Source organism: Mycobacterium persicum (genome assembly GCF_002086915.1).
In the GTDB taxonomy this organism is placed as follows: Bacteria; Actinomycetota; Actinomycetes; order Mycobacteriales; family Mycobacteriaceae; genus Mycobacterium; species Mycobacterium persicum.
This window is the reverse complement of the sequence record NZ_MWQA01000001.1, coordinates 2,466,243-2,571,833: the sequence shown is the minus strand read 5'-3', so window position 1 is coordinate 2,571,833 and position 105,591 is coordinate 2,466,243. Positions and strand designations below refer to the sequence as shown.

Here is a 105,591-nt window from a genome sequence, read left to right as displayed (position 1 = left end):
AGGGATCGCGCAGTAATTAGGTAGGTGTTGTCGGGCGTGTCGCGGTGTGGTCGGCGGTGAGCGTGTAGTTCCAGTCGCCGTGGAACTCGTACGACCGCGGCATCAAGATCACCGACAAGCAAATCGCCGCCCTCGAAGCCACCCAACTGCACCGTCAAGGTGGTGGTGTCGAGGACCGCGTTCACGGTCAGTCCGGTGGATGTGGTTGTTGCCCTGAGGGTTCGATGACAACCTCATGGGATTCCAAGGGTCGTCCGCGCCAGTTGCGGCTGATCGCGGAGAACAGCCGGTGTTCGATCTTGTTCCATTTGGAGGTGCCCGGCGGCAGGTGGCAGACCGTGATGTCCAGTCCGGCCTCGGTGGCCAAGGCGGCAAGTTCGGTTTTCCACAACCGCAGCCGGGTCCCGATCCGGATGCTGCGGACACCCGATGCCCCCTGGCGATCAGCTCGGCGGCCAGCAACAACCGCCACGCCCGCTCGTCCAAATGCGGGCGGATCAACGACAAACGGGCAGCGACCGGATCGGAGTCCACAGCAGGCAGCGTCATACCACAAGTGTGGACAAACCAAACAGAAAAACCTAAATAATTACTGCGCGCCGCCTTAGTGATGAGTGTCCAGACGACACACGCTCGCGGGGGCGCTGGTGCGGTGGTCGGCAACGTCGATCATGTGCTCGAGCGCCGCCACGATAGTAGGCGCGCGCAGTGCTCGCAGACCCGCCGGCGCCGCCTCGCGACCGGGCGGGATCAATGCGATGGTGAATCCCTGACGAACTGCCTCGGCCAGCCGCCGGTCCATGCCGTTGACCGGCCGCAGGTCGCCTGCCAGCCCGACTTCGCCGATCATCACCGCCGTTGTAGGCAGCGGCAGGTTCGCGTACGCCGAGGCCAGCGCGATCGCAACCGCCACATCGGACGACGGATCGGTCAATCGCATCCCGCCTACGGTTGAGAGATAGATGTCGTTGACACCGATGCGCAGCCGGGCGTGCTTTTCCAGTACTGCGGTGATCATCGCCGCGCGGGCGTGGTCGATTCCGCTGACCGCCCGTCGCGGCGAACCGCCGGCCGGAGTGGCCAGCAACGCCTGTACTTCCCCGATCAGCGGCCGCTTCCCGTCGAGTGTCACGGTGATGGCGGTACCGGGAACCGGAGCGGACCGCTGATCGAGGAACAGGTTTGACGGGTCGGCGATTCCTTCGATGCCGTTGTCGTGCAATAGAAAACACCCAACCTCGTCGGCGGCGCCGAATCGATTCTTGACTCCACGGACCATCCGTAACCCGCCGTTGCGGTCGCCTTCGAAATGCAGCACCACGTCGACGAGGTGCTCTAGTGACCGCGGTCCGGCGATCGACCCTTCCTTGGTGACGTGACCGACCAGGATCAGCCCGAACCCGTGGGCCTTGGCGGCGGCGGTCAGGGCGGCCGTCACCGCACGCACCTGGGTAACCCCGCCGGCGACGCCGTCGGCCTCGCTGGTGGACATCGTCTGCACCGAGTCGATGACGACCAGCGCCGCCTGCACGGTCTCGATGTGGCCCAATACCGCGTGCACGTCGGATTCGGCGGCCAGATACACCTGTTCGCTGTGACAGCCGATGCGGTCGGCGCGCAGCCGGATCTGTCCGGCGGATTCTTCGCCGGAGATGTACAGCGCGCGCTGCCCCGACTGCGCCCAGCGGTGCGCGACTTCGAGCAACAGCGTCGATTTGCCGACACCGGGTTCGCCGGCCAGCAGCGTCACCGACCCTGGCACCACGCCGCCGCCCAGCACCCGGTCCAGCTCGTCGATGCCGGTCGGACGGTGCCGATTCAGGTTGGGCTGCACCGAACTGATCGGAACGGCGCGCGACGCCGGCATCGGCAGCCGGCGACCACTGACGCCGACCCCGTTGCGTATCGGCACCTCTTCGACCGTGCCCCAGCTGCCGCATTCCATGCACCGCCCCACCCACTTGGCGGTGAGATGACGACAATCCGAGCAGCGGAATTGCGAACGCACGTTAGCCACGCCGTGACCGTATCGGTCGGGTACGACAGCCGCGGCGCGGCCGGCTGGGTGGGGCGTTAGTGCCGGACCGGAGCCGTCGCCTGCTCGTGCGGCTGAGCCAGCGGCGCCGCGATCGGCACCATCAGGGTGCCCTGTCCGGCCTTCTCGAAGTTGAAGGTGAAGCTGTACGTCAAGCCGTTGGTGATGGGCTTGGTCAAGACGACGCTTGCCCTGGCCGCCTGATTCGACCCCAGCGGGCCGGGCGCGACGAGCTGGCCGTCCGGCGTACCGACGAAGAGCATCCCGCCGGCGGGCAGCCGCGCGTCACCGGTCATCGTCACGGTGCCGATGTCGCTGCCGATGCTCACCAAACGATCAGCCACATCCGGGGATTGGTTGATAGCCACCAGCACCAAGTCCACCTTCCTGCCGGGCTGCAGGAAATCGCCGCTGCGCTGCAGAGCTTGGATCCGGACATCGCGCAGCAGCACGTTGTTGATGGTGAGCCGGTTGCCGTTGACGGCGGGCTCCTGATTCGCGGTTTGCGAGATCTGACCGGTTCCGCAGGCACTCACCATGGCGGCAATCAGTGCGACCAGGCCCACCGCGGTGAGGCGGATCTTGAAGCGGTTCACTCAATGCCTCCTGCTGGGTTCGGAGCATGGCGGATCGCATGACGGCCTGCTGACTGCGATTCGACTATGCACAGTAGTAGGTTGCTGCCGCCGGCGGTAGCGCCGGTGTCGGTCCCGGGTGCAATTTCGCGATCTGCGTGGCGACTTCACGAAGACTTCACGTTAGTGGCATCGCCGGTGCCTATACCGACAGGTGAGCGGGGGCTGCCGGCTGGTGGAGGTCTGTCATGTCCTTTCTTCTGGTGGCGCCGGAATTGGTTTCTGGCGCGGCGTCGGATTTGGCGGCGATCGGCTCGGCGGTGAGCACGGCCAATGCGGCGGCGGCGGCGATGACGACGCAGTTGACGGCGGCGGCCGGCGATGAGGTGTCGGCGGCGATCGCGGCGTTGTTTAGCGGCTATGGGCGCCAATATCAGGAGCTTTCGGCGCAGATCGGGTTGGTTCAAGAGGAGTTTGTGCGGGCGTTGAATGGCGGCGCAGCCGCCTATGCCGCCGCTGAGTTCGCCAATGTTGAGCAGGCCATGTTGGGCATCGTCAATGCGCCGACTCAATTGCTCGTTGGGCGTTCGTTGATCGGTAATGGCGTCGACGGGTTGGCGCCGGGGCAGGCCGGCGGCGACGGCGGGTTGTTGTGGGGCAACGGCGGCCGTGGTGCGGCTGGTGCCGCCGGCCAGGCGGGCGGTGCCGGCGGAGCTGCGGGCCTGATCGGCAATGGCGGAACTGGTGGATCCGGCGGTGTGGGCGCGTCGGGCGGGGCCGGTGGCGCCGGCGGCCTGCTGTTAGGAAATGGCGGCACCGGCGGGATCGGTGGCGCGGCCGGGGGGATCGGCGGTCGCGGTGGTGACGCCGGATGGTTTGGCCGCGGCGGCGACGGTGGGGCCGGCGGGGCCGGTTTCGTCGGCGCAAGCGGCGCGGCCGGAGACCCGGGCATTGACGGGGGCGACGGCGTCGAGGGTGGGCCCGGCGGCGCCGGCGGCGCCGGAGGGCGTGGTGGGCTGCTGTCGGGCGACGGCGGTGCCGGTGGCGCCGGGGGAGCCGGCGGTAACGGCGGCAACGGCGGTGACGGCGGTGACGCCGTTGACGGCACCGGTCAAGACGGCGGTAACGGTGGGCACGGAGCTGCGGGCGGCAAAGGCGGGGACGGCGGACAAGGTGGGTTTGCTGCGCGAGGGATGGGGGGTCGCGGTGGTGACGGCGGCATCGGCGGTAACGCCGGAAACGGCGGAGTGGGTGGCGACGGCGGCGATGGGCCCAACGGCGGCCACGGCGGCAGCGGCGGTGACGGCGGCGATCGCGGTTACGGCGGGGCGGCCGGCCGCGGTGGCGGCAGTGGCCTCGGGACCAGCGGTGGTGACGGTCTCGAGGGCGCTAGCGGCCAGGCCGGGGGTAACGGCGGTGCCGGTGGTCATGGCGGTGACGCCGCCCCGGCTGCCGTCGGCAAGACGGGCGGCAGCGGCGGGTGGGGCGGTCGCGGCGGCAATGCCGGGCGGATCGGCGAGGGTGGCGCTGGCGGCGATGGTGGGTCCGGCGCCGACGGCGCGGACGGTGTCAACCCGAGCGCACTCCCCAAGGCCGGACAGGCCGACAGCGGGCTTCCTGGGCCTTCCGGAGGGGGCGACGGCTTCGACGGCAAAGACGCTGTCCAATTCACGGGCGGAACCGGAATAGGCATCTGGGGCGGCGACGGCGGCGACGGTGCGGGCAATTCCGGCTTCGGCGAGCGTCAGGGAGGCGACGGCGGCAACGGCGGAGCTGGTGGTCTCGGCGCCAAGGGTGGTGCGGGCGGCGACGGCGGCAAGGGTGATGCCATCTTGGCTTTCGGCAACGGCGGAACAGGAGGAAACGGGGGAACTGGCGGTCCCGGCGGTGGGGGCGGCGACGGCGGCGACGGCGGCTTCGCCAGCAGCCGAGGGACCGAAGCAGTTCCCCAATTTCAGGGCCAAGCTTTCGGCGGCCAGGGTGGCGACGGCGGGGATGGCGGCGCGGGCGCCAGGGGCGGCGACGGCGGCAAGGGCGGCGACGCCGACGCCGTTCACGCCTATGGGGGCAAAGGTGGCGTAGGCGGCCAGGGCGGCGCAGGTGCATCCGCCTTTGGCGGCGGGGCCGGCGGTAAGGGCGGAGCCGGTGGTGCCGGCGGATGGGAATCCGGCAACGGCGGTGCGGGCGGCCACGGCGGCCAAGGCGGCGAGGGCGGCGACGGTGCGGGTGGCGGGCGCGGTGGCAATGGCGGCGGCGGCGGCGACACCTATCGCCTGTTCCTGAGCGGCAAAATACCCGCGCCAGACGCCACCCCGGGCGTGGGCGGTGCCGGTGGTGACGGCGGTGTGGGCGGTAACGGTGGTGCCGGCGGTAATGGCGGCGCTGGCGGTGCCGGCGGCGCGGCAACGGCAGGGATTGCGGGCAGCCACGGCATCGGCGGTCAGGCCGGCTCCGGCGGCGACGGCGGGTCCGGCGGCGACGGTGGTGCCGGCGGCACCGGCGGGAAAAATGCCGATCCCTTCTTCGGCAAAGGTGCTGACGGAGCCGACGGCCGGTCCGGGGCCAACGGGGTCCGGGGCGCAGACGGTCAGGCGGGCGCCTCTGGTTAATTCCGGCGGCACTCGAACTCTCCCGGCAGTGTCGACCAACCTGCCGCCACCGGGTGGCCATGCGCCGTCGAGTTGGTCAGCGGGGTCTCATCCCACCCGGCTGGAGCCGGTCTGGAGCCGGTAAAGCTGCCGACGGGTGGGCCATCGGCTACCGCACCACCGAGCGCGCTGAGACTGCGGCGACCGGCGGCAATCGGCGCGGCGATGCACGTCTTGCATCGCCTGTCAACCCCCAATCTCCAGCCGCGGTGCCCCTGACCTGCACCGTTGATCCGCACGCGTCAGGGAGGCGTGTTAGCATGGAGTGACGAAAGGGGCTCAAATCAGATGATCTTCAAGGTCGGTGACACCGTCGTCTATCCACACCACGGTGCAGCGTTAGTCGAGGCGATCGAAACCCGAACCATCAAAGGGGAACAAAAAGAGTATCTCGTCTTGAAAGTGGCGCAGGGCGACCTGACCGTTCGTGTGCCGGCTGACAACGCTGAGTACGTTGGAGTCCGCGACGTCGTCGGCCAAGAAGGCCTTGACAAGGTTTTCCAGGTGTTGCGTGCCCCGCACACCGAAGAGCCCACCAACTGGTCACGCCGTTACAAGGCCAACCTCGAGAAGCTGGCTTCCGGCGACGTGAACAAGGTCGCCGAAGTGGTGCGTGACCTGTGGCGTCGGGACCAGGAGCGGGGTTTGTCCGCAGGCGAGAAGCGGATGCTGGCCAAGGCTCGGCAGATTCTGGTCGGGGAACTGGCGCTGGCTGAGAGCACCGACGACGCCAAAGCGGAGACCATCCTCGACGAGGTTCTGGCCGCCGCGTCCTGAACACCCCGAGACTCCGGGTGACTGGAGCCAACGGCGCCGTAGTCGCAATCGTTCCGGCCGCAGGGTCGGGTGAGCGGCTGGCAGTCGGCGTACCCAAGGCGTTTTATCAACTCGACGGGCAGACCCTGGTCGAGCGCGCCGTCGAGGGCCTACTGGAATCGAAGGTCGTCGACAACGTCGTGGTAGCGGTCCCGCCGGATCGAACCGACGAAGCAAAGCTGATCCTCGGGCATAAGGCCATGATCGTTGCCGGCGGCGCCAACCGTACCGAGACCGTGCGTCTGGCGCTCTCCGCGCTAAAGACCTCTGAGCCGTCGTTTGTGCTGGTACATGACGCAGCGCGGGCGTTGACGCCACCTTCGTTGGTCACGCGAGTGGTCAACGCATTGCGGGACGGCCACGCCGCCGTGGTGCCCGCGTTACCACTTACCGACACCATCAAGGCGGTCGACGCCAACGGGGTCGTCTTGGGTACCCCAGAACGGGCGGGCCTCAGGGCGGCACAGACCCCGCAGGGGTTCGCCGGCGATCTGCTGCTGCGCGCCTATCAGCACGCGGGCACCGCCGACTTCACCGACGACGCATCACTGGTCGAGCACATCGGCGGCCAGGTTCAGGTGGTCGAGGGTGATCCGCTGGCGTTCAAGATCACCAACCGACTCGATCTGTTGTTGGCCCAGGCGGTAGTGCGCGGGTGAACGGACTGCCGCGGGTGGGTTTGGGTGTCGACGTGCACCCGATCGAACCCGGACGCCCATGTTGGCTGGTGGGCCTGCTGTTCCCGAGCGCCGACGGCTGCGCCGGACACTCCGACGGCGACGTTGCGGCGCATGCGTTGTGTGACGCCGTACTGTCGGCTGCCGGGCTGGGCGACATCGGCGACGTGTTCGGAGTCGACGATCCACGGTGGGCAGGTGTCAGCGGAGCCGCCATGCTGCGTCATGTCGTCGAGCTGATCACGCAGCACGGCTATCGGGTGGGGAATGCCGCCGTGCAGGTGGTCGCCAATCGGCCCAAGATCGGTTGGCGCCGTCTCGAGGCGCAGGCCGTGATGTCGCGGCTACTCAATGCGCCGGTATCGGTGTCGGCCACCACCACCGACGGGCTCGGCCTGACCGGACGGGGTGAGGGTCGGGCCGCCATCGCCACGGCATTGGTGATTTCGCTGCGCGACCCGTTCCCGGCCAAGTAGGGTCGGGCGGCCGTTGCGGTCGTAGGCAGTAAGCTGGCACGTCGTGACCGATCGCGCCCGCTTGCGGCTCCATGACACGGCGGCCGGCGCCGTGCGCGATTTTGTTCCGCTGCGCGACGGACACGTTTCGATCTATCTGTGCGGCGCCACCGTGCAAGGCCTGCCGCACATCGGGCACGTCCGCAGCGGGGTGGCATTCGACATCCTGCGGCGCTGGTTGATCGCACGCGGCTTCGACGTCGCCTTCATCCGCAACGTCACCGACATCGACGACAAAATCTTGAACAAGGCCGCCGCCGCCGGCCGACCGTGGTGGGAATGGGCGGCCACCTACGAACGGGCATTTACCGCCGCCTACGACGCCCTGGATGTGATGCCGCCGTCCGCGGAACCGCGAGCCACCGGGCACATCACCCAGATGATCGAATTGATCCAACGTTTGATCGAAACCGGCCATGCCTATACCGGCGACGGGGACGTCTACTTCGATGTGCTCAGCTACCCGGATTACGGCCAGCTGTCCGGGCACAAGATCGACGACGTCCACCAGGGCGAAGGCGTGGCCGCGGGCAAACGCGACCAGCGCGACTTCACCCTGTGGAAGGGCGAAAAACCCGGAGAGCCGTCCTGGCCGACGCCCTGGGGCCGGGGCCGTCCCGGCTGGCACCTGGAATGCTCGGCAATGGCCCGTACCTTCTTGGGGCCTGAATTCGACATCCATTGCGGCGGAATGGATTTGATCTTCCCGCATCACGAGAACGAGATCGCGCAGAGCCGCGCCGCCGGCGACGGGTTCGCCCGCTACTGGCTGCACAACGGCTGGGTGACAATGGGCGGGGAAAAAATGAGCAAGTCATTGGGCAATGTGCTGGCCATACCGGCGATGTTGCCGCGGGTCCGGCCGCCCGAGCTGCGCTATTACCTGGGCAGCGCGCACTATCGGTCAATGCTCGAGTTCTCTGACACCGCCCTCCAGGACGCCGTCAAAGCCTATGTCGGCGTGGAGGATTTCCTGCACCGGGTGCGCAGCCGGGTGGGTGCCGTGCTGCCCGGCGAATGGACGCCGCGTTTCGCCGAGGCGCTCGACGACGATCTGTCGGTTCCGATAGCGCTGGCCGAAATTCACCACGCCCGCGCAGAAGGCAACCGGGCACTCGACGCCGGTGACCATGAAGCCGCAGTGCGAAGCGCCGGTTCGATCCGCACGATGATGGGAATCCTGGGCTGCGATCCGCTCGACGAACGCTGGGAATCGCGGGACGAGACAACGGCTGCGCTGGCGGCTGTCGGCGTACTGGTACAGGCCGAGCTGGACAACCGTGAGAAGGCGCGCGAGCAGCGTAACTGGGCACTTGCCGACCAGATTCGGGATCGCCTCAAGCACGCCGGCATCGAGGTCACCGACACCGCCGACGGGCCGCAGTGGACGCTGGGCGGTGGCGGCAAGTAAATGGCGGGTAACTCGCAGCGCCGGGGGGCGGTACGCAAATCCGGCACCAAGAAGGGCGCCCCTGTCGGGTCGGGCGGGCAGCGCCGTCGCGGTCTGGAGGGCCGCGGTCCCACCCCGGCGGCGCATCTGCGGCCCAACCATCCCGCCGCTAAGCGGGCCAAGGCGGCGCCGCGCCGTCCGGTACGGAGTCGGATCGACGAAGCCGAGACGGTTCTTGGCCGTAACCCCGTGCTGGAATGCCTGCGCGCCGGAGTGCCTGCCACCGCGTTGTACGTCGCGCTCGGCGCCGAAGCGGACGAGCGGGTGACCGAATCCGTTGCCCGGGCCGCTGATTCGGGGATCTCGATCCTCGAGGTGCCGCGTGCCGATCTGGACCGGATGACGGCCAACCACTTGCATCAGGGCATCGCGTTGCAGGTGCCGCCGTATCACTACGCCCATCCTGACGATCTGCTCGCGACAGCCATGGACACGCCGCCCGCGTTGTTGGTGGCGCTGGACAACATCTCCGACCCGCGCAACCTCGGTGCGATCGTGCGCTCGGTGGCGGCCTTCGGCGGCCATGGCGTGTTGATCCCGCAGCGCAGATCGGCCTCGGTGACGGCGGTCGCATGGCGTACCAGCGCGGGCGCTGCCGCCCGTATTCCGGTGGCTCGGGCTACCAATCTCACCAGGACACTGAAGGATTGGGCCGACCGCGGGCTGCGGGTGATCGGGCTGGATGCCGCCGGTGAGACCGGAGTCGACGACCTGGACGGTAGTGACCCGTTGGTGGTGGTCGTCGGCTCCGAGGGCAAAGGGCTGTCGCGGCTGGTGCGGCAGAACTGTGACGAGGTGGTGTCCATACCGATGGCCGGGCGTGCGGAGTCGCTGAATGCCTCGGTGGCCGCCGGCGTGGTGCTTGCCGAAATCGCCCGCCAGCGCCGGACTTAACACGGCGAGAAGACATAGAATCGCCCAAATCGTCATGGAATACTGCGATTTTGCGTCTGCTCGCCACTAGGCGCGGGGGTCAGGATCAGGGCAAACCGTGGAGTCCGTTCTGGCCCAGCAGCCGTCCGCCCGCGCCGGCGCCGCCACCCGCACCCGGAGTCTTTGGCGAACCCGCCGTTACCGCCGTTGCCGATCAGATTGCACTGCCGCCATTACCGCCCTGGCCGCCGACCGCCAGCGCCGCCGTTGCCGAGCAAGATGCCCCCGGGCGCGCCGTTTTGGCCGGTCTCCGGTGCGCCATTGGCGCCGTTGCCGATCAGCGGGCGCCCCAGGACGGCCTGGGTGGGAGCGTTGATCACGCCCAGGATGTCCTGTCCGGAGGGTCTGCAGGGCGGAGTTTGCGTTTTCTGCGCCGGCGTAGGAGCCGCGTCGGTGCTCAGCGCCTGGACGAAATGATCGTGAAATACCGCCGCCTGAGCGGTCAGCGTCTGAAACGCCCGGCGTGACCGGAAAACAGTTCCGCGACCGCGGTCGACACCTTGTCGGCGGCCGCGGCCGATATCCCGGTGGTGGGACCGACCGCCGCCGCATTGGCCGTCGTAAGCGCCGAGCCGATTCTGGCCACATCGTCGGTCGCCGCTGCGACCATCTCCGGAATCGTGATCAGAAACGACATCCAACACCTCGTGCATAGCTATCGCCTCCCCGAGAACAAGGAGAGAGCTACCACGAGACAGACCCGCAGCACGCCTCACCGTATCGCGAGGGCGGCGCCCGTTCGGAGTAATGCGATCACCTTTGGCGATCCCGAGGCGGGCGGCGCGACCCGCCCGGGACCGCGGCCGAACGTCGTGGTGGTTGCCGCCCGCCGGGCACCCGAGAGCTGTTGGGCCCTTAACCATCAACCGAACGCGGGCAGTCAGCTAGCTGGCCCAGGCCGACATGTCCGTCAACTGGGTCAGTCGGATGCTGTTGCCCGACGGATCGCGGAAGCCGGAGTCGATGCCGTACGGCCGCTGTTCGGGCGGCTCGGTGAACTCGACGCCACGAGCCGTCAGCTCCTGGTAACTGGCCTGGCAGTCGGCGGTGGTGAGAAACACCGTGCCGGCGAAGCCTTTTGCCGTCAGATCCAGGACTTGTAGGCGGGTGGGCTCGTCCAGCATCGGCGGGCCGGGAACGTCCATCAAGACGATTGACACGTCATCTTGACCGGGCGGTCCGACGGTCAGCCAGCGGAAGCCGCCGAGTTCCGGCAGCGAAACATCCTGGCGCACTTCCATGCCGACCTTCTCGGTCCAGAATTTCAGTGCCTCGTCCTGGTCGTGTACCCAAAGCTGGGCGCTTGCGATTTTCAACATGCAGAAGACGCTAGGTGCTCACCGCGCCCGGCGTCTTCTCCCCGTGTGCTGTCTTGGGGCACCACCCGGCTATCGGCCGGCGGCCGGGTATGTGCCCGCAAGATGCAGTGCGGCACTCGGGCGTGCAGCGCCGCCGGCGGCAGGCTGGCGCGGTAGGCGGCCGGCGGCTTGCCGTACACCCGGGCGAAGCTGCTGGTGAAGGAGCCGACGCTCTGCAAACCGACCATGACGCAGACCTCCGCGATTGACCTGTCGGTGTAGCGCAGCAGCGCCGCGGCCCGCTCCAGCCGCCGGGTCTGCAGGTATGCGCGCGGAGATTCCCCGAATGTCCGGGTGAACATGCGGCTGAAGTGAGCGCGTGACAGCCCGGCCGCCGCGGCCATGTCATCGACGGTGATCGGTTCGGCGTAGCGGGCGTCGACGAAATCCTTGGCACGCAGTAGGTATCTGGCCGGACGAGGCTGCGGCATGCCGTCAAGTATGGCGCGTCGGCGGAATCGGCACAGAAATCAGACACCGAGCAGCTGCGCGCTCGCCCACAGCGCGAGCACCGCCGCCAGCAGCGCGGTGGGTACTGTGCAGAGCCCCAGACGGGTGTATTCGCCGACGCCGGCCTCGACGTGGTGACTGCGCAGCACCCGCCGCCACAGCAGGTTGGACAGTGAACCGACGTAGGTCAGGTTGGGGCCGATGTTGACCCCGATCAGCACGGCCAGCACCGCCGCCGGCCCGGCGGCCGCGACCAGCGGCAACAACACCAGGGTCGCCGGAAGGTTGTTGACCAGGTTGGCCAGCGCGGCGGCCACCGCCGCGATACCGAGCAGCGCCGGCAGCCCGGAACCCGACGGCAGCACCGTAGACATGGCCCTACCCACTCCGTTGAGCATGACCGCCTGCACGACGACGCCCAGCGCCAGCACGAAGACCAGAAACGCCACGTTGGCCGAGCGCACGATCTCCGTCACCGACGTGTGCCCACGGCCGAGGCTGCGCAGCGCCAATAGCGACGCGCCGGCCAATGCGGCCCACGCCGGCGCCACCCCCGCCGCCTCGGCGATCACGAACCCTGCCAGGGTCAGCGCCACGACCACCAACACGAACACCGGCGGCCGCGGCGGCGGCCCGAGTTGCTCGGGGTCCGGTGCAACACGCAGGTCCCGGGCGAAGAACCACCGGAACACCGCGTAGACCGCCGCCACCGCGGCCAGCCACGGCAGTCCCATCACCAGCGTGAACTTGATGAACGAGATCCCGGCGACGTGGTAGGCGAGCAGATTGGTCAGATTCGACACCGGAAGCAGCAGCGACGCGGCATTGGCCAGGTGCGCGGTGGCGTAGGCGTAGGGGCGCACCGGCGGTCGCAGCCGCCGCACGACGGCCAGCACCACCGGTGTCAGCAACACCACGGTGGCATCCAGGCTGAGCACCGCGGTGATGACGGCGGCAATGACGAACACGTGCCGCAGCAGCCCGACCGACCCGGTGCTGGTTCGCGCCATCGCCGCACCGGCGGCCTCGAACAGGCCCTCGTCGTCGCACAGCTTGGCCAATACCAATACGGCACCCAGGAAGGCGACCACCCGTGCCAGCCCGGCAACCTGGGCGGCCGCCTGATGGACCGAGATCGCCCCGATCCCGATCAGGATGACGGCCGCCGGGACCGCCGCCAGCGCCTCGGGCCAACCGCGCGGACGGGTGACCGCGAAACCCAGGACCACAGCCAGCAGCAGCAGCGCAACGACGAGGGGCAACGTTCAAAAACCTTCAGGAACGAGGGTTCTCGCGCCACTGCGCAGTCGGCGACGGTCGCACGCGGTCACGTTCCAGCCTGCCAACGGTCCGCACCGACGTGGCGACGTTGTCAGCGGCATGGCTACCTATCGGCGGCTATCGGCGGACTGGCGGCGAACTGGACGGAGCTTGAGCGACAGCGCCTAGTGCTCTGTTGGCAGGCGCGCCGTCTACCCGGAAGCGATCTCAGCGGATATTACCCGCCGTCGGCGCAGCCGCCGTCAGCACCGTCGAGGCACACCATGGTGTGCCTTCCCCGGGTGGGCTGCTGAGCCTTGATTAACGTGGAGTCGACGGGTGGGTCCCCGTCACCGCACCGGGGAACGGAATTGTCAATGATCGATCCGAGCACCGATGGTCCGCTTCCCCGACGAACCGCGCACGCCCTGGACCTATTGGCGTTTTCACTGGCCGATGTCCGCGATGGGTTAGCTCCCTATCTCTCGATCTATCTGCTGCTGACTCACCACTGGGACCAGGCCTCCATCGGGTTCGTCATCGCGGTCGGCGGTCTCGCGGGAGTCGTCGCGCAAACGCCGGTTGGCGCCGTGGTGGACCGGACCACCGCGAAACGGGCGTTGGTCATCGTCGGCGCGGTGTCGATCGCCGCGGCAGCATTGGCAATGCCGCTGTTTCCCGGCTTCTACTCGATTTCGTTCCTGCAAGCCGTTACCGGGATCGCCGGCTCCATCTTCAATCCGGCATTGGCCGCGATAACACTCGGCATTGTCGGGCCGCGGATGTTGTCTCGACGGATTGGTCGTAACGAGTCGTTCCGGCATGCCGGTACCGCGGCGGCAGCTGCCGCAGCCGGCGGTCTCGCTTACTTGTTCGGCCCGGTAGTGGTGTTCTGGCTGCTGGCCGCCATGGCGGTGATCAGCGTCGGGGCAACGCTACGGGTCCCGCCCGACGCGATCGACAACGACCTGGCCCGCGGTCTGGACCGGGCTATCGGGATACAGCACGCGCAGCCGTCCGGATTCTCGGTGCTGCTGCACGCCCGGAGACTGATGATCTTCGCCGTGGTGGTCTTCACCTTCCACTTCGCCAACGCGGCCTTGCTGCCGCTGGTCGGGCAGAAGCTGGCGTTGCACAACAAGCAGGTCGGGACGGCGCTGATGTCGGCGTGCATCGTCGCCGCACAGGTTGTCATGGTGCCCGTCGCATATGTCGTCGGATTCAAGGCCGACACCTGGGGACGAAAGCCGATCTTCCTGGCCGGCTTCGCGGTCTTGACCGTCCGCGCGTTCCTGTACCCGCTGTGGGACAACTCGTACTGGCTTGTCGGTGTGCAACTTCTCGACGGTGTGGGAGCCGGCATTTTCGGCGCATTGTTTCCCGTCGTCGTCCAGGACGTCACACACGGAACGGGCCGGTTCAACGTCAGCCTGGGGGCGATAACCACCGCGTGGGGAGTGGGTGCCGCGTTGTCGAATTTCGTTGCCGGCAGGATCGTGGTCGCGGCCGGTTACGACGCGGCATTCATGGCACTGGGCGCCATCGCGGGCGCGGGCTTTGCGCTCTATCTGGTCGCGATGCCGGAAACGGCCGCGACGGCAGGTTCTGCGTCAAACCCACGGGTCCTCGCGCCGCCACACCGTCGGCAGCTGTAACGAGATGCCGTCCGCCGCGGCCAGCTCGTCGAGGATGCGCATCGACACGTCCAGGTCGTCGGCCGCATACGGTATGGCGCGCAACGGTTTTGACAGCGGACGGAAGAAGTCGTCCCAGTGGACCAGGATCACCCGGCGGGCGCCGACCGCGCGCACCACCTCGGTCCAGTAGTCGACCAGATAAGACCGCGGTTGCAGGCCCAACTGGCCGACACTGAGGTAGACGACCTCGGCCCGGTACCCGTCCAGGGCGCCCGTGACGAAACCGGCGCTGCCCTGGATCAACAGCCGCCGGCCCGACGGGCGGTGGTGCACCAGCGTCGACCATGCCTCACCGCAGCGGTAGGCCGACGCCCGCACCGGCGGCACCACCGGTGCGCTGATCCCCCCGGGGAATCGGTCCGGCGGGCAGTGGCGCGATTCGACCAGCGTGACGTCGTAGCCGCCCAGCTCGATCGGCTGTCCGGGGACCGCCACCACCAGCCGGTCTTCGGCCAGCCCGTAGCCGCGCCCGACGTTGGCCGCCGACTCGCCCCCGACCAGCTGCGCGCCGGTGCGGTCGGCCACTAACGCGGAGTCCATCGCGTGGTCGATGTGGGTGTGCACCGGGATGACGGCCGCAAGCCGCGACACCTTGGCGCGGGCCAGGCAGCCGTCCACCCGTGCCGGCGACGGCGCCACCTTGGCCGCGGCCACCTGCGCCAGCCCGGGGCGGGAGAAGTAGCCGTCGGTCATCAACGCCGACGAGCCGTCGTCGAGCAGCAGCGTGCTCACGCCCATCCAGAGCACCGACAACGGCGAATCCGGTTGGGCCGCAGGGACATTGAACCGGCAGGAATAACGGGTGAGGTTGGGACGACCGAGTTTCAGCCGCATCAGCAGAACGCCTTGATCTCGGCGCCGGAGGCCGCCAACCGCTCTCGCACCGCGGTCGCAATCTGCACCGCTCCCGGCGAATCTCCGTGCACACAAAGCGATTCCACGGTGACGGGCACGGGTGTGCCGTCGACCGCGGTGACTGCGCCGGTGGCCACCATGGCGACCGCGCGCTCGGCGATCGCCGTGGGGTCGACCAGCACCGCGCCGGGTTCCCGGCGGGACAGCAGTTGCCCGTCGGGCCGGTAGGCGCGATCGGCGAACGCCTCGGCCACCGTGCGCAGGCCGAGGCGGCTAGCTTCGTCGAAAAACACCGAACCCGTCATACCCAGCACCGGCAGCGCCGGGTCGACCATCCGCACCGCCGTCGCCACCGCGGCCGCCTGCTCGCGGTGGGTGACGATCGTGTTGTACAGGGCGCCATGGGGTTTGACGTAGGACACCGTTGAGCCGCCGGCCTGGGCGATGGCCTGCAGCGCGCCGATCTGATACACGATTTCGGCAAGCAGGTCCTCGGGGTCGACGTCGATGAAGCGCCTGCCGAACCCGGACAGGTCGTGGTAGCCGACCTGGGCTCCGATGCGCACGCCGCGCTCGGCGGCGGACCGGCAGACCCGCAGCAGTCCGGCCGGGTCTCCGGCGTGGAAGCCGCATGCCACGTTGGCGCTGGTGACGATCTCGAGCATGGCGTCGTCGTCACCGAGCTGCCAGGCGCCGAATCCTTCACCGAGGTCGGCATTGAGGTCGATGGAAGCCACCCGCCCAGCTTATTGCGGGATGGCCGACGAGGCCCGGTCAGTGCCGAGCGGCCTTAGCCCCCTCGCGAACCTTGCGACGCCTGAACCCGCTGCGCCGGCGCCGTGCCAACCGCCTCGGGACCAGGTGCGACCAGCATAAAGGCCGGGACGTCGAGGCCCGCGCGAGCCCTCGGCGAAACGGCCGCGTAGCCGCGCCGACGGAGCCGCTGTAGCCTCACCGAACGTGGGCTCCACACCTCGCCGGCGGGCGACTCTGGCGTCGCTGGCTGCTGAGCTCAAGGTGTCGCGCACCACCATTTCGAACGCGTTCAACCGACCGGATCAGCTTTCCGCCGAACTGCGGGAGCGGGTGCTGGCCACCGCCAAGCGGATGGGTTACGCCGGACCCGACCCGGTGGCGCGATCCCTGCGGACCCGCAAAGCGGGCGCCGTCGGCCTGGTGATGGCCGAACCGTTGACCTACTTCTTCAGCGACCCGGCGGCGCGCGATTTCGTGGCCGGGGTCGCGCAATCGTGCGAGGAGCCGGGGCAGGGCCTGCTGCTGGTCGCCGTGGGCGCCAGCCGCAGCCTGGAGGACGGCACCACCGCCGTGCTCAACGCCGGGGTCGACGGCTTCGTCGTGTATTCGGTGTGCGACGACGATCCTTACCTGCAGGTGGTTCTGCAGCGGCGGTTGCCGGTTGTGGTGGTCGACCAGCCGAAGGACCTGCCGGGAGTGTCCCGGGTGGGCATCGACGATCGCGCGGCGATGCGCAAGGTCGCCGACTATGTGCTCGGGTTGGGGCATCGCGACATCGGGCTGCTGACCATGCGGCTGGGCCATGACCGGCGCCAGGGCCTGGTCGACGCGGAGCGGCTGAAGTCGCCGGCTTTCGACGTGCAGCGTGAGCGCATCATCGGCGTCTGGGATGCGATGACAGCGGCCGGGGTAGACCCGGATTCGCTGACCGTCGTGGAAAGCTACGAGCACCTGCCGACGTCGGGCGGTGCTGCCGCCAAGGTGGCGCTGGCCGCCAACCCGCGGATCACCGCGCTGATGTGCACCGCCGACATCTTGGCGCTCTCGGCCATGGATTACCTTCGCGGACATGGCATTTACGTGCCGGGTCAGATGACCGTGACCGGATTCGACGGCGTGCCGGAAGCCATCGGCCGCGGGCTAACCACGGTGTCGCAGCCGAGTCTGCAGAAGGGCCGACGGGCCGGCGAACTGCTGCATCGACCGCCGCGGTCCGGTCTGCCCGTCGTCGAACTGCTCGCCACCGAGCTGATCCGGGGCCGAACCTGCGGGCCCCCCGCTTAGGCCTAGCTGTTAGGCACTCTCCTGGCCACCGAGCAACAACCGCACGGCGAGGTCCAGTCGCTTGCTGACGTCGGTGGCCGATGCGCGACGGGTCAGCCACGCAAGCAGATTCGACAACCACACATCCGAGATCACCCGGGCGATGTGGTACTGATCCTCGGTCGGGTCACCGTCGGCCATGGCGCGGGCGAACATGCTGTCGATGAGCTTCTCCACGTGGTCGACCTCGGTGGCCGCCGAAGCGTCGGCGAAGACGTAGGCACGCGTCATCGCCTCGGTGAGCAACGGATTGCGTTGCATCGCGCGATTGAGCTTGCCGACCATGAAGCTCAGCCGCTGATACGGGGTGCCGCCGGCCAGCGCGGAGCGGTCGGTCTTGGCGTCGATGCGGCTGAATTCCCGGCCCAGCGCCGACACCAGCAGATGCACCTTCGACGGGAAGTACCGATACAGCGTGCCGACCGCGACATCGGCGCGATCGGCGACCGCGCGCATCTGCACCGCCTCGTAACCGCCCTTCGACGCGATGGCCATGGTGGCGTCCAGGATGCGCTTGCGACGCTCCCGCTGTGCCTCCGAACCCAACTCGGACTCAGCCAATACCGCCACGTTCATGACCTCGCGCGGTTGAGTGTCAGAAACGCGGCCCGGACTCGTGTTCGCTGCAGACATGTAACGCGTAACTCCCCTCCCGGGCGGTTGGTCGCCAAACGATACGCATGTTGTGCGTGAATTTCCCACCTCCCGGTCGCGGGGACAACGTCGTGTACTGGCCTAATAGCTGTCGACTTGACGGTTGATCATTTTCACTATTAGAACACGTTCTAGTGGCTTTGAATGTTCCTCGGATGTTTCTGGCCGGGTGAATTTCACTACGGGAGGGGCTGAAGGTGGTAGCGACCGTCACCGACGAACAATTCGCGGCTCGCGAGTTGGTACGCGACTGGGCTCGCACCTCGGCCTCCGGAGAGGCTGCGACGGCGGCGAGCCGCGCCATGGAAGCCACCGAACACGGCGACCCCGACGCCTGGCGACCGGTGTTCACCGGCCTGGCCGAATTGGGGCTGTTCGGCGTTGCCGTCCCGGAGGATCGCGGCGGCGCCGGCGGCAGCATCGAGGACCTGTGCGCCATGGTCGAAGAGGCCGCCAAGGCTTTGGTGCCGGGGCCGGTGGCGACCACCGCGCTGGCCGCCCTGGTGGTGCCGGATCCCGAATTGCTGGCGGCGCTGGCCGCCGGCGAACGCGTCGCCGGGCTCGCGCTGGAAGGCGATGTGCAGTTCGACGCCCAGACCCGACGAGTATCGGGCACGGTTCCGTGGGCGCTGGGCGCCGTCGCCGGCGGCGTGCTGCTGTTGCCGGCCGACGGCAGGTGGCTGCTGGTCGATACCGCCGGCGACGGCGTGCACCTGGAGCCGTTGCGGGCCACCGACTTTTCGCGGCCGGTGGCGAAAGTGGTGTTGACGTCGGCGCCGGTGGCGCCGGCCAGCGTGATCGCCGATTCCTGGGAGCGCGTCGAGAACCTGGCCGCCACCCTGCTGGCCGCCGAGGCCGCGGGAGTGACCCGGTGGGCGCTGGACACCGCGGTGGCCTATGCCAAGGTTCGGGAGCAGTTCGGCAAGCCGATCGGCAGCTTCCAGGCCGTCAAGCACCTGTGTGCGGAGATGCTGTGCCGCGCCGAGCAGGCCGAGGTGGCCGCCGCCGATGCGGCCCGGGCCGCTGGGGACCCCGACAGCCAGCAGTTCGCCATCGCGGCGGCGGTGGCCGCCGGCCTCGGTATCGCCGCCGCAAAAGCCAACGTCAAAGACTGCATCCAGGTGCTCGGCGGCATCGGCTGCACCTGGGAGCACGATGCGCACCTGTATCTGCGCCGGGCCCACGCCAACGGCCGGTTCCTCGGTGGTGCCGAGCGCTGGCTGCGCCGCATTGCCGCGCTCACCCGCGACGGCGTTCGCCGCCGGCTGACTATCGACCTGACCGGGGTGCGGGAGCTGCGACCCGAGATCGCCGCCGCAGTCGCCGGAGTCGCGGCGTTGCCGGAGCAGCAGCGGCAGGCGGCCCTGGCCGATGCCGGGCTGTTGGCGCCACACTGGCCGCCGCCGTATGGACGCGGCGCATCCGCGGCCGAGCAGTTGCTGATTGATCAGGAGCTGGCGGCAGCCGGCGTGGTGCGGCCGGACCTGGTGATCGGTTGGTGGGCGGCGCCGACCATTCTCGAGCATGGCACGCCCGAACAGATCGAGCGCTTCGTTCCGGCCACCCTGCGCGGCGAATTCCTTTGGTGCCAGCTATTTTCCGAACCGGGCGCCGGGTCCGACCTGGCGTCGCTGCGCACCAAGGCGGTTCGCGCCTCCGGAGTTCGGGGTGGTTGGCTGCTGACCGGGCAGAAGGTGTGGACGTCCAAGGCGCACCTGGCCAGGTGGGGGGTGTGCCTGGCGCGGACCGACCCGGACGCGCCAAAGCACAAGGGCATCACCTACTTTCTGGTGGACATGACCTCGCCCGGGATCGAGATCCGGCCGCTGCGCGAGATCACCGGCGACGCGCTGTTCAACGAGGTCTTTCTGGACAATGTGTTCGTGCCCGACGAGATGGTGGTCGGCGCGGTCAACGACGGCTGGCGGCTGGCACGCACCACGCTGGCCAATGAGCGGGTGGCGATGGCCACCGGTACCGCGCTGGGCAACCCCATGGAGAAGCTGCTCGAGGTGCTGGCCGAGACGGAACCCGACGTCGCCCAGCAGGATCGGCTGGCGAGGTTGATCGTCATTGCTCAATGTGGTGCGCTGCTGGATCAGCGCATCGCCCAGCTGGCCGTCGGCGGTCAGGATCCGGGCGCGCAATCCAGCGTGCGCAAACTCATCGGGGTCCGCTACCGCCAGGAGCTGGCCGAGTTCATGATGGACGTGTCCGAGGGCGGCGGCCTGGTGGAAAACCAAGCGGTTTACGACTTCCTCAACACCCGCTGCCTCACCATCGCCGGCGGTACCGAGCAGATACTGCTCACGCTGGCCGCCGAGCGGCTGCTTGGCCTGCCGCGTTAAGTATCCGTCGCCGGTTCGCGGATCTCGCACCCAACTGCACCCGTCCGGGGCGGCCGTGTCTCCGAATGGCTTATGTCCGACAGGAGCGGCACACGGCCGTCTGGTGACGAAGGAGTCGAAACGCACATGATGAACGCTTGGGCCAGAACAGTCGCGGCGACTAGCCTCGCGGCGATCGCAATCGGGGGTTTCGCGGCTTGTTCGAGCAATAAGTCGGCCAGTGGACCATCGACGAGCAGCAGCGCGCCGACCAGCATGGCGGCGCCCGCGTCGACGTCGGCGATGGCCGATCCGGCGGCTGACCTTATCGGTACGGGCTGCTCGGAGTACGCCAAGCAGAATCCCAGCGGTCCGGGGTCGGTAGCCGGCATGGCGCAGGACCCGGTGGCGACCGCGGCGTCGAACAACCCCATGTTGACGACGCTGACGTCGGCGCTGTCGGGCAAGTTGAACCCGAACGTGAACCTGGTCGACACCCTCAACAGCGGCCAGTACACGGTGTTCGCGCCCACCAACGCGGCCTTCGACAAGCTGCCCGCGGCCACGATCGATCAGCTCAAGACGGATTCAGCGCTGCTGCGCAGCATCCTGACCTATCACGTGGTGCAAGGTCAGGCGAGCCCCAGCAAGATCGACGGCACCCACAAGACGCTGCAAGGGGCCAACGTGACCGTGACTGGCCAGGGTAACGACCTCAAGGTCAACGACGCCGGGCTGGTATGCGGTGGCGTTCATACCGCCAACGCGACCGTGTACATGATCGACACGGTGCTGATGCCGCCGAACCAGTAGGCTTTGCCAGCTCTACCCAAAACAGCCCGGCCCCGGCCGGGCTGTTTTGTTGTGCCCCTTTGCACCAATCCAATCGTGGTTCGGCGTCGAATACCAAACATGTTGACACTTGCGCTGATTGGCTTTGTCGGGGGCCTCATCACCGGCATATCACCGTGCATTCTCCCGGTGCTACCGGTGATCTTCTTCGCCGGCGCACAGCAAGGCGGCCCAGAGTTGGCTGCGCGCAACGCGTCTGACGGCGACGTCGCTGTGGCGACGAAGCCGCGACGCGGGCTTTCGGAGACGTTGCGCCCCTACCGGGTGATCGGCGGCTTGGTGTTCAGTTTCAGTGTGGTCACTTTGACCGGCTCGGCATTGCTGTCGCTGCTGCATCTGCCGCAGGACGCGATTCGCTGGATCGCGCTGGTCGCATTGGTGGCGATCGGGCTGGGCCTGATGTTTCCCGCATTCGAGCAGCTGCTGCAACGGCCGTTCTCCCGGATCCCGCAAAAGCAGGTCGGCAACCGCCGCAACGGGTTCGGCCTGGGCCTGGCGCTGGGTGTGCTCTACGTCCCATGCGCGGGGCCCGTGCTGGCCGCGATTGTGGTGGCCGGGGCGACGGCGCAAATCGGGGTGGGCACCGTCGTTCTCACGCTGTCTTTCGCGTCCGGCGCGGCGCTGCCGTTGTTGTTCTTCGCGTTGGCCGGCCAGCGGGTGGCCGAGCGGGTGAGCGCTTTTCGGCGTCGGCAGCGGGAAATCCGGGCTACCGCAGGCATTGTGACGATTCTGCTTGCGGTGGCGCTGGTGTTCAACCTGCCCGCGGTGCTGCAGCGGGCCATTCCCGACTACACCAGCTCGCTGCAGGACAGACTGGGCAGTGATCGGCAGATCCGGGAAAAGCTCAACCTCGGCGGCATCGTCAACGACCAGAACGCGCAGCTGTCGAATTGCAGCAACGGCGGCAATGAACTTGAAAATTGCGGCGCGGCACCAGATCTCAAGGGCATTGTCGGTTGGCTGAACACGCCCGGCGGCCAACCGCTCGACCTGCGATCGCTGCGCGGCAAGGTGGTCCTGGTCGACTTCTGGGCCTACTCCTGCATCAATTGCCAGCGGGCCATCCCACACGTCGTCGGCTGGTACAACGCCTACCGGGACCAGGGTTTCGAGGTCATCGGAGTCCACACACCGGAGTACGCGTTCGAGAAGGTGCCCGGCAACGTCGCCAAGGGCGCCGCCGACCTGGACATCAAATACCCGGTTGCGCTGGACAACAACTACTCCACCTGGACCAATTACCGCAACCGGTACTGGCCCGCGGAGTATCTGATCGACGCCACCGGCACTGTGCGACACATCAAGTTCGGCGAAGGCGACTACGACGTCACCGAGAACCTGATCAGGCAGTTGCTTGTCAATGCCAACCCCGGGGTCAAACTCCCGGCGCCGGTGGACGCGACCGATCTCACCCCGCGGCAACAAACCACTCCCGAGACCTACTTCGGGGTCGGCAAGGTGGTCAACTACGGCGGCGGCGGTCAGTACGACGAAGGCTCGGCGACATTCGACTATCCGCCAACCCTGGCCGCCGACAGTTTCGCGCTGCGCGGGCCATGGTCCCTGGACTACCAAGGCGCGACGGCCGAAAGCGACGAGTCGAGCATCAAACTCAACTACCACGCCAGGAACGTCTACGTCGTCGTCGGCGGAAGCGGAACCCTCACCGTGACCCGGAACGGCCAGACCACCACGGTGCCGATCAGTGGACCGCCGACGTCGCACCAGATCGTCGGCGGCGACCGGGTCCAGAGCGACACCTTGGAGGTGCGTCCCACCAAGGGGTTGCAGGTGTACTCCTTCACCTATGGCTGATTTTCGGTGATCGCCAATCCAAATCCGGTGCGGCTCCGAATCACCAATGTCCGGCATGAATGAGACGGCACGACAACGTTGTCGTCGACAATACTGAAGGAGCCGATTAGCGATGAAAAGTTCAATTGCAGCAACAGGTTTGGTGGCAGCGGCCGTCGTGGGTCTGGCGGTAGCCACCTCGCCAAGTGCCGCCGCGGCCGATTTGGTCGGGCCGGGATGTGCGGATTACGCGGCCGCCAACCCCAGCGGCCCGGCATCGGTGGAGGGCATGTCGCAGGTTCCGGTGGCGGTGGCGGCCTCCAACAATCCGATGCTCACTACACTGACGTCGGCGGTATCCGGCAAGCTCAACCCTCAGGTGAACTTGGTCGACACGCTCAACAATGGGCAGTACACCGTGTTCGCGCCGACCGATGCCGCGTTCGGCAAGCTGCCGGCGTCGACGATCGACCAGCTCAAGACCGATTCAAACCTGTTGAGCCGCATCCTGACCTACCACGTGGTGCAAGGTCAGCTGAGCCCGGCCAGGGTGGTCGGCCAGCACAAGACGCTGCAGGGAGCCAACGTCATGGTCAACGGCCAGGGCAACGGCCTGAGCGTGAACAACGCCGGCGTGGTCTGCGGCGGGGTACCCACCGCCAACGCGACGGTGTACCTGATCGACACCGTGTTGATGCCACCGGCATAGTTGCGCCGCGGCGAGCCACCCAGCACTGCTGATCGGATCCCCGGCCAGGAACTCGACTATCTCGTTTCCTGGCCGGGATCCGGCATGATCGTCCAATTTCGTTGAGTGCATCGGTGATCCAGCCGCCTGCGGTCGGTGGAGTAAGCGCACTCTCAAACCGCGGCGAGGATCTCCTCGGCGGCGCGGCGACCCGAGGTAATCGCGCCATCCATGTAGCCACTCCACACCTGGGCCGTCTCCGCTCCGGCCCAGTGGATGCGGCCGACCGGCGCGGCCAGCGCCTTGCCATACTGAGTCAGCGCGCCGGCGCCGAGCCGGCCACCGTAGCAGCCACGCGTGAATTCCTCAGCAGCCCAGTCTTGTTCGACGATGTCGAACGGCTCAGCGGCTTGCGGCCCGAAATACTTCACCAGCGAATCGATCACGAGCTGGTGGCGCTGCTCGGTCGGCAGCTCCGCCGCTTCGCGGGCGTGGGCGCCCTCCAAGAAGCCGACCAGCACACCGCAGGCGGCGTCGGGAGGAGAGTTGTCCAGGACGACGTTGAACGCGTCGTCCAGGCTGGTCACAAAGCCGCTGAGACCGGCCTCGCGCCAAAATGGGGTCTCATAGCCGACCTGGAACTTGATCACCGACCCCGCCGGGAATTGTTGGGTGAGGCCGTCGCGCACGGCGGGCAGGGGCGGCAAGTAGCGGATCCGGCCCGCCAGCGTAGGCGGGATCGCGGCCACCACGTGGCCGGCCCTGATCTTGCCCGTCTGGCCGGCGTCGGCGTCCTCGTAGCAGACGATGACACCCTGCCCGTCCTGGGTGATCGTGCGTACCACCGCCCCAAGCTGGACCCGATCAGCAAGATCCTCGGCCATCCGCTCGGAGATCCGGTGCGTCCCGCCCACGACGCGGCTCTCCTGTGCGCCTCCGGTGACGGCGAGCATGGTCGCCAAATTGTTGCCCGAGCGGATGTAGAACAGAAAGTGCAGAAACGAAAGCTCGGGTGTTTCCGCGGAGAACAGCGTCGGCACGATCAGCCGGAAGAACCGAAGTGCCACGGTGTCAGTCGTATTCGCGGCAAGCCAGGTGTCGAAATTCTGTCGGTCCAGCTCCGCCGCGTCGTCCGCTCGCCAGGGCGCCGAGGTGGGTATCGAGCCCGCGAGCGTCTCGATAACCCCCAACAGGCGACCGATCTCGGCCAGGCTGTCGGGCGGGAGGCCGAACGTCGCGTCGGAGTACCGGACCACCTGTCCGTCGTAGCACGAGATCGCGTCGCCGGTGTCGTAGGTAGGGAACGTCTCCAGTCCGAGCTCGTCGATCAGCTCGAGTACCGCGTGCTGGCTCGGCCCCACCCACTGGCCGCCCATCTCGACCTGCACGCCGTTGCTCAGAAACCCGCCAAAGTTGCGGCCCGCGACCCGATCGCCTCGAGGTCCTGCGCGGAGCGCCTGACGTCCGGGTTGGCGATGTGCTGCAGGATCAGCCCATCGATGCTGGCCACCAGCACTCGAGCGAGCCGATCGAAGGGAAGCGCGGATGTCTCCCCGGCCCGTGTCGCTGCCTCCTGGCACCACTGCGCCACGATCTCGGTGTACCTCTCGTATTGCCAGCGCGGCAGCGCCTCCAAGCCGGGCGTACGCAGCGCGTGGGTGACGAGTTCGTACTGAACGAGTTGCAGATCGCGGTGGTCGACGACCAGCTTTTCCCAGAAATTGCGCAACCCGCACCCGATCGCGTGTTCCAGCCCGGCCTCGAGCTCGGCTGAACTCTTCAGCAGGTCGGCAATCTCCTCCACGACATCCTCGATGACCGCGCGCAGCAGGCCTTGCTTGCTCGGGAAGACGTATTGCAGCGTCCCCAGCGGTATGCCGGCTTCGTCCGCCACAGCGCGCATCGTGGTGCCGCCGACCCCGTCACGCATCAGCACGACGCGCGCGGCAGCCACTGCCTGCTTGCTGCGCACGGCGGATCTGATGTAGGGCATCGAATCTCCCGTCTCGGATATCTCCCGAATGGGGCCACGGTAGCTGTTTGCCGGCCACCCAGTGCAACCCACAACTTCGCTTACGGGGGCGCAAACCGCTCATCGGCACCCGGGCTTGATGACCGATCGGATGTGGGATCGCTTCCTGGCCAATCAATTTCCGCGATGAGGAGTCGAATTCGGAGTCTTAGCCGGCGGGCTGATCAGAGACTGCCGCTGCGCACCGGCGGGCTGCTCGAGCAACCGAAGCGGATGCTGGCCGTCGACGGCCCCGACAAATGGGGGATGGATGCTGTAGCCAAGCATGCGTTGGATATCCGCGGAGACCACTTTGGCAATGTCGGTCGGCACCGACAGCGTGAAGGCTTCGAGTGGTCGCAGCCAGGGTTGGCAGTATTGTGCGGTCACTGCCAAGCGGGCGGCCTCGGTGTTGTTCGCCCCGCCGCCGTGCCAGAGGGTTCCCAGGAAGAAGATGCACGAGCCGGCCGGCATGATGACGGACTTGCGGATATCGGTGGGAGTAGGCCGGCGGTCGTCCCAGCGATGGCTGGCGGGAATCACCACGGTGGCGCCGTTGGCCGCGGTGAAATCGTCGATGGCCCAGATGGTGGCCGCTCCCAGCGCGGGCCGGGGCCGGGGGATTGGGTAAAAGGCATCGTCGAAGTGCAACAGCTGGCTGGATTCGCCCGGCTCAATGTTGATGACCTGCAGCGCAGAGAGCAGGTAATTGGGCATCAACAGCCGGTCGAGAACGGCCAGGGGTCGGGGATGATCCACCAGCCGGTCGCATGCTCGGGTCTTGGACAGGACGCTGTATAGCCGCTGCGTACGGTGTCCCTCAAACGAGTTGCGCCCGTGGTAGCTGAGCATCGGGGCCAGCGCGTCGCGGATTTTTCGACATTCGTTGTCGCTCAATAGGTTTTCCCATATTACGAAGCCGTCGCGGGCCAGCGCTGCCAAGTCGGCGTCAACCAAATCGCTTTCCACCGAGGCGCCGGCGCTCGGCGTCCAGCGGTAGCGTCCGGCAAGGTCGCCAGTCAGGTCGTCAAGCGTTGACATGTCGCTCTTCGCGGTCATGTTCCCAGATCCCTTCGATGGCAAGGCCGACAGCGCCGGCCACAAACACCCACACCTGTTCGGCAACCTCGTCGGCGGGCGGGCGAGGCGATCGGCTCAGGGCGACGGTGCCCATGGCATGGACACCGGACAACGTCGCGACGGCCAGCAGGTGCGGGTCCCGGTCGGCCGGCAGCTCACCGAGGCGCTGAGCGTGCATGATGTTGTGCGCGGCGACGTCGGCCAGCTCCTGCAATAAGCGTGCGTTCTCGGCGACAACCGCGCCGTCGCCCAGCGGCCCGCCCAACATCAGCGGCGCCAACGGTTCGGCGTAGAGAAACGCCAACCAGTCACGAATGCGCCGGCGCTCACGTCCCGCCCAGGTCGGCGCGTCATAGTTGCGGAGCGTGACGGCGGCGCCGAGTCGTTGATAGAAATCTTGAACCAGCGCGATCAGCAATCCGGACCGGGTGCCGAAATACCGGTACGGCAGACCGGCACTGACTCCCGCCCGGCGCGCGACGGCGGCAACCTCTAGCTCGCCGGTTTCCGCCCACTCTGCGACCGCGGCGTCCAGCAATGCCTGCTGTGTCGCCGACGCCCTCGGTGTCGTGCCTACCGGCATGGGGCCCAGCATAAGTTGAGTTCAGCTCAATTAGTAGGCGGGATTCTGGTTCTCGCAGCCCAGTTGTGGACTTTCTATGAAAACGATTACACGTTTTAGATTACCGGTTATTGTTTTCGTATTACTCCACCGAGTCGGGAGCACCGCAACCATGACCACTGAATGCCGCGTATCTGACCTGTCCGAGCCGGTAAGCGCGCCGGCCGCACCGAACGCGGCGCCGGTCACGGTCGCCCACGGCGACGGCATCGGACCCGAGATCATGCGGGCGACATTGGATGTACTTTCCGAAGCCGGCGCCCGGTTAGCCATCGAAGAGGTGCAGATCGGTGAGGCGGCCTACCTGCGCGGTCAGAACTCCGGCATCGAGCCGGCGGCTTGGGAATCACTGCGACGTACCCGGGTGTTCCTGAAGGCTCCGATCACCACGCCTCAGGGCGGGGGATTCAAGTCGTTGAACGTTACCGTACGTAAGACTCTGGGCCTTTATGCCAACGTGCGTCCCTGCGTGGCCTACGCGCCGTTTGTGCCGACCCGCCACCCCGGCATGGATGTGGTGGTCGTCCGGGAGAACGAAGAGGATCTCTACGGCGGCATCGAGCACCGCCAGACCGACGAAGTCACCCAATGTCTCAAGCTCATCAGCCGGCCCGGTTGCGAGCGAATTTGCCGCTACGCCTTCGAATATGCCCGCCGGCATGGCCGGTCCAAGGTCACCTGCTTCACCAAGGACAACATCATGAAGCTGACCGACGGACTGTTCCACCGGGTATTCGACGAAGTGGCCGGCGACTACCCCGACATCGCGGCCGAGCACTGGATCGTCGACATTGGCGCCGCGAAGCTGACCGACACTCCGGAAAACTTCGACGTGGTGGTGATGCCTAACCTGTACGGCGACATCCTCTCGGATGTCGCCGCCCAGATCGCCGGTTCGGTGGGTATGGCGGGATCGGCGAATATCGGCGATGACGTCGCCATGTTCGAAGCCATTCACGGGTCGGCGCCGCGTCGAGCCGGTCAAGACGTCGCAAATCCGTCAGGCCTCTTGCTCGGAGCGGTGATGATGTTGGTGCACATCGGTCAGGGCGACGTGGCTGCAACGGTCCACAACGCCTGGCTGACGGCCCTCGAGACGGGGGCCGCGACCTATGACATCGCAGGGCCAGGACGGGCGGCGTTGGGAACCCGCGACTTCGCCAAGGCGGTGATCGCTCATCTCGGCCACCGCCCGCAGCGGCTCGCGGCTGTTGACTACCCCGTCGTCGAACGCCGGTCGGCCGCTGCTCCGCGCCCGGCGGTACGGGCGAAGAAGACCCTCGACGGCGTCGATGTGTTCCTGCACGCATCGCATGCTCGCCCGGACGGCCTGGCCGCCGCGTTGGTCTCGGCCGCCGGCGACGGCTGGCTGCGACTGCAGATGATCACCAACCGTGGTGTGAAGGTGTGGCCGGACGGATTCCCCGAGACTTTTTGCACGGATCACTGGCGGGCGCGGTTTCAGTCTCCCTTCCCCGGAGCGGCCGCACCCAGCCACATACTGCAATTGCTGCACCACCTGTATCGCGCCGGATTCGACGTCATCAAGACCGAGGGCTTGTATCGGTTCGACGGCCAACCCGCCTATTCGCCGGGCCAGGGGCAATGACGTGGCGTCACTTACGGGAGGTTTGTCCATGACGATGGTTGATGTCCCGGCGGCGGTGCACATCGGCGCCAACGAGTTGCCGTTCGTCGACATCGGTGATGGCTCCACACCTGCGCCAATCGGGACGAAACCGTTTTCAGCGATCCGCAGGTTTTGACATTCACCGCCACCCCAACCCGCAGCTCTCCTTCGGGATGGGTGGTCATTTCTGTCTCGGCGCGCACCTGGCCAGACTCGAGGGGCGGGTGTTTTTTGATGAACTGCTCGCTGCTTTTCCGCGCCTCGAGATCAGTGGTGAGCCCGTCCGGGTTCGGTCGAAACCTGAATAACTCGCTGAAGCGCCTCCCCGTCCGGCTACGCGCCTGAGCCCCGCCGCGGGACTACACTTTTCGCCGCGCGGCGGTGGTTCAATAGTGAAGTGATGCAACATAGTTCGCGACACCACGTCCATCTCCATGCGGGCGGACGCGGGGCCGACGCCCCGGCGGGCGTCACAAGCGAAGGTAACCCACCCAGATTGCCGTCACGGCTGTCGAAAGGTCGAATGTCTTCCAATACCACAGCCATGGCGGCAATTTCGGCGTCAACGTGTCCGCCAACAGCTCCGTCGAACGAACTACTGAATTGTGCGCCGGAGACGGCGCCGTGATAAGTCCCCGGGCAACGGCTGGTAGGACGCCCGTCGTTCCGGGCCGGCTGCCGCGCGAGTCTGCATCCAGTGCGTCCAGACTGCGCCCAGCGCGCTGCTGACCGCGATTTCGTCGCTCTCAGCGCAGAATGAAAACCTGACCGCGTTCGGTCAGCGCCGGACCCTCCCAGCGGACGGGCGGCGACGCGGCACGCAGCAGCGCTAGGAAAAGTTCGTCTGGGCGCAGGTGCTGGGCGAGGTGAGGTTCACGCCGGAATAGACCACCTGGATGTGGGTGCACACGATGACGCCGGCGTTGGTGCTCGGCTGGCCGGTCGACCAACTGGTCGAGTCGATGACGCCGGTCGTCTGATACTTGTCCGGCGGGCCGTCACCGAAGTACACGGTGGTGATCACGTCGGAGCCGCCCGCCTTCATCACCCGCTCGAACTGGCCGGTGGCGTGCGCGTCCAGGTAGGTCAGCCGGTTTGTGGGCCGGATCTCGGTGGTTTGGCGGGCCCACAGATCAGGCGGGAATCCGGCCGGGCCGTCGGGTGTGCGCAGATTCGCCCCCGCCACGAAGTCGCAGCTGCCGTTCTGGTGGCAATTGACAAACGCATGTGTCTCGAGCTGAGTGGTGTCGTCGATGGGGAACAGCGTGCTGGCCGTGTTGCTTGCCGCCGGCGAATGCGGGGCGGGCGCGAAGGCCAGCAGCGCCCCGGCGATCGCCGCGACTATCGGAGCACCCGGCAGCAGCCGCTTCATCTCGCATCCTTCCGCCCGGATGAAACTTAGTCCCCGCGACTATTCGTCGTAGGTCACTTCTACCGAATCAGATTCCGGATGAGATTGACAGGCCAAAATCAGCCCGTCGTCGAGGTCCTGCTGCTCAAGAACGTCGTTGACTTCCATGCTGACTTTGCCGCCGCGCAGTGTGCAGGCGCAGGCGCCGCAGTGGCCTTCCCGGCAGGAGAACGGCGCGTCGAGACCGGCGGCCAACAGCACGTCGAGCAGCTTGGCGTTGCGCGGCCAGGACACCGTGTGGGTTTCGCCGTCGAGTTCCACCACCGCGGTGGCCGGTGGCGCAGTGTCGTCGCCGCCGACATCCTCTATTTTCACCGCCGCGAACGGATCGGAATCCAGCGACTTGAACACTTCGATATGCACCTGTGGGGCAGCCACTTTCAGTGTCGCCAGGGCTTCGCGCGCGGCGTCCATGAACGGGCCCGGTCCACAGATGAAGACCTGTCGTTCGGTGTAGGGGGCGGCCAGGTTCACCAGCGCCGTCGCGCTGGGCAGCCCTTGCAGCGATTCCAGCCAGTGCACGACGGTGAGGCGGTCGGGATACTTGGCGGCCAGCTCGCGCAGCGCGTCACCGAAGATCACCGAGCGATCGTCGCGGTTGGCGTAGACCAGTGTCACCTGTCCGCCGCCTTGCGCCAGCGCCGACTTGCAGATCGACATGATCGGCGTGATCCCGCTGCCGGCGGCCAGCAGCAGGAAGTCGTCGTCGAGCGTCTTGGGCACGAAGTTGCCCGACGGCGCCAACACGTGGATCCGCATCCCGGGGTGCGCGTGGTCGCACAACCAGTTCGACGCATATCCCTCCGCAGTCCTTTTGACCGTCACGGTCAGCGCGTCGTCGGTGAACGGCGAGCTGCACAACGAGTAGCAGCGAGCCACTGAGCCGGTGCGGTCGCTGGGAACGCGCAGCGTCAGGAACTGGCCGGGTGCGTAGCGCAGCCGCTCGGCCGGGATCTGCGGATCGTCTGCTCCGTCCGGCACCGCGAACACCAGCGAGCGCGCCTCGTCGGTTTCGGCGACGACCTCGGCGATCTGCAGTTCCAGGACGTGGCTGCCGAGTGGTTCGTCAGGGATTGCCTCGGTCAATACCCTGCCTCCCTGTCGCCACTCGGTGTCCTAACTAGAACATGTTATAGAAAACGCGCTTGGCGCCGCTACCAGCCGCAGGAATACCCTGCTCGACACAAATCGGAACGTGTTCTAGTCTTTCTCTAGGTCCACTCCGGTCGTCGAACAGGCCGCACTCCCAGGAGGCAAACGTAAGTGACGTCCATTCAACAGCGTGATGCGCAGGCGGTGTTGGCTGCCATCGATGATCTGCTTCCGCAGATCCGGGAGCGCGCACAGGCGACGGAAGACCTGCGCCGCCTGCCCGACGAGACCGTCAAGGCACTCGAAGAAGTCGGTTTCTTCACCCTCCTGCAGCCGCAGCAGTGGGGCGGGCTGCAATGCGATCCCACGTTGTTCTTCGAGGCGACCCGCCGGCTGGCCAGCGCCTGCGGTTCCACCGGCTGGGTGAGCTCGATCATCGGCGTGCACAACTGGCACCTGGCGCAGTTCGACCAACGGGCCCAGGAAGAGGTCTGGGGCGACGACCCCAATGTGCGGATCTCGTCGTCTTACGCCCCGATGGGCGCCGGCGTCGTGGTCGACGGCGGCTACCTGGTCAACGGGTCATGGAACTGGTCGTCGGGCTGCGACCACGCCACCTGGACGTTCGTCGGCGGACCGGTCATCAAGGACGGCCGGCCGGTCGATTTCGGCAGCTTCTTGATCCCGCGCACCGAATACGAGATCAACGACGTGTGGTACGTGGTCGGCCTTAAGGGCACCGGCAGCAACACGCTGGTGGTCAAGGACGTGTTCGTGCCGCGGCACCGATTCCTGTCCTACAAGGCGATGAATGACCACACCGCCGGTGGACTGCAGACCAACACCGCTGCTGTCTACAAAATGCCTTGGGGCACAATGCATCCCACCACCATATCGGCGCCCATCGTGGGCATGGCCTACGGTGCCTACGCGGCGCACGTGGAGCACCAGGGCAAGCGGGTGCGAGCGGCGTTCGCCGGGGAGAAGGCCAAGGACGACCCGTTCGCCAAGGTTCGCATCGCCGAGGCGGCCAGCGACATCGACGCCGCCTGGCGCCAGCTGATCGGCAACGTCGGTGACGAATACGCGTTGTTGTCCGCCGGCAAGGAGATTCCGTTTGAGCTGCGGGCCCGGGCCCGGCGTGACCAGGTGCGCGCCACCGGGCGGTCGATCGCCTCGATCGACCGGCTGTTCGAGGCGTCCGGCGCCACCGCGCTGTCCAACGAGGCTCCGATTCAACGCTTTTGGCGTGACGCGCACGCCGGCCGGGTGCATGCGGCCAACGATCCGGAGCGGGCGTACGTGATCTTCGGAAACCACGAGTTCGGGTTACCGCCCGGCGACACGATGGTCTGATGACGGCGACGACGCAGGAAGTCACCTTCGAATCCACGTCGCGCTTCGCCGAAGTCGACGTCGACGGACCGCTGAAACTGCACTACCACGAGGCCGGTGTCGGCAACGACCAGACGGTGGTGCTGCTGCACGGCGGCGGGCCGGGCGCGTCCAGCTGGACCAACTTCGCCCGCAATATCGCGGTGCTGGCCAAGCATTTCCACGTGCTGGCCGTCGACCAGCCCGGATACGGCCACTCCGACAAGCGGGCCGAGCACGGGCAGTTCAACCGCTATGCCGCCACGGCGCTCAAGGGGCTCTTCGACCAGCTGGGGCTGGGTCGGGTTCCGCTGGTAGGTAATTCGCTGGGCGGCGGCACCGCGGTGCGGTTCGCGCTGGACTTCCCCGACCGCGCCGGACGCCTGGTCCTCATGGGCCCGGGGGGGCTGAGCATCAACCTGTTCGCCCCTGACCCGACCGAAGGGGTGAAGCGGCTGGGGAAGTTCTCGGTCCAACCCACCCGGGAAAACCTCGAGGCGTTCCTGCGGGTCATGGTCTACGACCAGAAGCTGATCACTCCCGAGCTGGTGGACCAGCGTTTCGAACTGGCCAGCACGCCGGAGTCGTTGGCGGCTACGCGGGCGATGGGAAAGTCGTTCTCCGGGTCCGACTTCGAGCTCGGCATGATGTGGCGCGAGGTGTATCGGCTGCGTCAGCCGGTGCTGCTGATCTGGGGCCGCGAGGATCGGGTCAACCCGCTCGACGGTGCGCTGGTCGCGCTGAAGACCATTCCCCGTGCGCAGCTGCACGTGTTCGGGCAGTGTGGACATTGGGCTCAGGTGGAGAAGTTCGACGAGTTCAACGAGCTGACGATCGATTTCCTGGGAGGTGCCAAGTGAGCATTCGGTCGCTGGGCTATCTGCGCATCGAGGCCACCGACATGGCCGCCTGGCGCGAGTACGGTCTCAAAGTGCTTGGCATGGTCGAAGGCAAGGGCAGCGTCGAGGGGGCGCTGTATCTGCGGATGGACGACTTTCCCGCCCGGTTGGTGATCGTGCCGGGTGAGCGGGACCGGTTGGCGGAGGCCGGTTGGGAATGCGCGAATGCCGCAGGGCTGCAGGAGATCCGCGATCGGCTCGACGTGGAGGGCACGCCGTACAAGGAAGCGACCGCCGCACAACTGGCGGATCGGCGCGTGGACGAGATGATCCTGTTCTCCGATCCGTCGGGTAACCCGCTGGCCGTCTTCCACGGCGCCGCGCTCGAACATCGCCGGGTCGTCAGCCCGTACGGGCACAAGTTCGTCACCGGCGAGCAGGGGTTGGGTCACGTGGTGCTGACGACTCGTGACGACGCCGAGGCGCTGCACTTCTACCGGGACGTGCTCGGCTTCAAGCTGCGTGACTCGATGCGGCTGCCGCCGCAGGTGGTCGGCCGGCCCGCCGAGGGACCGCCGGCCTGGCTGCGCTTCTTCGGCTGCAATCCCCGCCATCATTCGTTGGCCTTTCTTCCGTTGCCGACACCGTCTGGCATCGTGCACCTGATGGTCGAGGTGGAGAACTCCGACGACGTGGGCCTGTGCCTGGACCGGGCGCTGCGCCGCAAGGTGCCCATGTCGGCGACGTTGGGCCGGCATGTCAACGACCTGATGCTGTCCTTCTATATGAAGACGCCCGGCGGTTTCGACGTCGAGTTCGGTTGCGAAGGTAGGCAAGTCGACGACGACGAGTGGATCGCCCGGGAGAGCACCGCGGTCAGTTTGTGGGGGCATGACTTCACGGTCGGTGCCCAGGGCTAGCCATGTCCGCGCCGATTGACCCTCGCACGTTCCGAAACGTGCTGGGTCAGTTCTGCACCGGAATAACGGTGATCACCACCGTGCACGACGAGGTGCCCGTCGGCTTCGCCTGTCAGTCGTTCGCGGCGCTGTCGTTGGAGCCGCCGCTGGTGCTGTTCTGTCCGACCAAGGTGTCACGGTCCTGGAAGGCGATCGAGGCGACCGGCCGGTTCTGCGTCAACGTGCTGACCGAGAAGCAGAAGCACGTGTCGGCGCGATTCGGCTCCAAGGAGCCCGACAAGTTCGCCGGGATCGATTGGCATCCTTCAGAACTCGGGTCGCCGATCATCGACGGGTCGCTGGCTTACATCGACTGCACGGTTGCCTCGGTACATGACGGTGGGGATCACTTCGTCGTGTTCGGCGCGGTCAATTCCCTGTCGGAAGTCCCTAAGATCAAGCCGCGGCCACTGCTGTTCTACCGCGGGGACTACACCGGCATCGAGCCGGACAAGACCACGCCGGCGCAGTGGCGAGACGACCTCGAAGCGTTCCTCACCACCACCACCCAGGACACCTGGCTCTAGGCCCTTCCACGCTGGGCAGCGGTGATGTCGGCCTGAAACCGATTCCGTGCCGATGGCCGGACAGCCGTGGCGGCATTCGGCCGGCGACGCGACCCACGATTAATGTCAACCAGCCTTGACTATCGTCGTGGGTAACTGTAGCCTTTGTGTCGGGTAGGAGTCGCCACAGCCCGTCGGCCCGTAGTGTGAAACCGGTTCGACACCATGGTGATTCCCCACTGCCGTTCGATTGCCGCAGGGCGCTCCGGCGGCGTGTGATTGTGAACGGGTTCGTCTGCAGTGTTACGGAGTGTTGCCGCATGCGTCGATCGCAGTCAGGGGCCAACGGCGCCGCCGCCTTCAATGCTCACCCCGTCGGATCAAGGTGTGTGAGGACATAAAATGGGTGCACTTGTCATCCTCAATTCCACGATAAGTTTTATCGAGTCCCTGTATACGACCCTTGGTGTCGGAACCCCGGTCACCGGAGAGGTATTCGACACCAGTTCCTCGACGTTCCGCGAGGCAATCGAAACGCAAGCGTCGGCCGTTTTGAGTGACAACTGGGTCGGCACTGCGGCGGAAAAATATTCGGAGAAGAGCAAAACTCTTCAGGACGCCGAGCAGATTATGGCCGACGTCGACTATATTACCGGAACACTGGTCTCGGACCAGGCTGAGGCGGTCGAAAAGGCGCGTAAGACTCTCAAGAAGTGGATAAATTTCCTCGAGGACTGCAAGCCCTATGCTAAAGCGCTTTACAACGCCGTCGTCACCATACCCGACTCGTACGTCTTCCAGGCCGCGGTTTCTGCCGTCGCCATGACGGCCGTTGGCATCGCCTTGCTGGAATTACTGCTCACGACGTTTGAAAACGCCGAAAAACTAGTCGAACGTATCGAAGAAATAGTCGAGCTGTTGGTGCAATTGCCGAGTGACTTCACCGAAGACCTGGCTGCGCTGTTGGAAGGCCTGCTCTCCGGCATGGAGTCCGAAATTTCCGACCTCGTCTCCAATGTGGTCTCCGATGTGGAATCCGAGGTGAGCCAGATTGTCTCTGAAGTGAAATCCGAAGTCAGCGAGGTTGTCTCGGCGTTGAAGTCAGAAATATCCGACTTGTCTTTGTCCGACCTGTCCTTGTCAGATTTGTCTTCACTGTCGGACTTGTCTGCTTTTTCCTCCTTGTCTTCCTTGGTGTCGGTGTCCGGCCTGACCTCGTTGTCCGGTTCGACCGCGTTGTCTGACTTGACCTCGTTGCCGGGCTCGAACGCGTTGTCGGGTTCGACCGCATTGTCCGACGTGGCCGCGTCGTCGGGCTCGGCCATTTCGCCCGGACTATTGACTCGGTTTGCCGGCTATACCGGCTTGCCCACATCCGGCCAGACAACCGGTCAGCTGGGTGCGTTGGGCAAGCTGGCCGACGAATCGTCGCAGAGCCCGCAAGCCGGCATGCCTCCGGGCCTGGTGCGCCGCTCTACGAAGGAGGCCGAGGGCCAGAAAGGTGCGGCCGCCGGTGCGGCCGGTGCGGAACGTGCACCCGTCAGTGCGGCCGGGTCCAAACCGACTCAACAGCGCAGCCTTTGATGCGATCGGCCGTCGAACATCAGGCTCGGATGCCGGAAAGCACTCGGAAGCATCACTATTCAGCGTGAGGAGAATTCGCCGTGTCCGATTCGTTAGCCGTCAACCCGGAATTTCTTGGCGTGCTCGCAACCGCGCAAGACCAAGCGGCAACATATGTCCAGTCCGCGACGGAAGCGGTCGCAGGCATCGGCGAAGATGTTGAGACAACCCACGGTTCGTATACGTCGAAGTTCAATACCACACTGACAGCGCTGGTGACCATCCGCAACTCTGTGGGCACCAGCCTGTACACACTTGCCGGTGAGGTTGCCTCGAATCTGCGTATCGCAGCCAAGGCCTATAGCGAAGCCGACGATGTCTTGGCGAAGGTTGTCGAGAGGATCAAGTTTTCCAGCTGAGCTCGTTCAATTCCCTTGCGGCAGTTGTCAACGATGTTGTCGACCTCGCCACTAGCAATCCGAAAGGACCCGATGATGGAGCGGCCCAGCACCGACGACTACCTCGATGATCTGACCACCCTGGATATGTACGGGCGCCCAAGGCGCCAAGAGCCGACTGGCTGCCATACCCACGATCTGATGAGCTGGTCCGCAACCGATGACTGCCTCGATGATCTGTCCACCCTGGATTTGTACGGCCGCCCGAAGCGCCGGGTTTCCACCGGCGGCGGCATTCACGGTGAAACACGGGTCGAGGCCGAGATCGCCGATATCGATCCAGATGCGCTTGCGCCCTCGGCCGAGACGACGGCAGAGCATGAGTCCGGCCTGGTGTCGGTGGCCAATCCGCAAGGGACCGTGTTGGTGTCGACCGATATGGGTGGCAGAATCCATCGGGTCGAACTGTCCGCGGGGGCGACAAGCATGCGGGAGCAAGAACTCGCCGACGAGATCTTGGTCATCGCGCACCTCGCGCGGCAACGGGCCCGGTCCGCCCAATACACGCTGCTGCTCGACACCTTGGCCGAAACGCCCCTTCAGGACCCGGAAAGTCGTCCCGCCCTGGTGGAATTCGTGACCAAAGCCATGAGGGTCGCGACACCGGAAGAGACCGCCGCAGCCGAAGCGAAGGTGTTTGCGACCCGGTATGCGCGGTATTGACGGCCTTAGGGCGGTGCTGATCTAGCCGACGCGCTCCGCGGAGCCACTGCGTGCCGTAGTCGCATCGTTCACATAGGCCTCGGGCTGGGCCGGTTCCCGGTTTGCCCACTTTGTAGCGGCAAAAGCAGGCGTGCAGCGGATTTGTCGCTAAGCGTTCGGGGGGCTCCGCGGTTGGTGCGCCGGATGTGTGGTCGGGCTTGACGCTGACGGTTTCGAGTGTGCTCAGACGGTCTCGAGTGTGCACTGATGGGTGTGTCCCGAGCGTGGAAGGGAGTTCGATGTAGGTAGAGCTTTCCGAAGCGGTGCTGTGCAGGAGATGAAGGATTGTTGGCCCTTCGGAGTCGCCCTGCGGGGGGTGGCTTCAAACCGCCACATGCTGCAGGAGCGGTGACGTGATTGTGGTGAGCGATGTGGAAAAGGCACAGGTCGATGTGTCAGGTGGGGATCGGGAAGGCGAGCGCAAGCGATTCGCTGTTGACGTGTCGAAATGCACATAGATGACATCGAAACCGGGGTGTCCGTCATATCCCGGGATGAGTCTGGCGGGTGCCCGTTGATTGGCCAGGCGGTGTCCGGCATGGAGGCGACGCGAGCCCGATCTGCGGCTTTTGCATGGAACGGGAGAAGACCGGATTCGACACTGCCCGTCCGGGTTTTTCGGGTGGGCGAGAGGGAGTAGCCCGCGCTTGTCGTGGGTGTGAGTACCGTCGCGGGTCCGGTTGGCGGACCGGCTCGTAGTAGTGGTGAAGCTCTTGTAATGGGGGTGGAGCGAAGGGGCCGGGTCATCTGTGGCTGTGTTCGTTGGATCAACCGAGACCCGTTGGGGTTCGGGAGGAGTCGGATGGGCGAGTTGAAGTCGCCGGGCAAGCCGTTCGAGATTTCGAAGTGGGCGGTCCAGGAGGCGTTTGAGAAGGTCAAGGCGAACAAGGGCGCGCCGGGCATAGACGGGGTAACCATCGAGGCATTCGAGGCCGACCTGGGCAACAATTTGTACAAGGTGTGGAATCGGATGTCCTCGGGTAGCTACTTTCCGCCTCCGGTGCGTGCGGTGGAAATCCCCAAGCCGCATGGCGGGGGGACCAGGATGCTGGGGCTGCCTACGGTGGCCGATCGGGTGGCGCAAACGGTGGTGGCCGAGGAGCTGAAGTCGGTGGCGGAAGCCCTCTTTCACGAGGACTCCTACGGGTATCGGCCGGGCCGCTCAGCGATCGACGCGGTGGGAGTATGCCGGCAGCGGTGTTGGAAAACCGACTGGGTGATCGATTTGGACATCCAAAAGTTTTTCGACAGCGTGTCTTGGGACCTGATGCTAAAAGCGGTGGCGGTCAACACCGATCTGCCGTGGGTGATGCTGTATGTGCGCCGGTGGCTACAAGCTCCGGTGGCATTGCCTGATGGCACCCTGCAACAGCGAGACCGGGGCACCCCACAAGGGTCGCCGGTCTCGCCCGTGCTGGCCAACCTGTTTCTGCACTATGCGTTTGACATGTGGATGGCCCGGGAGTTCCCGAGTGTCCGCTTTGAACGCTACGTCGATGACGCGGTGGTGCACTGTGTCACCGAGCGCCAAGCCCACCAGGTGTTGGCCGCGCTGCACGACAGGATGGGCGAGGTCGGGTTGCGGCTGCATCCCGACAAGACCCGGATCGTGTACTGCAAGGACGCTAACCGGCGTGGTGACTATGCGCACACGTCGTTCACGTTTCTGGGTTTCACGTTCCGTCCGCGCGGGATGCGGGCCAAAGACGGACACACGTTCCTGTCGTTTTTGCCCGCGATCAGCAGGGACGCCTTGACGAAGATCGGCCGGGAGGTGCGGTCCTGGCGACTGCACCATCGCACCGGGCGATCCTTCGCTGACCTTGCACGCTGGATCAACCCCATCGTGCGGGGCTGGATGAACTACTACGGCGCCTTCTTCCGGTCGGCGCTGCATCCTCTCCTGGCGCGCATCAACGCCTACCTGATGCGTTGGGTCCGCAACAAATATCGGCGGTATCGGAGCCGCGGTGCGTTCCAGCAGGCATGGCAGCGGGTCACCACGCAGTACCCGCGTTTCCTCGCGCACTGGCAATGGACCACCACCGTCCCCGCCGTCTGGTGATCAAGATGACAAGAGCCGGATGAATCGAGAGGTTCATGTCCGGATCTGTGGGAGCCGGAGGGTGCAATCCCCTCCGGCCACCCGACCGCCGAGCGTGCCGTCAGGGCGGCCGATCGTGGGCGTGCCCCGCCCTACATCCACAGTCAAAGCCGTCACCGCACACTCGACGCCGCGGCCATGCCAGTCGTCCCGGTGAGCACGTGAGTCATCCCCCGAACCCGAGACACCCGCCATCACACGAGGTTTGACCGAGGTCGCGGGGCATCGACGTGCCGGAAACAGACGTCGCCTGAACGCATGCTGTACGTGGTGACCGAGCCGACATGGAAAGCCGTTGGTAGCTGGCCGGATCACATCGGCCCGGCAACCGCCACCACACAACCGCCCGCGAAGCGACGGCCGCTACATGAAGTCGAGGGCCTCGACGTTGGCGATGGGGCCTTCGTGGGTGGGCCGGTCCGCGCCGCCGATGCAGTACACGGTGTTGCCCACGGTCGCGACCACCTCGGCGTGCCGCGGGGTCGGCAGCGCAGGTAGCGTGCTCCACTTTCCGTCCGCGATGTCATACATCTCGACAACTCCGAGCACGCGGGTGGGCTCTTCGCCGCCGACCACCACGATTCGCCCGTCGATGAACGCGGCGCCGTAACTTCCGCGCGGGGTGGGCATGCCCACCAACTTGGTCCACTTACCCGCTTGCGGGTCGAAGCGTTCAAAGGCAGCGGAGTTCTTGTCGGCCGACAGGAATCGCCCGCCGATCGCATACACGTAAGTGCCGTCTGACACCGCAGCCAAATGCTCGCGGGGCGTTGGCAGGTCGGGCGCATCCTTCCACGAACTGCCGTCGAAAACCTCGGTCTGCGCGACGAGCTGCTTGGCGTTTTGCCCGCCGACGACGACGAGCTTGTCACCAACCACCGCCGCTGCCGCCGCCGCCCGAGCGTGGCTGAGGCTCGGCAACTCCACCCAGCTGTTGCCGCGCAAGGCGAACACCTTGTTGGAGGCATCCGCGAGGTTCTCGCTCGCACCGCCGAGCACCACCACCTCGCCCCGGTAGGTCGCCGCCGTCGCGTGGTGCAACCGGATGGGCAGCGGCGGCCCGGGTTGCCAGGATCCGGTGTGCGGGTCGTAGCTCTCGACGGTCGTGAGCCCAACGCCTTCCCGCACGCCACCCATGATCCAGATCTTGTTGTCCAGTACGGCCCACGCCATCATCAGGCGGGCCGTCGGTGCGTCCGGCAACGTCCGCCACTGCGCCGCCGGCTGGATTTTGCGCGCGGGCAGCTTCAGCATTTCGGCCGACGAGGTCGCCTGGTCGTCGCCTGCGGCGGTCGAACCGCCGATCGCATACACCGACTTCTCGACCGTGTCGACCGCCATCCCGTGCCGTGCGGTCTCCATATCGGGCAAGCCGGCCCATGTTCTGGTCATCAGATCAAACACAGCCACGCTCTTGAGGACCTGTCCGGCCGACATCCCGCCGACCGCCACCAGGCGTCCATCGGTGATCGCGACGCCGAGGTCACTGCGTGGTTGCGCCAGCTCGGGCAGCGGCGTCCAGGTTTTCGCGGCCGGATCGTATGCCTCGACCGTCGCCAGGTCGGACTTCGCGTCGTTTCCGCCCACGGCGTACACCAGCTTTCCGTCCGAGGCCGCGGCCAGCATCTGCCGCGGCGTCGGTATCGGAGCGCCAAGGGTCCAGGAGTTGCCGTCGAAGACCTCGGTCGTGTTCAGCAGTGCGCCGTTGGCGTCCACCCCGCCGGTGACGACGATGCGGTCTCCCACCGCGGCCGCGGCCGCGCCCGCCCGGGGCTGCAACAGATGCGGCAGCTCCACCCAGCGGCTATTGACCACTCGCCAAACTTGTTCGGTAGCAACCTTTTTGGAGCCCTCAGTGCGCCAGCCGCCCAGGACGATGGGGTTGCCCTGCCAGGTCACCGCCATCGCGTGCTGAACCGGAACCGGCAAGTCGTCGCCGCCCTTCCAGCTGTCGATCACGGGGTCGTAGCCCTCGTGCAGACCGGTGACGGTGCCGTCGGCCCGAACCCCGCCGAAGATCCAGATCGTGCCGTCGACTTGGGTGGTCGCCGCCGCATCGCGGGCGACCCGCGCATTGGTGATCGGCTTCCACTGAACCGGCGCCTGGGTGCCCGGTTGACCAGAGACGGTCTGGTGGGCGCCGTTGTCGTGCGATGCCACCAGGAAGACTCCGCCGGCCACCAACAGCACCACGGCGACGGCCGCCGCCGCGGTCAACAGGATGCGGTTGCGCTTCCTGTCCGGCTCGGCGAACCACGACGCCACCCGTCCCCGGGGGGCTTCCCTACGCCGGGTCTGTCGGGCGCGGCCGGACCCGCAGGGCCCTCTTGCCCCGGACCCTTCGGCGGCTCGATCGGCGGGGTGGCGCCGGTCCATTCCGCGGGCTGCCGGGGCGACTCCGCCCTGCTCGACGAGGCCCGTAGCTGCGCCTGGGTGTCACCGAGGTGCCCGGGCTCAAAGGCGGTGTCTGTTCCCGGTGACCGCCGGTGATCGACGGACTGCGACGGCAGCAACGAGGACGGCCGTTGCCCCGCGGCGCTCGGCGGTTGGAGCGCAGCGGCGCCGCCCGCCCTGGCGGCGGGCTGCGGACCCTTGAGCGGAACGGTCGAAGACGTGCGCAGCGGCACCTGAGCTTCCGGGCTCAGTATCGCGGGCGATACTGGAGGCGTTTCCGGGACATCCGTTGAGGCATCGGTGGTGCGCGCACGCATGTTGGTGATCGCCATCGACGCGGGCTTCAAGCCGTTGCGGCGCTGCGCCGCCTGCAGCTCACGGCCGAGTTCGGCGGCCGACACGGGCCGTTCGGCCGGGTCGATGGACATCGCCTTCTCGATCGCCGAGCACACCGCATCCGGGATTCCGTCCGGACGCAGGTCCGGAACCCCGGTGGAACTGATCCGCAGGTATTGCGCGACGAGGTCTTCGCCCTTCTTGCGTTCGTGTGCGGCGCTGCCCGCGATCAGTGCATAAAGTGTGGCGCCCAGCGAGTAGACGTCGGCGACGACCGTCGCCGGATTACCGGTCATCACCTCGGGCGCGGTGTAGTCGATTGTGCCGGAGAAGAACCCGACCGCCGTTTCGAAGCCGCCCTCGATGTGGGCGATCCCGAAGTCGGTCAGCTGCGGCTCGCCGTAGTCGTTGACCAGGACATTCGCCGGCTTGATGTCGCGGTGCAAGGTGCCGACCCGGTGCGCGGTTTCCAGCGCCCCGCACAATTTCACGCCGATCTCCAACGCCTCCGGCCAGGGGATCGGCCCCTCCCGGCGCAACCGTACCGCCAGCGAATCCGCCGCGTAGTAGGGCATCACGATGTAGGGCCGGTCGCTTTCGGTGATGCCGACCCGCAGGATGTTGACGATGTTTGGATGCCCCGAGAGCCCGCCCATCGCGTAGCCCTCACGCAGGAAACGTTCCCTGCTGTCGTCGTCGAAATGCGACGGCAGCACTTTGACCGCGACATTTCGTCCCAGCGCCGTCTCGCGACAGCGGTACACCACTCCGGCGCCGCCTCGAGCCACCTGGCGCGCGTCCTCGAATCCGGCGGAGGCCAACTCCGCGGCGATCCCGCTCTGTGCAGGTGCCGAGCCGGCAGCCCCCGGGTCTTCAGCCATGTCTTGGCGCTCTACCTCCATGCCGTGAGAGTCGCGAGTCAAGCGTAGCGAATATGAACTCACGGGCATACTGTTCGACGGCAATCGTTGCCGAATCGCTTTCGCAGTGCCGGTCGACCGACGACACGGCGCCTTGGCGCTCGCTGAAATCAATTGTGGTCCGGGTTACGCGAGAATCGCCCAGTGCTCAGGGGCTTTTCGGGGCGACGCTGAGCGAGCCGCGAGATATGTGGCTACTGTTGTAGCCGTCGACAATTCCAGGGGTACGAGAGAGAAAGCTGTGCAGGTTCGGCGTTTCGGCGAGCTCGAGGCAGTGATCATGGACCGCGTGTGGAACCGCGGCGAGGTCGTCACCGTGCGCGATATTCTTGACGACTTGGCGCATGATCGCCAGATCGCCTACACCACGGTGATGTCCACCATGGACAACTTGCACCGCAAGGGCTGGTTGCAGCGGGAACGGGTGGGCAAGGCTTTCCGCTATTGGCCGACTATGACCCGCGAGGAACATTCGGCGAGATTGATGCGCGATGCCTTCGATACCGGGGGAGATTCGGACTTGGTGCTGGCGTTTTTTCTCAAGCAGATGGACGAGGATGAATCGGCGCGGGTCCGCGACGCGCTGCGTCGGTTCATTGATCGGCAAGAATCGTGAACGCGGCTCTTTTGTTGCTCCTTTATGCGTCGATGTTGACGTGGCTGGGCCCCCTGCTGCTACGACGTGTCACCGGCACGGGTGTGCGGCCTCAGCTTGCCGTGGCCTCCTGGCTGACAGCGGTGGTTGCCGCTATTGCAGCGTGGTTGGCTGCGCTCGTGTTCCTTTGCGCCGCAGTGCTCGACAGCATCTGGCGCCACCGGGAACCAACTTTGTGCTTCAAGGCGTTAGGGGTCACCGGCCAGCTGGGATTGCCGCACGCAATTGACGCAGTACCCGCGTTTCCTCGCGCACTGGCAATGGACCACCACCGTCCCCGCCGTCTGGTGATCAAGATGACAAGAGCCGGATGAATCGAGAGGTTCATGTCCGGATCTGTGGGAGCCGGAGGGTGCAATCCCCTCCGGCCACCCGACCGCCGAGCGTGCCGTCAGGGCGGCCGATCGTGGGCGTGCCCCGCCCTACATCCACAGTCAAAGCCGTCACCGCACACTCGACGCCGCGGCCATGCCAGTCGTCCCGGTGAGCACGTGAGTCATCCCCCGAACCCGAGACACCCGCCATCACACGAGGTTTGACCGAGGTCGCGGGGCATCGACGTGCCGGAAACAGACGTCGCCTGAACGCATGCTGTACGTGGTGACCGAGCCGACATGGAAAGCCGTTGGTAGCTGGCCGGATCACATCGGCCCGGCAACCGCCACCACACAACCGCCCGCGAAGCGACGGCCGCTACATGAAGTCGAGGGCCTCGACGTTGGCGATGGGGCCTTCGTGGGTGGGCCGGTCCGCGCCGCCGATGCAGTACACGGTGTTGCCCACGGTCGCGACCACCTCGGCGTGCCGCGGGGTCGGCAGCGCAGGTAGCGTGCTCCACTTTCCGTCCGCGATGTCATACATCTCGACAACTCCGAGCACGCGGGTGGGCTCTTCGCCGCCGACCACCACGATTCGCCCGTCGATGAACGCGGCGCCGTAACTTCCGCGCGGGGTGGGCATGCCCACCAACTTGGTCCACTTACCCGCTTGCGGGTCGAAGCGTTCAAAGGCAGCGGAGTTCTTGTCGGCCGACAGGAATCGCCCGCCGATCGCATACACGTAAGTGCCGTCTGACACCGCAGCCAAATGCTCGCGGGGCGTTGGCAGGTCGGGCGCATCCTTCCACGAACTGCCGTCGAAAACCTCGGTCTGCGCGACGAGCTGCTTGGCGTTTTGCCCGCCGACGACGACGAGCTTGTCACCAACCACCGCCGCTGCCGCCGCCGCCCGAGCGTGGCTGAGGCTCGGCAACTCCACCCAGCTGTTGCCGCGCAAGGCGAACACCTTGTTGGAGGCATCCGCGAGGTTCTCGCTCGCACCGCCGAGCACCACCACCTCGCCCCGGTAGGTCGCCGCCGTCGCGTGGTGCAACCGGATGGGCAGCGGCGGCCCGGGTTGCCAGGATCCGGTGTGCGGGTCGTAGCTCTCGACGGTCGTGAGCCCAACGCCTTCCCGCACGCCACCCATGATCCAGATCTTGTTGTCCAGTACGGCCCACGCCATCATCAGGCGGGCCGTCGGTGCGTCCGGCAACGTCCGCCACTGCGCCGCCGGCTGGATTTTGCGCGCGGGCAGCTTCAGCATTTCGGCCGACGAGGTCGCCTGGTCGTCGCCTGCGGCGGTCGAACCGCCGATCGCATACACCGACTTCTCGACCGTGTCGACCGCCATCCCGTGCCGTGCGGTCTCCATATCGGGCAAGCCGGCCCATGTTCTGGTCATCAGATCAAACACAGCCACGCTCTTGAGGACCTGTCCGGCCGACATCCCGCCGACCGCCACCAGGCGTCCATCGGTGATCGCGACGCCGAGGTCACTGCGTGGTTGCGCCAGCTCGGGCAGCGGCGTCCAGGTTTTCGCGGCCGGATCGTATGCCTCGACCGTCGCCAGGTCGGACTTCGCGTCGTTTCCGCCCACGGCGTACACCAGCTTTCCGTCCGAGGCCGCGGCCAGCATCTGCCGCGGCGTCGGTATCGGAGCGCCAAGGGTCCAGGAGTTGCCGTCGAAGACCTCGGTCGTGTTCAGCAGGGCGCCGTTGGCGTCCACCCCGCCGGTGACGACGATGCGGTCTCCCACCGCGGCCGCGGCCGCGCCCGCCCGGGGCTGCAACAGATGCGGCAGCTCCACCCAGCGGCTATTGACCACTCGCCAAACTTGTTCGGTAGCAACCTTTTTGGAGCCCTCAGTGCGCCAGCCGCCCAGGACGATGGGGTTGCCCTGCCAGGTCACCGCCATCGCGTGCTGAACCGGAACCGGCAAGTCGTCGCCGCCCTTCCAGCTGTCGATCACGGGGTCGTAGCCCTCGTGCAGACCGGTGACGGTGCCGTCGGCCCGAACCCCGCCGAAGATCCAGATCGTGCCGTCGACTTGGGTGGTCGCCGCCGCATCGCGGGCGACCCGCGCATTGGTGATCGGCTTCCACTGAACCGGCGCCTGGGTGCCCGGTTGACCAGAGACGGTCTGGTGGGCGCCGTTGTCGTGCGATGCCACCAGGAAGACTCCGCCGGCCACCAACAGCACCACGGCGACGGCCGCCGCCGCGGTCAACAGGATGCGGTTGCGCTTCCTGTCCGGCTCGGCGAACCACGACGCCACCCGTCCCCGGGGGGCTTCCCTACGCCGGGTCTGTCGGGCGCGGCCGGACCCGCAGGGCCCTCTTGCCCCGGACCCTTCGGCGGCTCGATCGGCGGGGTGGCGCCGGTCCATTCCGCGGGCTGCCGGGGCGACTCCGCCCTGCTCGACGAGGCCCGTAGCTGCGCCTGGGTGTCACCGAGGTGCCCGGGCTCAAAGGCGGTGTCTGTTCCCGGTGACCGCCGGTGATCGACGGACTGCGACGGCAGCAACGAGGACGGCCGTTGCCCCGCGGCGCTCGGCGGTTGGAGCGCAGCGGCGCCGCCCGCCCTGGCGGCGGGCTGCGGACCCTTGAGCGGAACGGTCGAAGACGTGCGCAGCGGCACCTGAGCTTCCGGGCTCAGTATCGCGGGCGATACTGGAGGCGTTTCCGGGACATCCGTTGAGGCATCGGTGGTGCGCGCACGCATGTTGGTGATCGCCATCGACGCGGGCTTCAAGCCGTTGCGGCGCTGCGCCGCCTGCAGCTCACGGCCGAGTTCGGCGGCCGACACGGGCCGTTCGGCCGGGTCGATGGACATCGCCTTCTCGATCGCCGAGCACACCGCATCCGGGATTCCGTCCGGACGCAGGTCCGGAACCCCGGTGGAACTGATCCGCAGGTATTGCGCGACGAGGTCTTCGCCCTTCTTGCGTTCGTGTGCGGCGCTGCCCGCGATCAGTGCATAAAGTGTGGCGCCCAGCGAGTAGACGTCGGCGACGACCGTCGCCGGATTACCGGTCATCACCTCGGGCGCGGTGTAGTCGATTGTGCCGGAGAAGACCCCGACCGCCGTTTCGAAGCCGCCCTCGATGTGGGCGATCCCGAAGTCGGTCAGCTGCGGCTCGCCGTAGTCGTTGACCAGGACATTCGCCGGCTTGATGTCGCGGTGCAAGGTGCCGACCCGGTGCGCGGTTTCCAGCGCCCCGCACAATTTCACGCCGATCTCCAACGCCTCCGGCCAGGGGATCGGCCCCTCCCGGCGCAACCGTACCGCCAGCGAATCCGCCGCGTAGTAGGGCATCACGATGTAGGGCCGGTCGCTTTCGGTGATGCCGACCCGCAGGATGTTGACGATGTTTGGATGCCCCGAGAGCCCGCCCATCGCGTAGCCCTCACGCAGGAAACGTTCCCTGCTGTCGTCGTCGAAATGCGACGGCAGCACTTTGACCGCGACATTTCGTCCCAGCGCCGTCTCGCGACAGCGGTACACCACTCCGGCGCCGCCTCGAGCCACCTGGCGCGCGTCCTCGAATCCGGCGGAGGCCAACTCCGCGGCGATCCCGCTCTGTGCAGGTGCCGAGCCGGCAGCCCCCGGGTCTTCAGCCATGTCTTGGCGCTCTACCTCCATGCCGTGAGAGTCGCGAGTCAAGCGTAGCGAATATGAACTCACGGGCATACTGTTCGACGGCAATCGTTGCCGAATCGCTTTCGCAGTGCCGGTCGACCGACGACACGGCGCCTTGGCGCTCGCTGAAATCAATTGTGGTCCGGGTTACGCGAGAATCGCCCAGTGCTCAGGGGCTTTTCGGGGCGACGCTGAGCGAGCCGCGAGATATGTGGCTACTGTTGTAGCCGTCGACAATTCCAGGGGTACGAGAGAGAAAGCTGTGCAGGTTCGGCGTTTCGGCGAGCTCGAGGCAGTGATCATGGACCGCGTGTGGAACCGCGGCGAGGTCGTCACCGTGCGCGATATTCTTGACGACTTGGCGCATGATCGCCAGATCGCCTACACCACGGTGATGTCCACCATGGACAACTTGCACCGCAAGGGCTGGTTGCAGCGGGAACGGGTGGGCAAGGCTTTCCGCTATTGGCCGACTATGACCCGCGAGGAACATTCGGCGAGATTGATGCGCGATGCCTTCGATACCGGGGGAGATTCGGACTTGGTGCTGGCGTTTTTTCTCAAGCAGATGGACGAGGATGAATCGGCGCGGGTCCGCGACGCGCTGCGTCGGTTCATTGATCGGCAAGAATCGTGAACGCGGCTCTTTTGTTGCTCCTTTATGCGTCGATGTTGACGTGGCTGGGCCCCCTGCTGCTACGACGTGTCACCGGCACGGGTGTGCGGCCTCAGCTTGCCGTGGCCTCCTGGCTGACAGCGGTGGTTGCCGCTATTGCAGCGTGGTTGGCTGCGCTCGTGTTCCTTTGCGCCGCAGTGCTCGACAGCATCTGGCGCCACCGGGAACCAACTTTGTGCTTCAAGGCGTTAGGGGTCACCGGCCAGCTGGGATTGCCGCACGCAATTGCGTCGGCCATGGCCATGGGCCTGTTGTTTGCCAGCCTGCTGGCCACCACCGTCGTCAGCTGGCGCGTCGCACATCAGTGGCTGCGGCAACGATCACGCAGTCGCCTGCACGCATCTGCTGCTCGGGTGATCGGAGGCGGCGGTGACCGGTATGGGCGGCCTGACCTGGTAGTTGTTCCGGCGCCGCATCCCGCTGCCTATTGCGTAACCGCTCGCCCCGACCCTGTCGTGGTGGTCACCACCGCTGCCCTGGACCGCCTCGACGAGCCGCAGCTGGCGGCTGTGCTGGCGCATGAGTACGCTCACTTGGCCGGTCGCCATCATGACCTGCTCATGGTGCTGCGGGCAATTGCTGCGAGCCTGCCGCGATTGACACTGTTTTGCACGGCAGCGGAAATGGTCGCGGACCTATTGGAGATGTGTGCTGATGATGTCGCGGTGCGGCGTCACGGGAAGATGGCATTGCTACGCGGACTGCTGGCGCTGACAGGGGCGCCGCCGGCGATGGCGTCGACGGCGCTCGGCGCGGCGGGCACCGCCACGCTGGCCCGCGCGAGCCGGCTAACCAACCCGATATCGCGCCGCAGGCGTTTGCATGAGCGGGTAATTCTCGCTACGACAATTGCTTTTGCGGTAATCACTCCGTTGGCGGTCGGGCTGGCCTGTCATCTGTGACGAGCGCATTGCGGTTCGGGGCGCGCCATCGAAGCAGGGTATGCCAGCACACTCCCACGGCGACCAGCGCAACCAAGGCGCCGACGAGGGACCATGGGCTCAGCCCGTCGACCAACTGAATCAGCCACTCCTGCACGGCGTTAGCGGCCCCGATCACGGGGTCATCGGCTTCGGCATTGGCAAAATAGAGCCGCAGTTCGTAGTAGCCGTAATACATGACATATAGCCCGGTCAGCAGCACGATTACGCCGACTATTCGGCCTACGAAGGGCAGAACACGCCGAAACGTCGCGGTGGCCGCGGAGCCGGCCAGGGCAACCGTCAGCGCTGCCACCCCCACCGTGATCGTCATTCCGCCTGCGTACGCGACGAAAGCCAGCACGCCCGAAAGCACCGCACCCTGCCTGAACGTGGTGCTGATGACGGCGAGAAACGGTGCGACGGTGCACGAAAGTGACGCAATCGCGTAACCCACGCCGTAGCCGTACATGGAGGTAAGCCGCCTTGTCGGCGTACCACCCGCGCGTTTCGGCAGGATGATGCTGACGTCCTTTCCGGCCAGCAACCAGACAGCCAAAGCCACCAGGAGGATCCCGATGACCACGGTGGCAAACGGCAGGTACCTTTGCGCCGACGCGATCACCGGTGCGACGAGTAGCCCAAAAATGCCGAAGACCGTCAGGAATCCGACGGACATTCCCGCGGTCGCGGCGCCGGCGCGGATCAGGGCTCTCGGACGTGAGACTCCCTGACTACCGGCGATCACCAAGCCCAAATAGCTTGGCAGGAAAGCAAATCCACATGGATTGAGGGCAGCTACCAGTCCGGCGCCCAGGGCAAAGCTCAGTGCTGTGGCATCGATCACCGGCTGACCAGCCTGTCGACCCGCTCGTTCAATTCAGACTGAGTCAGCGAACCTTTGACGACGTCGACGTCGCCGTTGGCGCTCACGAACGCCCACGCCGGTTGCTGCGTTACGCCGAATCTTGCCCAGATCACCCCGTCGGTATCGGCTAGCTGAATGAAGCCGCTCAATTTGTATTTGTCTACGAAGCCCTGCATCGCCAACACCTGGTCCCGCGCGGCCACCCCAACGAACGTCACGCGCGGGTGCGCCCCGGCGACGTCCGCCGCGATCGGTGCCTCATGCTGGCACTTTGGGCACCAGGGCGTCCAGAACCACAACACCGCGGCTCTTCCCGCCAAACTGTCACCCGAAAACGTGTGCCCATCAATAGTTTTGGCGGTGAACTGCAGTTGGGCAGGTACGCGTGCGCTCTGGCCGGTGGGCCTGCTGGATGACGAAGTCAGCGTATTGGCCGGGTCAGATCGTGCTCCGGAAGAGCCGCAGGCTGTGACGATCATCGCGGCAGCAGCAGTGATGGCAAGCGAGGCGGTTAGGCGCCGTTGCATGGTGATCCCTTTCCGTCGATTGGCGAGACTTCGCGGCCGGTGGTCACCAAAATACTACCTACGTACGTAGGTAGTAGTTAGAGCCGGGTTGCTGGTGCGGCTAGGTGCGCCGTGGATGCCACAAGCGCCTGGGGGATTGGTTCGGGTGACCTGGACACCACTGCGATTCCGGCACCGCCGCGCGGACCTGATCAACGTGCGCGCCGCAACCGGCCCACGTCACTTTCCCGCAGGTGCGGCACCTGACGGCGTGACACATTCAGCGAGCCTCCTAGAGAACGGGCGGCCCCTGGTAAGGCCGTTGCAGCACGGCGAATTCGGGCGTGGTCGCGGCGGTGATGACGGCCTCGAGCAGGCGGACGCCGTCGTCGCTGCCGGGTATCCCGGTCAGCACCGGCCCGAAAAACCCGCGCCCGTCGACCGCGATGATCGGGCTGCCGGCCGAGCCGCCCAGAGTGTCCTGGCTGGCTTGGTGCGCGCGCCTGGCGGCCTCGTCGAGTGCACTGTCGTCTAGCGATTCGGCAAGTGATTCGTCAAGTCCGCATTCGGTCAGGGATTTGCGGACCTCATCGGTGGACATTTCTTTCCCACGCACATGGATACGGGCGCCGACCGAGTCGTAAAGCCGTGCGAATGCGTCCGGCCCGTGCTGGCTGGCGACCGCGGCGAACAGCCGACCGAGCCGTCGTGATCGATCCATCATCTGCTGTTGTTTCGGGTTGAGGTCGTTGCCCTCGTTGAGTACGGCCAGGTTCATCTGCCGCAGCGTGACCGGTGTGTCCGTCTTGTGCGCGGCATCGAGCAGCCATCGCGAAGCGGCCCAGGCGAAGGGGCATACCGGATCGATGTAGAGCTCGACGTCAGCCACTGGCTCCTCCTTCTGCAACTTTCCCGATCTCGGGCGAACTAACGCCATAATACCCCCTTGGGTATACGGCTGTCGAAGTCGTGCGCCAGCCAGCAAAATGGGGCTATGGCGCTGGATCTCAACGCGTACTTCGAACGCATCGGCTATCGCGGTCCCACCGAACCTACCCTGGCGGTGTTGCGGGAGCTGGTGAGCGCCCACACCCGGGCGATTCCGTTCGAGAACCTCGATCCGCTGATGGGGGTGCCGGTTGACGACCTGAGCCCCGAATCGCTGATGGACAAGCTCGTCCACCGGCGCCGCGGCGGTTACTGCTACGAGCACAATGGGCTGATCGGCAACGTGCTGGCCGAACTCGGGTTTCGGCCGCGGCGGCTGGCCGGGCGGGTGGTGTGGATGGCGCCGCCGGATGCGCCGCTGCCGGCACAGACGCACACCGTGCTCGCGGTGAGTTTTCCCGGTTCGGACGGTTCGTATCTGGTGGACGCCGGTTTCGGGGGGCAGACGCCGACGTCGCCGCTGCGGCTGCGGACCCGATGCGTCCAGCAAACGACGCATGAACCGTACCGGCTCGATGACCGTGGCGACGGGCTAGTGCTGCAGGCGCTGGTTCGCGACGAGTGGCAGCCGCTCTATGAATTCAGCACGATCAGCCGGCCGCCGATCGACCTGAAGGTGGGCAGTTGGTTTGTCTCGACACACCCGTCGTCGCACTTTGTCACCGGTTTGATGGCTGCCACCGTGACCGAGGACGCGCGGTGGAACTTGACGGGCCGGATCCTGGCGGTCCATCGCGGCGGCCGGACCGAGAAGACCGTGCTCGAGGACGCGGCCGCGGTTGTCGACGCGCTGAGCGGGCGCTTCGGCATCAACGTGGCAGATGTCGGCGAACGCGGTGCCCTCGAAGCCCGCATCGACCAAGTCTGTTTCGGCGACAACTGAAGGGCGAGCCCGTCGCGGGCGAACAATCAGCTCCCCGGCAGCCAGGACTGTATTCGGCGCAGGGCTTCTTCGATGTCGCTGGTCGGCCCGGCGAACGACATCCGGACAAACGAGTTGCCCCGCGCGGTGTCGAAGTCGACCCCTGGTGCGATCGCCACGCCGGTGTCGGCCAGCAACCTCGAGCAGAAGCCCAGCGAGTCGGTGGTGAAGTCCGAAACGTCGGCGTAGACGTAGAACGCGCCGTCGGTGGGAGCCAGCCGATCAACTCCGATGCGACGCAGGCCGTCGAGCAGCATCGAGCGATTGAGCGCATAGTGCCGCAGATTGCCGTCGGCTTCCGCGGTCGCCTCGGGGGTGAACGCCGATACCGCGGCGATCTGCGACAGCACCGGCGGGCAGATGGTGAAGTTGCCGGTGAGGCAGTCAACCGCCCGGCGCAGCTCCGTCGGCACCAGCAGCCAACCCAGTCGCCAGCCGGTCATTGCGTAGTACTTGGAAAAGCTGTTGACCACCACCGCGTTCCGTGAGGTCTGCCAAGCGCAGCTGGTCTGCGGTGCCCCTTCGTACACCAGGCCGTGATAGACCTCATCGCTGATCAGCCGGACCCCGGATTCGTCGCACCACGACGCGATCGCCGACAACTCGGCGGGCGGGATGACGGTGCCGGTGGGATTGGCCGGGCTGGCCACGACCAGCCCCTGCACCGGCGGGTCGAGTTCGGCGAGCATCTGCACGGTGGGCTGAAACCGGGTCGCCGGCCCGCACGGTATCTCCACCACCTCACATCCCAACGCTGACAGGATGTTCCGATAACAGGGATAGCCGGGACTGGCCATCGCGACCCGGTCGCCGACATCGAAGCATGCCAGGAAGGTGAGCAGGAAGCCGCCCGAGGAACCGGTGGTGACCACCACCGCGTCGGGGCCGACCGTGATGCCGTGCTGGCGCTCGTAGTCCGCCGCGATCGCGGCACGCAGCTCCGGAATACCCAGTGCCACCGTGTAACCCAGCTGGTTGAGATGCAGGGCGGCGGCCGCCGCGGCGCGTACCGGTTCCGGGGCGCCGGCGCTGGGCTGACCCGCCGAGAGATTGACCAGATCGCCGTGGGTGCGCTGGCGCTCGGCGGCCGCCAGCCAGACGTCCATCACGTGAAACGGTGGAATGCCCGCGCGCCGGGCCACACGATGGGTCATGGTGCGGAAAGCACCTCGGACTCCAGCTGGCGCAGCAAGTCTCGTGGTGAATCCAGCAGGTGCGTACTGCCGTGCGCCCGTTTGAAATACAGGTGCATGTCATGCTCCCAGGTGATCGCGATGCCACCGTGCAACTGGATGCCCTCGGCGGCCACGGCGCTGAGCGCTTCGCAGGCAGCCAGTCGTGCGGTGGCCGCATTGGCGGGGGTGGGGTCATTGCAGGCGTCGGCGACGACGGACCGCGCCGCTGCGACCGTCACGTACAGATCGGCCATCCGATGCTTGAGTGCCTGGAAGCTGCCGATCGGGCGGCCGAATTGCACTCGGCTCTTGGTGTATTCGACCGTCAGTTCCAGGCAGCGTTCGGCGGCGCCGATCTGCTCGGCGGCCAGCAGAATTGCCGCTATGCCGGCCAGTCCGGGGTCGGCGCCGATCTTCCGGGTTTCCTGCGGCTGCATGCGGGCCAGCCGGCGGGTGGGATCCATGGTGGCGACGGGCTGCGCGGTGAAGCGAGTCCACCTGCTCAGTTGGCCCTCGTCCGCGGCGACGACGACGTCGGCGACGTCACCGTTGACGACGTAGTCGGGGTCGAGGACCAGCGCGCCGATCGAGGTACCCTCGGCGAGCCGGGTGAGCGACTCGGCGTCCGGCTCGGGTGCGGTCAGTAGCGCCAGTTCCGCGAGCGTGGTGCCCAGCAGCGGTGCGGGCACCAGCGACCGGCCCAGCTCTTGTAAAACCGTTGCGGCGTCGGCTAACTCGCCGCCGGCTCCGCCGAGTTCCTCCGGGACGACCAAAGCGGCGGCGCCGACTTGTTCGCACAGTAGCCGCCACAGCGCCTCGTCGTAGCCGCGGTCTGACTCCATCGCCGCTCGCACCGCGGCTGGACTTGCGTGCTTGGCCACCAGGGCGGCGACGGTCTCGCGCAGCATCTGCCGTTCGTCAGTCATAACGCCTCCAGCACTCGCCGTCGATGCTCCTCCGGTGTACCCCAGGCCGAACGCAGCGCCTGCACCTTCAGCAGCCACAGCGACAGGTCGTGTTCCTGGGTGAATCCGATGGCGCCGTGAGTCTGTAACGCCGAGCGAGCCGCCAGCAGACCCGCCTCGGATGCCGCTGCTTTCGCCGCACTGACGTCCCGCGGCGCCAACGACAGCGCCGCGCCGTAAACCAGCGGACGGGCCAGCTCGACCGCGATGTGGACGTCGGCGAGTTTGTGCTTGATCGCCTGATACGAGCCGATGACCCGGCCGAACTGCGTCCGCTGCTTGGCATAGTCGACGGCCGCGCTCAGCAGTGCTTCGGCGGCACCCACCAGTTGTGCCGCCGTGGCCAATACGCCGAACTCGTAGGCGCGGTTGATGTCTGCGTGCCAGGATTCGCCGGTCGCCGCCACGTCGTAGAGGCGACGGCTGGGGTCGACGGACGCATGGCGCCGGCCCGGCGTGCCTTCGGCGACACCGGCCTCACCGGCCAGTAACACCAGCCCCGCGGTGTCGGCGTCGACGGCGCGCGGCACCTGCGGCGGTAGTGCGACGGTGGCGATCAGCTCACCCGATGCCAGGCCGGCGCAGCGCTCGGCCTGATCGTCAGTGGCAAGCAAAACCGGTGCCACGGCGATGGATTCGGTGACCGGGCCGGGAACACACCAGCGGCCAAGCCGTTCCAGCGCAACCACCAGGTCCACCGGATCGGCCCCCAGACCGTCGAACTTCTCCGGAATGTTGAGTGCGGTGACGCCAAGGTTGGCCAATTGCTGCCACACCTTGCGGCCGGGCGCCGCATCGCCGGCCGACCAGGCGCGAACCGCGCCGGGCAGATCGGCAGCACCCAGCGCCGCGTCGATGCTGGCGGCGAAATCACGTTGTTGTTGATCAAGGGCAAAGTCCACGGTCACTTCTTCTCTCGCGGCAGGCCCAGCAGCCGTTCCGAAATGATGTTGCGCTGGATTTCGTTGGTGCCCGCATAGATTGGTCCGCCCAGGGCGAACAACAGCCCATCGGTCCACGGGCCGGCCAGCTCTGCGTCCGCTGCCAGGATGTCCAGCGCGGTCTGATGCAATTCCACGTCGAGCTCCGACCAGAACACCTTGGTTACCGACGATTCGGCGCCCAGCTCGCCGCCGCCGGCGAGCCGGGTGACCGTGCCGAAGGTCTGCAGCCGGTAGGCCTGCGCCTTGATCCACCCGTCGGCGACGCGGTCGGCGAATTCCGGTGGGGAGCCGTTGGCTTTCCACAGTTGCACCAGCCGCTCCGCCACCGCCAGGAAGCGGGCGGGGCTACGCAGCGACATGCCGCGTTCGTTGCTCGACGTGCTCATGGCCGCACGCCAGCCGTCGTTCGGGGTGCCGATGACATCCTCGTCGGGAACGAAGACGTCGTCGAGGAAGATCTCGCCGAAGCCGGTGTCGCCGCCCAATTGCACGATGGGCCGCACCGTGACGCCGGGTGCCTTCAGGTCGAACATGAAGTAGGTGAGGCCGCGGTGCCGCTCGGCCGACGGATCGGACCGGAACAACCCAAAGCCCATGTCGGCGAACGGCGCCCGTGAGCTCCAGATCTTCTGCCCGTTGAGCAGCCAGCCGCCCTCGGTCTTGGTGGCGGTGGACCGCAGTGAAGCTAGGTCGCTGCCGGATTCGGGCTCCGACCAGGCCTGGGCCCAGATCTGCTCGCCGCTGGCCATTTTCGGCAGAATCCGATCCAGCTGCTGCTGGGTTCCGTGGGCGAACAGGGTGGGCGCCAGCATCGAGGTGCCATTGGCGCTGGCCCTACCCGGCGCGCCAGCGCGGAAGTATTCCTCCTCGAACACCACCCAGTGCAGCAGCGGGGCGTCGCGGCCGCCGTACTGCTCCGGCCAGGTGATCACCGACAGTCCGGCATCGAACAGTACCCGATCCCAAATCCGATGCTGGGCAAAGCCTTCGGCGTTGTCGTAGGACGTCGTCGGGATCGAGTCCTTGTTGGCCGCCAGAAACTCGCGCACCTCGGCCTGGAAAGCCAGGGTTTCCTCATCGAATGCCAGGTCCATTCAGGCCAACTCTCGCAGTTGTGATTTGACCACCTTGCCGCCGGCGTTGCGGGGCAAGGCATCGACGAACCGTACCGACCGCGGCGCCTTGAAGTTCGCCAAATGCTCACGGGTGTACGAGATTACCGTCGCCTCGTCGAGCGTCGCGCCGGACCTGGGCACCACGAAGGCTCGGCCGACTTCTCCCAGCCGCTGGTCGGGAACACCGATCACCGCGGCGTCGGCCACGCCGGGCAGCCGGGCCAGCACCTGCTCTACCTCGGCGGGGTAGACGTTGAATCCACCGCAGATGTACATGTCCTTGAGCCGGTCGGTGATGCGCAGGTTGCCGGCCTCGTCGACGGCACCGATGTCGCCGGTGTGCAACCAGCCGTCGGAGTCGATGGCCGCGGCCGTCGCCGTCGGGTCATCGAGATAGCCCAGCATGACGTTGGGTCCGCGTAACAGGACTTCTCCGGTGTCTGCGATACGCAGGTCGAAGCCGGCGAACGGGCGCCCGCAGGTGGTGGCGACGGTCACCGCGTCGTCGTCGGGGCGGCACATCGTCCCCATGCCGTTGGCCTCGGTCAGACCGTAGGCGGTCAACACGATGTCGATATCGAGTTCGGACTGCATGCGTTCCACCAGCACCACCGGCACGGTGGCCGCGCCGGTCACCGCGAACCGCAGCGAGCTCAGGTCGTAGTCGCGGCGCGCCGGATGGTCCAGCAGGGTCTGGTAGATGGTGGGCGGCCCGGGCAACACCGTGATCCGGTGCTGCTCGATCGCCTGCAGGGTGTGCAGCGGATCGAACGTCAGATGCGGGATCAGCGTCGCCCCGGTCTGCAGGCAGGCCAGGATGCCGGCCTTGTAGCCGAAGTTGTGGAAGAACGGGTTGATGCACAGATAGCGGTCGTCGCCGGTGATCTTGCCGTTGGCCGCCCACGACGCCGAGGCCGCGAGCGACTGCCGGTGCGCGCACAGAACGCCCTTGCTGCGGCCGGTGGTTCCCGAGGTGAACAGGATGTCGCTGACGTCGTCGGGCGTGACGGCGGCCGCGCGCAGTTCGACGGCGTGGGTGTCGGTGCCGTGGGCGATGAACTCGTCCCAGGTGCCGTGGACCGGATCGTCGGCCTCGATCGGAATTCGCACGATGTGCCGAAGCGCGGGCAGGGCTTGCGAGTTCAGGCCGGCGGCCCGGTCGGCGCCGAGGAACCGGCCCATCGCGAACAGCAGCGGCGCCCGCGTGCGGCCCAGGATGTCGGCGGCCTCTTCGGCGGTGTAGCGGGTGTTCAGCGGCACCATGGCCGCGCCGGCGTGCTGGATCGCCAGGCAGGCCACCACCCAATGCCAGGTGTTCGGCGACCAGATGGCCACTCGATCGCCGGGCTCGACGCCCAGTGCGATCAGCGCCGCCGCGGCCCGGTGCACCTCGGCACGCAGGGCGGTGGCCGTGAAGCTCCGGTCGTCGGTGATCAAGACGTCGTGTTCGGGGAACATGGCCGCGAGACGATCCAGAGCCGCGGGCACGGTACGCGGATCGTCGGTCATCGAATGCTCCTCTAAGCGGCACGCGGCGCCCTTCACCGGCGGCCTAACAAAGCAAGTGCTTGGTAGGTTAGCCTACAGGTCATGCAGGACGTCGAGGAGTTCCGGGCCGAGGTCCGCCAGTGGCTCGCGGACAATCTGGTCGGCGAATTCGCAGCACTGAAGGGGCTCGGCGGGCCGGGACGCGAGCACGAGGCGTTCGAAGAACGCCGGGCATGGAATCAGCATCTTGCGGCCGCCGGGCTCACCTGCTTGGGCTGGCCGGTCGAACACGGTGGACGGGGACTGCCGACCGCGCACCGGGTGGCGTTCTACGAGGAGTACGCCCGCGCCGACGCTCCGGTGAAGGTCAACCACTTCGGCGAGGAGCTGCTGGGCCCGACCCTGATTGCGTTCGGGACGCCCGAACAGCAGCAGCGCTTCCTGCCGCGCATTCTCGACGTCACCGAGCTGTGGTGCCAAGGCTATTCGGAGCCGGGCGCGGGCAGTGACCTGGCCAACGTGTCGACCACTGCGGAGCGCGACGGCGACCAGTGGGTGATCAACGGCCAGAAGGTGTGGACGTCACTGGCGCACCTGTCGCAGTGGTGCTTCGTGGTGGCGCGCACCGAGAAGGGCTCCAAACGGCATGCCGGGCTGTCATATTTGCTGGTGCCGCTGGATCAGCCCGGGGTGCAGATCCGGCCGATCGTCCAGATCACCGGAACGTCGGAATTCAACGAGGTGTTCTTCGACGACGCGCGTACCGATGCCGGCATGGTGGTGGGCCGGCCGGGTGACGGATGGCGGGTGGCGATGGCGACGCTGACCTTTGAGCGCGGCGTGTCCACGCTGGGCCAGCAAATCGTCTATGCCCGTGAGCTTTCGCGGTTGGTCGACCTCGCGCGGCGTACCGGCGCCGCCGACGACCCGTTCATCCGGGAGCGGCTGACCCGGGCGTGGACCGGGCTGCGGGCGATGCGCAGCTATGCACTGGCCACCATGGAAGGGCCGGCCGCTGAGCAACCCGGCCAGGACAACGTGTCAAAGTTGTTGTGGGCCAACTGGCATCGTTCTCTCGGGGAGCTGGCGATGGACGTGATCGGCAAGCCGGGTCTCGCGTTGACCGGCGGTGAATTCGACGAATGGCAGCGGCTGTATCTGTTCACCCGGGCCGACACCATCTACGGCGGTTCCAACGAGATTCAGCGCAACATCATTGCCGAGCGGGTGCTCGGCCTGCCGCGGGAGGTCAAGGGATGAAATTGTCCGTCGCGCCGAAAGAAATTCCCGGACATGGACTTTTGGACGGCAAAGTGGTGGTGGTGACCGCGGCCGCGGGTACCGGCATCGGCTCGGCCACCGCGCGTCGCGCGCTGGCCGAGGGGGCCGACGTGGTGATCTCCGACCACCATGAGCGACGGTTGGGGGAGACCGCCGCCGAACTGGCCGCGCTGGGGCTCGGCCGAGTCGAAAGTGTGCTGTGCGACGTGGCGTCCAGTGTGCAGGTGGACGCCCTCATCGACTCGACCACCGCACGCATGGGCCGGCTCGACGTGCTGGTCAACAACGCCGGCCTCGGTGGCCAGACGCCGGTCGCGGACATGACCGACGACGAGTGGGACCGCGTCCTGGACGTCTCCCTGACGTCGGTGTTCCGGACTACCCGGGCCGCGTTGCGGTACTTCCGCGACGCCCCGCACGGCGGAGTGATCGTCAACAACGCCAGCGTTCTCGGCTGGCGAGCCCAGCACTCGCAGGCACACTATGCCGCCGCCAAAGCGGGAGTTATGGCGCTCACCCGTTGCAGTGCAATAGAAGCCGCCGAGTACGGGGTTCGGATCAACGCCGTCTCGCCCAGCATCGCCCGGCACAAGTTCCTGGACAAGACCACCTCGGCCGAGCTGTTGGACCGGCTGTCCGCCCGAGAGGCGTTCGGCCGTGCCGCCGAACCCTGGGAAGTCGCGGCCACCATCGCGTTTCTGGCCAGTGATTACTCGAGTTACCTTACGGGCGAGGTTATTTCGGTATCGAACCAGCACCCGTAGGCGGTTGGTGATCGGGAGTGGTATTGCCTTGGCCTGTCTCACTCGAAAATTCATAGTGACCACGAATGCGGCTGGTCAACGATGTCTTCTTGCGCAGCCTTGGATGCCTGGCTCTGTTTTCGGCACACCTTGGCTCTATTTCGGCACGCCGATACCGCAGCTCACCGTATCGGTGGCCATGCCGCCGTATCGAGTGTGCAGTGACGGGTTTGACTGTGCATGTAGGACGGGGGAACGCCCACGATCGGCCGCCCTGACGGCACACTCGGCGCCGCCAGCGCACACTTGGCGCCATCAGCGCACCGACCCAACCGCACCAGCACGCGATTTCTCTCTCACCCCACCGGGACACAGCCTGATAGCCCGGCATCGCCGAGACGCCGGCTGTCCGTGTCACCTCGTACTTGCCAGACGGACAAGGCATCTCGAATCACCATGACCCTGATCGCCGATAGCCGATTCGGGATGCCTGGCCGAACTTTCCGGCTACGTCAGTTGTTTCAACAGTTGTTCGATGCTGAACAAGCCCGACAGAGCGGTGCCGGTGTTGAAGAAGCCGCTGTTGAAGCCGCTCACTGCGGGGCCCGTACTCGGGACACCCATGTTGCCGATGCCGGAGATAGCACCGTTGAATACTGATCCTCCGCTGGCCTGGTTGAAGAAGCCCGAGATGGCGCCGGCGGCAGTGCCGGTCGCAGTGTTGGAGAATCCCGAGACACCATCGCCGGTGTTGTTGAAACCGGAGTTGACCAGGCCGGTGTCGGTGGTCGACCCGATGCTGGTGTTCACATCGCCCGAATTCCAGAAACCTGTGTTGGTCTCGCCCGAGTTGCCGGAGCCGGTGTTTCCGTCGCCCGAATTCCACGACCCCGTGTTGAGGGTCCCGCCGTTCCCGAAGCCGGTGTTCAATTCACCCGAGTTGAAGAGGCCGGTGTTCACCAGACCGCTGTTGCCGAGGCCGAAGTTGCCGATGTCGGAGTTGAAGAGGCCGACGTTGCCGACGCCTGCGTTTCCGATGCCGAAGTTGCCTAGGCTGGTCGACGGCGTCGGGCTCGCGTTGAAGATACCCACGTTGCCGTGGCCGGAGTTGAAGAAGCCGATGTTGTTGGTACCGGAGTTGCCGAACCCGATGTTGCCGCTGCCGGAGTTCAGCAGCCCGGGCAGGTTGATGCCTACCTGGTTGTTGCCGGTGAGCCCGATCCCGATGTTGTTGTTGCCGGTGTTTCCGAAGCCGAAGTTGCGGATCCCGGAGTTGCCAGCGCCGAGGTTTCCGACGCCGGTATTGCCGCCGCCGATGTTCTCGTTGCCGATGTTTCCGAAGCCGACGTTTCCGTTTCCGAAGTTGCCCATGCCCAGGTTCGCGCCGGGGTTGGAGCTGGTGCCCGAGTCCCCGGTGTTGCCGAAGCCGATGTTTTGGTTGCCGAAGTTCCCGCTGCCGAAGTTGTTGTTGCCCTGGTTTCCGTCGCCGATGTTTCCGCTGCTCGTAATGGCGGAGCTGCCGTTGCCGCTGCCGACGTTTCCGCTGCCGGTGTTTCCGCTACCGACGTTGGCGGTGCCGGTGTTGCCGTTGCCGATGTTGCCGTTGCCACCCTTGTTGCCGATGCCGATGTTGGGCAAGAGCGCCAACAACTGCTCGAAGGGGTTCAACCCGGCGGCGGCCGCCGCCGCACCGGCGTGATAGCCCGTCATCGCCGAGACGTCGGCGGCCCACATCTCCTCGTACTGGGCCTCGGCGGCGGCGATCGCCGGCGCGAAGAGCCCCAGGAAATTCGACCGCACCAGCTGCACGAAGGCGTTGCGGTTAGCTGCCACCAGTAACGGATGCACCGTCGCCGCCCGCGCCGCTTCGAATGCGCCGGCCACCGCCTGGGCCTGCGCCGCGGCGCCGGCAGCCTGTGCCGACGCCGCGCTCAGCCACCCCGCGTACGGCGCGGCCGTGGCCGCCATGGCCGCCGACGCCGGGCCCTGCCAAGCCTGGCCGACCAGACGCGAGGTCACCGACGCAAATGAATTCGCAGCTGTCCCAAGTTCATCGGCCAGCCCGCCCCACGCTGTCGCCGCCTGCACCATCGGCGCTGAACCGGCACCGTTGAACATCAGCAACGAATTGATCTCCGGCGGCAGCATCGGAAAACTGACCATGTCGACCTCCAACACTTTCCGCTCGGCCGCCCCGACGCGACTGATACCTGGTGGGCAATTTACGGATGCTACGCCAATTGCGCGGTGGAGAAGGGGTTTCAGGCAAAGCCGGCCGGCCTTGGATCGTTGATCGGTCAGATCGATGCCCGCGGCGCTGTGGGCCGATGACGGCGCTGCGGGCACTCTGGTCGCCATCGCCAGTTGGATGGAGTTAAGTCGTTGCGGCCCAGGCTAATCCGCGGCGACCCCCCGCCTACCGGCGCGGCTACGGTGGGACCGAGGACGCCCGGGATGCTGGTGTTTCCGATGCACGAGGTCACGCCGCTCTGCCCGGTGCCGCCGCTGGCCGTGTTGAAGAAGCCGGACATACGCCCCGGAGTGCCGCCACCGGAGGCTAGGCTGGAAGTTTGACCGTTAGGTATTGGGGCTCCGCTGGCCGAGTCGAGAAACCCGAGAAAAGTGTTCATTAGCTGATATACCAGCCCCCACGTGATCGACGAGAACGACGTTGCCGTCGCCACCGACTCCGATGAGATCCCCTGCCAGGCGGCCGCAGCCTGCAGCATCGGCGCCGAACCCGCACCGCTGCACATTCGCCAGGAATTGATCTCCGGCGGCGGCACCGCAATCTTGACGATATTGACCTCCTACCCAGGTCCGCGGCTGCCGCCCGAAGCGATCGTTGCCCGATCGTGCGGCTCCCAACGGTGTTCGCGTCCTAGGCGCGGGGGACTCTCGATCGTTTCCTGATCGAGTACTCCGATGGCAGCGATGTTACGACGATGGCTGGGCCGACATCCGTTTTCCGTACGAATCGTTCATGCTGGAATTCTGTGGAGGCGGCGCTACCGATGGCCTCGGGGCAAACCTTAGTTGGTGTCGACGAAGTCCGTCGTGGTTGGCCGAGCAAGCGCTTGGTTGATAGTGTGGTCGGATGGACCGAGTGGCCGGTCAGGCTATCAGCCGGCGAGATGAGTTGCTGGAGCTCGCCGCGGCCATGTTCGCCGAGCGCGGCCTGCGCGCCACCACCGTGCGCGACATCGCCGACGGTGCCGGCATCCTCTCCGGCAGCCTGTATCACCATTTCTCCTCCAAAGAGGAGATGGTCGACGAGCTGCTGCGTGGGTTCCTCGACTGGCTGTTTGATCGCTACCGCGAAATCGTGGACACCCAGCCCAATCCGCTGGAACGGCTCAAGGGGCTGTTCATGGCCTCGTTCGAGGCGATCGAGCATAGACACGCCCAAGTCGTTATCTACCAGGACGAAGCCCAGCGACTGTCGTCGCAGCCGCGGTTCTCCTATCTCGAGGACCGCAACAAGCAGCAACGCAAGATGTGGGTGGAGGTGCTCAAGCAAGGCATCGCGGAGGGCTATTTTCGGCCCGACCTCGATGTCGATTTGGTCTACCGCTTTATCCGGGACACCACCTGGGTATCGGTGCGCTGGTATCAGCCCGGCGGACCGCTCACCGCCGAGCAGGTGGGCCAGAAATACCTCGCCATCGTTCTTGGCGGGATCACGAGAGAAGGAGTGTGACATGCCCGAGGCGTACGTCGTTGAGGCCGTGCGGACAGCGGTCGGCAAGCGCAACGGAGCACTCGCCGGCGTGCATCCGCTCGACCTGGGGGCCGGCGTATTCCGAGGCCTGTTCGAGCGCGTCGACGTCGACCCGGCTGCGGTCGAGGATGTGATCGTCGGTTGTGTGGACGCCGTCGGCGGACAGGCCGGCAACATCGGCCGGCTGGCCTGGCTGGCCGCGGGGTACCCGGAAGAGGTTCCCGGCGTCACCGTCGACCGGCAATGCGGCTCCAGTCAACAGGCGATTGCCTTTGGTGCACAAGCGATTATGGCGCAGACAGCCGACATCATCGTGGCCGGGGGAATCCAGAACATGAGCCAGATCCCGATCTCTTCGGCCATGGAGGTCGGCAAGCAGTTCGGTTTCAGCTCGCCGACTGCCGAGTCGAAGGGGTGGCAGCACCGCTACGGCGACGAGGAGATCGCGCAGTTCCGCGGCGCCGAAATGATCGCCGAGCGGTGGAATTTGTCCCGTGAGGAGATGGAGCGGTTCGCGCTCAGCAGCCACGAGCGTGCGTTATCCGCAATCAGATCAGGACATTTCGACAACGAGATCGTGGCGGTGGGCGACTTCCGCCTCGACGAGGGGCCTCGTGAGACATCACTGGAAAAAATGGCGGGACTGCCGACCCTCGTCGACGGCGGCCGGCTTACCGCGGCGCTGGCCAGCCAGATCTCCGACGGCGCCAGCGCGGTGCTGCTGGCCTCCGAGCGAGCCGTCAAGGACCACAACTTGACCCCGCGGGCGCGCATTCACCACGTCAGTGCACGCGGCGCCGATCCGGTGTTCATGCTGACCGGCCCGATACCGGCCACCCGTTATGCGCTGGAGAAGACCGGGCTTTCCATTGACGACATCGACGTCGTGGAAATCAACGAGGCATTCGCGCCGGTAGTTTTGGCCTGGCTCAAGGAGATCAAGGCCGACCCGGAGAAGGTCAATCCCAACGGCGGTGCGATCGCGCTGGGTCATCCATTGGGAGCCACCGGCGCAAAGCTGTTCACCACCATGCTCAACGAGCTCGAGCGCGTCGGTGGTCGCTATGGATTGCAGACCATGTGCGAGGGCGGCGGCACGGCCAACGTGACGATCATCGAACGCCTCTGACCTTCGGGGCGCCGAGTGTGAACCACGCGACGCTTCGTCGGCGTGTCGCGTCGCGGGATGCACAGTCGGCGCTCGGCGTCGTGGGGCTGTCGGTGGGTGCTGTCACTATTCGGCCATGAGCGACGTCCCGTGGCCCTTTCTCGGTTCGGAGGCGTTGGCCACCAGGGCCATTCCGGAGCGGACCATGCGGCTGGTCTACGAGTCCCTCTACCCGGGCGTCTACGTCCCGTCCGGCGCCGAGCTGATCGCCAGCCAGCGCGCACGCGCGGCATGGTTGTGGTCGCGGCGGCGCGGCGTGGTCGCCGGTAATTCGGCGGCGGACTTACTCGGCGCGAGGTAGGTGGACCCGCGGGCGCCGGCCGAGTTGGCGCATGACAATCGACGGCCGCCGGCTGGTATCACCGTGCATACCGAGACGGTGCTTCCCACCGAGATCTGACGGTCGACGGAATCCCGCTCACCAGCCCCGCCCGTACGACCTTCGACGTCGGGCGGCGCGCGGCAACCCGGTTGTGGGCGGTGCAACGGCTCGACGCGCTGGCCAACGCGACCGATGTCAAGGTCACCGAGGTGGTGGCCGTCATCGCCGACCGCCCGGGCGCGGGGGGTCTGGCTCGGCGGGTGCTGCCCCTGGTCGACGGCAGCGCGGAGGCCCCGCAGGAGACGCGAACTCGGGTGGTGCTGATCGACGCGGGCCTGCTAGACCGCAAACACAGCTCAGGGTGTTCGACGAGTACGGGGATTTCGTGGCCCGCATCGATATGGGCTATGAGGAGTTGCGGGTCGGCATCGAGTACGACGGGCCCCAGCACTGGACCGACCCCGGGCAACGCGACCGGGACATCGACCGCTACACCGCACTGCTTGACCTGGGCTGGACGATTATCCGGGTCAGCGGTGAGCTGCTGCGTTATCGGCGGGGCACATTCGTCGGCCGCGTGGTTGCGGCGATGCAAGCAGCCGGCTGGCGTCCATGAACCGCCGAACCTGAACGCGTCAATGTCAACCGGTCAGCGTGTGGCCAGGATCAACGCCATACCCCCGAGGGCCAGCAACCAACTCGCGAAACTGCCCACCAAGAAGTATTCGGTCACCTCGTCTATGCCAACCTCCCCATTGCGGCCCTTCTGCGCGCTCAATTCGGGAAACCGAATAAGACCCTTCGCCGCGACGACCGCCCCGGCGGCCCCCACCTGCCCGCCCAGGCCGAGGCTGAGGATCAGCAAGCGCTCCATGGGACCCAGCACCCGGCCGCCCTTCAGCTTGTCCGAGGGCTGCGGCTGACCTGCCGGACGCACGGCTCCCACCGCGCCGAGCACCAAGCGGATCAACTGATTGCCGGTCGCCAGCTGGAGCAGCACCACGCCGACGACCATCAGCAGCCGGGTAGGCGTGACGGTGCCCAACGGCAGGGCCACCCACTGCGCCCAGCGGGCGGCAACGCCACCCGCGTGAGATCCCAACCCGGACAGGGTGGTTAGCACCGCAAGCCCGACCACCATGACGGCCAGCGCACGACGCTGGTGCTTACCGGTGCGCTCGCTGCGCAGGCACGACACCTCCCAGGCCACCGCCGCCAGCGCCGCCAACCCCAGGGGCACGATGTCGCGGGCGTGCCACAGCCCGCACAGCGCCGCACAGGCCACCACCACCGCCGGTCCGGTGACCAGCGGCAACCACACCGCCCTCGATAACCGCCGCCACCCATCGGCGATGCCAACAGCGATCAGCAGTACCGCGACGGCGCTCACGTGATACTCCGAAGATATTGGGCGGCAAGGACAATCAAGTCCAAACCGTCACGGCTTGCGCGCTGGGACACCGCCGACGCGCTGATACCCTCGGCTACGGCGAGTTCCTTCTTGGTCAGCCCGTCCATCAAGCCCCTCACAATCCGCAATGACCTTTCATCGAGCGATCCAAGCAGATGGTCCCGACAAATCAGCGCCGCGTTGACCGCCGCGACATCAGAGCGGGCATCATCCGGCGCCCGAAATGTGGTCCGCACCAGCGCAAAGCCGGGCCGCTGCTGGATGTCGGCGGTATGACGGATGGCGTCTCGCGCCGCCCACCACGCCGGGCCGTCCTGGATCCCGGCGTCCGCGTCGAGGATGGTGACCGCGCCCCACCCTATCCCGAAACGGACGTCGACCTCGGGGGCCAGCAGCAACCGCACTCGCATTGCGGCGTCGATGGCGGCGCCGACAGTAGGGTAGCTGCCCTGGAACTCGTCGCCGACGGTGAACGCCGGTGCGTCGATCGCGCCGTCGGCGGCCTGCCGCAAAGCCGTTGCGGTTCGGGTATGCAGCGCCGAACGGTCAGCGGCGCGGCGGGACCCGACCACGTCGCCGATCATCGTGGCCCGAAGTGAAGCCCAATTCTTCAGAGCATCCATGTGAACATAATAGCTTAACTTCTGTCTGATTAAGCTATCAGCTAAAGAGCCTCGGGAGCGCCTAGCGGTCGTAGTCGACGGATACGAACGGGGTGATGGGGTGCGACTGGCAGGTCAAGATGTAACCGGCGTCCAGCTCGGCCTGGCCGAGAGCGAAGTTGTGGTCCATCTCGACATTGCCGTCGATCAGCTTGGCCCGGCAGGTTCCGCATGCACCTCCCATGCAGGCGTACGGCGCGTCGTCGCGTACCTGCAGCGCCCCTTCCAAAATCGAGTCACCAGGCACCAGGTCGAACGTCGCCGTCTGTCCGGACAGCGTGAACGTGACGGTCGCTGCCTCATAGGAACGTTGGGGTGCCTCGGACGTGTCATAGCCGTAGAACAGCTCGAGGTGAATGTGCCCCGGGTCCACGCAATGTTCAATCAGCGACTCACGCACCGCGACGGTCATTTCCATTGGGCCGCAAATGAACCACTCATCGACGCTGTCCGGCTGCAGGCTGCCGGTCAGCCACTTGTTGAGCTTTTCGGTGTCGATGCGGCCCCGCAGTTCCGGAGTGTGCAACGGCTCGTTGGACAGCACATGCAGCACCTCCAGCCGGTCGGCGTAGCGCGACTCCAGGCGGTCAAGCTCGGCGCGGAACATGGTGGATTCCTTGGTGCGGTTGCCGTAGATCAGCGTGAACCGGCTTTCGGTCTCGATCTCCAGCGTGGTCGCCAGGATCGACAGCACCGGGGTGATCCCGCTGCCCGCCACCAGGCCCACGTAGTGATTGCGGTTCAGCGGGTGCAGCGGGGTGCCGAACCGGCCGGTCGGAGTCATCAGCTCGAGCACGTCGCCGGCCTTGAGTTCGTTGGCAACGAACGTCGAAAAAGCGCCTCCGGGAATGTGTTTCACGGCAATCCGCAACTGGGCACGGGTGGCCGGAGCGCAGATCGAGTAGTTGCGCCGAATTCCTTGGCCGCCCAGATCGGTACGCACGGTCACATGCTGGCCCGGCTCGAAGCGAAACGCGTCCTGCAGCGCTTCGGGTACCGCGAACGTCACCAATGTGCTGTCGGCGGTGATGGGGTCGACCGAGGCGACCGGGATGCGGTGCAACACCGCGTGAGGGGAGCTGGACCGGGCCGGCATCCGCACCGGCAACAGCTTGGCGAGCCGGCCATTGAGCTGCTTCCATTCCCGGAACTGGTCCGGATTCAGTTGCTGGCCAAAGACTGTCGAGATCGCCGCATTGCGCTCCAGGTAGGCTTCTTCGTTGCGCTTCCACGTCCGCAGGTACCGGTAGAACGGCACCGACGGGTGCAGATGGTGCACCAGGTGGTAGTTCTGCGACAGCAGCACCGGGGTGAACAGCCACTCCGCGCCGACGCGGTTGCGGGTCGCCCGGTACCGGTTGCTGCGCTGGGTGTCCTCCAGCCCGTGGTGGGGCAGCCAGTCGAACCACCATGCCAGCACGGTGAGTCCGATGCGCTGCGGGATCAGGAACACCACCGCAAGAGTCCAGAAATTTCCGGTGGCGATGGCGACGGCAAGACCGGCGACGCTCAGGGTGAACATCACCAGCGTCTCGGCGACTTCGGCGACGGGTCGGCTGCGGGCCCGGGGCAGGTAGTACTTGAGGTAGAAGTATTCGACCATCGGCCAGCGCAGCGGCAGCAGCCATGGCGAGCCGTGCGACGCGAACGTGTCCGGGTCCTGTTCGTCGTCGTTGGAGTGCCGGTGGTGCTGGATGTGGATGTACCCGAACGACGGGAAGGCGACCACCGGCCCGACAAAAAGCCACGCCAGTCGTCCGAACAACCCGTTGACCCAGCGGGTCGAGCTGATCGAGTAGTGCGACGCGTCATGCACGACGGTGAACATCACGAAGGTCACCGCGGCGTTGACCGGAATTGTCGCCCAGAACGGCACCCAGCCGTTGATGTACCCGACGGTCGACAGCACGAATGCCGTCAATGCGCCCAGGAAGATCCCGACGGTCGGCACCGCGAGTCTGGGTACCGACTCCCCGGGATCGGGCAGGGCATGATGTGCGGATGAGTCGGGTGCCGCTTGGTCTACGGTGCCGATGGTCGACATAGCTGAAGTAGCGTAGTCGACACGCGTCAACTACTCCACCAGCGTTGACGCTGCACGCAGATCAGCCGCAACTCACGGCGCGTTGAGCACCAGCGCCAGTGATGCGACGTTGAGCGTCAAGAAGCCGATGGCGAGGGCGAACTGGGGGCTGTAATCGCGGGCGAGTAGGTGTGTGTAGATGGCGCATACGAAGAACAGGACGAGCCCGACGGCCGCGGCGACACCGACCGGCCGTAGTCCGGCCACGCCAACCGCCAAGCCGATCGCGCCTGCGGTCTTCAGCGTGCCGATGGGGAAGGTGAGCCACGACTCGGGGACGCCCGCCCTGGCCATGCCGGGAAGTATCGGCTTGAAGTGAAGCAGAGCGGCTACCCCGGAGAAACCGTTGGCCGCAACAGCGCCCAGTGTGACAGCGACGTAAGTGGGTGTCATGGTAGGAATTCCGTTCTGCTAGTAGGCGATACCAATGACCTGCCGGACCGTCGCGGATTGATCCAGCGCGGTCAGCATCAAGTGCGCGACGTCGGCGCGAGATATCGCCGAGCCGCGAGGGACATTGCCGCCCAATACCGTTCGATAGCTTCCGGTCAGCGGCTTGTTTGAGAGTTTGGGCGGCCGCACGACGGTCCAAGCGATGCGGCTGCGCCCCAACTCGGCTTCCATCTCGGCAAGGTCGGTATAGACGTTGCGCAGCACCGTGGTGAGGATCGGCAGGACCACCGTGCGCGTGAGCAGACTTTCGCCGGGGGGCACCGGCCCGACCGGGGCCGCACTCACCGCGACCAGTCGCTCGACGCCGGTAGCCTGCATGGCTCGCACGATGCTGCGGGTACTGGTCGCGGCCACCGCAGTGTCTTTTCGGCCGTGCGGGCCTACCGCCGACAGCACCGCGTCGCTTCCCCGCAGCGCTGGCCGCAGCAGCGTTGGTTCTTCCAGCCCCGGCACGGTGCTTACCGACAGCCCGGGGCTGGTGATCGGCAGTCTGGCGGCATCGCGAACCACCGCATTGACGGAATAACCGCGTTGCAGTGCTTGTGTTACCAGGTGTTTGCCAACGCCGCCGGTGGCGCCGAAAACGGTGATCTTCATCTGGCCTCCAAAGGATTACGGTTCGTCGACGCGCTCGAGACGCGATCGACCAATCCAAAGACTATCACTAACTGAGACAATCACAAACGGTGCATCAGCTACTTGCACATCCCAAGACCATCACCTACAGTGACAATCATCAACGATGCTTACAGGTTGGGAGGGGCTATGAAACTGGTGATCTTCGGAGCGAACGGCCAGACGGGTCGGCTGGCGACCGCGCTGGCTTTGGCGGCGGGACACCACGTCACCGCGGTGACACGCCGGCCGCTCGAATTCCCGATCGCCGGAGCGCGGTTGACGGTGGCTGCTGCCGATGCGCGCGACGCGACGGCGGTCGCGCCGATTGTGCACGACGCAGCCGCGGTGGTCTCGGTGCTGGGAGCGTCATTCACACGCGAGCCGGTCGACACGTACTCGGTCGGCACCCGCACCATCGTGGATGCGATGCGAAATGCCGGCGTGCCACGCCTGGTGGTCGTCAGCTCCACCGCGGCGTATCCGATGCGGCGCCGCAATGCACCCGTGTCGCTTCGGTTCATCGAGCCGGTCATCAGCCGCACGGTCGGTAAGACGGTCTACGACGACATCCGGCGCATGGAAACCGTCGTCCGCGGTAGCCGTCTTGATTGGACAATCGTCCGCCCGTCGGGTCTATTCGACCTACCCGCCCCGACAAAGTACGTGTCCGGAAGCGTCGACCCGGTGGGTGCGTTCACCGCTCGGATCGACCTGGCGGACTACCTGGTGGCGATCGCCGCCGATACCTCCACGGCGGGCCAGACCGTCGTCGTCTCGACTACCGAGAACACCCCGAGTCTGTGGCAGATGATCCGCCGGGAAGCCGGCTGATTTCCGGGGCGTTGCCCTGCCGAAAGTGCTTGACCCACCACGCTAACGGAGGTGAATCAGTGACGTCGTGCACCGACATCAGCCCTGCTGCTACGTCAACGCGACGAGTTCCGGGCCGGTTTGAAACTAGTTCCGGTTATGCCGCGGTGCTGTCCAGCGGGTTGTTCGCGGGGTTCCTGGTGACCGTGGCGGTTTTCGAAAGTAGTTTGCGCGGTCTCGGGGCGTCGGTCTACACCCAGGTGCGGCTGATCGAACTCGACCGGCTCGGCGGCCTTGCCGCATTGCTGCTGGTGCCTGCCATTGCGGCGGCTGCGGCATTGACAGTGTCGGTGACCAGGCGGCGCGGCAGCGGCAGGTGGCTGGCGTTGATGGCATTGCTGCTGTTGCTGACTGCGCTGGTGATCAGCGCGGCCATCAGTGTCCCGATCAACACCGCGCAACAAGGCTGGTCGGTGCTGGCGCCACCGGGCGACTGGTCGGCAGTGCGCGATCGCTGGCAGGCGGCCCACGTTGCCCGCACCACCAGCGCCGTACTGGCGTTCGTGCTGCTGGCTGCGGTCACGACGCCGCGGCGCCGCAACCCGGAAGGGACTCAATCATGACGACGGTTGTGGTCACTGGTGCCACGGGCAATGTCGGGCGACCGCTGGTCACCGAACTGGTCGAGGCTGGAGCGACCGTCCGCGCCGTCACTCGCCAGCCTGGCACTGCCGGCTTTCCCCGCGGTGTCGAGGTGGTGACCTCGGCTGCCGAGGGGCTTCGGGGAGCCGACGCGGTCTTCCTCAACTCTCGCGCACTGGCCGATGACCTTGCGACGGTCGTCGACCGCGCCGGCGACGAAGGCGTGACACGCCTGGTGGCTCTCTCGGCGATCAACGCCGACGACGACTTCGCGATCCAGCCATCACGCTTCCGCGGCGACCGCAACAAGGAGGTCGAACAGCTGGCCATCGAGTCCGGTCTTTCGTGGGTAAGTCTGCGGCCGACAATGTTTGTCTCGAATCTGGCTGGAATGTGGTCGACACAGCTGCAATCCGGTGATGTGGTCGCTGGGCCGTATGCCGCCGCCTCGAGCGCCCCGATCGTCGAACGGGACATCTCGGCGGTGGCCGCGCAGGCCTTGCTGACCGACAGGCTTGTCGGCCGAACGGTTGAACTGACCGGGCCCCAGGCGTTCACCAACGCGCAACTGCTGGCGACGATCGGCACGGTGGTGAACCGGCGGCTGCGCTATCAGGAGGTTTCGGTGGAGCAGGTGCGCAACAGCTTTGTCGCACTGGGGTTTCCGACCGCATTTGCGGATGCCTATATCGGTTTCCTTGCGGCCACCGTCGACAAACCAGCCGCGGTAACACGCGAGATCGACAAAATCTTGGGCCGCCCGGCTCAATCGTTCGCCGCCTGGGTCGCCGACCATCGGGCACTGTTCACCAGATCGCAAGGAGGTTAACCATGACCGCACCACAAGATTTCACCTTCGAAGCCGCTTACCGTGGTGAGGTGCCCAGCCTAGGCGCCGGTCCCAAGCCGCCGTGGAGCATCGGCGAACCGCAGCCCGAGCTCGCCGCACTGATCGAGCAGGGCAAGTTCCACGGCGACGTCCTCGACGTGGGCTGCGGCGAGGCGGCGATCTCGATCCGCCTGGCCGAACTCGGTTTCACGACAGTCGGTCTCGACCTCTCGCCAAGCGCCATTGAGCTGGCCCGGGCCGAGGCCGCCAAACGCGGGTTGACCAACGCTACCTTCGAAGTCGCAGACATCAGCGACTTCGCCGACTACCCGCCGGGATCGGAGGGCCGGTTCGGCACCATCGTCGACAGCACGCTGTTTCACTCGATTCCCGTCGAGGCGCGCGAGGGCTATCTGCAGTCGATCGCTCGCGCCGCCGCCCCCGGGGCGTCATATTTTGTGCTGGTTTTCGACCGCGCAAGCATGCCCGACGGCCCAGCCAACGCCGTCACCGGCGAGGAACTGCGCACTGCCGTGGGAAAGTACTGGGCGATCGACGACATCAAACCGGCCCGGCTGCACGGCAACCTGCCGGAGAGCTTCTCAGCACTGCCGCTGGGTGACCTGCGCGATGAACCACATGGACGCAAGTCGGTACCAGGCTGGTTGCTCAGTGCGCACCTGGGCGCGCGTTAGCTGGCAGCACCCCGCGCATTCATGAACCATGGCGCCGACGCCACCAGCACACGGCGGGATGCATAACCACTTGACCTTGACAGGGGGATCAAAGCGATGATTTCGATTCTCAACGCGCTGAGGCGATTATGGATACCCCTGGTCGTCGTGGTAGCGATGGCGACCAGCGGTTTCACCGTCTATCGACTCCACGGAATCTTCGGCGCTCACAGCATCTCAGCGGCCAGCGGCGAAAGTTTCGACCAGATCGTACCGTTCAATCCCAAACGGGTGGAGTACGAAGTTGTTGGCCCGCAAGGGACTAGCGGAAGCATCAGCTACCTGGATGAGAACGCCCAGCCGCAGCGCGCCGGCTTCACGACGCTTCCCTGGACACACACTTTCACCACGACCATTCCGGCCGTTTTCGCCAATATCGTTGCGCAGGGAAACAGCAACACCATCGGATGCCGCATCACCGTGAACGGCGAACTCAAGGAACAGCAGTACGCCAACGAAGTCAACGCCCAAACCTTCTGCCTGGTGAAGTCCGGATGAGCGACCAGAATTCGGCCCGAACGTTCCTCGCGCGGGCCACTCGCGTGCTGGCAGTGCCGATCATCCTGGTATGGCTGGCACTGACCGTAGTCAGCAACGCCGTTGTCCCCCAGTTGGAAATCGTCGGCAGGCACCACTCGGTTTCCTTGACCTCCCAGGATGCGCCGTCGACGATCGCGATGAAACGCATGGGCGCTGCGTTTCGCGAATTTGATTCCGACAGCGTGGCGATGATCGTTCTGGAAGCCGATGCACCACTGGGCGACGCCGCGCACCGCTACTACGACGATCTGGTTCGCCGACTCGAGCAGGACGTGAAACACGTTCAACACGTCCAGAACTACTGGGGTGACCTGATCACGGCGGCAGGCTCGCAGAGCGCCGACGGGAAATCTGCCTATGTGCAGTTGAACCTCGCCGGTGATGTGGGCCAGCCGCTGGGGAACGAATCCGTCGAGGCGGTCCGAAAGATCGTCTCGCGGTCCCATCCGCCGGCCGGGGTGCGGGCCTACGTGACCGGCCAAGCACCGCTTACCACCGACCTGACCGATGCCGGTGAGAAGAGCTTGGTGAAGATCACCGTGATCACCCTTGGGGTCATCGCCGTCATGCTGCTGATCGTGTATCGGTCCATCGGGACCCTGCTGACGGTGCTGACGGTGGTGGTGGTCGAAATGTCCGCTGCGCGAGGAGTTGTCGCGGTAATCGGAAACACCGGCATGCTGGGGCTGTCGACCTTCGCCACCAGCCTGCTCACGTCATTGGCGATCGCCGCCGGCACGGACTACGCAATATTCCTCGTCGGGCGATACCAGGAGGCGCGTCAGGCCGGCGAAGATCGCGAAACCGCCTACTACACCGCATACCGCGGGGTCTCCCACGTGATCTTGGGATCGGGACTGACCGTTGCGGGCGCAATGCTGTGCTTGCACTTCACCAGACTGAACTACTTCAGTTCCATGGGCATACCCAGCGCCATCGGTCTGGTCGTGGTCGTCGCGGCGTCGCTCACGCTGGGGCCGGCTGTCCTTACCGTGGGCAGCCGTCTGGGCCTGCTCGACCCGAAGCGAAAGATCAAGACGCGACGATGGCGGCGAGTCGGCACCGCGGTCATCAGGTGGCCGGTCCCCATTCTCGCCGGGGCAACAGCGATCGCCCTCATCGGCTTGCTCGCCCTGCCCGGATATCGGACGAACTACAACGATCGCCGCTACATCCCCGGCGATTTGCCAACCAATGTCGGATACGCGGCCGCGGAACGCCATTTCGGCGCGGCGCGAATGAACCCCGACATGTTGTTGGTGGAGACCGACCACGACTTGCGTAATCCGAGCGACATGCTCGTGTTGGACAGGATCGCCAAGAATATATTCCGGGTGCCGGGTATCGCCAGAGTGCAGAGCATTACGAGGCCGCTGGGCGCCCCGATCGAGCACAGCTCGATACCGTTCCAGATCGGCATGCAGTCCGTCTCCACGACCGAAAACATGCAATTCTTGAAGGACCGCATGGCCGACATGAAAAAGATGAGCGACGACTTCGGAATAATGGTTGCGGCGATGGAGCGCATGATGGATCTGATGCGCCAGCTTGCCGACACCACACATCACATGGTCGGCGACACCGAGCAAATGCAGGCCACGACCAACGAGATGCGGGACCATCTGGCCGATTTCGATGATTTCTTCCGGCCGCTACGGAGCTACTTCTATTGGGAGAAACATTGCTTCAACATACCGATCTGCTGGTCGATGAGATCGGTGTTCGACGGTCTGGACGGCGTGGACGAATTGACCGACAGCCTCGGCTCGCTGTTGAACGATGTGAAGAGCATGGACGCGGTAATGCCGCAGCTACTCGACCAGCTGCCACCGATGATCGCCGTATCAAAGAGCATGCAGACAACGCTATTGACCATGTACAGCAGTTTCGACGGGATGATCACCCAGATCGAGCGGATGACCGATACCGCGACCGCTATGGGACAGGCGTTCGACGCGGCAAAAAACGACGACTTTTTCTACCTGCCTCCGGAGGCCTTCCAGAATCCGGATTTCCAGCGCGGGCTCAAACTGATGGTCTCACCGGACAACAAGTCCGCACGGATCATCATCACCCACGACACCGACCCGGCGACACCGGAGGGGATCTCGCATGTCGACGCCGAGCTCCAAGCAGCACGCGAAGCGGTGAAGGGTACGCCGCTGGCGGGTGCGCGATTCTATCTTGGCGGTACCGCCGCGACGTATAAAGATATACAAACCGGCGCAAAATGGGATCTCCTGATCGCAGCGGTAGCCGCGATAACGCTGATTTTCATCGTCATGCTGGTGCTTACCCGCGCGCTGTTCGCCTCCGTCGTGATCATCGGGACGGTGGTGCTGTCACTCGGCGCGTCATTTGGTCTCTCGATCCTGCTTTGGCAATACATTCTCGGCATCGAACTGCATTGGATGACGCTGGCGTTTTCGGTGATCGTTTTGCTGGCTGTCGGATCCGACTACAACCTGTTGGTGGTGTCCCGGTTCAAAGAAGAAATCGGCGCGGGACTGAAGACCGGAATTATCAGATCCATGGGGGCCACCGGGGGTGTGGTAACGGCAGCCGGCCTGGTGTTCGCCGTCACGATGGCCGCCATGGTGACCAGCGAGCTACGCGCAATCGGGCAGGGCGGCACCACGATCGGGCTGGGATTGCTGTTCGACACCTTGGTAGTGCGTTCTCTGATGACACCATCGATTGCCGCGCTACTGGGGCGCTGGTTTTGGTGGCCGCTAGCGGTCCGAAGCCGCCCACCGCGGGCTGATAACGCGTCAACACCGCCTCGGCAACGGCCAGCCGAGCCGGAACTGGCCCTAAGCGGATATCGGGAAATATGATGCACCGCAACAACATTGATTATGCCAGCCGGCGCGCCCCGACCATAGGACTTGCCGCCGGCCTCGCCGCTGCGGTGGCCGCCGTGGGACTCGTCTTCGCCGCGCCCGCGTCCGCAGATGTCGATACCGATTTCTCAGATCAACTGCGCGCATACGGTATCTACGGCTCTCGCGACTACAACGCTTGGATAGCGAAGATCACCTGCGAGCGACTGGAGCACGGTATCGATGCCGACGCCGATGGGTCGGCGGGGTTCGTGTCCGACAACCTTCCCCGGGGTAGCACCACCGCGCAAGCCTGGCAATTCCTGGCCGCCGCGGTCGGCAGTTACTGCCCGGACCGGGCAGCGGTCCTGCGGCGCGCCGCGGAACGGCAGCGCTGATGTCCGCGGGCATTCTAAATCTAAAACGTATGCCGGAAAGGATGTTTGATGAGCAGTCCGGATCGCAGCAACCGCCGTCACAATGGAATCGGGGTGATCATGGCGATGCTCGCCATGGGCGCCGGCATCGCAGGAGCGCCCGGTATCGCGTCGGCCGACGCAACCGACGATTACCCGATACCCCACCGGATGATCGTCACGACGTGTACAGCTGAACAAATCATGTCCGCCGCGCGAGATGTGGAACCCGTCTACTACGAGCGGTACCTGATTGACTACCATAACCATTCGCCGGAGATTCAGCAGGCAACCCGCGACCAGATGCACTGGTTCTATTCGCTCGATGCCGCCGCCCGGCGAGCGTATTCGGAGCAGTTGGTGACGCACTTCGCCGATCCACTTACCGTGGCGTGGCCCAATTACGCCAAGCTGTTCTTCAACAACAAGGGCGTCGCCGCGCACACCACCGACATCTGCGGAGAATATCCGTCGAACGACCAGGCTGCCTGGAACTGGTAGCGCCGCACCGGACATTGCACTCCCGACGCCACCTGCCCAACGGCATCCGAAGGGTTATTGCTAACCGCGGTCAGACATTCGAGGATGAACTCCTGGGATGAGTCCGGCTCCGGCGGCCATGCGCTGCAAGAGCTTTCGGAGTGTGTCGCGTTCGTTGGATGACAGCGCCGCAGACATCTCTTCGTCGAGCTCCCGACCCGATTCATCGAGAGTAGGGAGCAGGCGGCGACCCTTGTCGGTCAGGGTTACCGCGAATGCCCGCCGGTCGTCGGGGTGCCGCAATCGCTTGACCAGCCGCCTGCGCTCCAGATCGTCGATGACGGTCACCATCACGTTGCGGTGGATCCCCAACCGCGCTGACAGCTGGCGCTGAGATTGACCATCGTCGGATGCCAGCGCCAACAGCACCGCATAGGACCGTGGTTCCACTCCGGTGGGAGCCAGTCGGCGATGGAACTCCGCATCACTGTAGGAACCCAGTTGGGAGAGCAGAAACGCAATGCGTTCATCCAACGCGGTAATGCCCAAACGACTTTCAGCCATTTATGAAGGTTAGCACCTAAATTTGATCGTCAGCGTCAATGATAATCAATACGGCCCAAAGACGCTGTTAGTCCGCGACCAGCGCCGACGCCGCTCGCAGGTGCGCGACGGCGTCGCGCACGATCGACTCGATCAATTCCGCGCACGACGGCAGGTCGTCGAGAATGCCCGCAACCTGACCCGACGCCAGCACCCCGGCATCGGTGTTGCCGTCGACCAGGCCGGCCTTGAGCAGCATCGGGGTGTTGGCCGCCATCACCACCTGCGACCACGTCAACTCCTTGCCGTGGCGCATGGCCAGGCCGTCGCGGATCATCGATCGCCAGCTCGTCTTCGACATCTTCTTGAATTTGCCGGCGTTTCGCACCGCCGCGATGAAACCCCTTATCCGCGAACCGCTTTCCAGTTTCTCGACCAGACCGGTGCGCAGCACCCGGTGCGGCATGCCGTCGACGCGGGTGGTGACGACGGTGCCGTCCAGTGCGGCCTGAAGATAGCGCTGTTTGACCGCGTCGGGCACGGTGGAATCCGACGTCAGCAGAAACCGGGTGCCCATAGCGACCCCAGCCGCGCCATAGGCCAGTGCTGCGGCCAGACCGCGCCCGTCGAAGAAACCGCCCGCGGCGATCACCGGGATGCCGGTGCCCTGCACGGCATCCAGGACCGACGGCAGCAACAGCGTGGTCGCCACCGGTCCGGTGTGGCCGCCGCCTTCGCCGCCCTGCACGATCATCGCGTCGGCACCCCAGGCCGCGACCTTGCGGGCGTGTTTGGCCGCGCCGATCGACGGGATGACGACCGCGCCGGCCTCTTTAAGCCGAGCGATCAACTCGGGTTTGGGCGCCAGGGCGAAGGAGGCGACCTTGACACCCTCGCGGATCATCAACTCGACGCGGTCCGGGGCGTCGGCGGCGTCGGCGCGGATGTTGACCCCGAACGGCTTGTTCGTGGCGGCCTTGACTTTGCCGATGGCCGTCGCCAATTCGTCCAGGGTCATGGTGGCCGACGCCAGGATGCCGAGGCCGCCCGCGTTGGCGGTGGCCGACACCAGGCGGGCGCCGGCCACCCAGCCCATGCCGGTCTGCACCACCGGATGCTCGACGCCGACCAGCTCGGTCAGCGGGGTCTTGAGCCGCACTATCGAATCTCTCTATCGCGCAACGCCTTCGGATCGATGACCTCGCGGATGAGCCGCAGCTCGTCGTCGGTCGGTTGCCGGGATTCACCGGCGCCGCCAAGCCCGTGCACCTCGAACGAGGTGGCTTCGCGGACCTCGTCGGGCGATACCCCGGGGTGCAGGGACACCGCGCGCATGGTGTGGTCCGGGCCGCCGAAGTCGAACACGCCGAGGTTGGTCACCACCCGGTGCACGTTGACGAACCGGAATGCCGGATTCCCGGGGTCGACCTTGTCGTAGCCGATGCCGGAGACCACGTCGACGGCGTCGACGAACACCCGCTTCGAGTGATTGCCGACCCAGTAACTGGTGGCGTGATTGATGGTGTTGCCCGGCGATCCGCGGACCCCGAACATCTGCCGGGTCGGGTGTTGCAGCGGCCCGAACGCCGAGATGTTCTGATTGCCGTAGCGGTCAACCTGATTGGCGCCCATCACCACATGCCGTCGGCCCCAGGCCAGCGTCTCGAATACCCGGCCGAACGGCATCCAGCCCTCGACGGCGCCGGTCTTGCCCAGCGGCGGAGTATCGGCGAGCAGCTGCGCCTCGCCGTCGGTGAGCAAGATGTCCGGGGAAAAGGTAAGCCGCGCCAGCCGCGCCCCGACCGAGGCCATGGTGGTCATCGGACTGATCATGATTTCGCCCGCGTCCCGGAACAACTCGGCGCAGGCGACTGCGCAGATTTCGGCCCGGGTGCTCATGACGACGCTCCAAACTCGCGTATCGCGGCCTGGTAGTCGTCTTCGCCGCCGGAAAGGTAGTTGGCGACGAACTCCCGCCAGCCGTCCTCGGTGGACGCCGCCTCGGCATAGTGCCGCTGGAACTTCTCGTCGCGGCCGTAATCCGGTGCGGCGGTGGTGAAGTGGGCCCCACCGGGCGCGTCGACCACCGCGTCGACCATCATCCGGTTCACTAGTAGGGCCTGCGGTGGAACGGCCTTGACCAGCTCCTCGGTGGAGACGATGCGTTCGACCGACAGGAACCGCTTTTCGGCGGCCATCAGAAAGAGGTCGTCGAAGTAGGGGTCGATGCCGGTGTAGGCCGCATTGCCGTGGCAGTCACCGAGATTGAGGTGGGCGAAGGCGGCGTCCAGGCGCAGCGCCGGCATGGCGATGAGGGTTTCGTGCGGGCCGCCGGGGGCCGGGTAGGGACTGGTCACGGTGGCCAGCTCGCCCTCCCAGAAGTCCGGAACCGAGCTGCCCAGGCCGGCGCGGATCGGCAGAAACGGCAGCCGCTGGGCGGCTGCCTGAAGCCCGCACCGTAGCATGCCTTCGTCCATTTCCCGGGCTTCGATGGCGCCGCTGGTCCGGGCTTTGGCGAACCAGGGGTCGTAGAACGGCGGCGAGTCCAGTGAGACGAACCCGTAGTAGACCCGCTTGACCTTCCCGGCCGCACATAGCAGTCCCAGGTCCGGTCCGCCGTAGGTGACCACGGTGAGGTCGGTGACATCGGTGCGCAGCATGGCGCGCACGAAAGCCATGGGTTTGCGCCGCGAACCCCAGCCGGCGATGCCGATGGTCATGCCGCTGCGCAACTGCGCGACGGCGTCGTCGAGCGTGGTTCTCTTGTCGGGCACTATGCGCCGCTCCTCATCCTCGCTTCGCTCTGCATCGTCGCCGGCGGCTATGACTTCTTCACGAACGCGTCGCGGTGCTCGTCGGACACCCCGGCCAGGTTGAGCTCGAAGGTAAATCCCTGTTCCATGCGGTAACTCGAGTTGACCCGTTGCACGTCGATGAAGTTCAGCGCCTCCTTGGCGGCGCGGATGACCCGGGTGTCCTTGGCGGCGATGTCACGCGCCACCCGCAGGGCCGCCTCGTCGAGTTCGGCGCGGGGCACCACCTCGTGCACCGAGCCGAAGTGGTGCAACGTGGCGGCGTCCACGGTGGTGGCGGTGAAGAACAGCCGCCGCATCATGTGCTGCGGCACCAGCCGCGACAGATGAGTGGCGGCACCGAGCGCGCCGCGCTCCACCTCCGGCAGCCCGAATCTGGCGTCGTCGGAGGCCACGATGACATCGGAGTTGCCGACCAGGCCGATGCCGCCGCCCACACAGAATCCGTTGACGGCGGCGATCACCGGCACCGCGCATTCGTAGACGGCGCGGAATGCGGCAAAGCAGCCGCGGTTGGCGTCGATCAGCGCGGTGTACCCCTGGGAAGCTTGAGTGCGCTGCATTTCCTTGATGTCCACACCGGCGTTGAAGCCACGGCCCGCGGCGCGCAGGATCACCGCGTGGGTTTCGGGGTCGGCGCCCGCGGCCGTGATGACCACGGCGAGGTCGAACCAGCCGCGTGACGGGATGGCGTTGACGGGCGGGTAGTCGACGGTGACCGCGACTATGCCCGGCTCCAGGGTGGCGGATGTGATTGGCAATTGGCACTTCCTGTCGAGAACCCGGGTACCTGAGCAAGCACTTGCTTGGTACGCTAGCACAGTGACCCGTGCCGACGCAGGCCCTCTGGCCGGAGAAGCCATCAATCTAGGTCTGGCCGGGCGGGTGGTGTTGGTGACCGGCGGTGTTCGGGGGGTAGGCGCCGGCATCAGCGCGGTCTTCGCCGAACAAGGCGCGACCGTCATCACCTGCGCACGACGAGTCGTCGAAGGTCTGCCGTATGAGTTCCACGCCTGCGACATTCGCGACGAGGACTCGGTGGGCCGGATGATGGGCGCCATCGCCGAACGCCACGGCCGCCTCGACGTGTTGGTCAACAACGCGGGAGGGTCGCCGTACGCGCTGGCGGCCGAGGCCACGCACAATTTTCACCGCAAGATCGTCGAACTCAATGTGCTTGCGCCGCTGCTTGTTTCGCAGCAGGCTAACGCGCTGATGCGACAGCAGCACCGCGGCGGGGCGATCGTGAACGTCTGCAGTGTCAGCGGTCGGCGTCCCACTCCGGGGACCGCCGCATACGGGGCGGCCAAGGCTGGGCTCGAAAACCTCACTGCCACACTGGCCGTGGAATGGGCTCCGCAGGTCCGGGTCAACGCGGTGGTGGTCGGCATGGTCGAGACCGAACAATCCGGGTTGTTCTACGGAGATGCCGAGTCGGTTGCCCGCGTCGCCGCCACCGTGCCCATGGGCCGGCTGGCGAAACCCGTCGACGTCGGTTGGGCCGCAGCGTTTTTGACGTCCGATGTGGCTTCGTATATCAGCGGCGCCACGCTGGAGGTGCACGGCGGCGGGGAACCGCCGCCGTATCTGGCCGCCTCGAGCGCCAACAAGTAACTAATCAAGGAGTCAGGGTATGGGTTTGGTCGACGGGCGGGTGGTGATCGTCACCGGAGCGGGCGGCGGTATCGGTCGCGCGCATGCGCTGGCCTTCGCGGCCGAGGGCGCGCGCGTGGTGGTCAACGACATCGGGGTGGGGCTGGACGGTTCACCCGCAAGCGGCGGCAGCGCGGCGCAGGGCGTGGTCGACGAGATCACCGCGGCCGGTGGCGAAGCGGTCGCCAACGGATCCGACGTCTCGGACTGGAACCAGGCGGCCGGCCTGATCCAGACCGCCGTCGAAACCTTCGGTGGCCTCGACGTTTTGGTGAACAACGCCGGCATCGTGCGCGACCGGATGATGGCCAACACCAGCGAGCAGGAGTTCGATGCCGTCATCGCGGTGCACCTCAAGGGCCACTTCGCCACGATGCGGCATGCCGCGTCATATTGGCGGGGACTGTCCAAGGCGGGGAAAGCCCCGGAAGCTATTGACGCCCGGATCATCAACACCAGCTCCGGTGCGGGCCTGCAGGGAAGCGTCGGGCAGGGCAACTACAGCGCCGCCAAGGCGGGCATCGCGGCGATGACACTCGTCGGCGCCGCGGAGATGGGCCGCTACGGCGTTACCGTCAACGCCATCGCACCGTCGGCTCGGACTCGCATGACCGAGACCGTCTTTGCCGAGATGATGGCCAAGCCCGACGAGGGTTTCGACGCGATGGCGCCGGAGAACATCTCCCCGCTGGTGGTGTGGCTGGGCAGCGCCGAAGCCCGCGACGTCACCGGAAAGGTGTTCGAGGTCGAGGGCGGCATCATCCGAGTCGCCGAGGGCTGGGCGCACGGCCCGCAGGTCGACAAGGGCGCGCGATGGGATCCCGCCGAGTTGGGGCCCGTCGTCGCCGACCTGCTGGCCAAGTCGCGGCCACCGGTACCGGTTTACGGGGCCTGATTGCCAATGGATGAACCCGTGGCACTATCGCTCGGCGAGTTGGCTCGGCCCAGCGGCCTCTCGGCCGTCTTTTGCGCCGGCGCCTCCCCGCTGGGCCACCGGTGGGAACTCCGCGGAACCGATAACGCTCTGCTGGCCCGTACCGCCCGAGTGCACAGCGGCGGCAAAGCGGCACAGAAGTTCTGGAAGCTGGTGACCTTGACGGGCATGGATGTCGGCAATGACATCCACGTCGAGGTGCGCGGCGCGGGCGGTGCGGTCTTGGCCCGGATCAGCTCGATCAACGAGAAGCCGGCTCCGGTGACGCTCAGCGATCCCGACCGGCGGCAAATCGCTAAGACTGTCCGCAAGAAGGACGATGTGACCGTATTCGGGTCCGACGACAGCGTGCTCGCTCAACTGGTCTGCGACGGCGACGGGCCGTGGCCGGTGCTCGACAGTGCAGCCGTTGTGGTGGGCCAGCTGGTTGGCGGCGAGCCGGGACCGTCGCTCAAGCCGGAGCTCCTCGAGTCGTTGTTGTTCCCCCGGGAGGCGATCAATTCGGCGGCGTACAAGCAGAGCCAGCATCTGGGGTTGCGCCGGGTGACGCGGTACACGTTCCTGCCGGCGACCGGGAAGACGCCGTCGTTGCCGCTGGCGTTGCTGCCGTTGATGGCCGGACTCATCTACTGAGTTATTTTGCGGTTGCATTGGCTACGCGACGCCGGAAATCCTGGCGAAGTCCAGGACGCGCTGCTTTCAACCGCGATACGGTGCGTCCCTAATACCGACCATGTCGCGGGTACTCGGACACCAGCAGGGATGTCATGGCCCATCGGGAGGTGTCAGATGTCAACATTGATCGCGGTGCCCGAGCTCCTGGATTCGGCCGCAACGGATCTGGCCAGTATTGCTTCGACGCTCACGGGACCGGCGGTACCGGAGGAAACCTCTTGGGCGTCAACGGTTCTGACGGGTTGACGTAGCCGGCCGGTTGGCGCGGTGAAATTCTTTGTCCGGGTCGCCCGTCACAGCCGGCCAACGCGACAACCGGCCGAAGCGGCCCTCAGCGCCCGTCGCTACGGCTCGCAGACCACGATCGGTATGGCCCGGTCGGTCCAGGACTGATAATCCTCGTAGGTCGGATACATGTCCACCAACTGCCGCCAGTACGTGGCGCGCTCCTCGTCGGTGGCGTCGCGCGCGGTGAGATCGAGAACTTCCTTCTTGATCTGCACCTGAACCTTGGGGTTGGCCTTGAGGTTTAGATACCACATCGGGTTCTTGTCGGCGCCGCCCTTGGAGGCGGCGACAATCACCCGGTCGCCGTCGCGCAGGAAGTACAACGGACTGACCCGCGGCTGGCCGGTCTTGCGACCGGTGGTGGTCAGCAGAGCGACCGGGATCTTCTGGAAGGTGCCACCGAGGCCCTCGCCGCCGTTGCGTCGATACATCCAGGTATTGAGGCGCGACATCCACTTGATCAGAACATCGGTGAACGGCGAATTCAGAAACCTCGGCGGCGACTTCGGCATGACGACATCCTACGGGCGCGCTACCGCTGAATGAACGGGCGAAAGCGCACGACGATGTGCGCGATCTCGGCCTTCCCGCTGGGGCTATCGGCGGGAATCACGAACGTCTCGTTGACTCGTGAGGCGATTCGCCGGCCGGCGAAGGCGGCCTTGGTTAGCACGTCGTAGGTCGCGTGCACCTCATCGCCGACGATGCGATAGTCCGGTGGTGTCGCATCGGCGATCACCCGGTACTGAAGTCCCCGGTTGAGGCTGCGCCGCAGGTGAGCGCCGGAAAACCCGTTCTTGACACCCTGCTCGACCCGGGTGCAGCCGGGCGCGAACGGCACCTTGTCGGCATCATGGCTGACCAGCGCGTCGATGTAGGCCTGCGCCGCGGCAACGCGGTCTTCGTCGGAGACCGTCATCAGATTCGTTCGATGATGGTCCCGGTGGACAGGGCACCGCCGGCGCACATGGTGATCAGCGCGGTGCTTTGGTCCGTGCGCTCCAGCTCGTGCAATGCGGTGGTGATCAGCCGGCTGCCGGTGCACCCCACCGGATGGCCCAATGCGATCGCGCCGCCGTTGACGTTGACCCGATCCATGTCCGGCTCGTGGACCCGCGCCCAGGACAGCACCACGGAGGCGAACGCCTCGTTGATCTCGGTGATATCGATGTCGCCCATCTTCATGCCGGCCTTTTCGAGCACCTTTGCCGTCGACTGCACCGGGCCATCCAGGTGGTAGTACGGCTCGGCGCCGACGAGCGCCTGGCTGACGATCCGCGCGCGCGGCCTCAAACCGAGCGCCTTGGCTTTGTCTTCGTCCATCCACAACACCGCGGCCGCGCCGTCGGAGATCTGCGATGACGTGCCCGCGGTGTGAATGCCGCCTTCGAGTACCGGCTTCAGCTGGCTGAGCCCCTCCATGGTGGTGTCCCGCAGGCCCTGGTCGCGACCGACCAGATGGCGCTCGCTGGTGGGCTGCTTCTGCTCGTCGAGCACCGGCGCCTCGATGGGCGAGATCTCCCGGTCGAAACGGCCCTCGTCCCAGGCGCGCTTGGCGCGTAGCTGTGACTGGAGTCCGAAGGTGTCGATGTCCTCGCGGGTGATCCCGCGGCGCTTGGCGATTCGCTCGGCGGCCTCGAACTGGTTGGGCATGTCGATGTCCCACGACGCCGCCCGCCAGTTGCGGTCCGGCCCCGCGTTGGCCCCTAGGCCGACCCGGCTCATCGCCTCGATTCCGCAGGCGATGCCGACGTCGATCGCGCCGGCTGCGATCAGCCCCGCGATCAGGTGATTGGCCTGCTGCCCGCTGCCGCACTGACAGTCGACGGTGGTGGCGCCCACGTGTTCGGGCAAGCCCACGGTCAACCACGCGGTGCGGCTGATGTTGTTGGACTGCTCCGCGAATTGGGTCACGCAGCCGCCGATGACCTGCTCGACCTCTCCCGCGTCGATCCCGGCCTTGTGCACCAGTGCCTTCTGCACCGCTCCCAGCAGCTCGGTCGCGTGCAAACCTGACAGCCACCCATTCCGCTTGCCGATTGGGCTGCGTGTGGCCTCGACGATTACCGGGTTACCCATGGAGCCAGGCTAGAACACGTTTCATTACTATGACAAGCGACGATGGGTAGGTGCCTTTTGTCTGCGGTGAAGGCATGTTTTACTGGCAATAGAGCATCACTAGGACAACTAGTGACACTAGTTATCCATGGATCGCCTGGCGCACGGTTTGCGCATGTTGGTCAACGAAGACTGCAGTTAGGAGAAGTATCGTGCCTTGCCCCAATCTTCCACCCGGGTTCGATTTCACCGACCCCGACATCTACGCCGAGCGGCTTCCGGTCGCCGAGTTTGCCGAACTGCGGGCGTCCGCGCCGATCTGGTGGAACGAGCAGGCACCCGGCCACGGCGGCGGCTACCATGACGGCGGCTTCTGGGCGATCACCAAGCTCAAGGACGTCAAGGAGGTGTCGCGGCGCAGCGACGTGTTCTCCAGTTGGGAGAACACCGTGATCCCGCGGTTCCACAATGACATCGCTCGCGAGGACATCGAGGTGCAGCGGTTCGTCATGCTCAACCAGGACGCGCCCCACCACACTCGGTTGCGCAAGATCATTTCGCGCGGGTTCACGCCGCGGGCCATCGGACGCCTGGAGGCCGAACTCAGCGAGCGTGCCCACAAGATTGCCAAAGCGGCCGCGGCCGAGGGTTCCGGCGACTTCGTCGAGCAGGTGTCGTGTGAGCTACCGCTGCAGGCCATCGCGGGTCTGCTGGGTGTGCCGCAGGAGGATCGCGGGAAGCTGTTCCACTGGTCGAACGAGATGACCGGCACCGAAGACCCGGAATTCGCGCATGTCGACCCAAAGGCGTCCTCGGTGGAGTTGATCAGCTATGCGATGAAGATGGCCGAGGACAAGGCCAAGAATCCGGGCGACGACATCGTGACGCAGCTGATCGAGGCCGACATCGACGGCGAAAAGCTCTCCGACGACGAGTTCGGCTTCTTCGTGGTGATGCTCGCGGTGGCCGGCAACGAGACCAGTCGCAATTCCATCACCCAGGGCATGATGGCGTTTGCGGACCACCCCGAGCAGTGGGAGCTGTACAAGAACGAGCGTCCGGAGACCGCCGCCGACGAGATCGTCCGCTGGGCCACTCCGGTCACCTGTTTCCAGCGGACCGCGCTACAGGACTACGAGTTGTCTGGTGTGCAGATCAAGAAGGGCCAGCGGGTGGTGATGTTCTACCGCTCGGCGAACTTCGACGAAGAGGTCTTCGAAGACCCCTACACGTTCAACATCTTGCGCAACCCCAACCCGCATGTGGGGTTCGGCGGTACCGGGGCGCACTACTGCATCGGAGCCAACTTGGCCCGGCTGACCATCAACCTGATGTTCAACGCCATCGCCGACCATATGCCGGACCTGAAGCCCATCTCGGCTCCGCAGCGGTTGCGGTCGGGCTGGCTCAACGGCATCAAGCACTGGCAGGTCGACTACGCCGGCAAGTGTCCGGTAGCCGCCGCTACACCCGGTGCGGTGGCGGGCGGCGTCTCGAGTTCTGTGGCGCGGTAATGGACTTCGATCTCACCCCGGAACAGCAGGCGGTTGCCGACGTGGTCACGTCGGTGCTGCAGCGGGATGCCTCCTGGGCTGCGTTGGTCGACGGCGGAGTGACGGCGTTGCCGGTGCCGGAGCGGCTCGGCGGCGACGGCGTCGGGCTGCTCGAGGTGGGGACCGTACTGACCGAAGCCGGGCGGCACGGTGCAGTCACACCGGGACTGGCAACGCTGGGCCTGGGTGCGGTGCCGCTGCTCGAGCTGGCCACCGATGAGCAGCAGGACCGTTACCTGGCCGGGGTTGCCAAGGGGTCGGTGCTGACCGCGGCGCTCAACGAGCCGGGCGCCCCGCTGCCCGACCGACCGAGGACCAGTTTTGTAGGCGGCAGGTTGTCGGGCACCAAGATTGGTGTGGAGTATGCCGGCCAGGCGGACTGGATGGTCGTTACCGCCGACAAGGCGGTCGTGGTGGTGTCACCGAAAGCCGAAGGCGTGCAACTGGTGCGCACGCCGACGTCGAACGGTTCCGATGAGTACACGGTGACGTTCAGTGACGTGACGGTTGCCGAATCCGATGTGCTGGTGGGCGCTTCGGCGCACCGGGTCAACCAGCTGGCTTTGGCGATGGTGGGTGCGTATGCCGACGGGCTGGTGGCTGGTGCGTTGCGGCTTACCGCTGACTACGTGGCCAACCGCAAGCAGTTCGGCAAGCCACTGTCCACCTTCCAGACCGTGGCCGCGCAGCTCGCCGAGGTCTATATCGCCTCGCGCACCATCGATTTGGCGGCCAAGTCGGTGATCTGGCGGCTGGCCGAAGATCGCGATGCCGATGACGACCTCGACGTGCTCGGATATTGGTTGGCGTCTCAGGCGCCGCCGGTGATGCAGATCTGTCATCACCTGCACGGGGGTATGGGAATGGACATCACCTATCCGATGCACCGGTATTACTCCACGATCAAAGACCTGACCCGGTTGCTGGGCGGGCCGTCGCACCGTCTCGAGCTCGTGACGATCGCAAGCGCGGCGAACCCGGGCACGGCGCAGCCGGGTGCGAGCGACCCCGTGGGAGTGCAATGTTTATCGACCTGACTCCGGAGCAGCGGCAGCTGCAAGCCGAGATACGGCAATACTTTTCGACGTTGATCTCGCGCGACGAGGCCAAAGAGATGGAGAAGGACCGGCACGGCGCGGCCTATCGCGCGGTGATCCGGCGGATGGGCCGTGACGGCATGCTCGGCGTCGGATGGCCGAAGGAGTTCGGCGGCCACGGTTTTGGCCCGATCGAGCAGCAGATCTTCGTCAACGAGGCGCATCGGGCCGACGTGCCGCTGCCCGCGGTGACATTGCAGACCGTCGGGCCCACCCTGCAGGTATACGGCAGCGAGCTGCAGAAGAAGAAGTTCCTGCCGGCGATCCTGGCGGGGGAGGTGCACTTCGCGATCGGCTACACCGAACCCGAAGCGGGCACCGACCTGGCGTCGTTGCGTACCACCGCGGTGCGCCAGGGCGATGAGTACATCGTCAACGGCCAGAAGATCTTCACCACCGGCGCCCATGACGCCGACTACATCTGGCTGGCATGTCGCACCGATCCGGAAGCCGTTAAGCACAAAGGCATTTCGATTCTGATCGTCGACACCAGGGATCCCGGCTACTCGTGGACGCCGATCATCTTGTCCGACGGCGCCCACCACACCAACGCCACGTACTACAACGACGTGCGGGTGCCGGTAGACATGCTCGTCGGTGCGGAGAACGGCGGCTGGCGGCTGATCACCACCCAGCTCAACAACGAGCGGGTGATGCTGGGCCCGGCCGGCCGCTTCGCCAGCATCTACGATCGGCTGCACACCTGGGCGTGCAAGCCGGCCGCCGACGGCGTCGCACCGATCGACCACGCCGACGTCAAGCGTGGACTCGGTGAGATCCACGCGACCTGGCGGATCAACGAGTTGCTCAATTGGCAGGTGGCGGCAGCCGGCGAGGACATCAACGTGGCCGATGCCGCGGCGACGAAAGTGTTTGGCACCGAACGTATTCAGCGTATCGGGCGACTCGCCGAGGAGATCGTCGGCAAATACGGGAACCCCGCTGAACCGGACACCGCCGAGCTGCTCGAGTGGCTGGACTCGCAGACCAAACGCAATCTGGTGATCACCTTCGGCGGCGGCGTCAACGAAGTGATGCGAGAGATGATCGCCGCATCGGGCCTCAAGGTGCCGAGGGTGCCCCGATGACCGATATCCGCGAAGCCATCACGCAAATCACGGCGGCCGGCAGCAGTAAGCCGCGCGCCGCCCGGGACCCGGTGAACCAGCCGATGATCAACAACTGGGTGGAGGCCATCGGCGACCGCAACCCGATCTATGTCGACGACGATGCCGCCCGCGCTGCCGGCCATCCGGGAATCGTCGCGCCCCCGGCGATGATTCAGGTCTGGACGATGTACGGGCTGGGCGGGCAACGTCCGAAGGACGACCCATTGGGTCCGGTTATGAAGCTGTTCGACGAGGCCGGCTATATCGGCGTGGTTGCCACCAACTGTGAGCAGACCTATCACCGGTACCTGCGGCCCGGCGAGCACGTCGCCATCACCGCCGAGCTCGGTGACGTCGTCGGGCCCAAGCAGACCGCGCTCGGCGAGGGCTGGTTCATCAACCAGCGCACCGTCTGGCGCGTCGGCGACGAGGACGTTGCCGAAATGGATTGGCGCATTTTGAAATTCAGGCCTGCCGCGTCGGCCGATGCGGCGGTTCCCGACGATCTGGACCCCGGTGCGATGATGCGGCCGTCGTTGTCGCGCGACACCGCGTTCTTCTGGGAAGGCGTTGCGGCTCACGAGTTGCGCATCCAACGGCGGCCCGACGGCAGCCTGCAGCATCCTCCGGTTCCGGCGGTGTGGCAGGAGCCGTCCGCGCAGATCGACTACGCGGTGTCCAGGGGTCGCGGCGCGGTGTTCAGCTTCGTGGTGCATCACGCACCGAAGGTGCCCGGCCGCACCCTGCCTTTCGTGATTGCGCTGGTTGAACTGGAGGAGGGCGTGCGCATGCTGGGTGAGTTGCGCAACGTCGACCCGTCATTAGTGGAGATCGGAATGCCGGTTCGGGCAATGTATATCGACTTCCCGGCTGGTGCCTCCGGCCCGGAGTGGACTCTCTACGCCTGGGAGCCGGACGCATGAGCGCCCCGGCTGTGTCAGTAGGCGCGCAGCTGCCCGAGCTGAAACTGTATGGCGACCCCACGTTCATCATCTCGACAGCGTTGGCCACCCGTGACTTTCAGGACGTCCACCATGACCGGGACAAGGCACAGGCCAAGGGCTCCAAGGACATCTTCGTCAACATCCTCACCGACACCGGGCTGGTGCAACGTTACGTCACCGACTGGGCGGGGCCGTCGGCGCTGATCAAGTCGATCGGGCTGCGGCTGGGGGTGCCGTGGTACGCCTATGACACGGTCACGTTCTCCGGCGAGGTGACCGCGGTGGCGGACCGACTAATCACGGTAAAGGTGCTGGGCCGCAACAGTCTTGGTGATCACGTGATCGCGACGGTCAAGCTGACGATGGGGGATGCCTAGTGTTGTCCGGTAAGGCCGCCATCGTCGGCATCGGCGCCACCGACTTCTCCAAGGACTCCGGCCGCAGCGAGCTGCGGCTGGCAGCGGAAGCGGTGCTGGATGCGCTGGACGATGCCGGCTTGAGCCCTGCGGACGTCGACGGGTTGACCACGTTCACCATGGACACCAACACCGGGATCGCGGTGGCGCGGGCGGTGGGCATCGGTGAGCTGAAGTTCTTTTCCAAGATCCACTACGGCGGTGGCGCCGCGTGCGCGACCATCCAGCACGCGGCGATGGCCGTCGCGACCGGGGTGGCCGACGTGGTGGTGGCGTACCGGGCGTTCAACGAGCGATCCGGCATGCGGTTCGGCCAGGTGCAGACCCGCCTTGTGGGAACTGCTGGGGCGCATGCTGATTCGACATCAGCTGACAATTCTTTTTCGTATCCGCACGGGCTTTCGACGCCGGCAGCGCAGGTCGCCATGATCGCCCGCCGCTACATGCATCTGTCGGGTGCGACCAGCCGGGACTTCGGCGTGATCTCGGTGGCCGACCGCCGGCACGCCGCCAACAACCCGAAAGCCTACTTCTATCAGAAGCCGATAACCATTGAAGACCACCAGAATTCGAGATGGATCGCCGAGCCGTTGCGGTTGCTGGACTGCTGTCAGGAGACCGACGGGGCGGTGGCGATCGTGGTGACGTCGGCGGAGCGCGCGCGTGATCTGAAGCAGCGGCCCGCCGTCATCGAAGCGGCGTCGCAAGGGTCGAGCCCGGACCAGTACACCATGGTCAGCTACTACCGGCCCGAACTGGACGGCCTGCCGGAGATGGGGCTGGTGGGCCGGCAGCTGTGGGCGCAGTCGGGCCTGTCGCCGGCCGATATCCAGACCGCCGTGCTCTACGACCACTTCACCCCGTTCACGCTGATTCAGTTGGAGGAGTTGGGATTTTGCGGCCGCGGCGAGGCCAAAGATTTCATCGCTGACGGCGCGATCGAGGTGGGTGGACGGCTGCCGATCAACACCCATGGCGGTCAGCTCGGGGAGGCCTACATTCACGGTATGAACGGCATCGCCGAAGGTGTGCGGCAGCTGCGCGGCTCCTCGGTCAACCCGGTGCCCGGTGTCGAGCACGTGCTGGTCACCGCGGGGACGGGCGTGCCCACGTCGGGTTTGATTTTGGGGTAGCTGTACCTGACCCCGGTGATTACGCCGGCAGGACGATCCCGCTGGCCTGGCCCAGAAAGATCGCTTGGCCACCGGGGGCGACGTAGCCGCCGGTGGGCCCGTAGACGCCGTACATCGGGCTGAGCGGGCCTGCCCCGGCGTAAATGTCGTTGATCCAACCCGAAGACAGGGTGTACACCGCGGCGGTGGCGCCGGGCGGGGAGAAACCAGTCAGCAGCTGGGCGGCGAAGTCGACCAAGGGATTTCCGCCCAGCATCGAATCGACATGCGAGCCGTTGACAATCTCGACCCCGACGAACTGCCCCGGGTACAGACTGACCAGTTGATTCGTGGTGCCACCGAAGGCGTTCCACGGCTGGGGTGGCGCTGCCACCACATAAACGGGGACGCTCGCCGACTGCAGGTTGGCTATCGCCGCCGCGAAGGCCGTGGCGTTGTTGGCGACCCCGTCGAACATCACCACCCCGCGCAGGTGGTTGGTGTTCGCCCCGAGGTCTGCGAGGTAGTTGCCGGCGGCGATCGTGGCGAGGCCACCACCGGCGGAGTGTCCTGACAGGATGAAATCCTGCGGTAGCGTGCCCTGGTATCCGGCCTGGTTCGCGCTGATGTTCAGCGCCGCTTCCGGTCCGAGAAACAACGACGCCACGCCCTGCTGCATCTGCGGGCTGCCGATCCATAGGCCGAACGGCAACGGAATTGACGGCACGGTGGGAACGACCACGACGCTGTTGGTCTGCTGCGCCAACTGCACGGCCAGCGGCTCGTAGAACCAACCTATCGCCCCGAAGCCGTGCTGCAGATAGATGACACCGGTGGCATTCACCGAACCGTCCGCCTGCGTCGGGAAGTACCAGTGCGCGGGGGCGGGGTAGTTGAACTGAGGAATGGTAAAGCCCAGGAAGGAGGACGGGCCGATCGGAATCTGCAGGAAAGAGAAGCCGGACTTGACCCCGGTCACCCCGTTGGTGGCCGGAGCAGCGAGGGCCTCGGTGGCGGCGTAGTTCACCGCCCCGGACAGGCCCGCCTCGTTGGTGGCTGTGTTCAGCAATGTGGCGGGCTGATTGCTGCCAGTGTTTGCATTACCGAACAGCGGGTGGCCGATCAGCCGCTCGATGGGCGCGAAAACCCCCAGTCGCTCGGCCTGTTGCGCCAGCGTCTGCAGCGGTGACACATTCGCGGCCTCAGCGGCCGCATAGGCGACCCCCGCCGTGGTCAACGCACGCACGAACTCGGCCTGAAACAGCGTCGTCGTCTGCGCGCTCAGCGCCTGGAACTCCCGGGCGTAGCCGCCGAACAGACTCGCGATGGCCGCCGACACCTCATCACCGGCCGCCGCGATAAGTCCGGTCGTCGAGGGCGCCGCCGCAGCGGCGGCCCCTTTGATCGCCTCACCGATTCCGGTCAGATCCCCCGATGCCACGGCAATAGCCTCGGGCGCCGTGATCACGTACGACGACATCGGCCGCTCCAATCCCCGATGGCCCGACAACGTCAGGACAGCTAGGAAATGGTATCCAGGTTCTCGAACGTCGATGGCCGGTTTGAGATCCCCGCTGGTGGCCTATGCGAAGCCATTACGCCGCGCGGGGCTCGGGGCGACGGCCCGTCGGTGATGACGATGCTTGGTCTGGTGTGCGTGGGTCTACGTTTGTAGCGGATCGGTCCACCGCACACCTGAGAAGCGACTGAAGTCGACGTCGGTGGAACACAGTTCGGCGCCGTGCTCGATAGACAAAGCGGCCAGATGCGCGTCGCTGGTCAGATTTCCCGCCGTACCAAGCGGAGTAAGCAAGCCGCGAAGGACGGCTGCGTGGCGATCCGTGGGATGTACAACCGTGACACACGGTTGGGCCAACCATCCGGCGACGACGTCGAAGGACTCGTCGACGGTCAAGGGCCGCTCGAATATCGCTGCGCGGGTGGATAACCGGACAAAACCGACGAGGGCGTGCCAGGCGAAAGCGACGGTCGCCGAACCCGACAACGTGTCATCCAGCCACTCGCGTGCCGCCTTGTGACGAGCCGTCGACTCGTCGATTGCATAGATGAGGATGTTAAGGTCAAGCAGTTTCATTTGCGCAGCGCAAGCTTGCGCAAGGTCTCCGCGTCCTCGTCTCCCGCGGCCAACGCCAACGCTTTGTCGATGTCGACTCCCGCCCGCAGTCCAAGGTCGCGACTCGGCGTGTGATAGGCGCGACGGGTGGGTGCACCACTCAATCCACGCCGCACCGCGTCGTTCAGCACCGCCTTGAACGACAAGCCCCGCTCACGGGCTGCGTGCTGTAGCGCAGCGACGACATCTGGATCCAGCGTCACGGTGGTCCGCATCATGCAATCATAGCGTCACCAGTGATGCTGTCATGATGCGCTAGTGCACGGGGTTTGCGGGCGTGACGCTGCAGTCACGTTCGGGTTCGAATGTGACTGCAGCGTCACGCTGGCGGTCGTGTCGGTGGTCGCTGGCACACTGCTCGTTTCATGGGGGAACCCTTTGTCGGCAGTGAGGCAGTGGCGGCGGGCATCACGTCAGCTAGCCAGTTGCGGCGTCGCTATACGCGGGTGTTTCGCGACGTCTATGTCAGCGAAGGAACCGAGCTTACGCAGGCGGTGCGGGCGCGCGCGGCCTGGCTCTGGTCGAAGCGCCGCGGGGTCGTCGCGGGTTTCACCGCCGTGGCTTTGCATGGCAGTAGCTGGGTGGACGAGGACCGGCCAGTGGACATCATTCACGACAACCGTCACCCGTTGCCGGGCCTGCAAATTTGGGGCGACCGGCTTGAGGATGACGAGATCCAACTGATCGACGGCATTCCGATTACGACGCCCGCGCGTACTGCTCTTGACCTCGCGTGCTGGCATCCAACGACAGCAGCGGTCGCCGCTCTCGACGCCCTTGCCCGCGCGACCGAGTTCAAGGTGGCCGACGTAGAGTTGCTGGCCGCCCGACACCGTGGGCGTCGTGGACTGGAGCGTGCTCGTGTCTCGCTCGATCTCGTCGACGCGGGCGCACAATCCCCGAAGGAAACGTGGCTGCGGTTGGTGTTGGTGCAGGGAGGGTTACCGCGGCCACAAACGCAAATTCCGGTGCTCAACGAGTTCGGCGATGCTAATGCCTACCTCGATATGGGTTGGGAGGACGTCAAAGTCGCGGTCGAGTACGACGGCGAGCAACATCGCACTGATAGGCGACAGTACACCTGGGATGTTCGACGGCTGGAATTGGTCGACCGTCGCGGCTGGACCGTGGTCAGGGTAGTCGCGGGTGATCGGCCCGCTGAGATTCTTCGCCGCGTCCGCGCTGCCCGTGCGCTTCGAATGTGACGCTGCAGTCACACGCGGCCTCGAACGTGACGCTGCGGTCACGCCCAGGCGAAAGAGTAGACACGCCCTAGGCGGGCACCAGCTCGATGCCGCTGAGCACGACGGCGTTGTCGCGCGACGGCGCGACAACGCCGCCAACGATGCGGCCCTGGTCTTTCCACATGTTGACCTGAAGCGTTTCGCCGGGGTACGCCACCCCCGCGAAGCGGGCGCCGTAGGCGGCTACCGCCGTGGCGTCCGCGTCGAGCAGCGCATCGGTGATGGCCTTGCAGGCCATGCCGTAGCTGCACAGCCCGTGCAGAATGGGCGCGGGAAAGCCTGCGGCAGCTGCGAATTCGGGGTCAGAGTGCAGCGGATTGCGATCACCGCACAAGCGGTAGAGCAGCGCTTGCTGCGGCAGCACCGGCATCGCGACCTGCAGATCAGGTGCGCGCTCCGGCGGGGCATCCGAGGTTGACGGGCCGCGTTCGCCGCCGAATCCCCCCTCGCCGCGGGCGTAGATCGACCGCTTCTGCGTCCACAGCAATTCGCCGTCGGGTGTGGTCACCCTCGTCTCGCTCCAGATCACCGCGGCCTTGCCTTTGTCCCAGATATCGGTGAACCGGGTGACGGCGCGCGCGGAGCCCGACGGCGGCAGCGGCCCGGGCACTTCCACCCGTTCGCTGGCGTGTAGCACCTTGCTCAGTTCGATATCGATGCCGGGGAACCGGACGGTGGGCGGTTTGGTGGCATGGAAGGTGGCGGCCACCGTGGCGAAAGTCGGCAGCACCTGCGGGGTGTCGTCGACCAAGTACCGCAGCTCGCGCGGGTCCATCGGGTTCGACCCGGCACCCAATGCCAGTTGGTAGAGCTGGACATCGCTACTGGTCCAAGTGAATTCGACCGGATCCAGTTCGGCGTTCAGTGCGACTTCGACGTCAATCGGCATGTTGGCGCTCTCCAGCGATATGCAGGGCGGCCAGGTAGCCGAAGGTCATCGCCGGCCCGATGGTGCCGCCCGGGCCCGGGTAGGTGTGTCCCATCACCGGCGAGCTGACATTGCCTGCGGCATAAAGACCGTCGATGATGCTGCCGTCGTCGCGAAGCGCTCGGCCGTGGACGTCGGTGCGGATACCGCCTTTGGTGCCCAGGTCTCCGGGAACCATCTTGGCGGCGTAGTAGGGTGCGTGCCGGATCTCGCCCAAGTTCGGATTGGGCTTGTTGGTCGGGTCACCGTAGTAGCGGTCGTAGGCGCTTTCCCCGCGGTGGTAGTCGGTGTCGACGCCAGAGCGGGCAAAGCCGTTGAAACGCTGGACCGTCGCGATGAATTGGTCGACCGGGAGGGCGGCTTTGGTGGCCAGTTCCTCCAGCGTGTCGGACTGGATGATCACGCCGGAATCCAGCCACTTACGCGGAATACGTTGGCCCGGTTGCAGTCCGGCAAAGATGTAGCGGTCGCGGTATTGCTGGTCGAAAACTAGCCAGGCGGGAATGTTCTCACCTGGTCCAGGACCCTGCCCGTACTTGCCGCCGTACATGTGGTGGCAGGCCTCGACGTAGGGCATCGATTCGTTCATGAACCGGTTGCCGGACATGTTGACGATGATCGACCCGGGCGAATTGCGTTCCGACAGCGCGAACCATGGCGCGCCCACCAGCGGCACCGTCGGGCCCCACCACGCGTCCTCCATCAGATCCAGTGCCGCACCTAGCTTTTCGCCGGCGACAATGCCGTCGCCGGTATTCGCCTTGGCGCCGACAGTCCATTCGGTGGTGATGGGCGCGCGCTGGTACTTCACCCGCATCTGCTCGTTGTGCTCGAAACCGCCACACGCCAGAATCACTCCGCGCCGGGCCCGGATCAGCTGCGGCTCGGCAGCTTCCGACGCGCCGGCGTCACGGACGTACACGCCGCGCACCACCCCGTCTTCGACGTAGAGGTCGGTGAGCGCCGTGTTGAGTAACACCGGAACCCCGGCCTGCCGCAGCCCGATCCGCAGCGGGCCGATCAAGGCGCGCCCCATGCCGACCAGATGCTTGCCGGTGGCCTTGGCCCAGGTGGTGCGGGCACCGACCTTCAGGCTGCGCAACACACCCCGTGGGTGCCGCTTCAGCTGGTTGAGACGCACGTAGTCCTGTTGCATCACAACAACATTCAGCGGAATCTTGCCGTAAGCAGGTTCCAGCGTGGCTTCGTCGGGACCGAGCTTGCGGGCATTGAACGGCTTCGGCTCGATCGAGCGGCCGTCCGGGCGGCCACCGGGCGCCTCGGGGTAGTAGTCGGAATAGCCTGGCACCCAGCACATTTTCAACGGGGTGTGCTTCAGCACGAAGGACAGCATCTCGGGCCCGCGCTCGAGGTAGGTGTCGATGCGCTCCGGCTCGACCCCGCTGCTCGACACGTCACCGATGATGCCGTGCAGATAGGTGCGGGCCGCTTCGCAGCTGTCGCGGACGCCGGCGCGCTTGAGTACCTCGTTGTTGGGAATCCAGACGCCGCCGCCCGAGCGCGCGGTCGATCCGCCGTAGTGCGCGGCCTTCTCGACGATTACTGTCGAAAGACCGCGGTGCGCGGCGGTTAGCGCTGCCACCATACCGGCGCCACCGCTCCCGACCACGACGACGTCGTAGTCCTGTGCTGTCATGTAGAACACGTTATAGAATTGCCCGGGTCGGGCGCTACTGACCCGGTCACCATGAGGTCGGCAAGACGAGGGGACTTCGGTAAATGCTCACTGTTGCGACCCGCGACGAGCTGGCCGCCGACTTGGCGCAAGCTGAGCGCAGCCGTGAGCCGATCGCTCCGCTGACCGCCGCCCACCCCGACATGGACGTGGTCGACGCCTACGAGATCCAGCTGATCAACATTCGCCAGCGGGTCGCCGAGGGCGCCCGGGTGCTGGGCCACAAAGTGGGGCTGTCGAGCAAGGCCATGCAGCAGATGATGGGCGTCGACGAGCCCGACTACGGGCATCTGCTGGACGAGATGCAGGTGTTCGAGGACACGCGGGTCAAGGCGGCCAGATATCTGTATCCGCGGGTCGAGGTCGAGGTGGGTTTCATCTTGTCGGCGGACCTGCCGGGCGCGGACTGCAGCGAGGACGACGTGCTGGCCGCGACCGGATCCCTGGTGCCGGCGATCGAGTTGATCGACACCAGGATCACCGACTGGAAGATCGCGCTGTGCGACACGATTGCCGACAACGCCTCCTCGGCGGGCTTCGTGCTGGGCGCAGCGCGGGTGTCTCCCGCCGATATCGACGTCACGGCCATCGAGGCGACGCTGATCCGCAACGGTGAGGTGGTCGCTGCGGGCCGAAGCGATGCGGTGCTGGGCAATCCGGTCACCGCCGTGGCCTGGCTGGCCCGCAAGGTGGACAGCTTCGGGGTTCGGTTGCGGCAAGGCGACATCGTGTTGCCCGGATCGTGCACGCGCGCGATCGACGCCCATGCCGGCGACGACTTCGTCGCCGAATTCGCCGGGCTGGGCTCGGTCCGGTTGGCATTCGAGTAGGAGCGATCGCAAGCGCGGCGAAGCCGGGCGCGGCGGGTCGCGACCATAGAGATAGGAGCGATCGCAAGCGCGGCGAAGCCGGGCGCGGCGGGTCGCGACCATAGAGATAGGAGCGATCGCAAGCGCGGCGAAGCCGGGCGCGGCGGGTCGCGACCATAGAGATAGGAGCGATCGCAAGCGCGGCGAAGCCGGGCGCGGCGGGTCGCGACCATAGAGATAGGAGCGATCGCAAGCGCGGCGAAGCCGGGCGCGGCGGGTCGCGACCATAGAGATAGGAGCGATCGCAAGCGCGGCGAAGCCGGGCGCGGCGGGTCGCGACCATAGAGATAGGAGCGATCGCAAGCGCGGCGAAGCCGGGCGCGGCGGGTCGCGACCATAGAGATAGGAGCAACATGCCGTCTAAGGCAAGCGTGGCGATCGTGGGGTCGGGCAACATCAGCACCGACCTGCTCTACAAGCTGCTGCGCTCGGAGTGGCTGGAACCGCGCTGGATGGTGGGCATCGACCCGGAAAGCGAAGGCTTGGCGCGGGCCCGCAAGCTTGGTCTGGAGACCAGTCACAAAGGGGTCGACTGGTTGTTGGAGCAGCCCGAAAAACCCGACCTGGTGTTCGAGGCCACCAGCGCCTACGTGCACAAGGCGGCCGCACCGAAGTACGCCGACGCGGGGATCCGGGCCATTGACCTGACGCCGGCAGCGGTGGGCCCGGCGGTGATTCCACCGGCCAACCTGCGTGAACACCTGGACGCACCGAACGTCAACATGATCACCTGCGGGGGTCAGGCGACGATCCCGATCGTGTATGCGGTGTCGCGGGTCGTGACAGTGCCATATGCGGAAATTGTCGCGTCGGTGGCTTCGGTATCGGCGGGCCCGGGCACCCGGGCCAACATCGACGAGTTCACCAAGACCACCTCACGCGGAGTAGAGACCATCGGTGGAGCCGCCCGCGGCAAGGCGATCATCATCCTGAATCCGGCCGACCCGCCAATGATCATGCGCGACACCATCTTCTGCGCCATCCCCGAGGACGCCGACCGGGACGCGATCGCGAAGTCCATCCACGATGTGGTGGCTGAGGTACAGACCTACGTGCCGGGCTACCGGCTGCTCAACGAGCCGCAGTTTGACGAGCCGTCGCTCAACTCGGGCGGCCAGGCGGTGGTCACCACGTTCGTCGAGGTGGAGGGCGCCGGGGATTACCTGCCGCCGTACGCCGGCAACCTCGACATCATGACCGCGGCGGCCACCAAGGTCGGCGAGGAGATCGCCCGCAAGAGCAAAGATGTGACACTTTCGGTTACCGGAGGCACGCGATGACCAGCATCTGGGATGTCCGCATCACGGACACGTCGTTGCGCGACGGGTCGCACCACAAGCGTCACCAATTCACCAAAGAGGAGGTCGGCGCCATCGTGGCGGCCCTGGATGCCGCCGGGGTGCCGGTCATCGAGGTGACCCACGGGGACGGGCTGGGCGGATCGTCGTTCAATTACGGCTTCTCCAAAACTCCCGAGCAGGAATTGATCAAGCTGGCGGCCGAGACGGCCAAAGAGGCGCGGATCGCGTTCTTGATGTTGCCCGGGGTGGGCACCAAGGACGACATCAAAGAGGCACAGGACAATGGCGGGTCGATCTGCCGGATCGCCACTCATTGCACCGAGGCCGACGTGTCCATTCAGCATTTCGGGCTGGCGCGCGAGTTGGGGCTGGAAACCGTCGGTTTTCTGATGATGGCCCACACCATTTCGCCGGAAAAGCTGGCCGCCCAGGCCCGGATCATGGCCGATGCCGGCTGCCAGTGCGTCTACGTCGTCGACTCGGCCGGGGCCCTGGTGCTCGACGGGGTGGCCGACCGCGTCTCGGCCCTGGTCGCCGAGCTCGGCGAGGACGCCCAGGTGGGTTTCCACGGCCACGAAAACCTCGGCCTGGGGGTGGCCAACTCGGTGGGGGCGGTGCGCGCCGGCGCTAAGCAGATCGACGGCAGCGTGCGGCGTTTTGGCGCCGGCGCGGGCAACGCCCCGGTAGAGGCGCTGATCGGGGTGTTCGACAAGATCGGGGTGAAAACCGGCATCGACTTCTTCGACATCGCCGATGCCGCCGAAGACGTGGTGCGCCCGGCCATGCCCGCCGAATGTCTGCTGGACCGCAACGCGCTGATCATGGGCTACTCGGGGGTCTACTCGAGCTTCCTCAAGCACGCCGTCCGTCAGGCCGAGCGCTACGGTGTGCCGGCGTCGGCGCTGCTGTATCGAGCAGGTCAGCGCAAGCTGATCGGCGGTCAGGAAGACCAGCTGATCGATATCGCTTTGGAAATAAAGCGTGAGCAAGAAAGCGGCGAGGTCGTCACACATTAACGGTCTTGTTAATTAATTCGGATTGGATGGAATTCCGGATAGCTTGTCGGCCTCCCGACTAACGTCTTTGTAGGGGTTGCCGCCAGAGATCAATTCTTTGCGGGTTCGGGCCGATGTTGGAGGCGGCGGTGCCGCGGCCACCTTGACGCTGACGGTCTTCGCACCGGACCTGCCGGCTCTGGCCAACTCCCAGGCGCCGTGCGCGCGGTCGCGCGACACGCTCTATGAATGGACCGACATATTGCGCACGGAGAAATGGTGGTTATCCGCCGCTTTCGACAGGGTTCCGGTCGTTGGCACCGCTCACATCGGGTGACGGCTCGACATCGGCGGGCCGGATCGGCAAGCCACGAGTTCAACCGGGCTGCAGACAGCGGCAACACCTGTTCGTAGCACACCACGACTCCGCCCTGGCCAGATTGACAGCACGCAGTGTGCAACCCGTCAAAGCTCAACTGTGGGTTGCCCTTTCGAGGAGCTGTGGATCCCGTGCCCGACTACCCGAGGGTTACAACGTCGAGAACTCCACACGGAGGATTTGTTTGGCGCCGTCGGTGACGTGGATACCCGAGTCGTTGACGCTAATGGAGTCGGCGGTGAACGAGATGTTGACCGGGTCGACTTCATGGTCACTGCCGGGGTCCACGGTGACGTTCGTGATGACTGGCGCGCCTTTGAATGTGTAAACGGGTCCGTTAAACGTCCCTACTGCCAAGCTCGCAGTCGTCAGGAACGTCTCGGTCACTGTGGTATCCGCGACGTCGAAGCTGGCCAGCACCTGCACCATGGGACCACGTGTTGCATACAGCGTTCCCTTGGGCCAACTAACTGGAACCTTCCCGGTGACGGTGTTGGTGAAGACGTCATCGACGGTGGGGTAGTTGGCGGACAGGGTGGCAGTCGCTCCGCGGAGCGTGTTGGACGTCGAGGATCTGGAGGTCGGTGGCCCAGACGCGGCGCTGGCCGCCGTTGTACCGGCGCTGGGTGCTGGTTGGTTATGGCTGTGGCAACCGGCGACGAGAACTGCTGCCGTGAAGATCATCGCAAGTTTGCTCATGGACAATCCTTAATTCCCAACCAGTTCCACCGCCAGGTGCCGGATGCCGGTGTGGCCGCTTGCTACGCATACAACTCTTCGATACTGGCCTTGACGTCATGGCGCAGCGGCCGTGCTCGGGCAGCGATCGACTCCAGGTCGACATCTTCGAGGGCGCGCTCGTAGTCGGCGATCGCGGCCTGCGGGATGGCTACATCCAATTCGGGTCCAATTCGGGTGCAATTCGGCCTGTGCCCGCCGCACGGCCAACGTTCGCCGACCACGCTGGCCTCCGGGGACCAGATCGCGACCATCTCGGCGCTGGCGTAGCGGCTGGCCAGCACGTTCGGAATGCTCACAAGGACACAGCTTACGGTCGCGTGGCGCCCCGATTTGATTCCCTGACCGCGTTCCCCATCGATGTCCAGCTCGCCAGCTCGCCAAAGCGGCATAGTCTGACAACCAGCTCACCCCAGGTCCGAGCGTCACCCAGCAGAAGATAAGCGCCGCAATGACTTTCGGTCCGTACTTGGGTAGTCGCGGCGGCCGTTGGCGGACCGCTCGTTGTCGCGAGGAACCACGCAGCGCCTTGCGTGGATGATCGCGATGGCACGGCGTGGTGGCACACGACTCATCGATTAACTTCGCTTTGCCGGGCCCGGTCCCCCGCTTGTGGCGGGCCCGCGACCGCCTTTGTTACGGCCTTGCGCTCTGCCGTCGTCAATTCCAAGCCTGCGGCGCCGGCGCAACCACGCTCAGTTTTTTGGACGACGCGTCGTGGGCGGGCATTCTCATTCGAGGCAACGAATAGGGCTCCGCGGGCATTTGGGTGATCAATGCGAAATCGGGATTTCGCATTCCGTACTGCGGTATGATCCGCTCCTGCCCTAAGGGTCGACGGTGACCCGGGCATCTCCCGGGTCGTCCTGGCTCATTGGGTCATGACAGGTTGGGAGGTGTCCCATGGCGTTTGTGATCGCGGTGCCGGATTTCATGGCGGCGGTGGCGACGGATTTGGCGGGTATCGGTTCGACGATCAGCGCGGCCAACGCCGCGGCGGCAGGCAACATCGAGGCGGTGCTGGCCGCGGGCGCTGATGAGGTGTCGGCGGCGGTGGCGGCGGTCTTCGGCGCGCACGCCCTGTCCTATCAGGCGGTGAGTGCGCAGGCCGCGGTGTTTCATGACCAGTTTGTGCAGGCCTTGACCGCGGGCGCGGGCTCCTATGCGGCCGCCGAGGCCGCCAGCGCCGCGTCGATAACCAGTCCGCTGCTCAACGCGATCAACGCGCCCTTCCTGGCGGCTACCGGGCGCCCGCTGATCGGCAACGGCGCCAACGCGACGGCGGGGTCGGGGGCGGCCGGCGGGGCCGGCGGGTGGTTGTACGGCAACGGTGGTTCGGGTGGGTCCGGCGTGGTTGGCGGTGCCGGTGGGGCCGCCGGGCTGTTCGGCAACGGCGGCCGTGGCGGCGACGCCATCGTCGGCGGAAAGGCTGGCGGTGTGGGCGGGGCGGGCGGGTTGTTGTTCGGCACCGGCGGCGCCGGCGGCACCGGAGGGATTGGCCTCCTGCTGGGCGGTATGGGCGGGGCCGGCGGGGTCGGCGGGCTGTTCGGGACCGGGCGGGGGGGGGGGGGC

General features: G+C 66.0%; 94 protein-coding genes and 9 pseudogenes. 55 read left to right on the top strand and 48 right to left on the bottom strand.

The features are described from left to right. Window positions 1–16: 16 nt before the first annotated feature. The 3 genes and pseudogenes from B4U45_RS30695 to B4U45_RS11605 all read right to left on the bottom strand — a co-directional run. Window positions 17–406: pseudogene (locus tag B4U45_RS30695) on the bottom strand (ISAzo13-like element transposase-related protein); the annotation flags it as partial. A gap of 198 nt (window positions 407–604) precedes the next feature. Then, window positions 605–2,017, bottom strand: coding sequence for a DNA repair protein RadA (radA, locus tag B4U45_RS11610; RefSeq protein ID WP_075548741.1), 1,413 nt, complete (start codon window positions 2,015–2,017; stop codon window positions 605–607). A 56-nt stretch (window positions 2,018–2,073) separates the two neighbouring features. Next, on the bottom strand, window positions 2,074–2,631 hold the full coding sequence (locus B4U45_RS11605) for a copper chaperone PCu(A)C domain-containing protein (protein ID WP_075548740.1): 558 nt from the start codon (window positions 2,629–2,631) through the stop codon (window positions 2,074–2,076). Window positions 2,632–2,858: 227 nt separating this feature from the next. Between B4U45_RS11605 and B4U45_RS29860 the strand changes: the two genes are divergently transcribed. The 6 genes from B4U45_RS29860 (at window position 2,859) to rlmB (ending at window position 9,610) form a co-directional block, all read left to right on the top strand. Next, window positions 2,859–5,219 carry a PE family protein gene (locus B4U45_RS29860; protein WP_122535306.1) on the top strand — a complete coding sequence of 787 codons (2,361 nt, stop codon included), beginning with the start codon at window positions 2,859–2,861 and terminating at the stop codon, window positions 5,217–5,219. 327 nt (window positions 5,220–5,546) lie between these two features. Continuing rightward, complete coding sequence (gene carD / locus B4U45_RS11595) at window positions 5,547–6,035, top strand: RNA polymerase-binding transcription factor CarD (protein ID WP_007166539.1); 489 nt, start codon at window positions 5,547–5,549, stop codon at window positions 6,033–6,035. A gap of 17 nt (window positions 6,036–6,052) precedes the next feature. Further along, window positions 6,053–6,733 carry a 2-C-methyl-D-erythritol 4-phosphate cytidylyltransferase gene (gene ispD, locus B4U45_RS11590; RefSeq protein ID WP_075548738.1) on the top strand — a complete coding sequence of 227 codons (681 nt, stop codon included), beginning with the start codon at window positions 6,053–6,055 and terminating at the stop codon, window positions 6,731–6,733. After that, the gene (gene ispF, locus B4U45_RS11585) at window positions 6,730–7,227 is read left to right on the top strand and encodes a 2-C-methyl-D-erythritol 2,4-cyclodiphosphate synthase (protein ID WP_075548737.1); all 498 of its coding nucleotides are present in this window, start codon (window positions 6,730–6,732) and stop codon (window positions 7,225–7,227) included. Before ispD ends, ispF begins: the two co-directional genes overlap by 4 nt. Window positions 7,228–7,270: 43 nt before the next feature. Further along, entirely contained in the window at window positions 7,271–8,677 is a 1,407-nt protein-coding gene (gene cysS / locus B4U45_RS11580; protein ID WP_075548736.1) for a cysteine--tRNA ligase, read from the top strand. After that, on the top strand, window positions 8,678–9,610 hold the full coding sequence (gene rlmB, locus B4U45_RS11575) for a 23S rRNA (guanosine(2251)-2'-O)-methyltransferase RlmB (protein WP_075548735.1): 933 nt from the start codon (window positions 8,678–8,680) through the stop codon (window positions 9,608–9,610). It begins immediately after the preceding gene. Window positions 9,611–9,701: 91 nt separating this feature from the next. Here the strand turns inward: rlmB and B4U45_RS30405 are convergent. The 4 genes and pseudogenes from B4U45_RS30405 to B4U45_RS11555 all read right to left on the bottom strand — a co-directional run. Then, window positions 9,702–10,286 (bottom strand): annotated as a pseudogene (locus B4U45_RS30405) (PE family protein); the annotation flags it as partial. A 247-nt stretch (window positions 10,287–10,533) separates the two neighbouring features. Beyond that, entirely contained in the window at window positions 10,534–10,968 is a 435-nt protein-coding gene (locus B4U45_RS11565; RefSeq protein ID WP_075548734.1) for a VOC family protein, read from the bottom strand. Between the two features lie 10 nt (window positions 10,969–10,978). Continuing rightward, window positions 10,979–11,438 (bottom strand): annotated as a pseudogene (locus tag B4U45_RS11560) (helix-turn-helix domain-containing protein). 39 nt (window positions 11,439–11,477) lie between these two features. Further along, entirely contained in the window at window positions 11,478–12,719 is a 1,242-nt protein-coding gene (locus B4U45_RS11555) for an SLC13 family permease (protein WP_075548733.1), read from the bottom strand. A 375-nt stretch (window positions 12,720–13,094) separates the two neighbouring features. Here B4U45_RS11555 and B4U45_RS11550 point away from each other — a divergent pair, with 375 nt between their 5' ends. Then, window positions 13,095–14,372: an MFS transporter gene (locus tag B4U45_RS11550; RefSeq protein WP_075548732.1), complete on the top strand. Its 1,278-nt coding sequence runs from the start codon at window positions 13,095–13,097 to the stop codon at window positions 14,370–14,372. Here the strand turns inward: B4U45_RS11550 and B4U45_RS11545 are convergent. After that, complete coding sequence (locus tag B4U45_RS11545) at window positions 14,328–15,248, bottom strand: MBL fold metallo-hydrolase (protein WP_075548731.1); 921 nt, start codon at window positions 15,246–15,248, stop codon at window positions 14,328–14,330. The genes B4U45_RS11550 and B4U45_RS11545 overlap by 45 nt on opposite strands. Beyond that, window positions 15,248–16,006, bottom strand: coding sequence for a LamB/YcsF family protein (locus B4U45_RS11540; protein ID WP_075548730.1), 759 nt, complete (start codon window positions 16,004–16,006; stop codon window positions 15,248–15,250). Before B4U45_RS11540 ends, B4U45_RS11545 begins: the two co-directional genes overlap by 1 nt. A gap of 223 nt (window positions 16,007–16,229) precedes the next feature. On the opposite strand from B4U45_RS11540, the gene B4U45_RS11535 reads away from it, so the two are divergent. After that, on the top strand, window positions 16,230–17,309 hold the full coding sequence (locus B4U45_RS11535) for an Rv3575c family transcriptional regulator (RefSeq protein WP_075548729.1): 1,080 nt from the start codon (window positions 16,230–16,232) through the stop codon (window positions 17,307–17,309). 9 nt (window positions 17,310–17,318) lie between these two features. Here the strand turns inward: B4U45_RS11535 and kstR are convergent, their stop codons facing one another. Further along, complete coding sequence (gene kstR, locus B4U45_RS11530) at window positions 17,319–17,918, bottom strand: cholesterol catabolism transcriptional regulator KstR (protein WP_162877330.1); 600 nt, start codon at window positions 17,916–17,918, stop codon at window positions 17,319–17,321. A 281-nt stretch (window positions 17,919–18,199) separates the two neighbouring features. On the opposite strand from kstR, the gene B4U45_RS11525 reads away from it, so the two are divergent. From B4U45_RS11525 to B4U45_RS11510, 4 genes are all read left to right on the top strand, one after another. Further along, window positions 18,200–20,350, top strand: a complete 2,151-nt coding sequence (locus B4U45_RS11525) for an acyl-CoA dehydrogenase family protein (RefSeq protein WP_075548727.1) — start codon at window positions 18,200–18,202, stop codon at window positions 20,348–20,350. Window positions 20,351–20,476: 126 nt separating this feature from the next. After that, complete coding sequence (locus tag B4U45_RS11520) at window positions 20,477–21,142, top strand: fasciclin domain-containing protein (RefSeq protein ID WP_075548726.1); 666 nt, start codon at window positions 20,477–20,479, stop codon at window positions 21,140–21,142. Window positions 21,143–21,241: 99 nt separating this feature from the next. Continuing rightward, entirely contained in the window at window positions 21,242–22,996 is a 1,755-nt protein-coding gene (locus tag B4U45_RS11515; RefSeq protein ID WP_075548725.1) for a cytochrome c biogenesis protein DipZ, read from the top strand. A 112-nt stretch (window positions 22,997–23,108) separates the two neighbouring features. Then, complete coding sequence (locus B4U45_RS11510) at window positions 23,109–23,684, top strand: fasciclin domain-containing protein (protein ID WP_075548724.1); 576 nt, start codon at window positions 23,109–23,111, stop codon at window positions 23,682–23,684. Between the two features lie 152 nt (window positions 23,685–23,836). Here the strand turns inward: B4U45_RS11510 and B4U45_RS11505 are convergent, their stop codons facing one another. From B4U45_RS11505 to B4U45_RS11490, 4 genes and pseudogenes are all read right to left on the bottom strand, one after another. Next, a complete protein-coding gene (locus tag B4U45_RS11505; protein WP_075548723.1) occupies window positions 23,837–25,051 on the bottom strand; it encodes a flavin monoamine oxidase family protein in 1,215 nt (404 codons plus the stop codon). Between the two features lie 8 nt (window positions 25,052–25,059). Then, a complete protein-coding gene (locus B4U45_RS11500; RefSeq protein ID WP_075548722.1) occupies window positions 25,060–25,656 on the bottom strand; it encodes a TetR/AcrR family transcriptional regulator in 597 nt (198 codons plus the stop codon). 234 nt (window positions 25,657–25,890) lie between these two features. Then, a pseudogene (locus tag B4U45_RS11495) lies at window positions 25,891–26,733 on the bottom strand (phytanoyl-CoA dioxygenase family protein); the annotation flags it as partial. After that, window positions 26,702–27,337, bottom strand: coding sequence for a TetR/AcrR family transcriptional regulator (locus tag B4U45_RS11490; protein ID WP_083153687.1), 636 nt, complete (start codon window positions 27,335–27,337; stop codon window positions 26,702–26,704). The pseudogene B4U45_RS11495 and the gene B4U45_RS11490, both read right to left, overlap by 32 nt. 151 nt (window positions 27,338–27,488) lie before the next feature. Here B4U45_RS11490 and B4U45_RS11485 point away from each other — a divergent pair, with 151 nt between their 5' ends. The 3 genes from B4U45_RS11485 to B4U45_RS29850 are packed head-to-tail and all read left to right on the top strand — an operon-like array spanning window position 27,489 to window position 29,314. Beyond that, window positions 27,489–28,985, top strand: a complete 1,497-nt coding sequence (locus B4U45_RS11485) for an NADP-dependent isocitrate dehydrogenase (protein WP_082275568.1) — start codon at window positions 27,489–27,491, stop codon at window positions 28,983–28,985. Window positions 28,986–29,013: 28 nt separating this feature from the next. Then, window positions 29,014–29,142 carry a hypothetical protein gene (locus B4U45_RS29855; protein WP_277816331.1) on the top strand — a complete coding sequence of 43 codons (129 nt, stop codon included), beginning with the start codon at window positions 29,014–29,016 and terminating at the stop codon, window positions 29,140–29,142. Then, entirely contained in the window at window positions 29,084–29,314 is a 231-nt protein-coding gene (locus B4U45_RS29850; RefSeq protein ID WP_275887183.1) for a cytochrome P450, read from the top strand. Before B4U45_RS29855 ends, B4U45_RS29850 begins: the two co-directional genes overlap by 59 nt. A gap of 521 nt (window positions 29,315–29,835) precedes the next feature. Here the strand turns inward: B4U45_RS29850 and B4U45_RS11475 are convergent. Then, window positions 29,836–30,378 (bottom strand): hypothetical protein, encoded by a 543-nt coding sequence (locus tag B4U45_RS11475; protein WP_075548720.1) that lies wholly within the window; start codon window positions 30,376–30,378, stop codon window positions 29,836–29,838. Between the two features lie 39 nt (window positions 30,379–30,417). After that, window positions 30,418–31,503: a ferredoxin--NADP reductase gene (locus B4U45_RS11470; protein WP_075548719.1), complete on the bottom strand. Its 1,086-nt coding sequence runs from the start codon at window positions 31,501–31,503 to the stop codon at window positions 30,418–30,420. A 177-nt stretch (window positions 31,504–31,680) separates the two neighbouring features. Between B4U45_RS11470 and hsaA the strand changes: the two genes are divergently transcribed. The 8 genes from hsaA to ltrA all read left to right on the top strand — a co-directional run bounded on the left by hsaA (window position 31,681) and on the right by ltrA (window position 39,975). Further along, window positions 31,681–32,865, top strand: coding sequence for a 3-hydroxy-9,10-secoandrosta-1,3,5(10)-triene-9,17-dione monooxygenase oxygenase subunit (hsaA, locus tag B4U45_RS11465; RefSeq protein ID WP_075548718.1), 1,185 nt, complete (start codon window positions 31,681–31,683; stop codon window positions 32,863–32,865). Further along, window positions 32,865–33,743 (top strand): 4,5:9,10-diseco-3-hydroxy-5,9,17-trioxoandrosta-1(10),2-diene-4-oate hydrolase, encoded by an 879-nt coding sequence (gene hsaD, locus B4U45_RS11460; protein WP_075548717.1) that lies wholly within the window; start codon window positions 32,865–32,867, stop codon window positions 33,741–33,743. Before hsaA ends, hsaD begins: the two co-directional genes overlap by 1 nt. After that, entirely contained in the window at window positions 33,740–34,642 is a 903-nt protein-coding gene (gene hsaC / locus B4U45_RS11455; protein ID WP_075548716.1) for an iron-dependent extradiol dioxygenase HsaC, read from the top strand. The genes hsaD and hsaC overlap by 4 nt, the downstream gene beginning before the upstream one ends. Window positions 34,643–34,644: 2 nt before the next feature. After that, window positions 34,645–35,208 (top strand): 3-hydroxy-9,10-secoandrosta-1,3,5(10)-triene-9,17-dione monooxygenase reductase subunit, encoded by a 564-nt coding sequence (hsaB, locus tag B4U45_RS11450; RefSeq protein WP_075548715.1) that lies wholly within the window; start codon window positions 34,645–34,647, stop codon window positions 35,206–35,208. A gap of 381 nt (window positions 35,209–35,589) precedes the next feature. After that, the gene (locus tag B4U45_RS11445) at window positions 35,590–36,771 is read left to right on the top strand and encodes an EspA/EspE family type VII secretion system effector (protein ID WP_075548714.1); all 1,182 of its coding nucleotides are present in this window, start codon (window positions 35,590–35,592) and stop codon (window positions 36,769–36,771) included. An 80-nt stretch (window positions 36,772–36,851) separates the two neighbouring features. Beyond that, on the top strand, window positions 36,852–37,169 hold the full coding sequence (locus B4U45_RS11440; protein WP_023368463.1) for an ESX-1 secretion-associated protein: 318 nt from the start codon (window positions 36,852–36,854) through the stop codon (window positions 37,167–37,169). Between the two features lie 75 nt (window positions 37,170–37,244). Continuing rightward, entirely contained in the window at window positions 37,245–37,871 is a 627-nt protein-coding gene (locus B4U45_RS11435) for a hypothetical protein (RefSeq protein WP_075548713.1), read from the top strand. Window positions 37,872–38,712: 841 nt separating this feature from the next. After that, the gene (gene ltrA / locus B4U45_RS11430; RefSeq protein ID WP_075545413.1) at window positions 38,713–39,975 is read left to right on the top strand and encodes a group II intron reverse transcriptase/maturase; all 1,263 of its coding nucleotides are present in this window, start codon (window positions 38,713–38,715) and stop codon (window positions 39,973–39,975) included. 402 nt (window positions 39,976–40,377) lie between these two features. Here the strand turns inward: ltrA and B4U45_RS30400 are convergent. Then, window positions 40,378–43,625, bottom strand: a pseudogene (locus B4U45_RS30400) (Kelch repeat-containing protein). Window positions 43,626–43,905: 280 nt separating this feature from the next. Between B4U45_RS30400 and B4U45_RS11420 the strand changes: the two are divergent. Beyond that, window positions 43,906–44,280 (top strand): BlaI/MecI/CopY family transcriptional regulator, encoded by a 375-nt coding sequence (locus B4U45_RS11420; RefSeq protein ID WP_075547607.1) that lies wholly within the window; start codon window positions 43,906–43,908, stop codon window positions 44,278–44,280. A gap of 732 nt (window positions 44,281–45,012) precedes the next feature. On the opposite strand, the pseudogene B4U45_RS30395 reads toward B4U45_RS11420, so the two are convergent. Further along, window positions 45,013–48,260 (bottom strand): annotated as a pseudogene (locus tag B4U45_RS30395) (Kelch repeat-containing protein). A gap of 280 nt (window positions 48,261–48,540) precedes the next feature. On the opposite strand from B4U45_RS30395, the gene B4U45_RS11410 reads away from it, so the two are divergent. Together B4U45_RS11410 and B4U45_RS11405 are read left to right on the top strand one after the other, a co-directional pair. Beyond that, window positions 48,541–48,915: a BlaI/MecI/CopY family transcriptional regulator gene (locus tag B4U45_RS11410; RefSeq protein ID WP_075547607.1), complete on the top strand. Its 375-nt coding sequence runs from the start codon at window positions 48,541–48,543 to the stop codon at window positions 48,913–48,915. Then, window positions 48,912–49,856, top strand: coding sequence for a M56 family metallopeptidase (locus B4U45_RS11405; protein WP_082275456.1), 945 nt, complete (start codon window positions 48,912–48,914; stop codon window positions 49,854–49,856). The genes B4U45_RS11410 and B4U45_RS11405 overlap by 4 nt, the downstream gene beginning before the upstream one ends. On the opposite strand, the gene B4U45_RS11400 is transcribed toward B4U45_RS11405, so the two are convergent. The 3 genes from B4U45_RS11400 to B4U45_RS11390 all read right to left on the bottom strand — a co-directional run bounded on the left by B4U45_RS11400 (window position 49,819) and on the right by B4U45_RS11390 (window position 52,137). Continuing rightward, on the bottom strand, window positions 49,819–50,721 hold the full coding sequence (locus B4U45_RS11400) for a cytochrome c biogenesis CcdA family protein (RefSeq protein WP_075547608.1): 903 nt from the start codon (window positions 50,719–50,721) through the stop codon (window positions 49,819–49,821). The genes B4U45_RS11405 and B4U45_RS11400 overlap by 38 nt on opposite strands. Then, window positions 50,718–51,269, bottom strand: coding sequence for a protein disulfide oxidoreductase (locus tag B4U45_RS11395; RefSeq protein WP_075547609.1), 552 nt, complete (start codon window positions 51,267–51,269; stop codon window positions 50,718–50,720). Before B4U45_RS11395 ends, B4U45_RS11400 begins: the two co-directional genes overlap by 4 nt. 271 nt (window positions 51,270–51,540) lie before the next feature. Next, complete coding sequence (locus B4U45_RS11390) at window positions 51,541–52,137, bottom strand: mycothiol-dependent nitroreductase Rv2466c family protein (protein WP_075547610.1); 597 nt, start codon at window positions 52,135–52,137, stop codon at window positions 51,541–51,543. Between the two features lie 105 nt (window positions 52,138–52,242). On the opposite strand from B4U45_RS11390, the gene B4U45_RS11385 reads away from it, so the two are divergent. Further along, on the top strand, window positions 52,243–53,079 hold the full coding sequence (locus B4U45_RS11385; RefSeq protein WP_075547611.1) for an arylamine N-acetyltransferase family protein: 837 nt from the start codon (window positions 52,243–52,245) through the stop codon (window positions 53,077–53,079). A gap of 26 nt (window positions 53,080–53,105) precedes the next feature. Here B4U45_RS11385 and B4U45_RS11380 read toward each other — a convergent pair whose 3' ends face one another. Genes B4U45_RS11380 through fadD3 form a run of 5 tightly spaced genes read right to left on the bottom strand, consistent with a single transcriptional unit; the run spans window position 53,106 to window position 58,826 of the window. After that, on the bottom strand, window positions 53,106–54,272 hold the full coding sequence (locus tag B4U45_RS11380; protein ID WP_075547612.1) for a pyridoxal phosphate-dependent aminotransferase: 1,167 nt from the start codon (window positions 54,270–54,272) through the stop codon (window positions 53,106–53,108). After that, on the bottom strand, window positions 54,269–55,219 hold the full coding sequence (ipdE2, locus tag B4U45_RS11375; RefSeq protein ID WP_219859402.1) for an acyl-CoA dehydrogenase IpdE2: 951 nt from the start codon (window positions 55,217–55,219) through the stop codon (window positions 54,269–54,271). Before ipdE2 ends, B4U45_RS11380 begins: the two co-directional genes overlap by 4 nt. After that, window positions 55,216–56,166, bottom strand: coding sequence for an acyl-CoA dehydrogenase family protein (locus B4U45_RS11370; protein ID WP_122512072.1), 951 nt, complete (start codon window positions 56,164–56,166; stop codon window positions 55,216–55,218). The genes ipdE2 and B4U45_RS11370 overlap by 4 nt, the downstream gene beginning before the upstream one ends. After that, a complete protein-coding gene (locus tag B4U45_RS11365; protein ID WP_075547614.1) occupies window positions 56,163–57,296 on the bottom strand; it encodes an acyl-CoA dehydrogenase family protein in 1,134 nt (377 codons plus the stop codon). The genes B4U45_RS11370 and B4U45_RS11365 overlap by 4 nt, the downstream gene beginning before the upstream one ends. Continuing rightward, window positions 57,297–58,826, bottom strand: a complete 1,530-nt coding sequence (gene fadD3, locus B4U45_RS11360) for a 3-((3aS,4S,7aS)-7a-methyl-1,5-dioxo-octahydro-1H-inden-4-yl)propanoate--CoA ligase FadD3 (RefSeq protein ID WP_075547615.1) — start codon at window positions 58,824–58,826, stop codon at window positions 57,297–57,299. Window positions 58,827–58,907: 81 nt separating this feature from the next. On the opposite strand from fadD3, the gene ipdE1 reads away from it, so the two are divergent. Next, window positions 58,908–60,065 (top strand): acyl-CoA dehydrogenase IpdE1, encoded by a 1,158-nt coding sequence (gene ipdE1 / locus B4U45_RS11355; protein WP_075547616.1) that lies wholly within the window; start codon window positions 58,908–58,910, stop codon window positions 60,063–60,065. Further along, entirely contained in the window at window positions 60,062–60,850 is a 789-nt protein-coding gene (gene ipdF / locus B4U45_RS11350) for a (5R,7aS)-5-hydroxy-7a-methyl-1-oxo-2,3,5,6,7,7a-hexahydro-1H-indene-carboxyl-CoA reductase (protein WP_075547617.1), read from the top strand. The genes ipdE1 and ipdF overlap by 4 nt, the downstream gene beginning before the upstream one ends. A gap of 486 nt (window positions 60,851–61,336) precedes the next feature. On the opposite strand, the gene B4U45_RS11345 is transcribed toward ipdF, so the two are convergent. Both B4U45_RS11345 and B4U45_RS30390 read right to left on the bottom strand, forming a co-directional pair. Next, entirely contained in the window at window positions 61,337–62,992 is a 1,656-nt protein-coding gene (locus B4U45_RS11345) for a PPE family protein (protein WP_083044447.1), read from the bottom strand. A gap of 134 nt (window positions 62,993–63,126) precedes the next feature. Continuing rightward, the gene (locus tag B4U45_RS30390) at window positions 63,127–63,558 is read right to left on the bottom strand and encodes a hypothetical protein (RefSeq protein WP_371687270.1); all 432 of its coding nucleotides are present in this window, start codon (window positions 63,556–63,558) and stop codon (window positions 63,127–63,129) included. Between B4U45_RS30390 and B4U45_RS30385 the strand changes: the two genes are divergently transcribed. The 4 genes and pseudogenes from B4U45_RS30385 (at window position 63,482) to B4U45_RS11325 (ending at window position 66,656) form a co-directional block, all read left to right on the top strand. Continuing rightward, complete coding sequence (locus B4U45_RS30385; RefSeq protein WP_075547618.1) at window positions 63,482–63,742, top strand: hypothetical protein; 261 nt, start codon at window positions 63,482–63,484, stop codon at window positions 63,740–63,742. The two genes, B4U45_RS30390 and B4U45_RS30385, sit on opposite strands and share 77 nt — an antisense overlap. A 184-nt stretch (window positions 63,743–63,926) precedes the next feature. After that, window positions 63,927–64,529, top strand: coding sequence for a TetR family transcriptional regulator KstR2 (kstR2, locus tag B4U45_RS11335; RefSeq protein ID WP_075547619.1), 603 nt, complete (start codon window positions 63,927–63,929; stop codon window positions 64,527–64,529). A gap of 1 nt (window position 64,530) precedes the next feature. After that, on the top strand, window positions 64,531–65,679 hold the full coding sequence (gene fadA6 / locus B4U45_RS11330; RefSeq protein WP_075547620.1) for a steroid 3-ketoacyl-CoA thiolase FadA6: 1,149 nt from the start codon (window positions 64,531–64,533) through the stop codon (window positions 65,677–65,679). A 115-nt stretch (window positions 65,680–65,794) separates the two neighbouring features. Beyond that, window positions 65,795–66,656: pseudogene (locus B4U45_RS11325) on the top strand (endonuclease domain-containing protein). Between the two features lie 33 nt (window positions 66,657–66,689). On the opposite strand, the gene B4U45_RS11320 reads toward B4U45_RS11325, so the two are convergent. The 5 genes from B4U45_RS11320 to B4U45_RS11300 form a co-directional block, all read right to left on the bottom strand. Continuing rightward, window positions 66,690–67,430, bottom strand: coding sequence for a hypothetical protein (locus tag B4U45_RS11320; RefSeq protein ID WP_075547621.1), 741 nt, complete (start codon window positions 67,428–67,430; stop codon window positions 66,690–66,692). Beyond that, window positions 67,427–68,074: a SatD family protein gene (locus B4U45_RS11315; protein WP_083044204.1), complete on the bottom strand. Its 648-nt coding sequence runs from the start codon at window positions 68,072–68,074 to the stop codon at window positions 67,427–67,429. The genes B4U45_RS11320 and B4U45_RS11315 overlap by 4 nt, the downstream gene beginning before the upstream one ends. A 61-nt stretch (window positions 68,075–68,135) precedes the next feature. Further along, window positions 68,136–70,157 carry a fatty acid desaturase gene (locus tag B4U45_RS11310; protein WP_075547623.1) on the bottom strand — a complete coding sequence of 674 codons (2,022 nt, stop codon included), beginning with the start codon at window positions 70,155–70,157 and terminating at the stop codon, window positions 68,136–68,138. Window positions 70,158–70,229: 72 nt separating this feature from the next. After that, a complete protein-coding gene (locus tag B4U45_RS11305) occupies window positions 70,230–70,589 on the bottom strand; it encodes a DoxX family protein (protein ID WP_075547624.1) in 360 nt (119 codons plus the stop codon). Between the two features lie 18 nt (window positions 70,590–70,607). Next, window positions 70,608–71,246, bottom strand: coding sequence for an NAD(P)-dependent oxidoreductase (locus tag B4U45_RS11300; RefSeq protein ID WP_075547625.1), 639 nt, complete (start codon window positions 71,244–71,246; stop codon window positions 70,608–70,610). A 168-nt stretch (window positions 71,247–71,414) separates the two neighbouring features. On the opposite strand from B4U45_RS11300, the gene B4U45_RS11295 reads away from it, so the two are divergent. The 8 genes from B4U45_RS11295 to B4U45_RS11260 all read left to right on the top strand — a co-directional run bounded on the left by B4U45_RS11295 (window position 71,415) and on the right by B4U45_RS11260 (window position 78,561). After that, complete coding sequence (locus B4U45_RS11295) at window positions 71,415–72,098, top strand: NAD(P)-dependent oxidoreductase (RefSeq protein ID WP_075547626.1); 684 nt, start codon at window positions 71,415–71,417, stop codon at window positions 72,096–72,098. Window positions 72,099–72,157: 59 nt separating this feature from the next. After that, window positions 72,158–72,700 (top strand): anthrone oxygenase family protein, encoded by a 543-nt coding sequence (locus B4U45_RS11290; RefSeq protein ID WP_198044609.1) that lies wholly within the window; start codon window positions 72,158–72,160, stop codon window positions 72,698–72,700. Next, on the top strand, window positions 72,697–73,548 hold the full coding sequence (locus tag B4U45_RS11285; RefSeq protein ID WP_075547627.1) for an NAD(P)H-binding protein: 852 nt from the start codon (window positions 72,697–72,699) through the stop codon (window positions 73,546–73,548). The genes B4U45_RS11290 and B4U45_RS11285 overlap by 4 nt, the downstream gene beginning before the upstream one ends. Before the next feature lie 2 nt (window positions 73,549–73,550). Continuing rightward, window positions 73,551–74,243, top strand: a complete 693-nt coding sequence (locus tag B4U45_RS11280) for a class I SAM-dependent methyltransferase (RefSeq protein ID WP_075547628.1) — start codon at window positions 73,551–73,553, stop codon at window positions 74,241–74,243. Between the two features lie 156 nt (window positions 74,244–74,399). Further along, window positions 74,400–74,780, top strand: a complete 381-nt coding sequence (locus B4U45_RS11275) for an MmpS family transport accessory protein (protein ID WP_240316518.1) — start codon at window positions 74,400–74,402, stop codon at window positions 74,778–74,780. Then, complete coding sequence (locus tag B4U45_RS11270) at window positions 74,777–77,659, top strand: MMPL/RND family transporter (protein WP_075547630.1); 2,883 nt, start codon at window positions 74,777–74,779, stop codon at window positions 77,657–77,659. Before B4U45_RS11275 ends, B4U45_RS11270 begins: the two co-directional genes overlap by 4 nt. Continuing rightward, on the top strand, window positions 77,659–78,042 hold the full coding sequence (locus tag B4U45_RS11265; protein WP_082275459.1) for a DUF732 domain-containing protein: 384 nt from the start codon (window positions 77,659–77,661) through the stop codon (window positions 78,040–78,042). The genes B4U45_RS11270 and B4U45_RS11265 overlap by 1 nt, the downstream gene beginning before the upstream one ends. A gap of 99 nt (window positions 78,043–78,141) precedes the next feature. Next, entirely contained in the window at window positions 78,142–78,561 is a 420-nt protein-coding gene (locus B4U45_RS11260; RefSeq protein ID WP_089025014.1) for a DUF5078 domain-containing protein, read from the top strand. Window positions 78,562–78,621: 60 nt separating this feature from the next. Here the strand turns inward: B4U45_RS11260 and B4U45_RS11255 are convergent, their stop codons facing one another. From B4U45_RS11255 to echA20, 5 genes are all read right to left on the bottom strand, one after another. Continuing rightward, the gene (locus B4U45_RS11255; RefSeq protein ID WP_075547632.1) at window positions 78,622–79,104 is read right to left on the bottom strand and encodes a MarR family winged helix-turn-helix transcriptional regulator; all 483 of its coding nucleotides are present in this window, start codon (window positions 79,102–79,104) and stop codon (window positions 78,622–78,624) included. Window positions 79,105–79,171: 67 nt separating this feature from the next. Beyond that, entirely contained in the window at window positions 79,172–80,242 is a 1,071-nt protein-coding gene (gene ipdC / locus B4U45_RS11250; protein WP_089025010.1) for a (3aS,4S,5R,7aS)-5-hydroxy-7a-methyl-1-oxo-octahydro-1H-indene-4-carboxyl-CoA dehydrogenase, read from the bottom strand. Further along, window positions 80,242–80,982, bottom strand: coding sequence for a cholesterol ring-cleaving hydrolase subunit IpdB (gene ipdB / locus B4U45_RS11245; protein ID WP_075547634.1), 741 nt, complete (start codon window positions 80,980–80,982; stop codon window positions 80,242–80,244). Before ipdB ends, ipdC begins: the two co-directional genes overlap by 1 nt. Then, window positions 80,979–81,857 (bottom strand): cholesterol ring-cleaving hydrolase subunit IpdA, encoded by an 879-nt coding sequence (gene ipdA, locus B4U45_RS11240; RefSeq protein ID WP_075547635.1) that lies wholly within the window; start codon window positions 81,855–81,857, stop codon window positions 80,979–80,981. The genes ipdB and ipdA overlap by 4 nt, the downstream gene beginning before the upstream one ends. A 47-nt stretch (window positions 81,858–81,904) precedes the next feature. Continuing rightward, window positions 81,905–82,657, bottom strand: a complete 753-nt coding sequence (gene echA20 / locus B4U45_RS11235; protein ID WP_075547636.1) for a (7aS)-7a-methyl-1,5-dioxo-2,3,5,6,7,7a-hexahydro-1H-indene-carboxyl-CoA hydrolase — start codon at window positions 82,655–82,657, stop codon at window positions 81,905–81,907. A gap of 85 nt (window positions 82,658–82,742) precedes the next feature. Here echA20 and B4U45_RS11230 point away from each other — a divergent pair, with 85 nt between their 5' ends. From B4U45_RS11230 to B4U45_RS11220, 3 genes are read left to right on the top strand one after another with little or no spacing between them, the layout of a single operon-like run. Next, window positions 82,743–83,510, top strand: coding sequence for an SDR family oxidoreductase (locus tag B4U45_RS11230; protein ID WP_241780265.1), 768 nt, complete (start codon window positions 82,743–82,745; stop codon window positions 83,508–83,510). 19 nt (window positions 83,511–83,529) lie between these two features. Beyond that, window positions 83,530–84,444, top strand: a complete 915-nt coding sequence (locus tag B4U45_RS11225; protein ID WP_075547638.1) for an SDR family oxidoreductase — start codon at window positions 83,530–83,532, stop codon at window positions 84,442–84,444. 18 nt (window positions 84,445–84,462) lie between these two features. Further along, complete coding sequence (locus B4U45_RS11220) at window positions 84,463–85,116, top strand: hypothetical protein (protein ID WP_131808306.1); 654 nt, start codon at window positions 84,463–84,465, stop codon at window positions 85,114–85,116. A 386-nt stretch (window positions 85,117–85,502) separates the two neighbouring features. Here B4U45_RS11220 and B4U45_RS11215 read toward each other — a convergent pair whose 3' ends face one another. Genes B4U45_RS11215 through B4U45_RS11205 form a run of 3 tightly spaced genes read right to left on the bottom strand, consistent with a single transcriptional unit; the run spans window position 85,503 to window position 87,525 of the window. After that, on the bottom strand, window positions 85,503–85,958 hold the full coding sequence (locus B4U45_RS11215; protein ID WP_075547640.1) for a nitroreductase family deazaflavin-dependent oxidoreductase: 456 nt from the start codon (window positions 85,956–85,958) through the stop codon (window positions 85,503–85,505). 20 nt (window positions 85,959–85,978) lie between these two features. Next, entirely contained in the window at window positions 85,979–86,365 is a 387-nt protein-coding gene (locus B4U45_RS11210) for a DUF8021 domain-containing protein (protein ID WP_075547641.1), read from the bottom strand. Next, window positions 86,365–87,525 carry a steroid 3-ketoacyl-CoA thiolase gene (locus B4U45_RS11205; protein WP_075547642.1) on the bottom strand — a complete coding sequence of 387 codons (1,161 nt, stop codon included), beginning with the start codon at window positions 87,523–87,525 and terminating at the stop codon, window positions 86,365–86,367. Before B4U45_RS11205 ends, B4U45_RS11210 begins: the two co-directional genes overlap by 1 nt. 191 nt (window positions 87,526–87,716) lie before the next feature. On the opposite strand from B4U45_RS11205, the gene B4U45_RS11200 reads away from it, so the two are divergent. The 6 genes from B4U45_RS11200 to B4U45_RS11175 are packed head-to-tail and all read left to right on the top strand — an operon-like array spanning window position 87,717 to window position 93,756. Continuing rightward, complete coding sequence (locus B4U45_RS11200) at window positions 87,717–89,018, top strand: cytochrome P450 (protein WP_075547643.1); 1,302 nt, start codon at window positions 87,717–87,719, stop codon at window positions 89,016–89,018. Then, window positions 89,018–90,094, top strand: coding sequence for an acyl-CoA dehydrogenase family protein (locus B4U45_RS11195; protein WP_075547644.1), 1,077 nt, complete (start codon window positions 89,018–89,020; stop codon window positions 90,092–90,094). The genes B4U45_RS11200 and B4U45_RS11195 overlap by 1 nt, the downstream gene beginning before the upstream one ends. After that, window positions 90,079–91,242: an acyl-CoA dehydrogenase FadE29 gene (gene fadE29 / locus B4U45_RS11190; protein WP_075547645.1), complete on the top strand. Its 1,164-nt coding sequence runs from the start codon at window positions 90,079–90,081 to the stop codon at window positions 91,240–91,242. The genes B4U45_RS11195 and fadE29 overlap by 16 nt, the downstream gene beginning before the upstream one ends. Then, window positions 91,239–92,186 carry a bifunctional MaoC family dehydratase N-terminal/OB-fold nucleic acid binding domain-containing protein gene (locus B4U45_RS11185; protein ID WP_075547646.1) on the top strand — a complete coding sequence of 316 codons (948 nt, stop codon included), beginning with the start codon at window positions 91,239–91,241 and terminating at the stop codon, window positions 92,184–92,186. Before fadE29 ends, B4U45_RS11185 begins: the two co-directional genes overlap by 4 nt. Next, window positions 92,183–92,584, top strand: a complete 402-nt coding sequence (locus tag B4U45_RS11180) for a MaoC family dehydratase (protein ID WP_075547647.1) — start codon at window positions 92,183–92,185, stop codon at window positions 92,582–92,584. Before B4U45_RS11185 ends, B4U45_RS11180 begins: the two co-directional genes overlap by 4 nt. Further along, window positions 92,584–93,756 carry a lipid-transfer protein gene (locus B4U45_RS11175; protein ID WP_075547648.1) on the top strand — a complete coding sequence of 391 codons (1,173 nt, stop codon included), beginning with the start codon at window positions 92,584–92,586 and terminating at the stop codon, window positions 93,754–93,756. Before B4U45_RS11180 ends, B4U45_RS11175 begins: the two co-directional genes overlap by 1 nt. A 19-nt stretch (window positions 93,757–93,775) precedes the next feature. Here B4U45_RS11175 and B4U45_RS11170 read toward each other — a convergent pair whose 3' ends face one another. From B4U45_RS11170 to B4U45_RS11160, 3 genes are all read right to left on the bottom strand, one after another. Further along, the gene (locus B4U45_RS11170) at window positions 93,776–95,215 is read right to left on the bottom strand and encodes a PE family protein (RefSeq protein ID WP_075547649.1); all 1,440 of its coding nucleotides are present in this window, start codon (window positions 95,213–95,215) and stop codon (window positions 93,776–93,778) included. Window positions 95,216–95,398: 183 nt separating this feature from the next. After that, window positions 95,399–95,830: a type II toxin-antitoxin system VapC family toxin gene (locus B4U45_RS11165; protein WP_075547650.1), complete on the bottom strand. Its 432-nt coding sequence runs from the start codon at window positions 95,828–95,830 to the stop codon at window positions 95,399–95,401. After that, window positions 95,827–96,084, bottom strand: coding sequence for a ribbon-helix-helix domain-containing protein (locus tag B4U45_RS11160; RefSeq protein WP_075547664.1), 258 nt, complete (start codon window positions 96,082–96,084; stop codon window positions 95,827–95,829). Before B4U45_RS11160 ends, B4U45_RS11165 begins: the two co-directional genes overlap by 4 nt. A gap of 150 nt (window positions 96,085–96,234) precedes the next feature. Here B4U45_RS11160 and B4U45_RS11155 point away from each other — a divergent pair, with 150 nt between their 5' ends. After that, window positions 96,235–97,074: a hypothetical protein gene (locus B4U45_RS11155; RefSeq protein ID WP_075547651.1), complete on the top strand. Its 840-nt coding sequence runs from the start codon at window positions 96,235–96,237 to the stop codon at window positions 97,072–97,074. 67 nt (window positions 97,075–97,141) lie between these two features. On the opposite strand, the gene B4U45_RS11150 is transcribed toward B4U45_RS11155, so the two are convergent. Together B4U45_RS11150 and kstD are read right to left on the bottom strand one after the other, a co-directional pair. After that, the gene (locus B4U45_RS11150; RefSeq protein WP_075547652.1) at window positions 97,142–98,002 is read right to left on the bottom strand and encodes a MaoC/PaaZ C-terminal domain-containing protein; all 861 of its coding nucleotides are present in this window, start codon (window positions 98,000–98,002) and stop codon (window positions 97,142–97,144) included. Further along, window positions 97,992–99,698 (bottom strand): 3-oxosteroid 1-dehydrogenase, encoded by a 1,707-nt coding sequence (kstD, locus tag B4U45_RS11145; RefSeq protein WP_083044448.1) that lies wholly within the window; start codon window positions 99,696–99,698, stop codon window positions 97,992–97,994. The genes B4U45_RS11150 and kstD overlap by 11 nt, the downstream gene beginning before the upstream one ends. An 83-nt stretch (window positions 99,699–99,781) precedes the next feature. Here kstD and B4U45_RS11140 point away from each other — a divergent pair, with 83 nt between their 5' ends. From B4U45_RS11140 to dmpG, 3 genes are all read left to right on the top strand, one after another. Further along, complete coding sequence (locus B4U45_RS11140; protein ID WP_075547653.1) at window positions 99,782–100,567, top strand: 2-keto-4-pentenoate hydratase; 786 nt, start codon at window positions 99,782–99,784, stop codon at window positions 100,565–100,567. 392 nt (window positions 100,568–100,959) lie between these two features. Then, window positions 100,960–101,886 (top strand): acetaldehyde dehydrogenase (acetylating), encoded by a 927-nt coding sequence (locus B4U45_RS11135; RefSeq protein WP_075547654.1) that lies wholly within the window; start codon window positions 100,960–100,962, stop codon window positions 101,884–101,886. Then, window positions 101,883–102,923 carry a 4-hydroxy-2-oxovalerate aldolase gene (gene dmpG, locus B4U45_RS11130; protein WP_122526529.1) on the top strand — a complete coding sequence of 347 codons (1,041 nt, stop codon included), beginning with the start codon at window positions 101,883–101,885 and terminating at the stop codon, window positions 102,921–102,923. The genes B4U45_RS11135 and dmpG overlap by 4 nt, the downstream gene beginning before the upstream one ends. Before the next feature lie 508 nt (window positions 102,924–103,431). Here the strand turns inward: dmpG and B4U45_RS11125 are convergent. Together B4U45_RS11125 and B4U45_RS11120 are read right to left on the bottom strand one after the other, a co-directional pair. Next, window positions 103,432–103,980, bottom strand: a complete 549-nt coding sequence (locus B4U45_RS11125; protein WP_131808307.1) for a hypothetical protein — start codon at window positions 103,978–103,980, stop codon at window positions 103,432–103,434. Between the two features lie 65 nt (window positions 103,981–104,045). After that, a pseudogene (locus B4U45_RS11120) lies at window positions 104,046–104,318 on the bottom strand (adenylosuccinate lyase); the annotation flags it as partial. A gap of 604 nt (window positions 104,319–104,922) precedes the next feature. Here B4U45_RS11120 and B4U45_RS11115 point away from each other — a divergent pair. Next, a pseudogene (locus B4U45_RS11115) lies at window positions 104,923–105,453 on the top strand (PE family protein); the annotation flags it as partial. Between the last annotated feature and the right edge of the window lie 138 nt (window positions 105,454–105,591).

Bases quoted from the DNA above. Each gene is read 5' to 3' on its own strand.
- hsaB (WP_075548715.1), top strand. From the start codon at position 34,645: ATGTCCGCGCCGATTGACCCTCGCACGTTCCGAAACGTGCTGGGTCAG.
- B4U45_RS11210 (WP_075547641.1), bottom strand. From the start codon at position 86,365: ATGACGGTCTCCGACGAAGACCGCGTTGCCGCGGCGCAGGCCTACATC.
- B4U45_RS11300 (WP_075547625.1), bottom strand. From the start codon at position 71,246: ATGAAGATCACCGTTTTCGGCGCCACCGGCGGCGTTGGCAAACACCTG.
- B4U45_RS11260 (WP_089025014.1), top strand. From the start codon at position 78,142: ATGGCGATGCTCGCCATGGGCGCCGGCATCGCAGGAGCGCCCGGTATC.
- B4U45_RS11380 (WP_075547612.1), bottom strand. From the start codon at position 54,272: ATGACCCATCGTGTGGCCCGGCGCGCGGGCATTCCACCGTTTCACGTG.
- fadE29 (WP_075547645.1), top strand. From the start codon at position 90,079: ATGTTTATCGACCTGACTCCGGAGCAGCGGCAGCTGCAAGCCGAGATA.
- ipdB (WP_075547634.1), bottom strand. From the start codon at position 80,982: ATGAGCACCCGGGCCGAAATCTGCGCAGTCGCCTGCGCCGAGTTGTTC.
- B4U45_RS11225 (WP_075547638.1), top strand. From the start codon at position 83,530: ATGGGTTTGGTCGACGGGCGGGTGGTGATCGTCACCGGAGCGGGCGGC.
- B4U45_RS11135 (WP_075547654.1), top strand. From the start codon at position 100,960: ATGCCGTCTAAGGCAAGCGTGGCGATCGTGGGGTCGGGCAACATCAGC.
- B4U45_RS11205 (WP_075547642.1), bottom strand. From the start codon at position 87,525: ATGGGTAACCCGGTAATCGTCGAGGCCACACGCAGCCCAATCGGCAAG.
- B4U45_RS11305 (WP_075547624.1), bottom strand. From the start codon at position 70,589: ATGACACCCACTTACGTCGCTGTCACACTGGGCGCTGTTGCGGCCAAC.
- hsaD (WP_075548717.1), top strand. From the start codon at position 32,865: ATGACGGCGACGACGCAGGAAGTCACCTTCGAATCCACGTCGCGCTTC.
- B4U45_RS11485 (WP_082275568.1), top strand. From the start codon at position 27,489: ATGACCACTGAATGCCGCGTATCTGACCTGTCCGAGCCGGTAAGCGCG.
- B4U45_RS11155 (WP_075547651.1), top strand. From the start codon at position 96,235: ATGGGGGAACCCTTTGTCGGCAGTGAGGCAGTGGCGGCGGGCATCACG.
- B4U45_RS11255 (WP_075547632.1), bottom strand. From the start codon at position 79,104: ATGGCTGAAAGTCGTTTGGGCATTACCGCGTTGGATGAACGCATTGCG.
- B4U45_RS11285 (WP_075547627.1), top strand. From the start codon at position 72,697: ATGACGACGGTTGTGGTCACTGGTGCCACGGGCAATGTCGGGCGACCG.
- B4U45_RS11170 (WP_075547649.1), bottom strand. From the start codon at position 95,215: ATGTCGTCGTACGTGATCACGGCGCCCGAGGCTATTGCCGTGGCATCG.
- B4U45_RS30390 (WP_371687270.1), bottom strand. From the start codon at position 63,558: ATGCTGCAGGCTGCGGCCGCCTGGCAGGGGATCTCATCGGAGTCGGTG.
- B4U45_RS11550 (WP_075548732.1), top strand. From the start codon at position 13,095: ATGATCGATCCGAGCACCGATGGTCCGCTTCCCCGACGAACCGCGCAC.
- carD (WP_007166539.1), top strand. From the start codon at position 5,547: ATGATCTTCAAGGTCGGTGACACCGTCGTCTATCCACACCACGGTGCA.
- B4U45_RS11310 (WP_075547623.1), bottom strand. From the start codon at position 70,157: ATGTCGACCATCGGCACCGTAGACCAAGCGGCACCCGACTCATCCGCA.
- fadD3 (WP_075547615.1), bottom strand. From the start codon at position 58,826: ATGACCGACGATCCGCGTACCGTGCCCGCGGCTCTGGATCGTCTCGCG.
- B4U45_RS11520 (WP_075548726.1), top strand. From the start codon at position 20,477: ATGATGAACGCTTGGGCCAGAACAGTCGCGGCGACTAGCCTCGCGGCG.
- B4U45_RS11165 (WP_075547650.1), bottom strand. From the start codon at position 95,830: ATGAAACTGCTTGACCTTAACATCCTCATCTATGCAATCGACGAGTCG.
- B4U45_RS11275 (WP_240316518.1), top strand. From the start codon at position 74,400: ATGGCGACCAGCGGTTTCACCGTCTATCGACTCCACGGAATCTTCGGC.
- B4U45_RS11280 (WP_075547628.1), top strand. From the start codon at position 73,551: ATGACCGCACCACAAGATTTCACCTTCGAAGCCGCTTACCGTGGTGAG.
- ltrA (WP_075545413.1), top strand. From the start codon at position 38,713: ATGGGCGAGTTGAAGTCGCCGGGCAAGCCGTTCGAGATTTCGAAGTGG.
- B4U45_RS11140 (WP_075547653.1), top strand. From the start codon at position 99,782: ATGCTCACTGTTGCGACCCGCGACGAGCTGGCCGCCGACTTGGCGCAA.
- B4U45_RS11315 (WP_083044204.1), bottom strand. From the start codon at position 68,074: ATGGATGCTCTGAAGAATTGGGCTTCACTTCGGGCCACGATGATCGGC.
- B4U45_RS11565 (WP_075548734.1), bottom strand. From the start codon at position 10,968: ATGTTGAAAATCGCAAGCGCCCAGCTTTGGGTACACGACCAGGACGAG.
- B4U45_RS11185 (WP_075547646.1), top strand. From the start codon at position 91,239: ATGACCGATATCCGCGAAGCCATCACGCAAATCACGGCGGCCGGCAGC.
- ipdF (WP_075547617.1), top strand. From the start codon at position 60,062: ATGAAATTGTCCGTCGCGCCGAAAGAAATTCCCGGACATGGACTTTTG.
- B4U45_RS11435 (WP_075548713.1), top strand. From the start codon at position 37,245: ATGGAGCGGCCCAGCACCGACGACTACCTCGATGATCTGACCACCCTG.
- B4U45_RS11345 (WP_083044447.1), bottom strand. From the start codon at position 62,992: ATGGTCAGTTTTCCGATGCTGCCGCCGGAGATCAATTCGTTGCTGATG.
- B4U45_RS11180 (WP_075547647.1), top strand. From the start codon at position 92,183: ATGAGCGCCCCGGCTGTGTCAGTAGGCGCGCAGCTGCCCGAGCTGAAA.
- kstD (WP_083044448.1), bottom strand. From the start codon at position 99,698: ATGACAGCACAGGACTACGACGTCGTCGTGGTCGGGAGCGGTGGCGCC.
- B4U45_RS11215 (WP_075547640.1), bottom strand. From the start codon at position 85,958: ATGCCGAAGTCGCCGCCGAGGTTTCTGAATTCGCCGTTCACCGATGTT.
- B4U45_RS11500 (WP_075548722.1), bottom strand. From the start codon at position 25,656: ATGCCCTACATCAGATCCGCCGTGCGCAGCAAGCAGGCAGTGGCTGCC.
- B4U45_RS11545 (WP_075548731.1), bottom strand. From the start codon at position 15,248: ATGCGGCTGAAACTCGGTCGTCCCAACCTCACCCGTTATTCCTGCCGG.
- B4U45_RS11365 (WP_075547614.1), bottom strand. From the start codon at position 57,296: ATGGACCTGGCATTCGATGAGGAAACCCTGGCTTTCCAGGCCGAGGTG.
- B4U45_RS11385 (WP_075547611.1), top strand. From the start codon at position 52,243: ATGGCGCTGGATCTCAACGCGTACTTCGAACGCATCGGCTATCGCGGT.
- B4U45_RS11125 (WP_131808307.1), bottom strand. From the start codon at position 103,980: ATGAGCAAACTTGCGATGATCTTCACGGCAGCAGTTCTCGTCGCCGGT.
- B4U45_RS11295 (WP_075547626.1), top strand. From the start codon at position 71,415: ATGAAACTGGTGATCTTCGGAGCGAACGGCCAGACGGGTCGGCTGGCG.
- ipdE1 (WP_075547616.1), top strand. From the start codon at position 58,908: ATGCAGGACGTCGAGGAGTTCCGGGCCGAGGTCCGCCAGTGGCTCGCG.
- ipdE2 (WP_219859402.1), bottom strand. From the start codon at position 55,219: ATGACTGACGAACGGCAGATGCTGCGCGAGACCGTCGCCGCCCTGGTG.
- B4U45_RS11445 (WP_075548714.1), top strand. From the start codon at position 35,590: ATGGGTGCACTTGTCATCCTCAATTCCACGATAAGTTTTATCGAGTCC.
- B4U45_RS11150 (WP_075547652.1), bottom strand. From the start codon at position 98,002: ATGCCGATTGACGTCGAAGTCGCACTGAACGCCGAACTGGATCCGGTC.
- rlmB (WP_075548735.1), top strand. From the start codon at position 8,678: ATGGCGGGTAACTCGCAGCGCCGGGGGGCGGTACGCAAATCCGGCACC.
- B4U45_RS11490 (WP_083153687.1), bottom strand. From the start codon at position 27,337: ATGCCGGTAGGCACGACACCGAGGGCGTCGGCGACACAGCAGGCATTG.
- B4U45_RS29850 (WP_275887183.1), top strand. From the start codon at position 29,084: ATGGCTCCACACCTGCGCCAATCGGGACGAAACCGTTTTCAGCGATCC.
- B4U45_RS29860 (WP_122535306.1), top strand. From the start codon at position 2,859: ATGTCCTTTCTTCTGGTGGCGCCGGAATTGGTTTCTGGCGCGGCGTCG.
- B4U45_RS11265 (WP_082275459.1), top strand. From the start codon at position 77,659: ATGCACCGCAACAACATTGATTATGCCAGCCGGCGCGCCCCGACCATA.
- B4U45_RS11510 (WP_075548724.1), top strand. From the start codon at position 23,109: ATGAAAAGTTCAATTGCAGCAACAGGTTTGGTGGCAGCGGCCGTCGTG.
- dmpG (WP_122526529.1), top strand. From the start codon at position 101,883: ATGACCAGCATCTGGGATGTCCGCATCACGGACACGTCGTTGCGCGAC.
- B4U45_RS11475 (WP_075548720.1), bottom strand. From the start codon at position 30,378: ATGAAGCGGCTGCTGCCGGGTGCTCCGATAGTCGCGGCGATCGCCGGG.
- B4U45_RS11395 (WP_075547609.1), bottom strand. From the start codon at position 51,269: ATGCAACGGCGCCTAACCGCCTCGCTTGCCATCACTGCTGCTGCCGCG.
- B4U45_RS29855 (WP_277816331.1), top strand. From the start codon at position 29,014: ATGACGATGGTTGATGTCCCGGCGGCGGTGCACATCGGCGCCAACGAG.
- fadA6 (WP_075547620.1), top strand. From the start codon at position 64,531: ATGCCCGAGGCGTACGTCGTTGAGGCCGTGCGGACAGCGGTCGGCAAG.
- B4U45_RS11195 (WP_075547644.1), top strand. From the start codon at position 89,018: ATGGACTTCGATCTCACCCCGGAACAGCAGGCGGTTGCCGACGTGGTC.
- kstR2 (WP_075547619.1), top strand. From the start codon at position 63,927: ATGGACCGAGTGGCCGGTCAGGCTATCAGCCGGCGAGATGAGTTGCTG.
- B4U45_RS11160 (WP_075547664.1), bottom strand. From the start codon at position 96,084: ATGCGGACCACCGTGACGCTGGATCCAGATGTCGTCGCTGCGCTACAG.
- B4U45_RS11270 (WP_075547630.1), top strand. From the start codon at position 74,777: ATGAGCGACCAGAATTCGGCCCGAACGTTCCTCGCGCGGGCCACTCGC.
- B4U45_RS11515 (WP_075548725.1), top strand. From the start codon at position 21,242: ATGTTGACACTTGCGCTGATTGGCTTTGTCGGGGGCCTCATCACCGGC.